Source organism: Chryseobacterium sp. HNCC26DJ239, assembly GCF_057180445.1.
The window spans coordinates 519,043-634,385 of the sequence record NZ_JBXUGJ010000001.1; the positions used below are offsets into that span (position 1 = coordinate 519,043).

The window sequence follows — 115,343 nt, forward strand, 5'->3', positions numbered from 1 at the left end:
TCCTAAGTGATTTCGGAGCTTCTCCATCATTAAATTTGCTTAAAAAATATGACCGTGATGATGAATTCGATTTTATATCAACCGACGTCTATTCTTATCATGTAGACCGCTCTCCTATTGCTACCGATACTTTTTTGTGTACGTATTTCGGAGCTGCAAGTGATTTTATTGCGAATGAAGATGCCATCAAAAAAATTGATATTCCTGAAGTTCGGGAAAAACTGAAAGAATTACACCAAGATTCTGATCAAGATTTTGAAACTTTTTTAACTGAAAATTATTTCGATTTGCATTACGAAGCAAAGCCTTCCGCAAAACCCATCAATCTGGGAAAAGGCAATCTTTGGAAACTCGCCGTAGATCATCCAGAACAAAAAACTTTGCCATGCATTCATCGTGCTCCAGTTGAAAATAAAGATGAATACAGACTGCTTTTAATTTGCTAAAATCCTTCATTTTCAAATAAAAAAATAACCCAATTAATTTATTTTAATTAAAATTTTTCAAATTCGTGAAAAGCAAGCTCTTTCCTGCATAAATACAGCTAAAATATGGTGCTTTATTTTCTTGTAGTACACAAAAGATCAATATCTTTGTTTTCGTATTCACAACCAATTTTCATGAAAAAAATCTTAGCACCTGTTTTGTTGGTGATGTTTTCGTTTCAAGCCTACAGTCAGCAAATTTCGGCAGATTCTCTTTTTACACAAGCCAGAAGCGCAGCCTTTGAAAATAAGGACTATACAAAGTCTATTCAACTTTCAAAAGAAGCTTTAGCAATAGCTCCAGAATATAATGATATTGCTATTTTTCTGGGCAGAGTTTATGCATGGAATAAAGATTATGAAGCTTCAAGAGCCGTTTTTCAGGAGCTTGACAGAAAAAATGTTCAAGACGAAGATTTCTTTCTTGCCTACTCTTCTCTAGAATACTGGAATGAGCAAAATACCAAAGCAGTAGAAATAGCAGAAAAAGGTCTTTTAAAATACCCAAATTCTGAATCTCTTTGGTTACTGAAAACAAAAGCTTTGTATTCTGAAAAACAATACACCGAAGCTGAAATTGCTGTAGAAAATGCTTTGAAACTAAATCCTAAAAATACCGAAGCCAATACTTGGAGAGTAAGAATTAATGATTACATCGCTAAAAATGCGGTTAATATTTTGTACACCTACTCGCACTTCGACAAACAGTTTGCGGATGATTGGCATATTGTAGGAGTGAGCTACAGAAGACAAACGCCGATTGGCCCCGTTATTCTGCGCGGAAATTATGCTAATAAATTTGCCGACAACGGTACACAAATAGAGCTTGAAGCTTATCCAAGACTATCAAAAACATTCTATTTATATGTAGGAGGAGCCTACTCTAACAATGTCGGTATTTTTCCAAAATACCGCACCGGATTATCTGTGAACGCCAATCTTCCTAAAAGTTTTGAAGCTGAACTTGGTTTCAGACAGCTTTATTTCACAGATAATATTTGGATGTATACTGCATCGTTAGGTAAGTATTACAAAAACTTCTGGTTCAATCTCAGAACGTATCTTACGCCAAGTAACGAGAATATTTCCCAATCTTATACAGGAACAGTACGATATTACACCAAATCTGCACAGGATTATTTCCAATTCCAGATTGGAACCGGGATTACACCAGAAGAATCCAGAAACAATCTTTTGCAGAACGAAACTTTTAAACTTAAAACATTTAAAATTGGTGGAGAATATGATTTTTCGGTGAAAAGAAACCTGTTTTCAATTGGAACCATTTATTATAATACAGAATACCAACCCAACGTAAAAGGAAATCAATTTGATGTAATTTTAGGATACACTTATAAGTTTTAATTGAAAACACAACGCTTATTAAATACTGAAACTCCATCTTTAGATAACACAAAAATTTCAACCGCACGAAATGAAATCTCTCTAAGTCAATCCTTCTTATGTCTTTGAATGTTTTTTTTAAAATAATTGTCTAAAGGAGAAGTTATATGATACAATCGATCGGAAGTGAAATTTGCCCAAACTATTCCCGTTTTGCTTCCCTGAGAATAAGTTTGCGAAAAACTGCCGCCGTTTTGTCTCCCCAAAAAAAAGATGAAATAAAATAGTCACCGTTTTGATTCCCTGAGAACGAGTTTGCGAAAAACAGCCGCCGTTTTGTCTCCCCGAAAAAAGTATGAGCTAAAACGGCCACCGTTTTGCTTCCCTGAGAATAAGTTTGCGAAAAACAGCCGCCGTTTTGTCTCCCTGAAAAAAGTATGAGCTAAAACGGTCACCGTTTTGAAAAATCACACGAAACAATCGTAAGACAATTGATGGGACAGACTTCAATGCTTTAATTAAAACCTGTAAATAAAAACATTATATAAAAAAAAATTAAATTCTAAACCATCCTTTAAAATTTAAGTTTTAACAAAATAAACCCCGATGTAAAAATCTACATCGGGGTTTATTTTTATCTCAATCTTTAGACTACAAATTACTTATTTTGAATGTAATCTTTCAAAATTAATTTATCATTTGCGTTAATTAAAAACTCCCATTTACTGGTTGCGGCTGCACGATTTACTTTGTTGGTGGTAACCTGTTTTGGAGCTTCCACAAGATCATCCGGAATAAAAAACGCTGAAATTCCTAAAACGATCACTGCTAAACCTGGATAAATCCATTTAAAAAGAGGTCTTGCCGCCAAACGAAGTGGTACAAATGTAATTGCCAATAAAATGGCTAATAGTGCATAATTATTAAAATTCATCAATCCCATAGAATGCAATGCTGCCTTCACTTCTTGTGTATTATAGTTCATGATTTCACTGCCTAAAAGGTGCCCCGTTTCATAGAAATAAAGGAATAATATATACTGCATTACAACGACCAAACCGCCGACCAAGATAAACACCTTTTTAGCAAAAGCTTCTTTAATTTGATGAATTAAAACATAAACAACCCCAGAAACCGCCAAAAACTGTAACATAAACAATATATTTCTCATAAAAAGCGGTAGTGCAATCGCATAACTATCAACATTGTCCATGGCGTAATAATACCAAAGATATTCTACGAATACACCTAAAATAAAGAGCTTTACAAACACCATAGATAAGACTCCCCATTGTCTTAAAGCAATTTTTAGTTTAGCCACTACCCTTTCCTTAAATGGCAGATTCTGTACGTTTTGCCCAAATCCTTGTCGAGTCATTTCGCCCCAACCGTGAGATTTTTTAAAGTAATCTATAAAGCCATTTATTCCTGCCTTTACAGTAAGGGGATGAAAATAAAACGGTTCTATAAACGCTGTAAGAATTAAGCTTGCAAAATCTCTTTTTCTGCTATAAACCTGATAACTGATAATATCTACTAATATCCCATACACAGAATACAAAAAACCTGTTGAAAGCCCTAGAAAAAAAAGCACCAGAATAAATGGCCAATTTACATATCCTAAGAAAAATAATACTACTAAAAGAGAGTATCCAGCAAATTCTACGAAAGGTCCTAAAAACTCAAAAATTCCCCAATATGGAAGACTTATCATCCCTAGTTTTTTATATTTAGGGTTAAGCATCATATCGCGATGTTTCCATAGGGTTTCCATCGTGCCGCGCATCCAACGGTTTCTTTGTTTTTTCAGAATTTCTTTGGTTTCCGGAACTTCAGTCCAACAAAGAGGATCAGGAATGGTAAGAACTTCGTACGGTTCATTTCTTTCTTCCATATATCTTCTCATACGTACGACAAGTTCCATATCTTCACCTACTGTATTTCTGTCGTAACCACCACAGGCAACTACTGTTTTGCGATCAAAAACTCCAAAAGCTCCAGAAATCAAAATTAAACCAGAAGCTCGAGACCATGCCATTCTTCCCAATACAAAAGCTCGAATATATTCCAGCGCCTGTGTTCTTCCCAAAAGGGTTTTAGGCATCCGTACATTTACAACTTTTCCGTCTTCTATGGTGCAGTTATTTGCCAATCGAATTACGCCGCCACAAGCGATAATTTTTTTATCAGTTTCTTCTAAAAAAGGTTTGGCAAGTTTTAGAATTGCATCTTGCTCCAAAATACAGTCTACATCTATACAAACGAGATATTGCCCAGAAGAAAAATTGATTCCTACATTTAAAGCATCTGCTTTTCCTCCGTTTTCTTTATCTACAACAATTAGTTTTTTGAAGGCTAAATTTTTACTTTTATACACCCCTTTTACCTTATTGGTTTCAATCTTACCCTGAATGTAATAGGAAACTGGCTCTAAATCGTAAGCATCGATTAATTTTTGGATAGAATCATCTTTGCTTCCGTCATTAATAATAATAATTTCAAGGTTGTGATAATAGAGAGAAAGTAATGATCTTACGTTTTCCACAATCGTCATTCCTTCATTATAAGCCGGAGCTAATAAACTGAAAACTGGCGCATTTGGATTTGCCGCAATAATGCTGTAATCTGTAAAAACATTTTCTTTTTTATACTTTAAAACGGCTCCAAAAGCGTAAACCCCAATCCAGCTATAAATAACTGCCATTGATAAGCCATACAGCAAAAAAAGCCAGGTGATAATTTCATAAACAATGTGTGAAAATTCTAACATACTTTTTCCTGTAGAGCGTATTTAACAATTTGAACGAGTTCTTGAGATGAGCTTTGCTGTTGTTTTAATTCTGACAAATAAGCCGAATGTCCTAATAAAAAAAGAGCCTGTGCAGCATTTACTCTGATATCGGAAGGATGTTTTTCGGAAAGCTCCAGCTTTAATAAATCTATGCAACATTGATCTTTTGAGATTTTCATTGCACTAATAATTTCAAGTTTTACCTCATCCGGCTGTGTCTCATAAATATTTACAAGAAAAGGAATCGTTTCTGGATTATCCAGAGAAGTAAGTGTTTGTACAGCGCGAATTCGAATTTCAACGGAAGGATTTTTCAGCAACTCTTTCACTTGAGGATAAAGCGAAAGCATCTGAAATTTCTTTATTATCTTAAGAGTAAAAACCACAACCGTTTCATTACTGCTTAATAATCTATTTTTAATATCTGATTCTGAATCTGAAGGTATGGAAAAAATAGACAGAAGCATTCTTAGTTGCTGCCATTCAGAAATTTTAGATTCTAGATTATCTAAAAACATTAAACCTTCAAAACCTTTAAATCTTACCATCGCATATTGTGCTTCTTGATAAACCTGCGGTGAAGAATGTTGCAGAAAAGAGGCAATCTTGGGTTCGGCAACATCCACATCCATTACGGTAAGCTCACGAATTCCTCTTGCAATAAGGTATGTTTTTTTTTGATCAAGCTTTGCGAGGGCTTCTTTTTTAAGGTTGTACTCTTTAAACAAATCATTAATTTTAAACTTGGCAGCTCCTGAAAACTTTTTTTCGGAATCTACCAGTTTCATTAAAAATAAATTCCGGAATTTAGGTTTTACAATATGCGCTTCGAATTGAGGATCTTCAGGAAGCTCTTCTTCTGCATATACGATTACCTCAGAAATTTTTCTATTAATAATAACAGACCATATTGCTTCTTTAGAAGATCGGTTATACTCAATAAAATTGTAGATGAGCACTACGATTACCAATGCAATTACCAAGCATAGCATGATAACAAAAACGGTAAAAAGAAAGTGCACAGAAGATATTTGCATACAAAATTATTTAGGCATAAATCTTTTAATCCTAAGCATCAACTCATTAGGACTGAAAGGTTTTACAATAAAATCTGAAGCTCCCAAATCGAATGCATTTAGTACCACTTCTTCCTGCCCCATACTAGAAAGCATGATAACCGGGATATGCTTGTCCATAGATTTTATAGCAGAAAGTATTTCTATCCCCGAAGCAAAAGGCATCATAATATCGCTTATTGCAAGATCTACATCTTTTTCTTTTAAGGTTTCTATAGCTTCCTTGCCATTACGGGTTAAAATAACTTCGTGCCCTTCTTTCAGCAATTTGTGTTCTACTGTTTTAAGAATCAACTCATCATCTTCGGCGATCAAAATTAACATTGCGTTTCGATTTTTATTTTATTAAATTTTTTATTATCTCTAATCCTACGGCGATTTCCCCTTTTATTTCTTTGCACATCAAAACATAATCAATCTCTTCATTATCTTTCGCTTTCACTTCCCAACCAAGTGCTAAATCTGACAGTCTGAAAAGACCCGCAGTTCCGGCTGTACCTTTCAATTTGTGAAGAACCTGTCTTGCTTCTGTCGCACTTTTGTTATCGGATGCTTTTTCTATATTTTCGTCTGCTTCGGTAAGCATTTTGATCACCAAATTCAAAAACATCGCTTTAAATTCTTCATCATCACCAACATATCCGTTCAGCATTTCCATATTAAAATACTGGTCAATCGGTACGGAGCTTTCTTTTTCAGTTTTATCAGAAAAGTTTTCTATCGAAATATATTTTTTGAGCATTTCAGATAAATCAGCTTCGCGCAACGGTTTTGGTAAAAAATCGTCCATCCCAGATTCTAAACATTTTTCTTTCTCGCCTAGAGAATTTCCGTCAGTAACCCCAATAATCGGCACTTTTTCATAGCTTGAAATGGTACGAATTTGTTTGGTAGCTTCTATCCCATCCATTACAGGCATCTGTACATCCATCAAAATAATTGAAAACTGTTTTTTCTTGCATTCTTCCAATGCCTTCAAGCCGTTATCCGCTTCTGTTAATTTTGCATTCGGCGCAATAGAATTCAACATTTTAATATTCAGCAACATATTTACAGGGTTGTCGTCTACCAACAACACTTCAAGATCAGACTGAAAAGCAAACGATTTCACCTTTGTTTCTTTACCTGAATCAACTTCTATAAAGTTGTTTTGTGCTACCCTTTTCAGTGTTTTATAAAGCTCGACTGATTTGATAGGTTTCAGAAGGAAATACGAGTTTTCTTCTTTTCTGAAAGAATTGATTACATCATGCTCTTCTGAAGAAGTATGAAGAATAACCAATGGCGAAATTTCTTTTCTTTGGTTAAACAATTCTCTTATTTTTTCTATGGTTTCCAAGCCAGAAATTACCGGCATATGATAATCCATCAAAATTAAATCGAAACGATCTCCTTTTAGAAGAATTTGCAGAGCCTCCATTCCGTTTGCAGCCAGTGTAGATTCAATATTTTTATACGCAAGCATATCTTTCAGAATAATTCTGTTGGCTTCGTTATCGTCTACAACTAAAACTTTATGAATGTTTAAATCATCATCTACATCCTGAAAATCGTACATTTCGTAAGGAATTTCAATATCAAAGAAGAAAATTGAACCCTTTTCTGGTGCGCTGATCAATGAGAGACTACTTCCCATATATTTCAGGATATTATTGGAGATGGTAAGTCCTAAACCTGTACCTCCATAGCGTTTACTAATAGAACTATTTTCTTGGGTAAAGGCATCAAAAATATATTTTTGCTTTTCCAGCGGAATTCCTATTCCTGTATCTCTTACCGAAAAGCGAAGCTTTATGTTTTTATCGTCTCGGCTTAGTTTTTCTACTTTCAGTTCTATTTCGCCTTGCTCGGTAAACTTCACTGCATTTCCTAAAAGATTGATGAGAATTTGCTTCAACCTTGCTCCATCCAGCAAAAAAGTATTAGGAAGACCCGGTTCTATATTTAAGAGCAGTTCTATATTTTTTTTCTGAGACTGATAAAGAATCACATTAATAACCTGGCTTACGATATCATAAACATTATGCTTTTCTATCAAAAGATCCATCTTTCCAGATTCGATTTTAGAAAAATCGAGGATATCATTGATGATGTTGAGAAGATTTTCTCCCGATTCATTAATATAATTAAGATATTGTGTCTGTATTTCGTTTAGTGGTGTTTTTAATAACAGATCCGAAAAACCAATCACTCCGTTTAGTGGTGTTCTAATCTCATGGCTCATGTTGGCAAGAAATTCAGATTTTGCTTTACTGGCAATATCTGCCATTACTTTTGCACTTTTTAACTCCTGATTGATGTTTACTGCTTTTGTAATGTTTTGCACAGACACAATAACACCTCCGATTTCGTTTTCAGAAATGTACCAAGGTCCTACCTTCAAGTCATAATGCTGTGTTTCGTCTCTTCCTGGAATGTCTACAGCAAAATCTTCATTGCTATAAAAAGTTCCCTTTAAAGCAGCACGATAAATAGCTTTTCTTTCTTCCGGAACGTTGGGAGATATGGTAAAAATATTATTCCCTATAAGGTCAAGATCCAACATGTTGAACTCTTTTCTCCAGCTTGTACTTACAGAAATGTAATTTAGATCTTTATCAAACATCGCGATCGCATTAGGTACATAAGTTGCAAACGATTGCATCATTGCCTCTTTGCGCTTAAATTCTAGAAGCATTTTTTTAAATGCATCAATATTCTGAATGATCCCAAAAAGCTTAGTACATACGCCGTTTTCAAATTCAGGAATACCTTTTACTCTAACCCATATTGTAACACCGTCTTGTCTTACAATCTGCAGCTCTTCGTCATATGGAACACCTTCTTCTGTGGCTCTTTTAAACAAATAACGTATCCTGTCTTTATCTTCTTCTTTATAAAAATCGATTGCATTTTCGAGGCTAGGTTCAAAATCTGCATCTGTTTTATGAATTTCTCTTGTACTGTGCGACCAAAAAACGGTATTGGTTTCCAGATTTACTTCCCAACCTCCTACTTGTGCCACAGAACTTGTTTGCTCAAGTATTTTTTGTGTGTATACAAGATCTTTTTCGAGCGTCATTCTTTCGGTAACGTTGAGTGCGGTACTTACCACATATGGATTTCCCTCTTTATCTTCTTCCACCAGATTATGATACATCCATACCGATTCTTCGCCTCCCTTGGTTTGAAGAATCATGGTTCCAAAATCTTCTTTATTTTTAGTAATTCTTTCTAAGTATTTTTTCAATGATGGCCAATATTCTTCAGGCACAAGATCTGTAAGGTTAAGACCATCCACTTCATGAGCTTCATATTGCAATGTTTCTCTTCCCTTTTCGTTTACGGCAAGAATATTTCCTTGCAAATCGTGCATGCTCATTAACCCGATTGCGTTTTCGAAGAAACTTCTAAAACGTCTTTCTGAGCTTTCTAACTGCTTTTTATCTTCCGTCTGAACAGTAATGTTTATTCCGAAAGCAAAAATTTCAGAATTAGCTTCATTTTTTTGCAAATACCAATCAACTATTACAATACTGTTATCATTTTGAAGGGTGTTTGTTGTAACCGACATCTCTTTTGTGCCATTAGGAAAACTAAAAACTTCAGTAAACTCCTGATTTTCGTAATCTAAAACCTGCATAAAGTTTTTTCCTATCGCTTGATCTCTGCTTAAAGAAAAAGTTTCTTCAAATACAGGATTAATGTCTTTCAGATTAAAATCTCCATCCAATACACAGATCAGATTATTTGAAATATTAAAAATTCGCTGAAAATATTCAGCATCCATATTCTTACGTCTTTCCGTAAAAAGCCGAGAAATGATGTTGCCTAATTTTGTAAGCGCCACGATTTGATTTTCGGTTATCGTTTTTGGCTTGTAATCTATTACGCAAAGTGTTCCCAGAGCAAAACCTTCATCGTCAATAAGCGGAATTCCCGCATAAAAACGTATTCCACCCTCCAAAATCAAAGGATTATGGGCAGATCTTTCGTCTAAAAGTGTATCTGGAATAACAATTACACTGCTGTTTTCAATAGAATACTGGCAAAGTGTATCGGTGCGTTCCACAGAATCTAAAGAAAGTCCTATACAACTTTGAACACTTTGTCTCTTGCTCTCCATAATAGCAATGAGAGAAGAAGGGCAATCTGCAATAAGGCATGCTGTTTCTGCAAAAACATCAAACTGAGGATCTTTTCCTAAATTTAAAAGATCAAGAAAACTCAGTCTATTCACCCTCTCCTTTTCATTTTTGGGAATCGGATAATTCTCCATACTAACAACTAAATTTTATAAACAACTAAAAATTATTCTTAAGACCAATATAAAAGCTTAAATAATTTTCATATTTCTACACATAATACAATATTATTTTCCATAACACAATATTGTTAATAGGCAAAATTTAAGCATAAAAACACATCGCGTTAAAAAAAACAACAAGGCAACACTATACATTTTAAATTGAGAACTTGAGTAAAAAAAGCTCCTAATCGGCAAAATTCCTATTTTAATGTTGAACTACTCAAAAATAGTCTTTTTATATTATAATTCAATTATTAGTGCCAAAAATTTTACTATAAACAATTTAACATACCACATTTGTAAATTAAGATATTTTTAAAATCAAGAAAACTCAGACATAAAAAATCAAGACATAAAAAGTCTTTTTCTACAAATAATAAATTAAAAACACGAAAATTGTTTGTGAAAAAATTTAAAATAAAATATTACATATTTTTTAACAATAAATAATTTTAATTAAATAAAATTAAATTTTAAAAAATAAAACATTTCTTCAATGAAAATAAATTGGTAAAAAAAACACTCCCTTCAATTTTTAAGAGGGAGTGTTTTCTTATGAAAAATCAATTATTAAAATATAGGAAAGCTGAATAAAATTTTAATATAAAAATGGTCTAAAAGCGATTTAAAAAATCAAACAAATCTACTTCCGGACCAAGATTTAGTTTTTTCCTTAGGCGAGATCTGCTTACGTTAATACTCGACGGTAATACTTGAAAAATATCTGCCATCTCCTTAGAAGTAAGGCCTATTCTAAGATAAGCACAAAGTCTTAAATCGTAAATGGAAAGAGTAGGAAATTCTTTTTTTATTGATTTAAAAAACTCTTGGTGCAACTCATCCATCTGAATTTCGAAAGTATGATCTTCAGATTCTATATAATTATTCAAAAGACGACGAATCTCCTTTAGCCTAATTTTAGCAATATTGGGATCTCCTTCAATTTCTTGAACTTTCTCTGTAACAGTTATCAAAAGACGGTTTTTATCTTCATCATCTTTAGCTTTTTGCGCCAATTCTATGGTTTTATCTTTTACCTTCTGTTGCAGAATTTCTTTTTCCCTTTCCAGTCTTTCTTGTTCAAGAATCATTTTTTCTTGCTCATGTTTTTCCTGCTGCAAGCGTAAAGCTTCAGCTTCTTTATTGAGTAAAACAATTTCCTGCTCTTTCAACAATCTGTTTTGTCTTTTTCTAAGCCAGAACAAAAGTCCCAAAAAAACTAAAAAATATCCTACATATGCTAAAAACGATCTGTACCAAGGTGGTTTTACGTAAAAAGATATTTTTACCGTATTGGTATATTTTCCATTGATTAATGCACGTGCATAAAGTTCGTAACGCCCTTCTTTCAGATTCAAAAGTTCAAAACTTGGGTTTACCGTAAAGGAGCTCCACTCTTTATCCTCAAAATGATACTGATATATTGCATTGTTTACTTGCGGAACAATAAAGTTTAGCTTTAAATTATTATATCGATACGGAATGTCTTTTGCTAACGAATACTTTACTTTCTCATCATTATTGAAAATCTCCAAACCTCTAAATTTTAATGGATAGGTGATGAAGTCATTTGGATTTTGATTCACATTCTTCAATGCAAAACCATTATAAATGGGATAAAAAATGTATTCTGAGTTGATCGATGTTTGATGATTGAAGCCGTACAATAAATCTTTTACATCATTATTGAAAGTAAAACGACCATTAGGAACAAATTTCTGAAGTTTATTATCATATTTATAACTGTTCTTTCGGGTCGTAATCTGTACTCCGTATTTATCTTGAGAAAGCTGAATTTCTTCACCCTTAAAATTCTGAGTGGTAAAAATCTTCCTTTGGATAGGATCTAAATTTGAATCCAGAGAAACCCTTACAACTCCATAATTAGGAATATTTACCCAAAGCACATTTCCTTGTATTTCAATCTGGTTACAAGATCCTGCGATTGTTTTTATTCTTTTAACAAACTTCCAGGTGCCATTTATTTTTTTGAAAACAGAAACTCCATTATAATTCCCAGTAAGCAAAATATTCTTTTGGTACAATTTAATAGTCCAAACACCGGGTATGTTGCTAATTTGCTCAACACTTCCGTTAAACAATTTGAAAAGACCCAAATCGTGCCCCACCAAAACATCTCCCTCTACATTTTCAAGACTCCAAACCTGGCCTTCGGAACCTGGAATTATTTGAAAGGAATTTTGAGGCTGATTGTTATTCATATCTTTCCAAAACGATCGATAAAGCCCTTGATTAGTTCCTAGATAAAAAACATCGTCTTTTAATACCGAGCTATACCCCGTTCCAAAACTACCAGTAAAATCTAAAAAATAATTAATTCTATTTTTAAAATTCATTTTAGACAATCCAAAATCCATTGCAGACCAAAGATTTCCGGCAGGATCGTAGTACAGACTCAATATTGTATTGTTCAGCAAGCCTTTTTGCCTGTTTACATGATGGATAATCTCTCCCTTAATATTGGTGATATAAAAACCATTAAGTACGGTTCCAAAAGCCAAATGAGAAGAATCTATCTGGGTAAAGCTAAAAGTGATTTCTGATTTTAATTTATTCGAGACTGCACTATTTAAAGAAGCTAAAACTCCGTTTGAATACTTTAAAATCCCGTCGTTTTTCGTAACAAGATATAATTCATTCTGAAAATGATACACTCCAAAAATAGTGTATGATTTATTTCCAGAAAAAGGAAAAACCAGCCTAAGCTGCGTTCCATCATAAAGATACAGCCCCATCTTTTCGTCGGTAATATAGAGATTTCCCTCAGCAACGAAGCTTTCAGAAAAATGAGTAGGTGCTGCAATCTTAGAAGTTTTGTTTTTATGATAAGTATAAAGATTATTATGAGAGACAAAAACCGGATCTCCATTGATTACGGTGGTGGTCCAAAACTCTTCACTCTCTATTCCTGCTTTTTCTTTGAAAGGATATAGAGATTTGTACTCAAATTCTAGTAAGGAATTTCTTTTCCACACGCCAAAGTCCATATCAGAACCGGTGTAAATTACCGAATCGTTTTTTACAAATACCGACCGTAGAAAACCTTTACTTCCTTTAAACTTTTGCCAATTTCTGCCATCGTATTCGAGTAGACCTTTCTCTGACGCACAATACAATAAGCCGTTGCTGGAAGATTTTATCTCCCAGATTTTCCCCGTAGCTCCATATACAGAAGGTGGAAAATTTTCCATCTCCGGAACTCCTTTCTCGGGAAACTTTTGAGTGTAATAAAACGAGAAACTCAAAAGAAAAACCACAAAAAGATTCTTTTTTTTCAAAACATTTGATCCTATTCCAAATATATCGTTTTTTCTGATAAAAAGAAGAGCCGCTGAAAATTAATTTCAACGACTCTATCTATTGTTAATATGATATGGTTTTTATTCTACGATGAGCTTCGAAGAATTTGTTGCTCCTTTTTCATCTACTGTTTTTATAATATAAATCCCTTTAGACAAACCTTCTGTTGTGAACGAATTTGAATTGGAAGTTCTCACTTTTTGTCCTGAAAGATTATAAACATCAGATGTTTTAGCATTTTCGGTTACAAAAACTACGTTTCCAGATTTTACAGGATTAGGATAAATTTTCACAGACTTACTTTTAGCAGAAGCCTCATTTACGGCTAAAACTGTATTTTTATGGAAATATAAATTATCAAAATACACATTAGGAATATTAGAAGTAATCACGAACTGTGCGATATCATTTCTATTAGTACTGTTGCTCCAGCTCGTAAGTGGCACATCTATAGACAACCATTGTCCTTTTACCAACGCAGGAGAAGTTCCCGTATTCAATGGTAATTCTAATGCAGAAACTTCACCTGAAGTTCCTCCCCATTGTGAAAGTTTTAGATTGAAAACTTTCCCTACCATATCTACAGAACTGTCAATCCAAATATCCATATGGAAATTTGTAAATGTACTTAAGTCTAAATGATGCCCTGCTCCACTAAAATCTACTCCAAGGAAGTTTGTGAATGTAATTTTTTTGGTATCATTACTTGCCACCTGAATATCCGCAACGCTAGAATCATCCCAAGTTGCAGACCACGCATCTACTGTAGAGTTAGTATACATATTACTGAACAAAGATTTTACATCTGTAACAGCTCTACTTGGAGGTGTTGGCGCTGCAACGTTCGGACCAGAAACCACATAATTCACTGTATACGTTTTAGTTACTGTAGCATCTTGAGAAGTCACCACCACAGTTGCCGATCCAGGAATTGCCGTAGCTTGGTTAATTACTTTAGTAGCACTTGTATTGGTAGTTGTTGCCGCAGTAATTTGAGGAATTACAGTAGTACCTTGTGGATATTCTATAGTGTATGAAGTAATTGCAGAGCTAAAACCTGTAACGGTAGCACCTCCTACTTTAAGATCACTTAGCGTTGCGTCTGCAGCTGGATTAACCGGTGCTTTCCAGAAGTAAATATTATCCAAATATACTGCAGAAGGCGTTGTTCCTGCCTGTCCATCAAACTTAATTTGAAAAACAGAATTCCAAGTCATTCCAGTAAAGGCAGATTTTGGTAAATCTACACTATTCCATGCTCCTGCAGTTAAAGGTACCGTTACTAAAAATTCACCAGCTCCAGTCCCGTTGTTGATTGGAGATACCTTCAATACTGCTCCAGAAGTATTTGCCCAAACATCGATATGCAAATACTCCATAGAAGCTGCATTTTGCGTGGTGAGATCTGTACCCTGATAATTAAAATTGGTGTAAGCCAAAATATTGTTTCCAGAACCGGCAACAGCAACAAAGTTAGGATTCACAGCGCCTGTTTGTCCCCAATTCGGGTTGTAATTGGTTGCCACATTTGTGTATGCATCACTAAAAATAGAGATTACATTCGCAGGTAATTTCGTAGGCGTAGGTGCATTGGTGCTTGGCTGCGCAAACCCCAAAGCAAATGCAAAAAACATTGCTAAAAAAATCGTTGTTTTTTTCATAGTATTAAAATTTAGGTATTAAATTGTTTATTCATTTTTTTGAGCATAACCTTTATGCTTCTATTTTTTTATAATCTTAAAGCTTTCAGTTCCTTTTGAGTTTTTAACAGTCAAAAAGTATATTCCCGAAGAAAAATCACTCATGTCGACTTCCTGCTCTCCTAATAATTGAATTTCTTTAATTCTCTTTCCAGAACTATCCATTAGAATGATTTGGTTTTTGTTATCTGCCAATTTCAAATGCAATACGTCTGTGACTGGATTTGGATAAACCAATTGTTCTTCTTTCGTCAAGTTTTCTACTGCTAAAAAATTACAAGTTGTTCCAACAACGTAATCATAATATTTGGTTACTGACATTCCACCTGCAAAAGCAAATTTTACAGCATAGGTAATCGTTGAACCTAAGGTTTGTCCAGTTATGGTTTTTGTAAATTTATTTCCACTTACATTGGTCATCGGATATTCGGTAAAAGGACTTTGTTTCCATAAATAAGCTACCACGCCAACTTTGTCAGTATCTAATAATTCGAAGGTAAATTTCACATCGGTTCCAATGGTTTCGAATTGATAACTATATCCCGTTGTAAAACTTCCTTGTGATGCCAAATTAGAAATACCTGAACATGAAATATTGGTTCCCGCTCCTAAAGTTGTTGCAGACACGGTAAGAGGACTATTCGCTGAAATATTTCCCGTTGCATCTCTCGCTGTAATGGTAAAATTATACGTTGTCGCTGGAGATAATCCTGTCACAATAACTGATTTTTGAACGCCAGAATAATGTGAAACCGTCTGAGTCGAAGCTCCAGAAATATCATAATACACTGTGCCTGAATTATCAACTGCATTTAATAATAATTCAACCGAACCAGCTGTAACCGTTCCAACTGAAGCTGTAAAATTACTTGGTGCAATGCTATCAGCAGAAGTATTTTGATACACTTTAACGTAATCAACGATCATTTCAGCTTGGGTAAAATTAGAAGCAATGTTTCCTGCGATTCCACCCATTGCTAAATTCAAAAGTATATATTGCTCGTTATCAAATGGCCACGTACTTGCATTTTTTACAGTTGGATTATACGTGAAAAACGCTACACCATCTAATAAAAATGTCAATTGATTAGGTGACCAATTCAGAGAATATACATGATAATTATTGGCTAAATCGGAAGCGGTAATTCCACCTCCATTTGCACCACCTCCATAACCAGAAGGTGTATGAACCGTACTCTGAACATAGTTTACACTTTGAGATGGAAAAATACCGTGTTCCATGATGTCGATTTCTCCACAAGCTGGCCAATTGGTTGTCCCGTAAGTTGATGAAAAATATCCTCCCGGTTCGTTGATATTTTTCCCTAACATCCAGATTGCGGGCCAAGTTCCAGAATCAACAGGTAATTTTGCTCGAACATCAATTCTACCATATTTAAAAGCAAATTTTGAATTCAATCGAGCGGATGTATAGTTTTTGGTAACACCTTGGTCAGTATAGTTTTCTTTTTTAGCGACGATTTTCAAAAATCCTCCGTCTGCAAAAGAATTGGATACTTGATTGGTATAATGTTGTAATTCCCCATTATACCAACTTCCACCATTAGGAAGTTGAGTCTGATGATGCCATTTCGTTGCATCAACAGCTCCATTGGTGCTAAAATCATCGGACCACACCAAATCATTATACACCACATCTACTTGCGCATTGAACAACGAGCTAGTAAACACCAGTGTAAAAAGTAGTTGAGTCAGATAATTTTTATACATTTTTTTTTAATTTTAAATCAATTAATGTTGAAGACTTAAGATTGAAGAATCTCTAAACTTTAGTTTTTCATTTTTGTCCCAAATTCCCCAATAAGCTCCGACTTCACCTTCTGCTCCGACTTTCCAACTTTCATCGAAAGAAGAGAAGTAGAAACATTCGATATCTTCATCCATTGCCCAAAGCTGTGTGTTAAGGAAATATTCTAAAGCATTTTGCTCCGAAGGAATTGCTCCGTCTAAGTTTTCACCTTTACTTGGCCAACCTGTTTCCGTAATCAAAACTCTTTTTCCGTTGGCAACACTTACCGCTTGATGGTACATGTTTTTCAAATAATTTAATGAATCCTCAAAAGGACAACTTTCCCAGAAAGGATAACAGTTCGCCAAAATAATATCACAAGCTTCTGTAATTCTTGGACGTTGTGTAAACTCATAATAAGCGTCAACATAACCCATCGGGATTTCAGCAGGAATCTCTTTTTTCACACGTTGCATAAAATCCAGTAACTCATCTTCAGTAAGGTCTTTTCTGTACATTACTTCATTTCCAACCGCCGCAACATCAACGTAACCTTCTTTTGCTAATTTGATGAGTCCTTCAATTTCTTTCTCGTTAACTTCAGGGTCATCTCCAAGCCAAGCTCCAACCAAGGTTTTCATCCCGAATTCTTTAGCAATCACGGGAATATGTTCATTACCTTCCGTACAAGAAAATGAACGAACCCAAGAAGTATGAGGTTTCAAAATCGCCATTCTTCTGTGAACCTGCTCTTCAGAAATGATATCTCCAGGTTTTTGTCCGTCCTCATAAAGACTGAAACAAAATCCATGAACGCCGTTATGCAGTATTTCTAAAAACAAATCTCTCTTTTCGGTTTCTGTTTTTTCCGATAGATAGTTCTCCTGATTAACTTTTGATAATGATAAATATCGTTCTGCTCTGTAAGACATTTTGTATAGTTTTTAGTTGATGGTTGTTAGTTTGCTTAAAGCCTATTGCATATCGCTTTTAAGCATTATTAAAATTTAAGTCTTTCGTTTTTATCCCAAATTCCCCAACGGTTTCCAACGTCTCCTTCGTGGTGTACTTTCCAAGATTCATCGAATGAAGAGAAATAGAAGATTTCTACGTTTTGTGCATTCTGCCAATTCATGGTATTGATAAAATATTTCATAGCATTGACTGCAGATGGTTGTGCACCTTCGTTGTTACTACCTTGACTTGGCCATCCTGTTTCAGCAATGATGACACGTTTTCCTTTAGCAATTTCTTGAGTCAACGCATACATTTGTTTAAGGTAAGTTGAGGCAGTATCAATGTCACAACCTTCCCAGAACGGATAACAGTTCACGGCAATCACATCGCAAGCTTCCACTAATCTCGGCCTTTCGTAAAACTGAAAATAAGCATCTACATAACCAACAGGAATTCCAGGAAGTGCATCTTTCACTTTTTTGATATAACCTAAAACTTCATCTTCCGTTAAATCATTTCTTAATAAAACTTCGTTTCCGATGATGGCTGTGTCGACTTTTCCTTCTTTTGCTAGTCGTATTAAAGCCTCAATTTCTTCTTCATTTTTAGCTTTATCTCCATCAATCCATGCTCCAACTAAAGTTTTCAAACCTTTTTCGTGAGCGACTGCAGGAATATGCTCGTTACCTTCTGTGCATGAGAATGAACGCACCCATTTTGTGTAAGGTTTAATGACATCCATTCTTCTTTCAATCTGAGGTTTTGATAAAATATCACCGATATCTTGACCTTCCATGTATGGACTAAAGCAGAGACCGCTCATTCCAGTATTTAATTTTTCTTTGAAGATGGCTTTAATTTCGCTTTCAGATTTATTTGAGAAATTTTCATCACTTGAAGTATCAACTTTTAATCCTGCAATTGGCAATATAGAAAGTTTTCCGTTTCTGTAGTAAGATGAAGAAACTTGTGGTTTTGGTGTTTTTCTTTTTTCAATTTCAGCTCTTACTTCTCGAGCTTTGGCTTCGTCAATATCATAATTTCTCATTACCCAAATTGCAGTTAAAGTACCAAGAATTGGGATTCCTACGAAGAAAATTCTTAGCCAAAACATGGTTTCATCTGATTGTGTCGCTGCATTAGGTACAAAACTTACCAAAGAAAGAATTAACCCACTTAATAAACCAGCTACCGCAGTTCCGAATTTTACCATCCACCAATAAATAGCACCTAAACTACCTTCTCTTCTTTTTCCTGTATTTAATTCATCAATATCGATAACATCAGAAGTCATGGACATCATTAAGGTAAATAAACTACCGATACCAAAGGAGAAGAATGGAAGCGCAAAAAGGAATAAGTAAGGTTTACCCGGAACAAACAAAACATAAAGCAAAATATAACCAAAGATTGAAATCCCTTGTGAAAGTAAAAACGCTTTCTTTTTCCCAATCGTTTTTGACATTCTTGCAACGATAGGTATAACTAATAATGTCGTTACAGTAGCACCAACACTTCCGAACAAGGTTGGCCATAGTCCAAATCCTTCTTCATTTCCTTTAAACAAATAATATTTGATGATAAAGTAAGAAAAACCAGCCGTCGTTTGAAATGCATTGAAAATTAAGAATGTAGCAATACAAATTTTTCTAAAAGGTTTAATTTCTACAGAAGCTTTTAAACCTTCTTTAATTTCACCAAAACTGCCTAAGATTCCTTTTAAATCTATTGGACTATAATTTTCGTTTAATGTCGACTTGCTCGGGATGAAAATTGCTGGGATTGCCGCCAATATCGCACAACCTATCGCAACATACACCGCTAAAGTTCTAACTGCAACATCACTAGATGGAAACAAAGACTGGTCTGCCATAATTACCCATAACCAAGGTGCAACCACCCATGCTAATTGACCGATCAACTGAGAAGTCGCCATAATATTGGTTCTCTCATGGAAATCATCGCTCATTTCGTAACCCATTGCAACGTAAGGAATACTGAATATGGTAAGTCCTGAATAGAAAATTAGGGAAACAAGTAAAAAGTAAATAAAGTTATAAGTAACCCCATTTTCCGCGTACAACTGCCACATAAAAGCAAATGAAACACCTAAAATAACAGCACCAGCTAAAACATATTGTCTTCTACGTCCCCATTTAGATTTCGTATTATCACTTACATAACCCATAATAAGGTCAAATAAAGCGTCATAGAATTTGGGAATAAAATAGGTTAAACCAAGTAGTAAACCACTAAATCCCAATTTTTCTACCAGTACTACGATAAAAATACCAAGTACTGCGGGAAACATTTGGTTGGCTAACATTCCTAAACCGAATGCTATTTTTTGTCCCATTGGAACTTTGCCATTTGAAACCGTTTTTTCTGACATCGTGTTTATTTTTTAATGATTATGGTTTGTATCGCTTTTGCACTAATTTTTACCGCTTTTTGGTCTTTATTTAATGCTAAAGCAAAAGTTTTTTCTTTTTCAGTTGGGTTAAAAACGACAACAGCAATGCTTCCATCTGGATTTTGTGCTGAGGTTATTTGTAGTTCTTTATCAGGATTTTCGAAACCTATACGTTTTGCACCAGGACGAATGTACTTGCTGAAATGCGCCATCACATAATAAACCGGCGTGAAATAAACTTCATCCTTGTTTTCATCCACAATTACAGGTGCTAAACACCAGTTCTTGAACCAATTAGGACCACCTTGTCTGTTTAGAACCATATTCCAATCCACCCAACCATCAACCCAATTATTTAAACAACCAATAATATCTCCTGCATATCTGTTAACTGGTGCATATTTTGGATGCCATGGTTTTTGTTCAGCTGGAGCCCAATCCCAACCCCAATCTGTGGCTTCTTTGCTCCAATACCAAGCGTCATCTTTCCAATGTGGAACTTCTGAATCGGCACAAGCTTCAGTTTGAATTAATAATTTATTCGGTGCTTTTTGGTGTGCGTATTGCAATTCGTCCTCAAAAATCATAAAGGTAGAGTCGTACCAATGTACAGCGGTTCCTGAAAAATATTTTGAAGATTCTGGTGTTGCATACATGGTATCCACCCAATGTTTTAAATCGTTTCGGTTTTGGTCGTAACCTAAGATTACTTTGTCTCCGTAACCATCTTTTTCTAATTTTGGACCTAAATGATTCTGAACGAAATTGGTCATTTCCTCTGGTGAAAACAACATACTTTCCCAATTTCCACCATTACCATGAGGTTCATTTTCTACCGTGAAACCCCATATTTCAATTCCTTCATTTTTATAAGCTTTGATGTATTTAGAGAAAAACAAAGCCCAAGTATCGTAATAGTCTGGTTTTAGTTTTCCTCCAACCCAAGCGTTGTTATCTTTCATGTAAGGCGGAGCCGTCCAAGGTGAAGCAAAAATTTTAAATCCATCTTTTGACGCTTTCATTGCATCCTTAATCATAGGGATTAAATCGTCCTTATCTTCTTTTACAGAAAAATCTTTCAACTCTTTATCGTCTGTAGGAGCGTATGAATACTGACTTAAAGAAAAGTCACAAGAATTCATATGCGTTCTGGTCAATGAATAATTTGCCCCTTCTTCGGAGAAATAAGCGTTAATCACTTTGTCACGATTGGCTTTGCTTAATTTATTCAACAAAGAAGCAGAAGACTCCGTGAAAGCACCACCAAAACCAGTGATGGTTTGGTAAGTTTCTTTTGGATTCAACGTGATTACCGAAGCACTTTCGTTAGTTGAAAGTTCTTCAATTTTAGTTAATTGATGTCCTGAAGCCGAAGTTTCGTAGATTTCTGTAGTCAACATTTTCTGGGTATTACAACTCAAGGTGGCCAATAAAATCAGTGGCAATGAAGTAAATTTTATATTTTTCATGAGTTGTTATTTTTTAGTTTATCTATTCTAAATTTTGGCTAAAGCCAATTGATTTTTAAATTTTTGTAAACGGGCTTCCTTCGACTACGCTCAGGATGACACTGCCCGTTCCTATTGATTAAAATCGTTTTAATTAATGATTTACCAATTCCATTTTCTTTTGAGGTGGTAGTAAAACTTCATCCATTAGTTTCTCCAAATCGCCATTGTAGGTTTTGGTGATTGGATTTCCGTCTCGTTTTAATCCTTTAAAAATATTTTGGTCAACCAAGTTCCACACTGCAAATTTTGCCTTTCCTTGAACTGTGAAAAGTCCAAAATGATTTTCGGAACCATTAGGATTTCCTGCATCTTTCCAAGGCTCATCAAAAGCTTCGAAATAGAAACAAGAGATTCCTGCTTTATCCGTCCATTCTCTCATCATTTGATAATACAATCCTGACTTGTACTCGTCAACAGCTTTGGAATCGTTATTTCCGTACAATTCATCGGAAAAACTTGCCCAACCTGTCTCCCCAATGTGAACTGGTTTGTCAACGCCAAGACTTTTCATATACGATTTTACTGCTTCGTATTGCGATTGCGCATATTCCAAAGAACGGTTCATTGCTTTTTGGATTTGCACTTTCTTGCTGTAATGATTTTCAAAAGTCTGAACTCCCCAAAAAACTGGATTGTAATGTGTATCATGCATTGGATAAGTGTGCATCGAAATATAATCCACCGCGTGAATTAATTCCTTCAATTCTGGAGTGTGATATTCGTCTGAACCACCTCCCCAAGACGCAAAATTATCAGAACTGGTAATCCAAAGGTCTTTTGAAAGTTCGCCTTTTTTCTTAAGTTCTTGAAGATGATTTACCCATTTCAAAATCACGCCCGCTTGAACATAATAGGCTGTTGCCCATTTTACCATCGCTTCGTTTCCTACCGCAATTACTTTAATAATTTGAGGATATTTTTTCGCTAATTCTACGGAATGTTCAATTTCAACAGCATTTCTTTCGCTTTCTTCATAATGATTAGGTTCGAAGCCTGTCCAAGCATTTTTGCAATCAATCCAAGCTCCCAACATCACATACATCTCAAATTTTGGATTTTCTTGGTTGAGTTCATCAATGGCTTTTAGAATATTAATCGCTTCTGGAAGATGGACATTGTACGTCCTAATCATCTTAACACCCATTGCAGAAAGTATTAACAAATCTTCCTTAATCTGAGGAATGGTTGGCTGAACTCTTCTGGAATTGGTTCGATAACCTCCATAAGACATCGCCAAATATTCTTTGTTTCCTAAAATTTCCTTTGCGGTAATATTTTTTCTCGTTTTTTCCATAGTTGTACAAGACCGTGTCAAAGACATCGTGAGTATACTTAAAGCTATGATGAATAGCGTTTTCATTCTTTTTAATTACTCTTTGTTTTTTAAGAGGTCGCTCCTACGGAGCTCACTTTTAATTTTCAACCAAACTTTCTACAAAGTGTTGGCTTCTCCGAAGCTTATATTTATGTTGTTTTTTTTAACCACAAAAGACACAAAAAGTTTTATTCTATAATATTTATGACTTTTGTGGTTTTATGATTAGAATAATTTATTTCAATGTTTTTTCGTTAATCAACACTTTAATCATTTTAACTTTTCCGTTTCGTTTGAAAATTTCTGTTGAGTCAGATTCTGTTAAAATCATTTTGTCGTCATTACTTGAAGTTTGATTATCGTAATGAACTTCTATTCCTTCATTTTCAGAAATTTCATAAATCGTTGGTACTTCACAGACCGTGAAAAACAAAGAGTTAGCCTTCAATTCAGCGGTATGTTTTTGACCTTTGATGTCGTAATATTCCATCACTGTTCCTTCACTTAGGAACTCTTCTTTTCTCAATAAATTAGGTTGGAAATGGATTTTTCCTTCTTTCACTTTGATTCCTAATTCTCCAAATCTGCTTAAGATATCTTCCTTCACCTGACCTGTCATTCCTGGTTGTTGCGCACCTTTGGTGAAAGGGGTGTGAGAATAAGGGTCGGTTGGAAAAGCTCCGTATAATTCAGGGGATTTGTGAACACCGATTCCTTCGTTGATTTCGTAGAAATGTTCTAATAGTCTTCCCATAATTTCTGGAGAAACACCTTCTTCTTGCGCTTTTTGACAAACTTCGAGTACCGCCAATAAAAGCTTAGAAACCATATGCCAATAAATTGAACCTAATCCTTCGTAACCGTAGAATGTTCCGCTTCGTCCTGTAAAGGCTTTGTGGTTAAAAACTGATTCGAAAATATCTAAAACCAATTTTCTTTCATTGGTTAAAAGGGTGTGATATTCTGCTCCTAAAGCGTCTAATCCTACTTCTAAATCACTTGCATTTTTGAAATTTCCATTGAAATGATAATTTCCTAAAACATCTTGTTCGATGATTTGACGGTTCTTATTTGCTAATAAAAACATCAACAAAGCCGATGCTTCCACACTTGATTTTGGAATGCTATTTCTTTCTAAAAACCCTTTCAGATTCTTGTTAGGATACAACAAATAAGAGTATTGGTCTTCACGGAACAATGCTGAATTCTTTAATCCATCCAAAACTTTCAACGCTTCTTGGGAAGACAAAAAGCCTGAACTTAATACCGCAACTTGACCTTCTAACATTTCGCTCAGATAAGAAACTTCCGCTCCTTCTGCGTTGACTGACACCAAGTTATAAGCGTGATATAATCCATCTTTTCTTTCATTTGCTTGGATAGAATGTTCTAAATATTTCAAAGAAAGGTCAGTAAATCTTCTTAATCCATCCAATGAAACGGTACGTTTTTTACCCCAAAATCCTTTATGATAAACGTGACTTCTGTACTCGCTTGCAGCCATTCCGAAAATATCCAAAATGGTTTTGCGTTGTTCGTCAGAAATTTCACCTTCTAACAAAGCCAAATTCTCTTGGAACGCTTCTCGCACTTTTTTATAAAAATCCACTAACTCACTGGAAACGTGAATTCTTTCCATCGTGGCGTTGTTCAATATTTTTTGGAAGAACTTCATAAATCTTCTCAAATAATACAAAGTAACCATCGAAACACCGTTACCAACGAGGGCGTTATTGGCGTCGTTCCACTCAGGACGTTGCGTGTTCATCCAAATTCCACCTTCCAAAATAAAATTAGAAAGCTTCGCTAAAACAGTCGCAAGAATTTTCTCAGTAAAGTTAACGTGAATAGCTTGTCCGTGTTCGTCCAAAATTAAAGCACCATCTGCTCCCATTTTTGACTTTCTGGTCGAAATTTCTTCATCCAATTCAAAATCAAAATCAATCGTATCTTTTGAATTCTGAATGATTTCTTCATACGACTTAATCTTGTAAGGAACATTCGCATACACGAAAACCTCTTTATCCAAAAGATTTTCTAACGAATTAGGGAAATAATCTTCTGAAAATTCTAAAAATTTCAATAAATAAATTATCTGATGGTCTCCCCAATATCCGATGTATGACCAAGGGTCGTCCGCTTCAATCGTCTCCCAATCAAATCCGTCTTTGGTTACTCGATACGGATTGTACCCATCAAATGTAGTCGCGTTCAAGAATTTGAAAATCATTCCTTCCACGAAATAAGGATAAGAATGTGCTAAAGCTTCCCAATTTTGGAAAATATCTCTCCAATTCCCCTCATAATCTAAGATTTTGGAACCATCAACTTCACTTCTGGTGTTGATCGAAAACTTGTTCCAAGGACGAGATGGGTCACCGTGACGACGACTGAACTTCAATGGTAAATATTCCGTAGCCAATCGAATAAAGTCAGCGTTTTCAGAAGTTTTGATGATTTCTTTTAATTCAAATAAAGTAAATTCCTCAGATAATTTTTCCAAAACAGCTTTGCTGTCCGCAAAAACTTGTGGATTAGCTTTCTCTAAATATCGAACGAAATCCCATTTCTCGATTTGATAATTATTATCGAAAATCCCTCCTCTCATAATGTTGAACATCACGTTAGAGAAGTGTCGAGAGTCTCTTTGGCGGTCTTTACTCAACTGCAATCCATCTGCAGAAGCTACCAATTTGACCAAATTTTCTGTCCCTAAATCAATATCTTTCTGAATTTCCTGAGCCAAATTAGCATCGGCTTTTATTCTTTCAGAAAGTTCGATGATGTCCGATTGAGATTGATTAACATTAGCTACAAAAGACCAACGTTTTTGCTCTTCGGCATTTAATTCAAAACTTTCAACGATAAAATAAGCTCCTTTTTCTCCTTTGATATCGGTTTCTTGAGTAACTTGACCTCCTTTTCTGAAAGTATCAAGTTGTAAAGAAGACAGCAAATATGTCGGATTTTGCAATCCTAAAGAAAATACAGAATTGGCTTTCAAAGCTTCACTTGGTTCTGCTTTGTCCACGATAATGGCACTTAAAGCAAAAATTCCTAAACCTGAAGTTGGCTCAAGTTCTGTTCTTTTATAGGCATCACCCAAATTACTGACTCTTGTTTGAAGGTCGCTTCCAATCCCAAAAGGAAGGATATTTTGCAATCCGTCTAAAACCGTTACCCCAACTTGGTCGTGCGTAAGGTTGACCAATCGTGATTTTTTAACAAACCCGAAAACGTTGGAATTATTCCACTGATAAGAAAAAGCCAATCCTAAATCGTGATTGATTTCTTCAAAAATCAGCTTGTTCCCGAATTCGCTTTTATAAACATTTCTTGACGTTTTGAATTTTCCTTCAAAACGAATAGAAAAAGGCTCCCAAATTTCGGTTTTACCCAATTTGGACACCTGAAAAATAGTTTTACTTCCGGTTACTTCAGCGGATTCTGTGATTTTATCGTCGGTATAATATGGAAAAAGAGAAAACTCCGAATTCTTTCTTCCCGCAGAAAGCCCACCATTAGAGGATACAAACATCCAATGATTGCTATCGCTCACGATACTCATAAAAAATGGGCGAAGTTCTTGAACGTTCGAAATTTTAAAGAAATCTTCGTTTCCAATCCTTACCACATCTACTTTTGATTGTGGATTTTTCAGTACTACATTATCAATTTTCTGCATTAGATTTCATCATTTGTGTTTTTACTATTTTTTAGAACTCTGAAAAAATATCTACTTTCAGCGCTCGATTACGTTATTTCGGATTATAAACCCTTACATAATCTACCGTCATGGTTTGTGGGAAAGGAGTTCCATCTGTAGGAAACCCTACGTAATTACCTCCTACCGCAACATTTAGAATTAAAAAGAAAGGATGGTCGTAAACCCATTGCCCAGAAACATCTTTTGGAGTAACTCTTTGGTATAAATAATCATCAACAAAAAAATCGATTTTTTCTTTACTCCATTCTACGGCAAATACATGATAATCAGTATCAAATCTACTATTTTGCAGACCATAAGCTTTGGTAAGAGCATTTCCTCCAGAATATCCAGGTCCGTGGAGAGTACCGTTAATAATATGAGGTTGTTGCCCGCGAAGCTCCATAATGTCGATCTCGCCGCATTGTGGCCAACCCACCGTATTTGCATTATTGCCCAACATCCAGAATGCAGGCCAAATTCCTGGGCCAAAAGGTGTTTTTAAACGAGCTTCTACTCTACCATAAGTCTGTTCAAATAGATTCTGTGTTTTTATTCTTCCTGAAGTAAAAGAGTTTCCGTTTTTGATTGCGGTAATCGTAAGATTTCCTTTTCCATCTAAGGACACATTGCTGGTAGAATTGGTATAGCTTTGAAGCTCTTGATTTCCCCAACCGTCGGTTCCGTTTCCTAGGTCGAAAGCCCATTTTGTAGCATCCGGAGAAGTTCCGGCACTTCCATTAAACTCATCACTCCAAACAAGCGTCCATTCTCTTGTAGGCAAAGTTTGTACAGATTCTTCTTCACAACTTAAAAGTGATACAGAAGCCATAGCTACTAAACTTCCTGCAACGATGAAACCTTTCCAATATTTTTTATCTAAAAAATTCATAATCTGATATTTAAATTGTAACTGAATTAATTATGGAAGTAAATATTATCGAAATAAATATCTCCGTTCCCGTCTACTTTGAACTAAATAATATTTGATAATACGACAGGCGAAAATGATGTTAAAGGAATATCAACACTTTTCCAGCCGTTGGTATTTGCTCCTATACCAGAAGGTACAGAAAGAGCATAAGCTTTTTCTACAGGACCAGGACTGATGAGATAGAAATTTAAATTGCTAGAATTCGCTGTATAATAATCGATATGAATATAACCATAGCCTGAAACATTTAAAGGGCTCGCAAATTGAGTTCCTTGATAGTTTAATCCTGCATATTTAAGTGTAGTATTCCCTGCAACAGAAGGTTGAGAAACTACAGTAGATTGCCCCCATCCTGGATTGAAATCAGTACCAGAAACATTCGTATAAGCATCACTGAAAATAGACATTACTCCAGTAGCGGCGGCTGTTGGTGTTGGCGCTGCAGCGGTTGGCGTTGACGGAATGATGCTTCCATCATTGTAAAAATAGATATTATCTGCATAGAAATTGGAAATATTCGTTCCTTCAAAAATAATCTGTCCTAGATGTGCTCTTGAGGACAAACCTGTCATTGAAGAAAAAGGAATATTAAGAGAAACCCAATTTTGTCCTTGAAGTGTTGGCGCAGTTATCGTTGTAACATGGTTGGTATCATCACCACCTCCGTAAGTGCCGTTACTGCCAAAATCTACAATGTTTACTTTAAAACTAGCACCTCCCTGTAATGCACTTGGTAAATAAACATCCATGTGGTAGTGCGACATTAGAGAAGCGTCTACCGTAGGCGATGTAAATTCGATCCCTACAAAATTGAAGTTGGTATAGTTTAGAACATGATCACCATTTACGGTAAAATCTGCTGAACCTGTTGTTTGATATGGAGCCCAATAGCCGTTATAATAATCTACAGGCACATTGGTGTAGGCATCACTGAAAATAGAAATTACTTTAGAAGCATTAACGGTTGGTGTTGGTGCAGCGGTAAAACTTCCGTTTGAATTAATTGTTAAACTTCCTTTAGCAGTATTACCCGCCATTTTAGCGGTAATCACGGTAGTTCCTGAACTTAAAACTTTTGCATCCCCCGTTTCGGTAACCGGAGCCACAGCTGAATTGGATGAAGCAAATTCAAAATAATACGGTGTAAGATTTACATTTTGATTTAATCCGTTAGGAAGATTAAATGTTGCTAATAAGCCATCTATTTTATGATTTACCCCGATAAAAGATGTAACAGAATTGTTAGTTCCGTTTAAAATGGAAGCCGACTGAAAGGCTATTGTACCTAATTTTTCGAATTTCACCTCATCTACCCAAAAAGTATATCCATTGTTATTTTCTGGGCCTTCTGAAACGAAAAACATTCCCTTTTCAGCAACAAGTCTTGAAGGATCTGGAATCGGAATGATAACTTTCTTCCAATTTGTATTTACGGAAAGAGCAGAAATAGAGACTTGGTATTTATTTTGTCCAAAATCATTTCCGAATCCAATTACATCAATACTTGCCGATTGTGAAGCTTTAATGTAAAAAGTAAGTGCATTGTAGCCAGATAAATCTCTTGGCATACTTGTGTAAAAAGAGCCTCCTGCATACGAACCATTGGGATCGCCATAATCTGGAACTTCAAATTTCATTGATGTTGTTCCGCTGTATTTCACAGAATTATCTGTATCAAAAGCTGATGATACCGAGCCTCCATAAGCAGAGAAATTGAGCCCCGCACTGAAGGTATCTATAAACACCTCACCGTTTGTGGGATAGGTTGCTTCCTCCAACTCACTGATATCGCGTTGACAACCGATTGCAACAAGCATCGATAAGCCAATCACTGTTTTTACTATATTATTTTTTAAAATATTTTTCATTTTGTGCGATTTTATTTACCTATATTGATTTGAATGTAAGTTCTAATTTCCCATTCGTTTCCGTTAGGGAAACCAATTGCTGTAGGATCCGGAACAAAATTTCCTGCAGCGTTTATGCTATAAGTAGGTGCATAACGAGGTGAATATTGATCTAAAGTTCTGTACGTTCCTCTAACTCCTATTCTGGTACCAGGAAGAATCCACCAATCCGGTTTTCCTACCTCCAAAGAAAGGTCTCCCATTAATTGCATTGGAAAAGTTAAGTTGTAATCTCTGTGGTAATCGTACGGTCCCCAATCATTGAACTTCACTCCCGTTACAAACTTCATTTTTTTGTAAATTGTTCTTATATCCATTCCAAATCTTTCGATTTTTCTAGGATCACTTCCGTTGGCTTGTGCTGTACCGCCGTAAAGATTTGCAATAACACCAAAGTCTGTACTTACTTTAGAAACAATTTTTGCATTAGCTTCCCAAAGGTCTGTAGCAGGTGCTGCACCAGGGAAGGCAAAAGTGGTTCTTCCGTTGGGTAAAATACCGATGGCAGCATCTTGTGTAGTAGGCAAATGTCTGTATACAAAGCCTGCACTGAATGCAAATGATGCATCTTCGGTTCTATCGCTATCCCAAGCGTACATCCATGTTGCAGGTGTTGGATCGTAAGTGAAAAGGATTTCTCCCGCAGTTTGTTCTCGGTTAACTCTTACTACGAAAGGATCTTCCATAATATTTCTTGGTCTTCCAGGTTGTGGCGCATCACCAGGAATTGGTCCTTCGATAGGTTTTTGCCAAAGGAAGTTAGGTGCAATTTGGAAATTTCCGATTTGATAAGTAAATCCTGAAAGGAAGTTATATTGATTTCCGCTTCCGCTATCTTTAAGTTTCCAGCCTGTAAAAGTCTGTGTATAATCTGCACCACCGTTTGCAACTAATCCCATTGCTGCACCTTGTGCATACCAATTAAATTTTCCACCAGTGTAGGTAAGTTTCATTTTACCTCCCCAATTATCTTTATTGTTTATTTGATCTTGATAAATGTTTCCTTCTCGATACAATTGGAAGGTTCTTCCATTTAATGGCTGTCCGGCCCAAATTCCTCCTAGATCAATTCCAAAATTTCCAAACTTTCTTTGCAAAGCTAGAGTTGCTCTTCTTGTTTTCAGCTGTGGAATTGCAAACGAACTTTCTGCGGTACTTCTTTGGTCAAGATCTTCATGATAAATACCTGAGATATTTAATTTTCCAACTTTTTTAGAATACTTTACTAAGAATGCTGGGTTTGCGCCCCACCAAAGTTCTGGTCCGAAAGCTACTTTTAAACCATCTACTGCTTTCTTACCTGTAATCTCCATTCCAAAAGGAGCATTACCATTATAAATATCCATATTTGGACCGTAATTGGCTTCCGGATACAAGCCGAATAAATCGCCTTCATATCCCCAATGATAATGTCCTGTTCTGTAAAATCCGTTAAGATCAAACCACTTGTGGTTCCAGTTATAACTTGCGTTGTATACTTGAATTCTGTTTCCTGGTGTCATGCTAGAAGTAGTTCCATCAGCATTCATCACTTCCACCGGAAGCCCTCTGTTTTCGTAGAATATTTGATCGATAGGGTTTTCGGCAACATTTCCTAGAATATTAAAATTAACATTTGCCTTCATGTTAGAAGTAGGATTTGCTTCTACACCTACATAATAAGATTCCATATGATCGAAACCTTTCTGATTGGGATACGATGTATAATCTGAACTTTTATTTTCTGGCGTGGTTATTAAACTTCCTCCCGTGCTAAAGGTTGTAAATTCTGCTCTTAAATTGCTTAATTTAATTTTACTGCTTCCGTTAGATTCTAGTGCAGCTTTGTCGCCTCTAGCTCTTAAACTTGCATCAACAATATTGATGTCATTAAAGTAATGATTTACGGTACTCAAACTTTTTGAAGCTCCATTGGTATCATAAGGATTAAATTGATGAACTTGTTTTAAAGCATAGTAAGCTGTTCTAGGATACAATTCGTAATGACCCGCTGCATCGGTTTTACCTTTAGCACAGATCCCGAACCACTCTTCATTCATATTATTATCTCCTTTTTCGTAATCTTTAATGTATCCTCCGTTACTCCAAGAAGCATTGGTATCATGTACATCTAGATTTGCAGTTTGTTTATACTTCCACCAACCGTCGCTGAACTGAAATGTGAAACCTCCTAAACTATTTCCAGCTTTGCCCATTCCTGCAGCGTTCTCGTAAATTTCTTGCCAATTTCCCAGTAAATAATAAGCTTGAGCTTTTTGGTCTTCCTCGTTCGATAATGCATTAAAAGCATCTGCTCCAAATTCTGTAAACAGTACAGGTTTACCATACTCTTGCTTTACCCTCTGAAATAAATCTGTGAAAGAAACACCTCTATATGCGTTAATTCCTAATATATCTATGTTTTTACATTCTTTATTAATGATATCCAAAAACAGTAAGTCTCCATTACAAATTGCAACTGGGTGATTAGAATCTATCGCTTTCATTTCAACAGATGCCTGATTAAAGAGTTGATAAAGCGCTTGAGCTCTTTGTGTAGATTTTCTATCTTCTACAGGAATATCCTCGGTTTCTGCGCCTTCCCAGAAAAGACCATAATTATTTTCGTTCCCTAAAAGGTATAGAAGTAATCCAGGTGTGTTTTGGTACTGTTGTGCCAATTGTTTTACTTCCTTAATTAGTAATTCCTTGGTTTTCGCATCGGCGTACTCTGTATTTGCAACCCAATTGCCCTCGATCGTTAAACCATACCTACCAAAAGAATGATTTAGCATAGTGTAGATGCCGTAATTCTTGTATATATACGTGATCCACTTAGACGGAATTCCCGAGTACACTCTAATTGCGTTTACTCCCATATTTTTTAGGAGAGACATTTCAGAATCTAGAGCCGATTTTATAAACTCATCAGATTGCGTCCACAGACTATAACTATAATTTGTTCCGGTTGGGAAATAATCCCAGTTCATCCCATTAATCATTAATGGTTTTCCATCAACAATAAGTTTTTGCCCTTCTTTATTATCATCAATTTTAACAACCGTTTTTTGAGCTATTAAAAAATTTGAAATAAAACAGATTAAAATAAATAATGATTTTTTCATATAGACAGTCATATTTTTTTAATGTTTAGAAATCACTTTGTGCGATTTCTAAATATATAAAAGTAACACTCTGAAAGAGAGAAAACCGATATATACAATAGATATACATATACGTAAAATACTGACTTTCAGTTATATATTTTAAATAAAATCATTTTCAGAATGTATACCTTTGAAAAATCAAACAAAAATTTATTTAATTTTTATAGAAAAAAATATGGTAGGAGAAATAGCTAATTCATCATTTAAAATATCTTAAAAGCTATTTTTAGCATACTTTTTGTGTCATTTATTTGTCACAATACTTATCATAAAAGAGTAAAAAAGAAAAGCTATAATTTATCCAAAAAAGACAATACCGGCTCCCAAATCTTGATGTAATCAACTCATTTTTTGTGAAATTTGTTCACAGCCAGAAAAAAATATGATAATAACCATTACAGTTTCAGGAGCAATATTCTTTATTTTAATAAATTTTATTAGTACGAAATATACCTTTCATGTAAAGATTTTTATCCAATGATTACAATACCTAATACTTTTCTCTTTTATACTATCTAAAACCTTACAACAGCGTTACACTGAAATTTTGTAAATTTGAATCAATAAATCGACTAAAATGGAAACTTTAATAGCAAATATCCCTTCAAAAAGAATATATTATGTTAACACAAATGGACAAATCTTTAACCGTTTAAATAAACCCTTAAAAGGAAAACCAAATCCTAAATCGAAAACGTTGAAAACCCTCGATTTTACGAATTTAGAAGGAAAACGACAAGGTCTTTCTTTCCAAAAAATAGTGTGGAACACTTTTCATCCGGACGATGTGGTACAGGAAAACGAAATCATTAAATTGAAAGAGACCAATACAGAATATCCTCTTGCGGTTACTAATCTCATAAAAATTTCTCGTAAAGAAAACGTAAAAATTATTAATGAAATTAGGCTTAGTAAAGCAAAAACCCGAAATAAAAAATAGATAAGTTTGAGCAGTATCCTTGATGTAATCTAAAAGCATGCGGTTAATAAATAAAAACATCCTCAAAATTTATTTGAGGATGTTTTTTTATTCTGTTTCAGAAGGCGTTTTTGACAGAAGTCCATATTGAGACTACTAAGCTTTTTCTACTTCGTCATCATCTTTATCTGGAAACATTATAGACGCTATTACAGAAATAACTAAAATACCTCCAACAATTCCTAATGAAACTGGAGAAGGAATATGGATCCAAGGTGAGATTAACATCTTTACACCAATAAAACTCAAGATGATTGCTAAACCATAAGGAAGCTTACTAAACATATGGATAAAATTGGATAATAAGAAATATAAAGATCTTAGACCTAAAATCGCAAAAATATTTGAAGTATAAAGAATGAAAGGATCTTTAGAAATAGCAAAAATTGCTGGAATAGAATCTACAGCGAATAAAACATCAGTAAATTCAATTACTGCAACAACTACCAAAAGTGGTGTAGCCATTTTAATTCCGTTTTGTACAGTGAAGAACTTATCTCCATCATAATTGTCTGCAACTTTCCAGAATTTTTTCACTAATCTCGCACCTGCACTTTCACTGAAGTCTTCATCTTCATCATCATCTCCTCCACCCCAAGATTTAATTCCGGCATATACCAAGAACAAACCAAACAATGTCATTACAACATTAATACGCACGGGTGAGCCAAAAATATTCATTTCCGGCAAGTAAGTTAGATTAATAATTCCAACCCCTGCAAAAATGAAGATCGCTCTGAAAATAAGCGCTCCGATGATTCCCCAAAAAAGTACTTTATGGTGTAAATGTCTTGGAACTTTGAAGAAACCAAATACCAAAATAAATACAAATAAATTGTCTACAGACAATGCTTTCTCTATCCAATAAGCTGCTTGAAATTGTGTGAATTTTTCGATGGCCAATTCATGCCCTCCTGTATCTTGGTTGAAAACCCAATACACTACGCCAGAAAAAACCATTGCTAAAGAAATCCAGACAATAGTCCAAACCGTAGCTTCTTTGGATGAAACTTCGTGTGCTTTTTTATTGAAAACTCCTAAATCCAACAATAACATGATAAGAACAACGACGGCGAAGCCAACGACGAGTCCTGGGTGTAAATCGATAATACTTTTATCCATAGTTTTTATTTATTTTTTTAATTTTTATTTATTCGTTAAAGTGATATACATTAATCTGCCTCCATCTTCGTCTGAAAGCATTATTTTTTTACCATCGGTTAATTCCACCATAGAATTAATAGGTATCGGTTTATTTTCTGTAATATCTTTCATTTGGGGTAAACTTTGGTTAACCAGTACCCATTTATTTTGATAAAACGTAAAATATCCAACAGGTTTCTTATCCAAATCGGTAAGACTTTCATTCCTAACAACTTTTTTAGAAACATGCCATTTGAACAAATATTGATTGTGATAGACCATTAAGCGATGATTTTCTGGTTTCCAAACATCATCTTTAAATTTGTAATACAAATCTACAACAGGCAATGTTCCCTTATGAGGAGTGCCACAAAACGGGCATTTTGGCTTTGATGTGTTATCAAAAACATACCATTTCTCATCACAATTTGGATTACTACATGGCTGAATTAGATCTACAGTTTTGAGCAAAGCTGTCTCCCATTCGTTCGCAATTGGCCTAAGCATAGGATTATGCAAACCATCAATAAAAGCTCTTTTGAATAGTTCCGACAGATAAGGCCCGGTAACAGTGTAAGATAATTTATTAGGATCTCCCCAAAATAAATTCCATTTTTTTAGATGATCTACCTTAACTCTGTTTGTTACATCTACCTGGTTTTCTATAAAAATTGCTTTTTCTCCCATAGATAAAACCTCATCTTTTTCTGCATCCAAATCCCAAATTTTGCCTCCCCGCAAAGGATGTCTTCTTAATAAGTACATGTAAATTAATACAGCCAATGCATGGAGGTCAGTTTTCTGATTTGGCAAAATACGATTGCTATCTTGAAGTGGTAGATGTTTAGTCATTAAAACTTCAGGAGCAATAAAATCTGCAGTACCGATAACTTCTGGCGGAAATAAACCTGGAACAACCAGCCCATCAATATCAATAATTGTTGCCGATTTTGTGACTGGGTCTACCAAAACATTATTGTAAGATAAATCTGAATGCGCCAATCCCATTTGATGCATTTTCTTTACACCTCTAGAAATATTAATTGAAATCTGAAAATAGCTTAACCAATCTCCTAACTCCGCTTTATCTAATGATAAAGGGTAATGTTTATCTCTAAAAGATGGTGTAGTAAACCATTTTCCTACTTTTTCTCCACCTTCTATTGTCTCGTTTGATGCATATCCTTTCTTAAAGAAAAACTTAGAATGGTACACAGGAACAATTACTCCTATTTTTCCATTTTTTTCGACCGCATCATAAGGCCAGCGAAAAATTTCGTTCAAAAAATAATCGGGACTATTTCCTTTTTTTATGTTATCAAGGTACAGCTTTACAATTCTTGTAATCCGTTCTTTTTGATTAAAATCTAAAGTATCTCTAAAGAATGCAACTACATACTTTTTATCCGGTGAAAAGTATACGTCTTTTACTCCTCCTCTTTTAGGATTACCATCATCTACATATTCGTATGATTTGGTGGTATCAATTATTGAATTAACTTTAATAATACTCATACGCTTAATATATAATGGCTAAAGTTCTATCATCATGGTTTCCTTTGCTCCAAAAATCCAACCAATTTGAAAGTTGGTTTTGTATTTCTACATCATTTTGAAAATCTACTTTTACATGGTCTTCATTATCACCATTTAAATCTCTCAAAAAGTTTTTCCATGTTTCAATGTTTTCTAGTTTACTTTCCACTACAAATTTAGGGTCATAAATTCCGTCGGTCATTAAAAACATTTTAGAAAAATCTTTAAAACAAAACATTCCGAACCGATTAACCATATCTTGACTTCTAAAAATTTCTTCCATAGTAATAAATCGTGTTCCTCCACCAAACTCACCAACATCGAGCAGATTGAGTTGTTTTACTCTAGAATCATTATCTTCTAAAATATTAATAGGGCAGTCTCCCACTCCAAAAGATAGGATGACATATCCATACTCAAATTTTTTAACCAATGTAAAAATTAATGTGGTATGAATGTCTTTTAGTGAGATTTCTTCTTTAATAGAAAATTGTGTAATATCTGCATAGAGACTTTTCACTTTAGAATACAAAGTATTGATGATAATACCTTTACTTTTTATTTTAAGTTCATCAATAGAAACATTTTCATGAGTAGAGCCTAGATTATTTTCCTGATTAAAATAAAAACTTACTTCTTTGGAAAGCATGGTTAATATTTCTAAATTATCAAAGTTTTCTACAATTTTTTCTGTAGCAAATTTAGAACCCGCTCTTGCATATTTTGCAGAACCGGCGCCATCTGCAACAGCAATAATAGACCAATTATCAGGCAAATCTTTTACGTAGAAATCATCATCTCTAAAAGTTCCCTCATGAGCATGAGAGCGACCTCTTTTGGAAGCGACTACAATTTTTTTATCTAAAAATTTCGCCCCAAAAGTGACATTGTCTTCCTTCGTAAAACGACTATCTTTTGGACTTGGTTTATTGAGCCATAAATCTTTAGGATCTGCATTTACGATGAAAGGAATTTTTTTTATCTCGGTAGTAAAATTCTCATCTTTAATACTGAAAAATTCTATCTCGATTTCAATGGTATCTGAAGTGATGGGTATTCCAAAAATACATGCTGTTTCCTCATTAAAATGCAACCCAACAAGGTCTAAATTCTTAACAGCACTTATCTTAATACTTGGAAAAGAAGACATATCAAAGGTGTAATTGTACTCTTTTTTTGCATGGGCATTAGGAATAAATATATGTGAATCTTTGAATTCTTCTTTTTCTTCGTACATTTTAAAAATTTCTAAAATTTGTTGCTCTATTTGCGATATGGTTTTAGACATTTCAAAGATTTTCTCATTGTCTACCAATTTTGCGATGGTTTTATCTACTATTTTTGAGCTTGCTATTCGGTTTTCTTTCAGAATTTTATATAATAAATCTTTCATTACTATCCTAAGGTTCTATTAATATCAAAACCACCTTCAGACATACCGTAGTATCCTGTATTTCCGCACCAAGGACAAGTTGCAGCACCATCGCCAGAAATACAATGAATGCCACCACATTGGCAAGTTGCTAGTGCATAGTGATTTCCACAAGAAGGGCAGCTTGGGTTTCCATACAATTCATCGCTAGAAATTTTATTTGCGTTTACCGAACCTTCAGAGTATTCTCTATACAAATTTTCATCAATTCTATATGCTCCATCAATTTTATAAAATCTTGTATTAAATCCAGGTACGCTAGATTCTTGTATTGTTTTTTTAAATTTCAGCAAATACAACTTATCATTTGCTGAACATTTTCCACTTAAGACTACAAAATTGTTATCTGGAAGAGAATATTTCTTAGACAAATCTATTTTTTCGATTACATCTGGATTGGCTTTACTTAGGTTTATACCATCAGTATTGCCGTTGTTGATGTTTTCGCTAGTTGCTTTTATAGAAGCAGTTACCCATTTAAAAAATTCTTTGTACGCATTAGAATTTGTATTATTAAATAATAAAACTTGCTCTGAGATTTGACCTAAGAGATTAAAATTGGTATTATCTCCAAGAGAAATTATTATAAGGTTACATTTACCTTTGTAATTTGTATTCCATCGTTGAATAGCCGAATCGGTATTGTCTGTTGGAACTCCATCTGTAAATAAAAAAACAATGGGTTTCCAATCTCCTTTTCTCTCGTAAGTTGTTTTTACTACATCTCTATCTATAGAATTCATAAGTTCCTCTAAACCTTTAGAAAGTGAAGTTCCGCTTCCTATCGGAATTTTTGGAGGATAAAATGTAATAACATCTTGCAAAGGAGTAATTATTTTACTTTTCCCTGCAAAACCTATAATAGAAACCCACACTGTTTCTAAAGCATATGGGTCTGTTTTTAATTCTTTAATAATAGTGGCAATCCCGTCTTGCACTTGTTCTATTGGTTCACCAACCATAGATTCTGACACGTCTATCAAGAAATAAATAGGTAATCTTCTCATAGTTTTAGTTTTTTATACCACAATATTCAATTCACTTGGAGGTGGTGGCAACGCTACGGCTTCTCCCGTTCCTTGGGATTTGCTTCCCATTTCAATAGAGGAGCTCACCCATTGAAAAAATGTGGTAAGTGTTGTTGCATCTGTGGTATCTAGTTTTACAACCGTATCTGTTAAATCTTGTAAAAAACTGATTTCCGCCTTTGGACCAGCTGCACAGCCTACAATTACTCCAAAATCTAATTTTTTAATTTTAGGAACAATTTCTCTATACCTTTGTAAATCAGAAGGTTTACCATCAGTAAATACAAACAATAGAGGTTTCCAATCTCCTTTTCTGTCTTCTGAACCTTTGATTAGATCTTTATTTACAAGATTGTATACCATTTCTAGTGCTTCACCTGTATGTGTAGGTCCAGAATCTGGGCATTTAATTTCTACTGGATGAAAGCTTGCTAAATCTATTAAAGGGATTATGTTTTTTACTTCTCTGTCGAAAGTAATAACACTAATATGCAAAGAATCCATCGCTTGTGGATCAGACCTTAACATACTTATAAGACCATTGAATCCGTTATTAAGGGCAGCAATGGGCTCACCTCTCATAGATCCAGAGGTGTCTAACAAAAAATAAGCTAATAATCTTCTACTCATAATTTAAGATACAATTACCAATTCGGATGGTGGTGGCGGAAGTTGATCCAAGCTATCCAAATCTATTCCCTTTTCATCAACTTTTGTAGAGGTAGTAGAAATGGAAGCTGTTACCCATTGGAAAAATTTAGAGATACTTTCAGAATCTGCATTATCTAGTCGAAGTACGGAATTTGTAATCTGTTTTAATATAGAATCGTCTGCGCCTTGTCCTACAGCACACCCCACAATAAGTCCTTTATTTATATTTTTGAGTTTCTTAAGTCCAATTTGCCAATCGTCAGTGGGAACACCATCTGTCATTATGAAAGTTAAAGGTTTCCAATCCCCTTTTTGATTGGGTGTAGTTTTAGTAATTTCTACCCCCATACAGTCTGCAAGTAAAGATAATGCAGCTCCTAAAGAAGTTGTACGTTGTGCTTTTATGTCAACCATTTGAAAAGAAGCTAAATCTGTAAGTGGTACAATTTGTCTAGCTTCATCATCAAATGTAATAATACTTACATAAGCTGTTTCTATAGCCTGTGGATTTTGACGTAGTGAATGCAACATCATTTGTACTCCATTTTTAACAGCTTCAATAGGTTCCCCTGTCATAGAACCAGAAGTATCTAGCAACAAATAAACTGGTAATCTTCTCATATTTTTTGTGATTAAAGAGGCTTATTTGTAATTCTGGAGAATTCTTTGGATGGTTTGAATAAACATTTTATCATCTGTAGGGTCACCAATTGCATCAAATTTCCAGTCTCCATTTCTGCGATATAGTTTGCCTAATATAAGAGCTCCTTTCCCTGTGTAACTAGAATCTGTAACAATGTCATAACTAGAATGAACACTATTTACACGAGTTGGCGTTCCTTCGTACATTCTAATTTTCGCAAAAGGTATACGTGAAAAATCAAAATTTTGACCTTGATTTAGATAGATATTCAAAAAGAAAAAGATTCTGTCTACATCCGGACTAACACGATTCAAGTCCACAGAAATAATTTCATTATCAAGACCATCATCACCTCCTACATCACCTTGCCTATCATCTCCACTATGTCTAAGACCTCCGTCTTTAGAAGATAATTTTCCAAGTGGAATATTGTTTTTTGAAAGCCAACCGTTATACTCCGGAGAATAAATCCAGTCGACCAAATCTCCATTTTGGTTTAGCATTACGCAACTCAAATCTAAATCTACATCTTCCACTACTTTTTTTGTACCAAAACCAAGAAATCCAGATTTTATCGATTCGATTGCTCCCCAGTTAACCCCTACACAAAAATTGGTCAAAGCTTCACCTGTGCTTTTACGTAAATCAATTTTTTGTCCTTTTTGTAAACTAATTGCCATAGTATTTTTTTTTCTAGTGTTTTATAAGAGACGTTTTGAATTTTATAAAACTCTCATGTTAATAATTTAATGTATCCTTGTTTTATAAAATAAATTTTACAAATAATTTTGTTTCACAGTTTGCATGGTTTCTTCCAGCTTACGATCTCGTGTTGGTTCTCCGATTGCATTAAACTTCCACTCGCCATTTCTTTTATAAAATACTCCCATCACCATTGCAACGTGCCCAGAAAAGCCTTCGCCTTTTGCAATATTGTAAGTTGCAAAAACCTCAGATACTCTTTTAGGAGTTCCTTCATAAATACGTATAGACGCAAAAGGTATTGTTCCAAAATCTTGCCCACGATAACTATTAAGTACAAAAGCCACGTAATTTACGTTTGAATTTAATTTAGAAAAATCTAAAGTAATAACCTCATTATCTAACCCATCATCGCCAGATAAATCTCCGGTTAGATCGTCTCCGCTGTGACGAACCGCTCCATCTTTTGAGGTAAGCTGACCGAAATAAATAACGTCCAAAGGGTTTTTTCCATCATCATATAAAATACAACTTGCATCTAAATCTACTGCTTCTTTAGAGGTTTTACCAAGCCAGCCTTTTTTTTCAATTGCGCCCCAGTTTACCCCTACACAAATATTTTGTAAAACGCTTCCGTTTTCTTTTTGAAGGTTAATCCTTTGTCCTTTTTGTAAGTTAATTGCCATATTATTGTAATTTGTTATTTAAATTTAAGTTAAGCATCGAATTAAGAATATTCAATTCTTCATCGACATTAATAACTTGGTTAATTATTTCTTGATTATCTAGTGTTTCTCTATACTTTTTTAAAATATCTATTACCTCGTTTGGTAATTCTGTTTTCAAATCTTCTGCATTTTTTTTCAGTTCTTCATTTCTTTGGGAAAGATCATCAACTATATTTTTTGAAGATGATACATTGGGAGTTCTGTCTAACAATACCGCAATATCATCTGCTAAAAAATAGAATTCGTTGGTTTGCAAATTCCAAATAAAATCTTCAGTTGTACCAGCAATTTCAAACAGTTCAAAAACTTGATTGTTTACGTTATATCCACAAACAAATCTTACTTTAAAATTATTGGAATTTAGCTTTCCCAATAGCTTTTTTTCTACATCTACATTTTCGTAGTCATAATATTTAGTATCTGGAAGGCTTAATAAAAATTCTAGTTTTGCTGTTTTTCTGTAATATTCTATTGCATAGGTATTAGAGAGTTCTCTTATTACTTTTATATTCAAATCTCTTCTAATATCTACTAAGTTTCCGTAATAAGTTTTTAAAAACTCAGACATGAATCCATTTTGATATTTTTTCTGAGTACTAAAGCTTTTTTGCCCTACTTCTTTAGAAATATAAGAATCAATAAACTCTTCGTTTGCCGCAATTTCTTTATAAATCGCAAGAATATTGGCTTCTTTCTGTTTTTTGATTTTATCTAGAAGTGTTAATAAACTATCGGTGTACTGTAAATGAAACAATTCTAGTTTGTTAATATCTAAATTATTAGAATTAGGGCTATCAAAATAGGACTGAATAAGTTCAGTTTTTATAATGATATTAATGAGTTCTGCCTTGTCAAAAAATTTACTAAGAAGTCTTAATTTTTGTAATCTCTGTTTACTTTTTTTTAATATTTGCTTATCTTGATCCAATTTCTAATTAAGAATTTTGAATTTGCTTTTTCAAAGTATCTTCTAGATTTTTAAGTTCTACATCCAATTGCTGTCTTGTTTGCGAACCTTGTTGTTGTATTTGTTTTACTTCGTTTAAAGTGCTTATTAATGAATTTGTTGTCTCACGAAGTGTATCCATAGAAACAATGGTTTGTTCATTTGCTCTAGCAACATCTACTGTATTTTGTTGAAGTCGCTGTGCGTTTTTTCTTAAAATCTCTTCTGTTGTAGAAGATACTTTTTTCTGTACCTCAATATTTTGTTGTTGGCGATGCATTGCAACGGCTAGAGTAAGCTGGTTTTTCCACAGCGGAAGTGTTGTTGTTAAAATAGTTTGAGCCTTTTCTGCAATAGAAATATTATTATTCTGAATTAAACGAATTTGTGGAAGAGATTGTAAAATAATAAAGCGTACAACTTTTAAATCTGCCAATCTTCTGTCCAATCTATTGATGAATTCTCTCTTATCTGAAATTTGATAATCCTGATAATTTGCAGAATTAGCTTCCATCTCAGCCAATTCTTCGCTAGAAGTTTTCATCTTAAGACTTCCAGCAATAATATAGTCTTCAATTTTCTTTACAGATTCTATATTACTTGTAAAAATAGTCTGTAAAACAGCATTATCTTTTGTAGAGTTAATAATACCTGCATTTACTTTATTAGAAATATCAGAAATATTGTTTACAATTTTATCGTATTTCACGAATAAAGTTTCTACAGAGGAAACCATTTTATTAAAGAAAGGAATTTTCTTCAGAAATTTTTTCACAGAACTTCCTTCCAACTCATCTACATCAACATAATTTAATTCAACTAATAATTTATTAATAAGCTCACCAACCTCACCAGAGTTAGATTTTCTAACGTTATTTAGAAAAGAATCACTTTGGCTTGCCAGAGAATTTTGTAATTCTGACCCAAAGTTAATTACTGAATTAGGATTCTGTTCATTAATTGAATCTTTTAAACTTTCATATTTTTGAACATCTACTGCATTAATCTGTGATAAATCTACGTTTCCGTTTTTATCAATCGCGGTATTATTAACTTGTAATTCCATTATACTATTGATATAAACTTAAGTATTTAACTAAACCATCTCTTTGCCCATTTCCTACTGCTTCAAATTTCCATTCACCATTTCTTTCATAGATTCTGCCAAATTCCACCGCTGTTTCAATAGAAAAATCCTCATCTAGCTCATATTTCAAAATCTCTTCTTTAGTATCAGAATTAAAAACTCTAATGAAAGAATTTCGTACTTGTCCAAAATTCTGATTTCTAGAATCTGCTTCATGAATTGTAACTACAACAATAATTTCTTTCACTCTAGGATCAACTCCCGTTAAATCTATTTTGATTTGTTCATCATCACCATCGCCATCTCCTGTTAAGTTATCTCCTGTATGTGTTACCGATTTATCGGGGGTTTGTAAATTGTTGTAAAAAACAAAAAAGTCGTCAGAAATTAATTTTTTATTTTCATTTAAAACAAAAACAGAAGCATCCAAATCGAACGAACCTCCTGTTGATGAGTTATTGGCATCCCATCCTAATCCTATAGTGAATTTTGGTGCATTAATGTTTTGTCTCTGTCCTTTTTGTAAGTTGATTGCCATTGTAATTTGTTTTTTAAAATATTTATATTTTTTTTGTATTCTTTTATTTGATGATAGTTGTTACTAATTGCCAAATTAAGCAAAGTATTTTGTTTTTGATTAGAAATATTCTCGCAAACATATTCAAAATCCGCCTCCTTCATCAGCAAAATATATTTTGTAATTCTGGTATTGAAGCTGAAATGCTTATCATTCATTACATCAACCAAATCTTGGGTTGTTTTTATTTTATAGTAATTGTAATGATTTTCAATTCTTGGATGAATATTAGTATTCTTTAATTCTGCGAAATAAACAAAGACAAATTCTCCTTCAACTTGATAATCATTTAGAATTTTATCGACTGTTTTTTCGTGGCTTCCTGTAATTCTTATATCATCAATAAAAATACAGAATTTGTGGTCTACAAAATTTTTATCAATATAATAAGTATCTCCAGAAATTAAAGTTATTCTTTCCTCAAAACTCATATTTCCATAATCTTCTGTATAGGTTTGCCTTCGATGAATTTTACCTTCAACACATGCAGATTTGCCGTTTTCAAAAAGAAAAAAATTAAGCTGTTCTTTGAAATAGGAACATAAAAAATTAGATGCCGTTGGTATAGAGTGAAAAGGACTTGGAAAAAGAATAATTTCTTCTTGTTTTAAAATTTCTTCTTTAAATTCTGAAATAAACCCTTGAAATAAAGCTTCTGCAAAAAGTTTAGCCTGGAAAGTATCCCCGAATTTGAATCGACTATATGCTGCCTCATCAAAAGGGCAATCAACTTCATCGTTTATTTTATGTAAACTGTATCTTTTATTCATCTTTGTCAGAAAGTAATAATCTTCGCTTCAAATCCAAACTTTAAAGCGCCTTCATAATCTGCAATAGGATTATCTCCTATATGCAGTATTTGGTTTTTCTTTATGTTTTTTATTTTTAAAACGTTTGAATAAAGATATTCAAAAATTTTAATATTGGGCTTAGAAACTCCTATTTCATCAGAAAAAATCATAAACGAAAAATATTTATCAAGCTGCAGTTCTTTTAATACTATTCTTAAAGAATCTCCATGTATAAAAGCTGTATTACTAAGAACATTTGCGGTTTTGTTTTCTTCATGAATTTGCTGAAGTACATTTTCCACATCTCTCCAAATGAGCTCTGGAAAATGATTTATAAAAAGCTGATCTGCTTCGTTAAAAAACTCTGCTAAACTATTAGACGAGATTTCATCAATATTTACTTTTAGCTGATTCAAAATCAAATAAAAAACCTCTTCCCGTGCAATATGATTTCCTGTTTTTTCAGAAATAGTATTAAAAAGAACATCATAATAACGTACTATATTAGCTATTTCTTCAAGGGAGCCTGAAATTTCGAAGCGCTTTTTTAATAAAGCATTTCTCTTAGGTTTAAACTCAGGATTAGATTTTATAATCGTCATCCACAAATCGAAAGAGAAATGCTCGTAAGAATTTAGATTAATTATCATTTTTTTTGGCAACGGTAATTAAATTATCCGATTGTAAAACACTTGTACGTGTTTACTTTATAATAGTTCCGTTGTAATATTTTTCTAGAAAAAATCCTAAATCTGCCTTGTATCCAATTCCCGAAGCTTCAAATTTCCAAGCTCCGTTTCTTTTGTACAATCTGCCAAATTCTACCCCTGTCTCTATTGAAAAGTCTTCATCTAGCTCATATTTTGCAATTTCCTCATTACTAGAATTATCTACAATTCTAATGTATGAATTTCTAACCTGCCCAAAGTTTTGCTTTCTTCTTTCAAAATCTTCAATAGTCACTACAAACAAAATTTCTTCTACTTTTGGATCTACTTTAGATAAATCTACCCTAATTGCTTCATCATCATCACCATCACTACTTTTACCATCTGGATCATCTCCTGTATGTGTTAAAGCACCATCAGGAGAAACAAGATTATTGTAAAAAATAAAATACTCTTCTCCAACAAGCTTTCTCTCACTATTTATCATGATTGCGGAAGCATCTAAATCGAAATCATGCATTGTACCTTCACTAGGGTCCCAACCTAAACCAATTGTCATATTTGTTAATCCAATGTCTATTTTTTGACCTTTTTGTAAATTGATTGCCATAAATAATTTTAAATATTAATAAATTATAAGTTTTTGATTTTCAAATATAGAAAAAGAAGACAAAAGAAAAAACGGTTTTCCGCAGTGAAGTCACAAAAAAATGAAAAAAAGCCAATTAAATCATTCATTCGCCTTACATCCAGTGTTTAAAACTCAACTATCATGTTTAAATAATGGCTACTAATTTAATTTAGAAATATTGTTGGACTTTTATTCCATTTATTTTTAAAAAAAATCAAAAAGCTAGCTATTATTCTTTTTTATCAGAAAATAACACTCTCACCATAAGATCTTACAATAAAAATTAGTTTGATTTTAGATTCAAAACAGAAAAATATTTAAAATCAAATCATTTAATTATTTACTTCCCGATACAAAAAGTAATTAAATTTGAAAATCAGATAGTTAAGTTAATGAGGTACAAATAAGATACAAACCTCATCAAAATATTACAAAATATTGCAAAATTTGGGCGATATTTTAGGAAGTATTTTAAATAGATATTCACAAACATTTCAAACACTAAAAAAAAAATACAGCCCGATAAGCTGTATCTAATATTTATTAATCTTTAAATTAAATCACCTATTTGAGAAATGATTAATTACTTTATAATCTATATCTGTGTTTGTTGCCTTTATTACCTCTAACCGCAAACCTCTAAAACCAATGATTTTACTTTCAGATAAATCATATTGAAGCTCTTGAGTAAAAGCAGGGCGAGCAAAATCATCAGCAAATTCTCTGTATACGAATTTTATCCCATTACCCACCTTACCATTATAAATAAACTCCTGTTTAAAGTATTCTTTTCCCTTTATTGGAACTGTTGTTTCTGTAAAGTCAATTGCATTTCTCAACTTTGCAAATACAACGCTTGCTCCTGTAATAGAATAAAAAGATTGTAAACCAGTATTTTTATCAATAGCAATTCCAAAAACACCTGTCGGAGATTCATACAAGAAATATTTTTTTGCATCAAACTTATTTATAAATACTTCCCCTCTCTTTAACTCTCGCACAACAGTTCCAGGCTTTATAGTTTGGTCTTCGTTAACAATCAATCCTTTGTATAAGTAACCGACTTCTTTAGTAACAAGACTAATTCCAACCTCTTTATTTGTAACTGCATCAATCTCGGGATAGACTCTGTTTAGTGGTGTACTATTAACTGCACTTATAAACGTACTACAAGACGTTAGAGCAAACGATAATAATAAAAAGTATAAAATTTTCATAAGTTATTTTTTCGCAAAAATACATCTAATTATTAAAACTCCTGTACGGCTTACCGTAGTCAATCAAATATTTTTTAAATCTTGAAAATTATCGGAAATCAAAATGGATTCAATTGTCTTTAATTGCTCAGGTTTCAAAGTTTTTAGTTTCTCATCATTAAAAACCATTCCGTTAATCTGAATATAATTATTATTGTTTTGTATGAAAGTATTTTGATTATTTTGATTCATTGCACCCACTACATTAAAATACAATTTTGCGGCTGTCATATCTCCGTTTACAGCAAATTTAAAAACCTTTGCCAATACTTTTGAAGTCATAAACCTAAACTGCTCTACAATCTCATTATATTGTGGTTGTGTTGCGTATTCTTTTAAATGCTTCGTAACCGTTTGCCTACTTAGTTCGGATTTAATTGCAATTTCGGAAGCCGTAGGCATTCTTCCATAATCCTGCATAAGTTCGGAAATGGTCGCTGTAATAGTATTATGATTATTTTCCCAAATCACATTTCTTGTACTCTCTGCCGTAATATTCCAAATTTGTTTTAGAAATTTTGCGTTTTCATCTCCTTTAAGTTCCTTAAATTTTTCTGTAAGTAACTCGTAAAATTTTGTTTTTTCATCATCATTAAGGATGTTCAAATCTTCTTTATTTATTTCTTTTAACTGTAGGATAAAATCTATTTTCTGCTCGAAAGTTGTAAACTTTTGTAAACCTTTTTTTGCTCTCATTGTTCTAATATTTTGAAATTAATATCTGTTTTAGTTGCTGTAATCTGTTGAGGTAAGGTAAAAATGTATGATTGCCGTCATTGGCTTTTATGGTCTGTAAATTCGATTGAATAAAATTTGAAATATCATTTATCATACTACATTCATTCAATTGTATTGATTCGGTTGGTAATGGAAAATCAGAATAAAACTTTTCCAGCTCTGCAATTTCTTTGCTCCAAATTTCAACGTATTTTTTTGTTTCAATCATTTTTCTTCTAATAGTAGATTGCCTTTGTAAAATGTTTGTTTTTGGCTCAGTCTTTACAGCTGTTGCAACAATCTCCAGCTTTTTTGGTTCGGGTGGTGGTTCTGAAATTTGTTTTTCTTTTCGGAACAAACGCCAATCCTGCTTTATCAAAATATCTGCAATATCATTTCCGTTATCTCTGTCCTGTTCATCAGCTAAACGCTCCAGCAAATCCGAAAAAATAAACCGTGTTCCTGTTAATTGCTTTTCAAAATCTTTTGCTTTAGTTTCCCATTCTTGGAATGTGTTGCCATCTTTAGATAAGTCGGGAAAAACAAAAACAATTCTGCCTTTCAAAATTTCTATTTTATCAAATGAAAAACTGCTTTTATTGTAAACTGCCAACCAAATAAAATCTTTAGAAGTATTAGGCAATCCAAAATACAAACTTCCATAAATAGCCGTTTTAGGTGCTTCTACCAATGCAACAGGATTGTTTTGGTATCTGCTCAATAAATGTTCTCCAAATAAACAGGAAACTCTCTTATCTTGTTTTGTGTAGGCTTGTAACCAGTCAGGCAATGGCTTATTATTTCGGTTGTGATGTTTTTCAATAATTGAATGTAGAAAATCTGTGCCTGTGGTGTGGTTTATATCATCAAATTGCTTTACTTGAATAGCTCTTATATTGTTTTCAATATCAATAAACGGAAAAGTAATTGCTCCAGCTCTGTAACCATTGGCAACCGTTCCCAATCGATACAACTGAATAACTTTTGTAATCTCATCAGCTTCAAAAGGAAAAGAAATATTCTGTATTAAGTTTTGAACAAAAATATTTTGCTCATAATTCGATAATGTTTTTTTGAATGTTTCAAAGTCAAAAAACACGGTTTTATTAGTTGCTTTTCGGTTGCTTTCTCGTTGCTTTTGAATTTTTGAAGATTCCCAACTTTTATCGTTTTCTTCCTGCTTTTTTGCAAATCCATCAGTATAAGGATTTAGAAAATAATTGCATTTGCTTTCTCGGTCGCATCGTCCGTAATGTTCGGGTAAATATTCATTAGTAAACGCATCAATGTATAAAACAAACGTTTTCTTATTACATTGCGGACAATGGTGTTTCTTACTGCTTTTATCTAAAATGTATTGGTGCTGTGTTTCCATAATTTTACTGCATTAGCGTTCACGGTGTTCACGGTGTTCATACTGTGAACGGTGTGAACATCGTGAACACTTGTTTAAGAATTAAGGTATTTATTTACTGCCCCTAAAGAAATATTCAATTCTGTTGAAATTTTCCTTTGTGAATAACCTTGTTGGCTTAATTCTTTAGCTTTTTCAATCGTGCTTTCTCGGTCTTTCTCCGTCAATTCTTTAAGGTGTTTCCGCTCTGTACCAAAACCTAAAAACTCAAATTCAAGGAAATTGAACGGTTTTTGAATTTGACAAATAGCAACATTATCTGTATCGTAAATAATCTCCGTATTTCGGGCTTTAATCTGCTTTAGATAGCGCAAATGTTTATCTGTGTGACTTTCTCCAATCGCAAAGCAACTATCTACGAAATTGATAAGCATTTTGCTTCCCTGTAAATCGTTCCTTGTTATTGGTTTTGACAAATCTCTTTTTGGCGTATGTGCCAATGCTAAAATTGAAAGTCCATATCTGCTTTTTAAGGCTTTCAAATGTTTCATCAATGGCAAAGCATCTTTTGCCTTTTCTGTTTCATTTTTGAGATAAGTGAGATTGTCAATGATGAGAATTTTTGCACCTGTTTCCGTTATACTTTGCTCTAAAGATTGATTAAGATAATCTTCAAAACTTTGGTTTTCGGGTATTTCTGCATCAGGATTTATTTCTAATCGTTTGAAATTTTCATCAAAAGAATAATGTTGTTCTAATAGCTTTTCCGCTTCGTTCTTTATGCAATATCTAATTTCAAACTGCTTAGCTGAAAGTTCAAAATCAAAGTATAAAACAGGTTGTTTTTCCGCTTCTAATTTGAAGCCTGCAATCATTTTTCCTTTGCTTATACTATCCGCAATCTGAACCGCTAAAATTGACTTTCCTAAATTGGTATCTGCGAACAAAATACATAACTCGCTATCGTGCCAAAGTTCCCCGAAAAGCATTAGCGGAATAGGGCTTGCTTTTGCCTGTTCAATCCATTGGTTAGCGGTTTTAACTTTGAAAAGCCCTTTGTTTTCCTTTTCGGCTTCAAGGTCTTTTTGCAGTTGCTCAACGTGACTAATAATTGTTTCAGGATTGTTGAGGTCATCAAATACAGGTTTTATCTTCTTCGCTTCCATCATTAGAATAAACTTAATTGGTTAGACTTTGGCGAATAATTAGAGTTCGTTGTAAGATACCACGCTTTGAAGCCTGTTGCTTTGCATTTCTTTTTCTCAACTTCCCAAAGCTTTCCAGCTTTTTCCAAATCTCTTTTGTATCTGCAAATATTCTTTTGGGGAACGCCTGTTGCTTCGGTAATCATTGAAGCGGTTGCAATATGATTTTGCAAATATTGAAATATGGTTTTCAATTGATTTTGAAAGTCCTTATCTTGCGCCTGTCTTTTATGCTGAAAAGAATTTGCCTTGTTATTTTGATTTTTCATTATTTCAAGGCTTTTTTATTAGACAAATAAGCATCTGCTTCCGCTTCTATTTCTGCGGAAGTTTTTCTTTTACCTGCTTTCAGGTACTCAATAAGTTCGGTTCGGGAAAAGTACAGGCGTTTACTTCGTTTCATGCTCGAAATTTCACGCTTTGATACTTTGCTGTACAATGTGGGTACAGATAAATTCAAAAGTTCGCTTGCCTGCTGAATGGTTAGAAGTTCGTCTTGCGGTTCGGTGCTTGGTTGCTCGCTCTGTTTTAATAGCAACGCTTTTAGTTCGCTAACTTCTTTTGCTAGCATTGTTACCGCTTCGGGTAACTTGTCAAATGTTAAATTTTCCATTGCTTAAAGAATTTTGTTTGTAATCCTTTGCAATGGTACAGGGGGCTTTTAGGGGCAACAATAAGGGGGTACGCCCTATTTTAATTGTTCATAGTCTTTTTTTACATTTTCTTCGTGTTTGTAAGCTGTATAACGGTCTTTATTTTCGGTGGTATTCTTTAATAATGAACTTATATTGCCTTTTACTGCTCGTCCTTCCTTGTCGCTATCAAACCATTTTGAAACCTCTCTATTTAATTTATACTTGCTATCAAAATGCTTTTTCTCTAAATATGGAATATACTGTAAGTAATCAAACATTGCAATTGCATAAGGTAAACCGCTTTCAGCTATTTTTTCAATTATTGAAACCTTGCTTTGTTCTGAAAGTGTTTTTACTTTTTCAAGTTCAAAAAAACCGTATTGGCTCAATTGTTCCTTTAATATATCTGCTTTTGTTTTTATTGGTTGAGGGGGTAACGATATATCATCACTTTTGTTTTTTGCACTATTGTAAAGCTTTTCATACTCAATCAATCCTATTGCATAATTGTAATGAATAGGCATTAATCCTATTGTTTTCGTTTGATAATTTTCATTAGTAAATGATAGCATTAATTTTTGTTTAAAGTCTTTTACTGCTTTTTCAGAAAGTAATTTGACCTCATCAATTTCACTTTGAAATGTGCTGTTTTCTAACTTTATTTTTTGCTGTTCGAGTATTCTTTTTACTTCGCTATGTCGTTCATCAAACTCTAAATCCTTAACCTCTTTTTTTAAATAATCTAAAAATTCAGGGAAAGTTTCAAAATTTAATTTATTTGAGTAGCCTGTTAGTTTTCTTACTGCTTTTTCAATTCCCTGCTCATCTAAACTTTCAACTGTCACATCTTTAGTTTGAAGTTTACTAAATTCATTCAAGTCATTATCGCTAAAAAAATCATAAAATTCTTTTAAGGTTCTATCTAATTCAAAGAAAAAAAATTGCAAATAATAATCAAAGTTTGTTTCATTTCTAAAATCCAAATATTTCTGCTTTGCTTCAAAAATTAGCCTCAAATCATCTTCCTCAAAATTTCTTTGAAGTTCAAATAATTCAGATTGAGCGTTTAAATTTATTATCGGTGCAGAAATATCTGCAATATTCAATTCACTAATTTTTCCTTTTAAAGGATTTATTATTTCAGCTTCAACAATATCAAACTTTTTTGCAATTTCTAATTGTATATTATCATATTCAATTTTAGACTTATAATTTTCATTTGGTCTTATAGAATTTCGTTTTTGAAATAATTTATTTGTTTCATCAATCAAATCTTCTTTACTCAACAAATAAGCTTTATTTGAGTTTAAATAATCAATAAATGAAAATAAGTTTTTTACGTTTTCTGTAATCATCTTGTCTTTTATGCTTTTAAAATTATAAATCCAATTTTATTTTATTCACAGCTTCACGCTTCTTTTCATCTACAATCTTCGCATAAATCTGCGTTGTTTTTAGGTCTTTATGTCCTAACATTTTTGAAACGGTGTAAATATCTGTACCATTAAAAAGCTGTAAAGTAGCAAATGTATGTCGGAAGTTGTGAAAAGTTATTTTTTTTGTTATTCCAGCATCCAAAACCCACTTTGCTAATTGCTTATTATGATATGCAGAATAAGGCAAATTTTCAAAAACCTGTTTTTCCTGCTCCATCTCTTTAGGGTTCTCTTTGCCGTTGGTAAAACTATAAGCCTGTTCAGAAATTGGGTACACCTCAACGCCTTTGGTTTTCTTTTGGCTGAAATTGATAAAATAACCCTGTCCTGCAATGTATTCTATTTCACTCCAGCGCATCTTTTGAATATCCGAAAACCTCAACCCTGTTAAAGCTGAAAACAAAACTGCACGTTTCAATAAATCATTACTGAAAGGTGTTTTTGCAAGTGTATTGAGCTCTTCAATGGTAAGATATTCCCTGCGTGTTTCTTCGGCTTTAATAGGGCTAACTTTAGCGTTGAGGTTGGTCTGCAAAATACCGTCTTTATAAGCTTGTTTTAAGGTAGCTTTTATTTTATTGAAATAAGAAACTGCGGAATTTTGGGAAAGTGTTGTTTTGTCGCTTTTGGTGCTTTTGGTGGTCAATAAATATTCTTTGAAATCTTCCAAAAACATTTCGTTGAGGTCGGCAAATTTTAAATTTCCATTGGTAAACGCTTCAAGGTAATGAAGTGCAGAAATCCAATTGTCGTAATTACTTGCCTTTCTTTTATTGGCTAACTTTCGGAAGTAATCAACAAAATTAATTTCTCCCTGTTCTTTTAATTTCAGTTGTTCTTTTTCGTATTGGCTGTAAATTTCGGGCTTATTCAAAAGGTTTTCCCTTTTTTGGCGTATGCTTTCAGCTATTTTCTGCGTTTCAACGTTATGATGTTTGTCTGTTGAGGTTTTAGGTTTCTCAAAAGTATAAAGCCCTAAAAATTCCCTACGAGTGGGTTCTCCTGTTTTAGGGTTGGGTATTGCTGGGTAAAAATCCAAATACAGGCTTTTACGTCCTTTAGAAATTGGCTTTTCTCTTAATGTTACTTTTACGGTCATTGTCTTTTATGCTATTTCAAATTTACTTAAAAATGTTTTCAATTAATACTTTGGGAACGTACACAAACTTCCCTTGTTTTATTTTGGGTATATTTTCCCTTTTAATAATGGTCTGTAAAGCTGTTGGAGATACTTTAAAGAGGTTTTGAACTTCTGAAATACTGAAACATTCTGAAACATAATAAGTTTTTTGTTTAGGCTTTTCCTGAACATTTTTAAACATATTATCTATATCAGTTCTTAATACAATTGTCTTTTTTATAAGAATATTAGTTGCTTTCAATTTTCCTGTATTAATGAGTTTATAAACATTCTGTTTTGAGCAACCTATTAATTTTGAAACTTGCATAACGGTTAAAAACTCTCTCGCTTTTAAGTCCTCAATTGGCTTATTTCTTATTTGTTGAGTTTCTGCTATTGAAACACCTATCTTTTCCGCTCTCTTACGGGCTTTGTAGGCTTTTTTGGCGCAATCGTCCGAACAATATCGGGTAACGGTAGTTTTAGCAATAAAATCCTTGCTACAATACTGACAAACACGGTTTAACTTAATATTACTGCTCATTTCTCCCAAATTTGTATAATAGTGTACTAAAGTGTTTAAAGTTGTGTAAAAGTGACAACCAAAAGAACAAAAAAAATGGATTCTTTTCTAAAAATCCTTTCGAGGTACAACAAAGGTACAAATTTGTACCGATTATCACAAAACAACACAAAAAAAACTATATTTGTAAAAAAGAAAAAGCCCTACAAATAAGGCTTTTAAGTATATTATTAACGGTTTTTTGATTGTTTATTTTGTAGTGGTTACTTTCCGATACAAAACTTAGAAAAAATATTTCCTAAAACTTCATCATTGGTAACCTCGCCGGAAATTTCACCGAGATACTCGAGGGCGTTTCTTAGTTCGTAGGCTAAAAGTTCGGTTGAAATTTGGAAACTGATGGCTTCTTTTACTTTATGAACGGCATCTAAGGATTTTTGTAAAGCTTCAAAGTGTCTTTGATTGGTGATTACCACGTTGTTTTCTTCTGTTTTTAAATGTTCAACATAAGAAGAAAGTTCATTTTTTAAATCTTGGATGTTTTGATTTTCAACAGCAGAAATTTTAATAAAATCAAACTCGTGGGTAATTTTGTTTCTGAAAACATCTTCAACCTTTTCGTACTGATTTGGCGATACTTCATCAATTTTCGTGGCACTAATAATCAGTTTTAAATCTGGGCGAAGCAAAGATGTAATCATTTCAATATCTTCAGAAAAATCTTCTGTTGCAGCATCTGCAAGATAAACGAGAATGTTTGCGTTTTCAACTTTTTCTTTGGCTTTTTTTACACCAATTGCTTCAATTTCATCGACTGTTTCGCGTAAACCAGCGGTGTCGATTAAACGAAAAGCATGACCTTTTATGTGCAAAATTTCTTCAATAGTATCACGAGTTGTTCCCGCAATATTACTTACAATAGCTCTTTCTTCTTTCAGTAAAGCATTTAAAAGTGTAGATTTCCCTGCATTAGGTTTACCAATAATTGCAACGGCAGTTCCGTTTTTGATGGCGTTTCCGTACTGGAAACTTTCAATTAAAGAATTTAGTTTTAATTCAATTTTATTTAGCAATCCAACCAAAGCAGAACGGTCGGCAAATTCAACGTCTTCTTCTGCGAAATCTAATTCGAGTTCGATAAGAGACACAAAATTCAACAAATCTGTTCTGAGGAAAGAAATTTCATTGGTAATTCCGCCTTTTAGTTGACTGATTGCCACTTTTCTTGAAGCTTCATTTTCTGAGGCAATAACATCTGCAATGGCTTCAGCTTGAGAAAGGTCGATTCTCCCGTTGATGAAAGCTCTTAATGTAAATTCACCCGCTTTTGCCATTCTTGCTCCGTTTTTTATTAACGTTTCAAGAATGCGTTTTCCGATGTGTGGAGAACCGTGAAAGGTAATTTCAACAGAATTTTCGGTGGTGAAAGTTCTTGGTGCTAAAAAAATGGATAACATCACTTCGTCAATTGCCTCCACACCATCCATAAAATATCCGTAATGAATGGTGTGAGATTTTTGCTTTTCAAGATTTTTGGAAGGGAAAGATTTTTGTACAACTTTCAAAGAATCATTTCCAGAAACCCTTATAATTCCTAAAGCTCCAACTCCGTTGGCTGTGGCAAGTGCGCAGATGGTATCGTTATTCATGCTGCAAAATTACGGTTTTTAATCGCAAAGAGCGAAATGTTTATATACCTAAAGATTTATTTAATGAATGTAAATCAACATATACAAAATCAGTATTAATAAAGCATCATTAAAAATTTCCACTTACGTATAAACTCAATATAAAGAATTACAATATATTAAAAATCAGTATCTTTAATACAAAATTAAATACTACAACCATGCCTCCAAAAATTATTAATCGCTACCATTTTTCTGTGGAATGGGGCGGAACAAGAACAGAATTTCTTGAAGTTTCAGGATTAGACATGAATATCGATGTTATTTCGGTAAGAGATGGTAATTCTAAATTAGAGTCAGAACAAAAAGCTCCTGGATTATTAAAATATTCGGATGTTACTTTGAAAAGAGCGATTGTAAAAGGTGATAACGATTTTTTTAATTGGATGAAAACTAAGTCTTTTGGCAATGTCGAAAGACGAGATATTGTGATAAAATTACTTGATGAACAGTTTAATCCTTTAATTATTTGGAGGTTAAAAAATAGTTTCCCTTCAAAATATATTGGTCCGGTTTTGATTAGCCAGGATTCTCAAGTTGCGACAGAAACACTCGTTATTACACACGAAGGAATGTCTATTGAAAGTTTAAAACAGTAAAAAAGTCACCTCAAAATCTGAGATGACTTACGGCTTTAAAATAATTTATATGAAGTGATTGAGTTTTAACTTGCTTTGGCAAAACTAATACCAATACGCTTCAATTCTATCAGTATTTTTACGGTATCTTAACCGTAAAAATACGGTAGTGTTATATTTAAAATATTTTTATTGCACTATAATGCACTTACCAATTGTAAGAACCAATCTTTTACTTCACCCTCCAAATGTGGAGCCAATTTCTCTTCACATTGTTTGTGATATGCATTCAGCCAGTTGATTTCTTCTTCAGAAAGGATTTCTTCTACAATGGTATCCTTAAAGAATGGACAGAATGTTAAGGTTTCAAACTCATAAAAAGTTCCATGAATTGTGGTTTCAGATTCTTTTACAGCAATTAAATTTTCATGACGAATTCCGTATTCTCCTTCCAAATAATAGCCAGGTTCATTAGAACAAACCATTCCTGGTAAAAGTTCTTGCGGATTCATGTCTTTTCTGATGTTTTGCGGACCTTCATGAACGTTCATAAAACTTCCAACACCATGACCTGTTCCGTGGTTGTAATCTTTACCTTCCATCCATAAAGGAAGTCTTGCAATTGCATCCAATTGAACACCCCTTGTTCCTTTCGGGAATTTTACCATTGAAAGACGAATCAAACCTTGTAAAACTAAAGTTGAATTTCTTTTAAACTCTTCAGAAGCGTCTCCCAAAGCAAAAGTTCTCGTAATATCTGTTGTTCCTTCCAAATATTGACCTCCAGAATCTACCAAAATCGTCGCATCTTTCAAAACCTCCTTACTTCCTTCAGATTTTGCAGAATAATGCATAATGGCACCGTTATCTTTGTAGCCAACAATACTTCCGAAGCTTTCACCAACAAAATTTTCTCCTTCAGCACGGAAACCTTTCAGTTTTTGACCGATAGAATACTCGTTCATAGCTTCTTTTCCGACATTGTGCGTAAGCCAATAAAGGAATTTCACCATCGCGACACCGTCTCTCACCATTACTGTTCTGAAACCTTCCAACTCCGTTTCGTTTTTCTGAGCTTTCATTAAATTTCCAGGAACTGCAGCTTTGATGAACTGATTTTCCGATTTTAAAGCGTCAAAAATAGATTGATTGCTGTTTGGCGAAACCAATACTTTTTCGTTTTTAATGGTTTGAAGGTGATTGTAAAACTCTTCATACGGCATCATTTTCACGAAAGAATCGTCCATTTGCTTTCTTGCTTCCACCTGCATTTTTTCTAAATCGGTGAAAAGAATTGCGTCATTTTTCGTGATAATTACGTATCCTAAAAATACGGGGTTGGCTTCCACATCGCTTCCTCTTAAATTTAAAGTCCAAGCAACATCGTCCAAACTTGAAATAATATGAACTCCAGCTTCCTGTCCCTCCATTTTTTGGCGAATATCAGCAATTTTAGAAACTACAGATTTTCCTGCCCATTTTTCAGGATGAACAAAAATTGGGTTCTTCGATGGCGTTCCTCTGTCTTTCCAAACCTCTTTTAATAAAGGTAAATCTGCAAGCTCGATATTTTTAGCACCTAATTTATGTTCTAAAGTTTGCCAATTGGCATGAGAAGTTGCCACTGCATTTACTGCTACTTTACCGTTTTGTGGAATTTCTGAAATAATCCAGTCGATATAATTGGGAGTTCCCTCCATTCCGTCTTTAAAAAGGTCGATTCCAGAACCAGCCAGTTCAATTGGAGCTTGTGTAAAGTATCTTCCATCCGTCCAAAGTCCAGCTTTATCTTTTGTAATTACCACAAAACCTGCAGAACCTAAAAAACCCGATAACCAAGCTCTTTCTTGCCATTCCTGCGGAAGATATTCGCTCATATGCGGGTCTGCAGAATATACGATAAATGCATCAACATTATTTTTCTGCATCTCTTCACGAAGTGCAGCCACTTTTTCCTTTGAAGTCATTTTTTTGATCAATTTTAAAAACCGAAAGTTACGAATTTTGACCGGTTGGAATTCCTAAAGCTGTAAAGATTTTCTTATTGATAAATTTAATGGTTGAAATGGTTACAAAATGTTTCATTTTACGCTTTGAAAATAATTTCAAAACACGGAAACATACCACAAGACTCTTTTTTGGAAAGATTATTGCAAAAGACTTAAACATAAAATAAAACCTATGAAAACACAGAATTATCAAAATCACAGCAGATATTACGCTCCGCATCATTTCGTTTACCTTCCGTTGCTAATTATTTTGGAAGGTTTGGGAATTTTTAAAATTTTTAATGATGAGGAACATCAGCTTTTATGGATTTTGTTTTCAGTCGTTATTTTTTTGATTTTTTATCTCGCCATCATGCTTAGACAACATTATGCGCTTGTTCTGCAAAACAGAATGGTAAGATTAGAATTTAAGCAGCGTTATTTTGAAATTTTCAATTTAAGATCTGATTTTGTGGAAGAAAAATTAAGTTTTAGCCAAATTGCAGCTTTACGTTTTGCGTACGACGATGAATTTAAAATCTTGCTTGAAAAGGCCTTGAAAGAGAATATTTCCGGAGACGACATCAAAAAATCAATTAAAAAATGGAGAGCAGATGAAAATAGGGTTTGAGATTTACTTTTGAAATTTTAAAAACTTCACATCTAGCATCAAGTATCCATCACCCAAAAATACTATTAACACCAAAAAAATAAATTATTATGAAAAAACTAGGTTTATTGAGCATTTCTCTATTATGTTTAATGCTTTTAACAAGTTGTGAAGCGGTAGAAACCATCTTTAAAGCCGGAATGTGGTGGGGAATTATCCTCGTAGTAGGCGTTTTGGGTATTATTTTATGGCTTTTTTCGAGAGGTAAAAATTCTTAAAGTTAAGCTATGGAAAATTTAGATTTGGAGATAATAAACCATCTAAAACCTTCCAAAATTATCAAGATTATGAAAGATCCAGAGGCTTCTGCAAAGGCGGTACATCTTGTTTATACCTCCGATGCAGAATCTTCAGGAATTACTCGTAAAAGGAAGGGTAAAAAGTTTTCTTATTTTAAGGATGGTGAAAAGGTAAAAAATAAGGAAGAAATTAAGCGTATCAACAGTTTGGTAATACCTCCTGCTTGGGAAAACGTTTGGATTTGCGCTTTAGACAACGGCCATCTTCAGGCGACAGGTTTTGATCTTAAAAAACGTAAACAATATCGCTATCATCCGCTGTGGAGTGCACTTAGAAATCATACAAAATTTTACAGAATGCTTCAGTTTGGTTACGCTTTGCCTTCAATTAGGCTTCATGTAGAGAAAGATTTAGCACTGAGAAATTTTGAAAAAAGAAAAATTCTGGCGTTAATTGTAAGTTTAATGCAAAAAACCAACATTAGAATTGGTAATAATGCCTACGAAAAACTCTACGGTTCTTTCGGTTTAACTACATTAAAAAATAAACATGTAAAAGTTGAAGGGCAAAAAATAAATTTCTCTTTTAAAGGAAAAAAAGGCGTGATGCATAATGTAGACTTGAAAAGTAAAAGACTCGCGAGATTGGTGCAGAAGTGTAAGGAAATTCCGGGTAGAGAGCTTTTTCAATTTTATGATGATGAAGGAAACCATCACTCTATCGATTCTGGAATGGTAAATGACTATATTAAAGAAATTAGCGGAGAAGATTTTACTGCAAAAGATTTCAGAACCTGGTCGGGAACTGTAAACGCCTTAATTGCTTTTAAAGAAATAGGGTACGCAGAAAGTAATAAAGAATACAAAAGGAAGGTAAAGCAAGCGCTAGAAATAGTTGCAGAACACTTAGGCAACACCAGTACCGTTTGCAAAAAATATTATGTGCACCCTCTCGTCATTAATTTGTACGAAAATAACTCTATAAAAAAATATCTAGATGAGCTAGAAAAAATAGAAGAAAACGACGGTAAAGCAGATCTTACGCATGAAGAAAAATTAGTTTTAAAAATTTTGGAAAACGAGAAAATATAAACTTCCGTTTTTCTTGTTTTTTGAACTAAAATAATCAAATTTATCCTGGTTAAATTTTAGTTTGGAAGATTTTATAAGGCTTAAACATAATCTTACCTGAGTATTTTCCGAAATAAATATCTTCAAATATTTACTTAAACAAAACTTATCTACTGGAATTATTTACTGTTTTAAAAAAAATACCTGTATAGAAAATGCACCGTGACAATGCTGCTGAATAAACTATAAATGTTGTAAATTTGTAACATTCAGAAAAAATATACAAAATCATATGTCAAAAGCAATTTCGCAAGTACCATTTGCAACGAACGAACCGGTTACCACTTACGAACCGGGATCTGCAGAAGTAAAATCTCTTATCGCTCAGTACAAAAAAATGTGGGCAGAAAAAACTGAAATTCCAATGGTAATCAACGGAGAAGAAGTAAAAACGGGAGATAAAGTACAGCTTCAGTCGCCTCAAGATCACGCTCACGATTTTGGGTTCTATCACAGAGGAACGATGCAGCATGTAGATGATGCGATTAATGCAGCTTTAGCAGCAAAAAAACAATGGAACGAGCTTGGTTGGGAACATCGTGCAGCTATTTTCTTAAAAGCAGCAGACCTTATTGCAGGTCCTTACAGAGATGTAATCAACGCTGCTACAATGATTGGACAATCTAAAAACGTGCACCAAACTGAAATTGACGCCGCTTGTGAATTCATCGATTTCTTGAGATTCAATGTAGAATTTATGACAGAAATGTATTCTGAGCAACCCGTTTCGGACGCAGGAATTTGGAACCGTGTTGAATACAGACCATTAGAAGGATTCTGTTTTGCGGTAACTCCGTTCAACTTTACAGCGATTTCTGGAAACTTGCCAACTTGTATGGCAATGCTTGGAAACGTTGTCGTTTGGAAACCTTCAGACAAACAAATCTATTCTGCAAAAGTAATTATGGATGTTTTAATTGAAGCTGGTTTACCAAAAGGTGTTATCAACATGATTTTCACAGATGGAAAAGAAACTGCTGAGAAAGTTTTGGCACACAGAGATTTTGCAGGACTTCACTTTACAGGTTCAACAAAAGTTTTCCAAGGAATGTGGAAAATGATTGGGGATAACATTCACAACTACAGAACATACCCAAGAATCGTTGGTGAAACTGGTGGAAAAGACTTCGTAATTGCGCATCCATCTGCAAACGTAGAAGCGGTTGCAACTGCTTTGGTAAGAGGAGCTTTCGAATATCAAGGTCAAAAATGTTCTGCAGCTTCAAGAGCGTACATCCCTCAATCTCTTTGGGCAGATGTTAAAAAAGTAATGGAAAACCAAATCGCAACTATTAAAGTAGGTTCTCCTGAAGACCCTTCAAACTTTGTAAATGCGGTAATCGATAAAAACTCTTTCGAAAAATGTAAAGGATACATCGATAGAGCAACAGCTTCAAGCGAAGCAAAAGTAGCAATTGGTGGTACTTGCGACGATTCTAAAGGATGGTTTGTACACCCAACTGTAATTGAAACAACCAACCCACAATACGAAAGTATGGTGGAAGAAATCTTCGGTCCAATCTTATCTGTTTACGTGTACGAAGATGCAAAATGGGCAGAAACTTTGGTTTTGGTAGATTCTTCTTCGCCTTATTCATTAACAGGTTCTGTTTTTGCACAAGACAGATATGCTGTGAATGAAGCTTTCAAGGCATTAGAAAATGCTTCTGGTAACTTCTACATCAACGATAAACCTACAGGTGCAGTTGTTGGGCAGCAACCTTTCGGTGGCGGTAGAGCTTCTGGAACAAACGATAAAGCTGGTTCTAAAATGAACTTACTAAGATGGACTTCTGTAAGGTCTATTAAAGAAACTTTTGTTTCTCCTAAAGATTACAAATACCCTTATTTAGGATAAGTAATGAGCAATACGTAATGGTTGCTTGTTGATAAATACAAAGCCTCGAAACTTGTTTTCGGGGCTTTCTTTATTGTTTCTGAAGACGAATTTCAACCAAAAATAAATTCAGAAGGAAAAAAACATTTCAATTTTAACAAATTTTAATGTATTTTTTTCATTTTTTAATAAATCTTCACACAGTTCGGAATAATTATTGAATGATAAATAACATCAATCTTAAAAACACAAAAAAATGTAACATCGCAATCAACAATCTTCATATAAATTATTATTCATAAAAATCCTCATATCTTATTTTTGAGGATTTTTTCTTTGGTAAATGTCTTAATAATTTAAATTAACTTTTCTTTAAAAACAGCCATCAAATCTCAGTTTTATGAAAAATTTAATACCTTTAAACCACTATTTATAGGAACTTATCACTAATTTTAAACTATGATTTCAGAAAAAACAGGTTTAGTACTTTCTGGCGGAGGCACCAAAGGAATTGCTCATGCAGGGGTTTTAAAATTTTTGAATACAAAGAAAATCAATATAGACATTCTGTCATGTTGCAGCGCGGGTTCTATCGTGGGTTGTCTGCACGCAATAGGGAAAACTCCTGAAGAAATTCTAGACTTTTTCAATTCTGTGTACTTTTTCAATTGGAAACACTTTACCTTCAATCAGCCAGGTTTGGTTTCGTCTGTTATTTTCAGAAATTATCTTAAACCTATTTTTGGAGATTTAAAAATTGGCGAACTCGATAAAGAAGTGCGAATTGTAGCTACCGAACTTGTTTCGGGAACTCAAAAAATTTTCGATAACGACTTCAAAATTGTCGACGCTATCATTGCTTCCTGTTCTATTCCTGGGATTACAACGCCTTATATAATTGGTGAGGAAATGTTTTGCGATGGCGGAGTTCTCAATAATTTCCCAGCAGATATTATTCGGGATGAATGTGATAAATTGATTGGAGTTTTTGTTTCGCCACCACACAATATTAATATTAATGATTTAAAATCGATAAAAGCCATTGTGTCACGCTCTTATGACCTTTTATCTTACCGCGTAGAAAAAATAAAATTCGACCATTGTGATTGGCTCATTACATCACAGCAATTCTCTAGCTACGGAACTTTTGAAAGAAAAAAACACCGTTTGAATGAACTTTTTGAAATTGGCTATCAAGCCGCAGAAGAGAGCTTTGTATCTTCTTTGAAAATTGAAGGAGTTTAATTCAAAACCAATTCCATTTGTGGTAAAAATCTATTTTTAACTGAAGACTCTTTTTGTGCATAAGTTTTGAAGCCAGAATGCTTATAAAAACTTTCTGCATTTGGGTCTGCGTCTAAAATTATTTTTAGAGCTTTCTTTTCTTTTGCGACTTCAATTGCTTTGTTTAATAGAACTTTTCCATAACCTTTTCCGATGTATTGAGGGTAGATAAAAAGATAATCGAGCTTTAAAGTATTGTTTTCACTTGTAAGAAAACTAAAGAAACCAACAATTTCAAATTCAACAACCAACTTATAAACATCATTATTTTCAATATAATTCGGTGTTATCGTTAAGTTCTCTTTCCATTCATTTAATTGCTCAATTTCGTAGCCCCAAAAAGATTTCCCTTTAAAAGCAATATCACTTAATATTGCGTCGTCTTTACTATTTGCTTTCTCGATTTTCATTTATACTATCCCTTAAATTTAAAATTAACAAAAAATTACAGACAATAATTTTATCTTTTTTCATCATTTAACTTTTAACATCGCTATTTCTTAATTGCACATTTTCATATAAAAAATCTAGCATTTTATTTGATTTTTTTTTACAAACCGAACATTTCATTAAATAAATAATAAAATATTTTTATTATTTGTATATTTGATAGATAATTATTTGTTTATAATTATCATTTTACCAACCATAAAAATATCAAATATGCAGAAAAATTTTATTCTCGCAATTGCATTTTCCTGTAGTGCTTTTGCTTATTCTCAGGTGGGTATTAATACTTCAACGCCTAAATCTTCCTTAGATATTGTAGGAGATGCTTCAAATGCTACAAAAGTAGATGGAGTAATCGCTCCACGCCTTACGCGCTTACAGCTTACCAATAAAGGAAACACTTTATATGGGGCAGACCAAATTGGGGCAATCATTTTTATTACAGATGTAACTAGTGGCGACAGCTCTAGCCAAAGAATAAATATCAATGCAATAGGGTATTATTATTTTGATGGAAGTGCATGGCAAAAACTAGTAAGTACAGCAACCAATTCTGATCTTTCGAATGATTCTTTCGCAAATGATAACGCCAACACAATGGTAAAACTGACTACAAATTCAGATGGTGTTACCCCAAGAAGTGCAGGAACAGAGTTTGTAGTAAAAGACAACGGTACTATTGGAATTGGGAAAACAAATCCATCTGTTATGTTGGATGTAAACGGGAAAATAAATGCTGTGGATGAAGTTTATATTCAAAAAAATGGGGAGGGCGGACAAATTACACTTCAAGGACAAGCTACCCTAGATAAAAGCTGGTATTTAGACCAAGTAAATGATAATGGAAATCCTAGATTTAGAGTATTTAACGGTTCAAGTGATCTTAATGGAATTACAATATTAGAAAACGGAAATGTTGGGATTACCACGAAAGTTCCAACAGCAAAACTTCATATTGACGCAACTTCTGGAGGTTCCGGAACAGGATTTCGCTTAGTGGATGGCTCGCAAGGCAGTGGTAAGATTTTGAGCTCAGATACCAATGGTAATGCAAGCTGGGCAACAAATGTTTCGGTAACACCAACGGTATTAGGAACTTTGCCGGGATCAGGAATTACAATGACTAATTTAGATCAAAAATACTATACCAATGCGTCCATTATTTTACCTGCTGGAAAATGGATAGTTTCTGCCGGAACAACACTTTCCATAGACCCAAATGTAATCGATGTAGACGGAAGTCTTTGGGCACATATTTTTATTTGTGATTCAAGCTCTTCGTATGCAAATTCTCCAGATCTAATGCCAGTTGGAGCTACTGCAGGAGCAGGAGGTATTACGAGAGGTGGAATGTTTGGAATGGCAGTAGGACAATTTATGATAAACAATACAAGCGGGGCCAACAAAACCTACTATATTTGGATGGATTCTGCTTATAAAGGAACTACTGATACCCCAAGAATAGCCAATGTTTTTTCTTCTTTAATTTGGGAACGATGGCTTTATGCATCTCCTATAAATTGATTTTTAATAAGATAAGTAATTTTTATTAATTTGTATTTTAACGTTTTTATTATCTTGAATCTATTGAACTTGGTAATATTTTCTTCGTGAATATATTATTTCAGAGACATTTATAATAATTTTTTAAATATTACCTTGTGAATAAAAATTTCATGCAGTAACAAAAAACTAGTGATAAACAATAAAAACCACGCTCTAGCAATTACAGGTTCAGTTTACAATGAGACGTAATCACGTTAAGCATGTTGAAAATTGAAAAAACCTAATGTAAAATAAAGACACTATACGATTCATCAAAAAAGAGCCCATTTTTCTACATTGCTTTTAAGTATCTTTGCGGGATAATTTTTCAGATATTACTTTCTTGAACACCTTACAAAACAACAACGACTTTCTGCATATTGGAAACAAAATTCTAAACTGGTACGCTCAAAACGCCAGAGATTTGCCTTTTCGAAATACAAAAGACCCTTATAAAATCTGGATTTGTGAAATCGTTTTTCAACAGACAAGAATTGCGCAAGGTTTAGGGCATTACAACCGTTTTGTAGAACGTTTTCCCGATGTAAAAACTTTGGCGGAGGCAGATGAAAACGAAGTTATTCTTCATTGGAAAGGTTTAGGATACTATTCTCGCGCCATCAACATTCATAAAGCTTCACAGCAGATTATGACTGAGTTTGGAGGTAAATTTCCTTCTGATTATGATGATATTCTAAAACTAAAAGGCGTCGGCAAATATACAGCAGCAGCAATTTCAAGCATCTGTTTTGGGGCAAAAAAACCTGCTGTTGATGGTAACTTTTATCGTGTACTGAGCAGAATTTTCGCTGATGATTTTGATATTTCACAATCTACCGCTTTCAAATATTTTTCAGAACTGGCACATTTAATTATGCCTGAAAATGTGGGAGATTTTAATCAGGCGATGATGGATTTAGGTTCGGAAATTTGCAAACCAAAAAATCCGAATTGTAAAGATTGCCCAATAAATAAAGACTGTCTCGCATTTTCTACTGGTAAAACCAATAATTTTCCCGTTAAAACCAAAAAAGTAAAAACAGAAAACCTGTCTTTGAAATACTATTTTGTGCACAGAAACGGAGAGTTTTTGATACAGCAACGCGGCGACGATTTTATTTGGAAAAAACTATTTGAATTTCTCCCGGAAATCGCTCCGGAAAATATAAAATATATAAAAAGTGTAAAAACTATAGAACACAAACTAACGCACAGAAATTTAAGCATTGAAATTTTCGATACAGAAATTGCTTCAGAAAGCGCTTGGAAAGCTTTACTAAAAAACAAAAAACTAATGATTTCTGATGTAAATGATGCTCAAAAACGTTCTTTTCCGAAGCCTCTCGAAAATTATCTGCAAAACGCGTTGAAAGACTGAAAATTGTGCCCGAAAATCTAAAATCTAATTTGTACTTTTGCCAAATGATTAAAAAAGTCATTTTTGTATTTGCGTCTATGCTTCTACTTTCATGTGGAAAAGAAGCTACGCCAAAGCCTTACGGTGAATTACGACTTGAATATCCTACTCCAAAATATCAAAAACTGGATGCAAATTGTAATTACACATTCGAATATTCGAACTTTGCTCAGCTTGCAGATGCCAAAAAACCTTGTTGGTATTACCTGAATTACCCAAAAATGAAAGCAAAAGTTTTCATCACCTACTACCCTATTCAAAATAACTTCGCAGACCAAGTTGCAGAAGCCGAGAAAATGGTATACAGACACACGGTAAAAGCAAGTTCTATCGATACAAAATCATTTGAATATCCTGAAAGAAAAGTTTACGGTAACTTTTATGAATTGAAAGGACAAACTGCGGCAAACATTCAGTTTTATGCAACCGACAGTACTAAACATTTCTTAACGGCATACCTGTATTTCAACTCAAGACCAAAACCAGATTCATTGGCTCCTGCAGTAAATTATATTAAGAAAGATTTAATGCATCTTTTGGATACTTTTGAATGGAAAAATTAATTTAAATAAAAAAATAACACATAAAATATGAAACTTTTAGTTGTAGGAAGTGTAGCATTTGATGCCATCGAAACTCCTTTTGGTAAAACTGATAAAATCTTAGGTGGAGCAGCCACTTATATCGCAATAACATCTTCTACTTTGGGTGTAAAATCTGGAATTGTATCTGTTGTTGGTGGAGATTTTCCTCAAGAATATTTAGATATGTTCAGCAACAGAAACGTAAATATCGAAGGAATTGAAATCGTAAAAGAAGGAAAAACTTTCTTCTGGGCTGGTAAATACCACAACGACCTAAATACAAGAGATACTTTGGCAACAGAAGTGAACGTTCTTGAAAACTTCGACCCAAAAATTCCTGATTCTATGCAAGATGCAGAAGTTTTACTTTTAGGAAACTTACATCCTGGAGTACAGCTTTCTGTTTTAGAAAAAATGAACAACCGTCCAAAACTTACCATTCTAGACACTATGAATTTCTGGATGGACACTGCAATGGACACACTAAAATTGATGATTGCTAAGACAGACGTAATCAGCATCAACGATGAAGAAGCAAGACAACTTTCAGGAGAATACTCTTTGGTAAAAGCAGCTCAAAAAATCCACGAAATGGGTCCAAAATACGTGATTATCAAAAAAGGAGAACACGGTGCGCTTTTATTCGGGGAAGGAAAAATCTTCGCAATTCCGGCTTTGCCTCTTGAAGAAGTTTTCGATCCAACTGGTGCAGGAGATACTTTTGCAGGTGGTTTTGCGGCGTATTTAGCAAAAAAAGGTCAGTTCGACTTTGAAACAATGAAGTCTGCTTTAATTGTAGGTTCTGCAATGGCATCATTTACTGTAGAAAAATTCGGAACAGAAAGAATTTCAGAAGTAGAAGAAGCAGATGTTTATTTAAGAATCAAACAATTCAAAGAATTAACTTCTTTCGAAGTAGAACTTGGTTAATATTTAGTTTTTAAGAAATATTTATAATAAAAAATTTAGCGTAATTCATTAAGAATTCTAAATTTGCAACTTGTTTAATAGTAGAAAATGATAAATAAATTTAAGATTGCTTTTCTTTTTGGTGTTTTCATGACATTTTTTTCAGTGAACGCCACAGCTCAGCTAAAGAAAGGGCAATTGGTAGACGGGATTGCTGCTGTAATTGGAGATGAAATCATCTTAGAATCTGACGTTGAAGAGCAGATGAATTATGCAAAACAGCAAGGTGCAGGAAATACAAACAAATGCGAGTTTCTTGAAAACCTTCTCAACAACAAACTTTTGGTAGTAGAAGCGAAAAAAGATACCCTTATCGAAAACCGTTCTGCTGCAATAAAGGAGCAGGCAAACGCAAAATACAACCAATTGGTTTCACAGTTTCCTGACGAAAAAACAATGTTGGCTGCCTACAAGTTCCGTAATCAGTACGAAATGAAAAATGCAATCGAGAAAATCGATACAGACCAATATTACGGCCAGGCAAAATATCAAAGAATTACTGAAAAAGCAGACGTTACCCCAAACGAAGTAACAGATTTCTACAATACATTCAAAACTCAGCTTCCTCAGATTAAAGACGAGGTATCTTTGTCGCAGATTATGATGTTTCCGAAACTTACAGATGCGCATAAAGATGAGTTAATTGCAAGGCTAAAGAAAATTAAAGCAGATATTATTGCAGGAGAAACGTTTGAAAGCCAGGCTAGAATTTATTCTGAAGACAAAGGTTCTGCACCAACAGGAGGTTTAATGAAGAATATCTACAAAGGCCAAATGGTAAAACCCTTTGAAGCTGCAGCTTTGAATCTTCAGGAAGGTGAAATTTCAGACCCTGTTGAATCTGAGTTTGGATACCACATCATTCAGTTGGTAAAAAAGTCTGGTAAAGTATATGATGCACGTCACATTCTTTTAATGGCAACGCCAAACGAAGAAGAAATAAATACTGCAAAGAAAAAATTAGATAGTATTAGAGGTTTAATTCAATCAGAAAAATTAAGTTTTAAAGAAGCAGCTTTTAAATTCTCTGACGATAAAAGAACAAAATTCAACGCTGGTGTAATTACTGGAAAAGATGGTTCTAATAAAATTGAAAGAGAAAGCATTCCGGGAACTGTAAGTTATGAATTGGCTGGTCTTAAAAAAGGAGATATCACAACAGCTTTCGACGACAAAGACGAAAGAGACAGATCTGTTGTAAAAATCATCAAAATTGAAGACGATATTGCAGCGCACCAAATAACTCTTGAAACAGATTACGATAGAATAAAGCAATTGGCATTAGACAAACGTAGAAACGAAATGGTAGAAAAGTATGTGAATGAAAAAATTCCTGCTACTTTTATATCAATCGACGGTCGATACAATTGCGATTTTAGAAGCAACTGGAAAAAAGCTTCAGTATCAAAATAAAAATTTAAAACCTTCAGAAATGGAGGTTTTTTTTATGTCTAGTTATAAGCGTAAGTTTTATTATTTTTACTTACTTAGCAACTCAGTTGTATTTAACCTTATCAAAAAAAATTAGATATGCAGGAAACTAATAATAGAATTTCGCAACTTTTTAATATACAGTACCCTATCATTCAAGCGGGAATGATTTGGCATTCCGGATGGAGACTCGCTTCTGCAGTTTCTAACTGTGGTGGCTTAGGAATTATTGGCGCAGGAAGCATGTATCCCGATGTTTTAAGGGAAAACATTAGAAAATGTAAACAAGCAACCGACAAACCTTTTGGAGTAAATGTGCCGATGCTTTATCCTAATCTTGATGAAGTGATTAATATAATTCTAGAAGAAGGAGTAAAAATTGTTTTCACTTCTGCCGGAAATCCAAAAACTTACACAGAAGGTCTTCAAAAAGAAAATGTAAAAGTAGCACATGTAGTTTCTTCTACAAAATTCGCTGTAAAATGTGAAGATGCAGGTGTTGATGCTATTGTTGCGGAAGGTTTTGAAGCAGGTGGCCATAACGGAAGAGATGAAACCACTACGCTATGCTTAATTCCTAATGTGAAAAAACATATCTCAAAACCACTAATTGCTGCTGGTGGAATTGCATTAGGCTCTCAAGTAAAAGCAGCCATGATTCTCGGTGCTGATGGTGTACAAATTGGTTCACGATTCGCAGCAACTCTTGAAGCAAGTGCACACGAGAATTGGAAGAAAAAAATTACCGAACTGAACGAAGGAGACACTCATTTAACTTTGAAAGAACTTGCGCCCGTTAGATTGGTAAAAAATAAATTCTTTAACGAACTAGAAGAGATCTACAACCAGGGAAGAAATAAAGAAGCTCTAATCGCTTCTTTAGGAAGAGCAAGAGCAAAACTAGGAATGTTTGAAGGGAATATGGAAGAAGGCGAACTAGAAATTGGGCAAGTTTCTGCGCTTATTGACGAAGTTTTACCTGTGGAAACCGTTTTCAAAAACCTCTTAAAAGAGTTTGAAGACTGCAAAAACCCAACGTTCTAAGCAAATAAAGCCATCTTGTTTGATTAAAAAAAAATATCGATATTAGCGACAACAAATATTACCTTATTTCTAAACCTTTACATGGACTCAAAACAGCAATTCTTAAACAGATCTGAAATAGCAAAAGAAATATATCTTTCGCACATCTCTGCAGATCCTGTTATTTTTGGATTTGAAAACAATGAACTGAAAGTTCTTCTCGTAAAAATGAACTATCGCGATAAATGGCTTTTACCAGGAGGATATATCCGCAAAGACGAGAACCTGGATGATGCTGTGCAAAGAATCATTAAAGACAGAACAGGCCTTACCGATGTGTACCTGCAAGAATTTGGCGTTTTCGGTAAAAAAAATCGTACTGAACATTATTTTGAAGATTTTGACGAAACTCTTTTCCATAAACAACGATTTATTGCTGTTGGTTATCTTGCCCTATACAATCCTTCTCAAGGTAATTTGGTGAGTGATGAGCTTAGCCAATACTGCGAATGGGTATACGTAAACCAACTGAAAGATTTAGATTTTGGAATGGATCATCGTGAGATTATCGAGAAAGCAATTCTTGCCTTAAGAGAAAAAATAGCCATAAAACCTATTGGATATAATCTTCTACCTGAAAAATTTACACTATCTGAAATTCAGAAATTATACGAGGTAATTTTAGGTAAAGAACTAAACAGAGGTAATTTTTATCGAAAAATAAAAAACTTAGGAATTCTGAAAAAACTAGACGAACAGAGACGTGGTGGCGCACACAAATCTCCAGATCTTTATAGTTTTGATGAAGAAAATTATCAAAAAGCTTTAGAAAACGGTTTAACGAACTGGTAATTTACAATATAAAAATTTTCGGGGCTCGCCTTTGGCGAGCCCCGAAAATTTTCCTCCCATCTATCTTCCAAATTTAAAATATTCAGAAAGAGGATGTTTTTTTCCTTTCATAAAAGCGGACGCCATTTCCATTCCGGTAACAGAAAAAGTAATTCCGTTCCCACCAAAACCACATACAAAATATGAGTTTTTAAACTTTTTATGCTCACCGATGTATGGAAGGCCATCTTTAGTTTCACCAAATGTTCCCGCCCAGGTAAAATCAGTATAAAAATGATGATTAGGTTTTATTCTTTTAAGATTTCGCAAAATTTCTTTCTCCTTTTTCAAAAGAAGACCATCCCGTTTTTCTGCGTTATAAAAATCTTCGTCTCCCCCACCAATTAGAAGCCTGCCATCATCCGTAGTTCTCATGTACAAGTAAGGCTCATCTGTATTCCAAATTAATGTATTTTCTATGTTTTTAATTTGCTCAGAATGAATTTCTGAAACGATAGCAAAAGTACTTTTCAAATCCACAAAATTTTCTTTAATCAATTCTTTAGATTCATAACCAACACAATAGATAATTTTTTTTGTCTTAATCGTAAAACCAGTGGTTGTTAATGCTAAATTGTGATCTTTAAGGTATTTTACAGAACGTAGTTCTGTTTTATCGAAAATTTCCAAGCCTTTTTTTTCATTAAACCTTAATAATTCGTGAGCAAATTTAAACGCATCTAAACTTCCGCCAGATTTAGATAAAATTCCGCCATAAGAATTCGAAATTTCAAATTTCCTTTCAATATCATCTGCTCCTAAATATTCAACTTCAAATCCTGCATTTTTTCTAGCTTCATACTCTTTTATCAACCAGTTTTCATCTTTTTTTCTTGCGGCAAAAAATAAAGACTGTTTCTTTTTAAAACCTGATCTCGACTTAATTTCTTTCACCAAGTTTCCTATATCTTCAATAGCTTTTTCACAAGCTTTATAACTCATAATTGCGGGTTCTTTGCCGATCATTTCAGAAAGTTCATACAAAGGAACATCTATCTCATACTGCAGCATAGAAGTGGTTGCAGAAGTGCTTCCGTTACAAATTTCTCTTTTATCTATCAAAATCGTGTTGTGCCCATCTTTTATCATTTGATGCGCAATAAGACTACCGGTAATACCACCACCAATAATAAGAACATCGCATTCTTTATCTTCTTTCAATGAGGGGTAAGATGAAATAATACCATTTTTAACCAACCAGAAAGGTTCATTAGATTTGAGATCCATAATTTATTATTTAATCATTATTCATCAACAATCAAGCCTTTTTTTGCTAAAAATTAAATTGGTTTAATTATTGTTTACTTTTTTTCACCAAAACATTAAAAATTAATATATGATAACAATTATTCCCGATTCTCCGGAAAATGTAGCAGCGTTTAAAGCTTCAGACGAAGTAACAAAACATGATTTTGAAACGGTTGTAAACCCTCAAGTTGCGAAGAAAGTAGCAAAGTTTGATGAACTTAATTATTTGATGCTGATCGATACAGAACTAAAAGATTTTACGGCAGGAGCATGGTTTCAGGATTTTTTTTTAGGAATTAAAAACCTTGCAAAATGGAACAGAGCTGCTATTGTTACAGATAGTAGCCAAATACAAAACTTTACGGAAATCTTTAGTGTTATAATGCCTGGAGAATTTAAAGCTTTTGCCAAAGACGATTTATACAATGCTCTCTATTGGTGCAATAACGGTAACGAAATTGAAAGTTATATAAAAGTTAGTTAAAAAAAATCCTGGCTGTGCGTATGCTCAACCAGGATTTTTTAATGTTTTAATTTTCTTAAAACTAATCAGCATAAACTTCTTTTGGCTGCTGTTTATGATATAAAAACATGTAACGAATACTTATCATTAAACCAATCATCGTCATTCCTACGCCCACAAGCGAAGGATAATTATACGGTAAATCATATTCCAAAGGAATTCCTCCCAAAAAAGCTCCCATTGCATTCGCAATATTAAACGCAGCTTGCATAAAAGCAGCTGCCATCATTTCACTTTTCGGCGCAGCTTTCATCATCATAATATTAATTGGCGCTGAAACCGACATCGATAAAGCCCCACAAACAAAGGTTAACACAAGAGAAATTGTTTTATTTTCTGAAAAGAAAAAGACTGAACATAAAGCCGTCATCATCAACGAAAGGAACAAAATACACGTTTTCTCTGGGCTCATTCTGTCTGAAATATATCCACCAACTAAGTTTCCAACCACCATTCCTGCTCCTGCAAGAATCATTACATACGCCATTTGATCAGTTTTTACACCAGAAACGATAGTCATTAAAGGCGTGATGTAACTAAACCAAGTAAACAAACCCCCAAAACCAATCGCTGTAATCGCTAAAACCAACCACGCTTGTTTTGTTTGTAAGAATTTTATTTCGTCCTTGAAATGAGCATCTTGATTAGACTCCATTTCCGGAAGCCAAAGTTTAATGAAAAGCAAGGCAAAAAGGCCAATCACTGCAACAATGGCAAAGTAATATCGCCAATGATAGAGATGACCAATGTAGGTAACCAACGGAACCATTGCAAGATTTGCTAAAGTGAGCCCTGTAAACATCAAAGAAATATAAAAAGCCTCTTTTCCTTTACCACCCATTCTGGAAGCCACAACAGTTCCCACTCCGAAAAAGGCTCCATGAGGCAAACCAGACAAAAACCTCACCACCATCATCGAAGAATAATCGGGCATCAGTGCAGATAATCCGTTAAAAAAAGTGAAAAGCACCATTAAAGCAAGTAAAACTTTCTTCGGTGGAAACTTTACGGAATATCCTATTAAAATAGGAGCGCCAATCACCACTCCAAAAGCATAAGCCGAAATTAAACGTCCCGCTTCAGGAATGCTTATTGCAAGAGACTTGGCAAGATCTGGCAAAAGCCCCATAATTGTAAACTCTGTTGTTCCTATTCCTAGACCAGCAATTGCTAAAGGTATTATTCGTTTATCTATCCCTCTCATTGTTTTTTATTTTTCGCTTCATTTATTACTTATGAAGCATTGATTAAATTAAGGTGCAAAAATCAGAATAAAAAATGGTAAAAACTTCTTCTAAAATGATGTAATTTTGCTCTATATTGACAATATTAAATTATTTTAAACAAACAAAATATCAAAATAAAACATGAAAATTCAAAAAGAAAGTATTCATTTTGAAGAAGGGAGATCGTTTAAACTGATAACACCTTCCATGAAAGATTACTTTTTCTGGCATTATCACCCGGAAATAGAATTGGTATATGTAGAAGCTTCTAAAGGAATTTGCCACGTCGGAAAAAACATTAGTGATTTTAAAGAAAGCGCTTTATTGTTGATTGGTTCTAATGTACCTCATCTTAATTTCGATTATAACATCCAAACTGAATGCAAACAGATGGTTTTACAAATACGAGAAGATTTTTTGCAAAAAATGGTTTTTCCAACCCCTGAATTTTCAAAAATCCATGAGCTTTTAGAGCGTTCGTATCTTGGCTTAAATTTTCATGGTGAAACTAAAAAAATAGTTGTTGAAAAGCTAAAATTAATGTTTGAGAAAAGTAATTTTGAATCTTTACTAGATTTATTATGTGTTTTGCAAACATTAGCAGAATCTACAGAATTCTCTGAACTCAACTCCGAAGACACGAGAATAAAATGGTTTCTAAACGATAAAATAAGAATGGGAACCATCTACGATTATATTCATGAAAATTATGATAAAAATCCAGATGTTAATACTATCGCAAAAGCAACCAACCTCAGTACTCCTGCTTTTTGCCGATATTTTAAGAAGCAAACCAACATGACATTTACCGATTTTGTAAATACTTACAGAATAAATCAAGCTAAATTGTTGTTGCTACAAAATGTAAGTATTACCGAAGTTTGCCTAAATGTGGGTTTTGAAAGCCTTTCTTATTTCAACAAATTATTTAAAAAATATATTGGTGAAACCCCTTCTGCCTTTAAAAAAAGACATAGGCTTGCTGAATGATTGTACATCAACTTAATTTATAAAAAAGTAGCGATCAAAGAAAATGTCTTAAAAATCTCCGAAAATAATACTTGTTTGCACTTTTTCGACAAAGTGAGGGTTACAGAGGGTTAGAAAATTTTTATCAAAAGACGATTTGCCATAGTTTTGAACCACGCAAAATAATTAGTCATCTATTAATTATTAATCGTGGTTTGTGTTTAATTCGGGCCTTGTAAATAATTTTACAAGGCTCGTTCTTTTTCGGTAAAAAAACATAAAAAAAGAGGCTATCTAAAAAGATAACCTCTGATATTTTTTAATGAATATGTTTTTCTGCGTGATAAGAACTTCTTACAAGAGGCGAACTTTCTACATGTCTGAAACCTAAACTTCTGGCAAAATCTCCAAACTCATCAAATTCTTCTGGCGTGATAAATTTCTTTACCGGAAGATGTTTTTTTGTGGGTTGTAGGTATTGCCCTAAAGTAATTACATCTACATTGGCGTTTCTAATATCTTCAATCGTTTGGAAAACCTCTTCTTTAGTTTCTCCTAAACCAAGCATTACCCCAGTTTTTGTACGTCTTTGTCCGGCTTCTTTTAAGTATCTTAAAACTTCTAAGCTTCTTTCGTATTTCGCTTGAATTCTCACTTCTCTAGTTAAACGTTTTACGGTTTCCATATTGTGAGAGATTACTTCCGGAGCAACATCTACCAAACGATCAATATGCTTTGTAATCCCTTGGAAATCCGGAATCAAAGTCTCCATCGTTGTTCCTGGTGAAATTCTTCTTACTGCATTTACGGTTTCAGCCCAAAGAATTGAACCCATATCTTTCAAATCGTCACGGTCTACCGAAGTTAAAACTGCGTGTTTAATCTTCATTAATTTAATAGATCTCGCTACTTTTTCTGGTTCGTCCCAGTTTACATCTAAAGGTTTACCTGTTTTCACACCACAAAAACCACAGCTTCGGGTACAGATATTCCCCAAAATCATAAATGTTGCAGTACCTTCACCCCAACATTCTCCCATATTTGGGCAGCTTCCGCTTTGGCAAATTGTATTGAGTTTATATTTATCTACCAAAGTTCTCAGTTCTCGGTAGTTTTTTCCTGTGGGAAGTTTTACCCTAATCCATTTTGGTTTCTGAACGGTTGTATCCTGAACTAAATTATCCATCAGTTTCTTAAATTGGCTCCAAAGTTACTAAATTTTTCATGGAAACCATCTAAGATAAGCATTGACAGAAGACATAAAAAAAGTCTGCACTTTTGGTACAGACTTTATTACATTTTTTTAATTTTACTCTAGTCGAGTGGTTTTCTTCCGGAGATTATGTTATACAAAATAACGATAATTGCGATAACAAGCAGAACGTGAATTAAATTACCTAATCCCATTCCTCCGCCAACTCCTGCTAATCCTAATACCCAAACGATAATACAGATTACTGCTACTAACCATAATAAGCTTCTCATAATAATAATTTTTTAGTGTTATGAAAACTTATATACACATACTGTGCCTTTTGAAAAAATGTGGTACAAAAACTTAAAAAAACTATTACATATCTCCTCCATGATTTTCCAACTGACCTTCCCATTTAGAAACCGCTGAAGTTGCTAAAGCGTTTCCTAAAACGTTAGTCATACTTCTTGCCATATCGCAGAAATGGTCGATTGGAAGAATTAAAGCAATACCTGCTGCAGGAATATCAAACATGGTACACGTTGCCACAATAATTACCAAAGATGCTCTCGGAACTCCGGCAATTCCTTTTGATGTTAACATTAGTACCAAAAGCATGGTAATTTGCTGTCCTAAAGTCATATCAACACCATAAAACTGGGCGATAAAAATCGATGCAAACGTCATATACATCATACTTCCATCAAGGTTAAAAGAATATCCTAATGGCAAAATAAAAGATACGACTCTATTGTTACATCCAAATCTTTCCAGCTCTTCTACCAATTTCGGGAAAACAGCTTCAGAACTTGTGGTTGAAAATGCAATAAGTAATGGCGATTTTATTCTTCTTAATAATTCGAAAAGTCTTTTTCCTAAAATAAGATAGCCTACCAATAAAAGCACAGCCCATAAAACTGCTATTGCGAAGAAGAAATCGCGAAGATAAATGGCGTAAACTTTAAAAATATCAAAACCATTGGTCGCAACAACCGCTGCAATAGCTCCGAAAACACCAAGCGGCGCAAACCACATAATGTAACCCACCATTTTTAAAATAGCGTGAGCAATAACATCAAAAAGTTTGATAACAGGCTGTGAATACGTTTCACCCATATTCGCCAAAGCAACCCCAAACATTATCGAAAATACAACAATCTGAAGCACTTCATTGGTTGCAAAAGCTTCGAATAAACTTTTAGGAATAATATGTTTCACAAAATCTTCCATTGAGAAACCTTTACTGGTTTTCAGAAGTTCATCTGCAGCAGCAGCTTCCTGTGTCGGGAACTTTGTAACATGACCTGGCTCTAGCCAATTCACCAAAACCAAACCAATAAATAATGATACCAATGAAGCAGAAATAAACCAAAGCATTGCTTTTGTCCCTACTCTACCAATCATTTTAATATCACTCATTTTGGCAATTCCCACCACCAAAGTAGTAAAAACCAACGGCGCAATAATCATCTGAACGAGTCTGATAAAAACAGTTCCTAAGAGTTTAATATTTTTAGAAAAAGATTCGGCACTGTCGTGATACTGTAAATGCACAAGCCCACCAAGACCAACGCCCAATACCAACGCAATAATGATTGCAAAAAATAGTTTATTCTGTCCTTTCATAGATTTATATCAAGTGGCACAAATATAATATTTTTAAAATACAGTGAAACCCCTCTAAACTCCCCTAATAAATAGACATACAAATAAGTAGACCTGTTTTTAAAATAAAAATTACAGCTTCACACACAAAATTTAACATTTTGGTACAAATTTTATTATTACATTTACCATTCACGTTTAAAAAAAATAAAATCGAATTATGAAAAAAACATTCACAATGGCTGCTCTTGCAGTAGTAGTTTCTTTCGCATCTGTTTCTTGTAAAAAGAAAGTTTCTGATGCAGATTTACAAACACAGGCAACTTCTGTAGTTACATCAACACCTACAGCTTCTGTAGAAATTAAAGATGGAGTTGCTCACCTTAGCGGAACTTTCCCTGATCAAGCCGCAAAAGACGCAGCAATTACACAATTGAAGGCTTTAAAAGGTATTAAAGATGTGCACGATATGGCCGAAGTAAAAGCTGCAGTAGCAGATACACCAGTAGAAACAGCTTCTGTGGTTGATCCCGCTATTGAGCAAAAAGTAAAAGATGCTGTGAAAGATTTCCCTTCTGTAAATGTTGGAGTGGTAAACGGTGAACTTACTCTTACAGGAAATGTATCTCCGGCTCAGGCAAGAAAAATTAAAGAATCTGTAGATGCTTTAAAAGTTGGTAAAGTAAACTTCAATTACACAGTAAAATAATAAAAACATGAGCATGTTAGAAGAAAAATATTCAGCAGTAGTTTCTGCAGCACAATCTGCAGGAATTTCAAACTTAAAAGTACAGGAACAAGATGGTATTCTTTACGTATCTGGAGACGCAGCCAATACTGCAGCTAAAGATGCTGTATGGAACGCTTTAGGTGCAATTGATGCTTCTTACTCTGCATCAGACATTAATATTGATGTGCAGGTTACTGGTTTAGCTGCAGGTACTGCATTAAGCGTAGCAACGGAAGAATCTAATCTGAACATCAGACAAGAGCCTTCTACTGAAGCTGCCGTTGTTGGTAAAGCAGCAAAAGGATCTTCTGTAACATTAGTCGAGCAAACTTCTGATGACTGGTGGAAAGTTTCTACCGCAGAAGGAGTTGAAGGATATGCCTATTCTAGATATCTAAAAGCATAGTATTTCATAATTTATAGAAATATTAACACATTGGAACATCCCAACTTTGGGATGTTTTTCTATTTTTGCCTCATCAAATAACCAAAACTATAAAATGAGGAATTTTTTTTCGTTATTTTTCCTTTTAAGTTTGTTTTTAGCAACACAAGCACAAAAAATAAGCTTAGACGGGAAAGTAAAAACTAGTGACCAAAAACCAATTACCAACGCTACCGTTTATCTTTTAAAAGTAAAAGATTCAGCAATCATCAACTACACTTCTACCAACAATGACGGAAAGTTTGCGCTAAAACTTGATGATATTAAAGAAGAAAGCTTACTGAAAATTGAAGCAGACCGCTACAAACCTTATTCAAAAATCTTTGATAAAATAGAAAGCTCACAGAACATCGGAGAAATTATACTCGACGATGCAAAAGTTCAGGATATTGCAGAGGTAAAAATTACCGCTTCTCCGGTTAAAATTAAAAAAGACACCATAGAATTCAATGCTTCTTCGATAAAAGTAAGACCCGACAGTAAAATAGAGGAACTTTTAAAACAAATTCCCGGTGTAGAAATCAGCAACGAAGGAAAAATTACCGTGAATGGTAAAGAAGCAGACCAGATTCTCATCAACGGAAAACCTTTTTTCGATAAAGATGGGAAAATTGCTCTTCAAAATTTACCTGCAGATATTATTAAAAACATCCAGATTACGACCACCAAAACCAAAGAAGAAGAACTTTCTGGCAAAGCAGCCAAATCGAACAACGCAACCATTAACTTTACCATCGATGAAAAGAAAAATAAAGGCTTAATTTCCCGTCTTACTGCAGGATATGGTTCGGATGAAAGATATGAAGCGAGCGGATTAATAAGTTACTTCAAAAAAGACACAAAAATAAGTTTGTTGGCGGCTTCCAATAATATTAACTCGCAGGGATTTTCCAACGATGAAGTTTTCGACAGTATGGGACACGGAAGAAATTCATGGTTGCTGCAAGGCGGAAGCTTTGTTACCAGCGGAAACTCAACCTATTACACTTCTGGGCAAAACGCTAAGGGAATTCAACGTTCTAACACGATTGGTTTGAATTACAGTGATAAATTCAATAAAGATTTAGACCTTGAAAGTTTTAGCGTAGTGCATACAGACAATAATCTGGAAACCCGTTCTAAATCTTCAAGAACAACCTTTCTTCCGAACTCTACTTTAAAAACAAATTCAGAGAACAACGGTGAAAACGATACAAAAGTGTATAGTTTTGATGTGAGAACAAAAATTACCATCGATTCTCTTACTTCGATGTATTTCTCGCCATCCTTCAGTAAAAATGAAATGAGATCTTTTAGTAATTCTAAAAACTCTACCTCTGGAAATGATGTTCTTTTGAACGAAAATACATCTTATACTAATACTGAAACAGACAATTATTCATTTAATCCTAATCTTTTCTTCACCAGAAAATTCAGTAAGAAAGGAAGATTAATGAATGTGGGGTTAAATTCAAACATTAGCGAAAACAACACCAAGAATTTAAACAATTCGCAGACTATTTTCTACAATTCTACAGATCCAAATGATATTAGAAACCAGCTTTCTAAGAGTAAAAACCAAACCAACAGATATAATTTCAGTGCAGGATATTCTGAGCCAATTTCTGATTCGGCAACAGTGAATTTAAGTGTAAATTATACTGCCACAAAGTACCTCAAAAATAGAAATGTAAATGATTTTGATGCTTTAAATAATGATTATTCAGACCTTAACGATGATCTTTCGTATGTCATGAATCAGGATATGAATACGATTTCTCCCGAGTTAGGTTTTGATCTTAATAAAAAGAAAATCAATATGTGGGCGTATGCAGAATTGGGAATTACAAAAATGGATCTCAATTCTAATTTCCAAGGGCAAAATTTTAACATGGAAAAAAACTTTTTCGTTCCCAACTCCAATTTCGGAATGAACTATAATTTTTCTGACACCAAAAGAATTAGTATTTACAATTACAACAATTTCGATATTCCTTCTGCTGAAAAACTTACACCTTACGAAGACCGCATCAATCCTTTGATTTCATATATCGGAAATCCGGAACTGAAAAATACTTGGAGTAATAATACCTACATCTATATGAATAATTTTAACATGGTTAAAAACATTAATTATTACATCAACTTTGGTTTTACCTATAAAAATAATGATGTCGTAAACTATTCTTATTATGATGAATCTGGTAAACAATTCGTTTCTTACGCCAACATTAGCGGGAACAAAAACTTTAACCTTGGAGGAAGTTTCACCAAAACTTATAAATGGAAAGAAAACAAACTAAGCATTAATCCTAGAGTTTCTTTTAATTATAACAACAACACCGGTTTTATTAATACGCAGCAATTTACAAGCAACGGTTATAATATTAACCCAGGTCTTAATCTTACCTACGAAATTAAAGATAAACTTACGGTAAAACCATCGTACAACATCAGTTATAACTTCAGCAATTACGAAAATTATAGCGTTGATAAAGTGGAAACATCCAACCAAATCATGAAGATGGAACTTACCAATTACATCTTTAAAAGCAAACTGGTGATTGGAAATGACTTTGAATACAACACAACTTCCAACATTGCACCTGGCTTTAAGCGTGATTTCTATTTCTGGAACACCAGTGTAGGATATTCGTTCTTCAACAAACAGCTTACCGCAAAAGTGAAAGTTTATGACGTACTAAACCAAAACCAAAGCGTAAAAAGAAACATTACCAATACTTACTTTGAAGACCGTGAAGATCTGATTCTCAAAAGATATATTATGTTTTCTTTAAGCATGAAACTCAACAAATTTGCAGGCAAAAAAAACTAAAAAACACAAATTCATATAAATTCGAAAACCCCGAAGCAAATTGTTTCGGGGTTTTTCTTTAGTTTAAAATCTGTTCTTTATAAAATTTGAATTGATTAATTTCAACTGCGGGAGGATAGGTATTTTTAATATTTTTCTTAAACTCTGCAGTCATTTTATTTAAATCTTGAACCTGAACATCTCTATCATCTACATTCAATTCTACTCCGTTTGTTAACTGACTTCTTTGTTTTAAAAAAGGATTTTCGAAGAAATCGCCCATCATTTTATCATACTTTTCTGTTGAAATATCTTGAATTTTTGTTACATCAAAAGACAATTTCTTTGTTTCGGCTTTAAACTTTTCAATCTTTGTCAATTGGTAAACAAATATATTTTCACTATCCCTCAATTCAAAAATAAGACCTGGCAAATCTCTGAATTTATAGGGACCTTCTGTAATATTCACATCCGGACAAAACCAAGCCGTCCAAGTTCTTTCTCCAAAGTTTGCTGTTGCTTTTTGAAGTTTATAATGATCGATTTCTTTAAATTCATTCTCTAGCTTCCAAGTGATTTTATCTTTAGAAGATATTTTATAGGGTTTATTTTCTGCACTGTAAACAATTTGTACATTTTCTTCCTTTGTATTTTGATGAATCAAAAACTGGTTAGACTTAGAAGTAGATTTGCTGTTTGCTAAAAGTTTTTCATCATAGAAATAAGTTGTTCCAGCTTCTACATCAAGATTCATATTGTACAATCTTTCATCTTTATCAGGATGTGTAATTTTCAAAGCATAATTGATTCTTGTCTGCGAAGACACAAAAGCGGAAACAAAAATTCCGCAAACTAAAAACATTTCTCCCATTGGCGAGTATTACATTAAGTCATAAAGGTAATGATTTAAAGGGATTTTGATGGTATTGAACAGACTACTTTTAAACTAAATAAACATTTTGTAATATGAAACCTTGTTAAGGTTGTTCATAAGAATCAATTTAACCTTGACAAGGTTTATTCTTAAAAAACATTTTTCTAAGAACTAACCTATTTGTAATAAAACCTAATTTTAAAAAATAAGGAAAACCATAAAAATCATTGAAGAGGAATCGTATATTTGGAAGGGAAAGAATAGACTTGAGAAATAGTACGCCAATCTCGCGGATTTACATTCCTTAAGAAAACATAAAATAAGTCACAGATACAATAAAAGTCAAACCTTGGCAAGGTTTGGTATTACATAATACAAAACGTTAAAATGAATATCAAAATTATTCAAGACAAAAAATCATTATTAAGAAAAAATGAAGTTTATTGGAAATTTAAAAACAACAGTTATGTAAAAGGAATTCGGATAATTTCTATAACCTCATTACTTACATTAGTAATGTTTTTACAACATATCATTTTCTTTAAAAAAGATTTTGAAAATTCTTCACAGTTCAATCAAACCTCTATTTATATCATTATAATTGTCTTAATCTTATTATTGATTTTATGCTTTACGAGTTATTTAAAATACCGTAAATCAAAAAAAGAATTTTTCAATAAGATTTCATTTTTAGAAAAAACAGAAATACATATTACAAAAGAAGGAATTAATGTTCATTCGCCTTTAATACAACAAAGCGTTAAATGGGATTTGATTAAGAATTTTTTACTTCTTGAAAATTGTTTATTACTAACTCAATTTAATAACAAAAAAGACTTTGAACACATCATTGATTTAAACTTAGTAACAAATGATGAAAAAAATGAATTAATAAATTTTTTGCTCAAAAAATAACATCCGAACTCGCAGATTTACAAACTGTGAGCAAGCATAAAGCGGACACAAGCGAAACGCTTGCGCCTGCGAAATAACATAACAAGAAGAAACCTTGTCAAGGTTACTATACATTACGATTAACCTTGACAAGGTTTACAATAAAAAAGCAATCTGTTCAAAAGATTGCTTTGTCGTTCGTTACTCACTCCTCTCAAAGACGATGAGGTCATAGCGAGGAACGAAGCAAATCCACTGTATCAAAATTCTAATTAAAAATTTTCCTACAAGCAGCGTTTAAAAATGTTTCTCCAACTGAATCAATAATAACTGTTTCAGCAAGATATTTTTCAGGAATATTTAATTTAACAGCACCATTTTTATCATAAACTACACCTACTATAGTACGTAACGTTTGCTTATCACAGTCTGCTTCATATTTAGTAATAACATAATCGCCACCTTTAAAAATTGAACCAGACTCTGTTTTTTCAATTTTATCAGGCTTTTGTACTTTAACCCAAAACACTATGTTATCAGAATTTCTTTGTTTAATTGTATTTCTAATGGAGTAGGTATCCTTATTAGAGGAAGTTGCAACATGTTCCCATTCTTCTTGCGCAAATAGAAATGATGGAAATAGTATTACAAGTAATAATTGTTTCATTGTTTTAGTTTTTACAAAAATAAAAAAAACATAAATTAATCAAAAAACATAAATTAATCAACAAACAAAAATTATTCAAAAAAAAACAGAAACCATCCCGACATTTTTGTTTTAAATGAAGTCGCAGATACAAGCAATTTAATCATTAAATTAGCATCAAATTTTAGATATGAAGATGCGATATTCATTTTTGCTGTTGCTGCTTTTTATTTTGGGAAGCGCACAAAACAGACAACCCGATACTTTTGTAAAGGATAACTTCACGAAACAAGAATTCTACATTACGATGCGTGATGGCGTGAAGCTTTTTACATCGGTGTATATTCCTAAAGATATTTCAAAGGCTAAGAAATATCCTTTCCTAATGCAGAGAACCTGCTACTCTGTCGCTCCTTACGGCGAAAACGAATACAGAAGAAGTTTAGGCCCTAATAAATACTTAATGAACGACAAATATATTTTTGTGTATCAAGACGTTCGTGGGAGATACATGAGTGAGGGAACCTTCACCAACATGACGCCACAAGTAGAAAGAAAAACTAAAAAAGATGTAGACGAAAGCACAGATACCTACGACACGATTGAGTATTTAGTAAAAAACATCAAAAATAATAATGGTAAAGTAGGTCAGTTTGGGACTTCTTACCCTGGTTTTTATACAGCGGTAGGAACATTGGCGCAACATCCTGCTTTGGTGGCATCGTCTCCACAAGCACCGATTTCAGATTTCTGGAATGACGATTTTCTGCACAACGGAAGATTTATGTTGGGATATTTCAGAACATTCCCAGTTTTCGGAGTTCAGAAAACAAAACCAGAAAACAAAGCTTGGTACACAGATTCTATGATAAAACCAACGTCTGAAGATGGTCTAAAGTTTTACAGAGACATGGGAACTTTGAAAGACGGTTATGAGAAATATTACAAAGATAATTTCTTCATGACCGAAATTATGGAACACACCAACTACGACGATTTTTGGCAAAAGAGAAGCCTTCTCCCTCATCTTAAAAACATTAACCACGCTGTAATGACTGTTGGTGGATGGTTTGATGCAGAAGACCTTTCTGGCCCGTTAAATATTTACAAAACCATTGAAAAGACAAGTCCGAAAGCCAAAAATACCATCGTAATGGGACCATTTTCTCATGGCGGTTGGGGAAGAGAAGAAGGAAAGCATTTTCATAATCAAATTTATTTCGGAGATAGTATTGCAACGTATTATCAGAAAAACTTAGAAACAAAATTCTTTGCTCATTACCTAAAAGGAGATGCTAAAAAAGATGCAGGTTTACCAGAAGCCATGATGTATGACACAGGTTCTAAAGAATGGAGAGAATTTGCACAATATCCTCCAAAGAATACACAAAAAGTAGATTTCTATTTAGCCGATAAAACTTTAAAAAGCAACGCAGGACAAGGCTTTTCTGAATATTACAGCGACCCTGAAAACCCTGTACTAAGTTCGGATAACTTAAGAGATTTCAATGGGTTCACACCAAGAAATTATATGTCGGAAGACCAGAGATTTGCAGAAGGAAGACCTGATGTTCTAACGTTTACCACAGATGTTTTAACAGATGATATTACTTTTGCCGGAGAAATCTTAGCTAAATTAAACATCGCATCAACTTCTTCTGATGCAGATTTTGCCGTAAAACTGATTGATGTTTATCCTGAAGATTTTAAACCTTCCGAGAAAAAAGACGGCGTAATCTACGGAAACTACCACCAAATGGTAAGAAGCGAAATAATGCCTGCAAGATTCAGAAATTCAAGAGAAAAAGCAGAAGCTTTACAACCGAATCAAAAAACAGCGGTGAACTTTAAGTTACAAGATGTAGTTCATACGTTTAAAAAAGGGCATAAAATTCAGATTCAAATTTCTTCGACATGGTTTCCGTTATTTGCGGTAAATCCACAAAAATTTATGGAAAACCCGAACTTGGCAACCAAAGCAGATTACACCAAAGCATTCATTAAAGTATTCGCAGATTCTGCAATTGAAGTGCAAGTGTTGAAGTAATTGTTTTTTTCTTTTGCCTTGATGCTAAAGAAACAAAAAATCAAGACTGGAAATTCCGGCTAAAAATTAAAAACTATTCCTAAAATTTCCAAACTCGGGCGGAAAGATAAGTATTAAACCTAAAGAAAATCATTGCCGCCACTCAAACAGTGGAAATTTCTTAACGGAATAATTTCTAATTTTTTTAACGCCTCCACTTCCTAAGTCGTTAAAAAATAAATAAACAGAGGCTGTTCAAAAATTTTGAACAGCCTCTGTTTATTTTGTATAAGAATCTAAAAAATCTTCGTGACATTTTTTCAACTATTGAAAATCATAATATCTCGCACCCATCAAAACAGGGTTTTCTTTTTCGACAGATTGTAGCCCGAAACCTTTGTACTCGGGATTTATTGAAGAATCCAACTGTTTTCTGTGAAGTTTTTCATAGGTATCAAAACTGATAGCTGTTCTGTTTTTTAAGCTTTCAAAAAGATTCCATTTTGCGACAACAGATTTCCAGTTTTCAGAAACTTTACCGGCAAAAACTTTAGATTTAGAACCACTTCCATACCCAAGGAAACCAATTTCCTGACACGATAAATCTTCGTTTTCATTAAATGAAGTCTGCAAAGCAGAAAGCAATGCCATGAAAATAGAAGCTGTGTACATATTTCCGATTTCCGAAGAAGCTCTTTGTGATTTTTCAATTTTATCGTTAATAAACTGAATATATTCTTCTGATTTTGCTACTGCTTTTTGTTCTTCAGCATTGTTATATGACAATCCGTTTTCCAGGCTGTAAATTTCAGTAAAAACTCTTTTCCCATGAAACGCATACGGAAGATGGAAAATAAGGTATTTCCAGTTTTCATAAGGTTTTTCTTGCCCTGTAATTTCTTTATAATGGTTGTAAGCTTCACGAATTCTATCCTGATAACAAAGGTTAGAATATTGTCCGTCGAAAACCGGTTCATCGGTAAAAACTTCAATTTTATCAGGGAAATTTTCTGGGGCATTGGTCAAATTTTCTTTAGCGAAATTTCTTCTTGGTTTAAAGAAATCAAAAACAGATTCTGTGGCAACACCCCAATTGTTTTCAATCTCGATTAAATCAGGTTTTGCAGAAACTAAAACCGCAACCGCTCCCCCACCTTGCGTATATTCTCCAGACGATGCGAGTTCGTATTTTGCGTAATCACTTGCGATTACAATTGCCTTTTTATCAGGATTCACACGAACAAAATCCAATGAATTGTGAAGCGCATCTACCGCACCGATACACGCGAAAGTCATGTCTACCACATCACAGTTTTTGAAACTTCTCTCCCCAAACTTTTCTGCTAAAGCTTTTTCTACCATTTGCATGGCATACGTTGCGGTAGGTTTTGCAGCATCAAGAGCGCTTTCTGTTCCTAAGTAGATTCTAGAAATTTCTTTAGGATTGATATCGTAATCTGTGATTAATTTTAACAAAGCTTCAGCAGCAAATGTAGCTGCATCTTCGTGTACATCGGGAAAACCCATTTTATGAAGTCCTAAACCTTTCTCCAATTTTGCTGGTTCTATGCCTCTTTTTTCCGCTAAATGTTTAATTTCCAAATACAAAGAAGGCACATAATAGCTTGCCGCTTCAATTCCAAAACTCATAATTTTCTAAATTTTAAACGAATTTATGAAAGATAATGCAAAAAATACGCGTAAAAGCGAGGGATTTTTGCAGTGTTGGTAAAAATTCAGAAAAAAAAAGAAGATTCGTCATTATTCTCTTTGACTAAAAAGGAGAAAATTTCAGCAGAAAAAATAGTTTTCCAACGAATATAAAAATAGTTGTAATTTTATATAAAACTACTAAACAACTCAAAATTAAAAACTTATGAAACCTAAACTACAGGAAAAAGATTTCCAAAAGGCTGCAAAAACGCTTAATTGCGACGTCGCTGCTATAAAAGCGGTTGCAGAAGTAGAATCTAAACAAGATGGTTTTTTACCCACCGATGAACCCATTATCTTGTTCGAGAGACACATTTTCTCTAAACTTACCAAAGGTATTTTCGATACATCAAATCCCAACATTTCAAATAAAACATCAGGAGGTTACGGCTCAGTAGCCTCGCAACACAAAAGATTACAAGAAGCCGTTGCTCTAGACAGAAACGCAGCGTTAATGTCTGCTTCTTGGGGAAAATTTCAGATCATGGGTTTTAATTTTGCACTTGCAGGTTGCAACAGTCTTCAACAGTTTGTAACGGCGATGTACACTTCAGAATCTGCACATTTAGATTGCTTTGTAGAATACATTAAGAACACTTTTTTAGACGATGAGCTTCGAGATAAAAGATGGGCAGATTTTGCAAGAAAATACAATGGCCCATTGTATTATAAAAACAATTACGATAAAAAAATGGCAGCTGCGTATAAAAAGTATCAAGCCTAAAAATACAATCAAAAAAATAGAAAAAAAGCCGACGAAATTCGTCGGCTTTTGAGTTTGTTATCTAAAAACTTTGTCAAAGTAACAGCTTTGAAAACAAAACTTTGACAAAGCGATTTTCTCTTATTTAAAATCTTCAATCGATTTGTTGATGGCATCAATCTGTTTGTTGATGCTTGCTGCGTTTTGAGGATTTTGTTTTAATACTTCCATCTTTTTATTCAAGCCATCTTTTAGCATTTGAGAAATCATCATTTTCACTTGTGGATTTCCTCCCATTTGACCTTTTGCCTGACCTAAAATTTTGGTAATACTTTCTGTCGCCTTCAAATTATCAGAACTCATAATCCAATTGTACCCTTCTTCTGCGCTTTTACCCAATTCAGGATTTTGGAATTTAATAAACGGATAAAACGCAACAAGTGGCGCCAAATATTGAGCCTGAGAAGACACTTTATTCTTCACAATTACCGGAAGCATTTGAGCAATCATTTCCTCAGAAGCACCGTCTAAATCAATTTTTTCGGCGTAAGAAGCCGCTTTTGCAGGGTCAATTGCTAAAACTGCACCTACTGAATTTGCTTTCACCGCATTAGAAACTGCGTTTACTCCTTTTTCAAAAATTGGAAGGTATTTCTTATCTTTTGTTTTCGCTAAAGCTCCGATTGCTGCAGCTTGAACCAAAGTTTTAGGGTCGTTTGACGCTAGTTTTTCAACTTCAGAACCCATTGCTTTCATTTGCTCAGGATTCGAAAGGTTCATCATTTCCAACGCTTTCATTCTCACTCGGAAGTAAGGATCCTTCAACGCTGCTGCTAATAATTTTGTTGCTGCAGGATTTTTTCCAATCTCGTCTTTAATTCCTGTTAAAGCCAAATATCTGCTTTTAAACTCTTTAGAACCTGTAAACTGAAGTAAGTTTTGCTCAGGCGTTTTCTTATCGGTAATATCGGCAACTAAAATTCCGTCTGCATTTAAATTAACCAAATCTGGCGTTTTAGAAGCATCAAAAGTAAAGGTATTTTTTGCTGTTGCATTTACCCAAACTTGCTGTCTTTTTGGTTTTCCATTGTCGTAAACATCGATAGTTAAAGGAAATTCAAACGGTTGTTCCTGAGTTTGAGTGATGGTTACAGAAACCTGTTTTTTAACCGGTTCATAAGAAGTTGTGTACGTAATTTTTGGATGACCACTTCCGAAATACCATTGATTGAAGAACCAATTCAAATCTCTTCCCGAAACTTTCTCAAACGAAAGTCTAAGTTGATGTGCTTCTGCATTTTTAAACTCATATGTTTTCAAATAATCGGTAATTCCTGCAAAGAAAGCATCATCACCAAGATAATTTCTTAGCATGTGAAGAATTCCTCCTCCTTTTTGATAGGTTACCAAATCAAAAACATCTTCTCTAGAAGCATAATCGAATCTCACCAAATCTTTTTTGAAATCTCCAGGATTGTGAATATACATGTTCACATCCGTCATTTGATGATAATCTGCTTGATCTTTTCCGTATTTATATTCGTTCCAAAGGTATTCTGAATAATTGGCAAAAGATTCATTCACTGTAAGATTGCTCCAGCTTTCTGCCGTTACCAAATCTCCAAACCAATGGTGGAAAAGTTCATGCGCAATTGTATCTTCCCAAGAATTTTCGTCGATTAACTGCCCTGGTTTTTGAAGAACAGCACTTCCGTGAAGCGTTGCCGTTGTATTTTCCATCGCACCACTTACATAATCTCTTCCCGAAATCTGAGCATATTTCGCCCAAGGATACTCGTAGCCTAATTTTTTAGAGAAAAACTCAATCATTTCTGGCGTATTTCCGTAAATCTGCTTTGCGTAAGGTTCGTATTCTTTCTCGATATAATAATCAACAGGAATATTTTTCCATTTGTCTTTTACGATAGCATATTCACCAACTCCCATGAAGAAAAGGTAGGTAGAATGCGGTTTATCCATCACCCAATGATCAGTTCTTAAACCATTTCCTGCTTTTTCAGAACCTTTCATTATACCGTTAGAAAGCGTTACATATTTATCCGGAACGGTCATGTAAATTTCCTGAGTAGTTTTCTGATTAGATTTATCGATGGTTGGAAACCAAGCTGAAGAAGATTCCGTTTCTCCTTGAGTCCAGATTTGAGTAGGTTTATCTGGGTCTTTTCCTTGTGCATTGATGAAATAAAGACCTTTCGCATCGCTAATTGCCGCGCTTCCTTCCTGCTTTACTTCATTCGGACGAGAAGTGTACTTGATGTAAACTGTATAATCTTGGTTTTTCTGATAAGTTTTATCTAAAGTAATCTTTAAAACATCGTCTTTATAATCATATTTTAAAGGAGATTTTTTTCCGTTTTGGTCTAAAGCCACTTCATGAATCAACATTCCTTTTGCATCCAAAGTAAGCTCGTTGGTTGCGTAGAAATAAGGAGAAGCAGTAAGCCACTCTTCGCCGTTCATTTGTTCTTTTTGATAATCAAAATCTACCTTTAGTTTGGTATGTTTAAGCTCCGTAACTTTTGCATGAGTTGCTCTGTACACTTTTTGTCTTCCAGAAGTTTCGGTTTGTGCCGAAATGGTATTCGAGCTAAAAATTGCACCTAAAAAAAGTGCTGCAATGAATATTTTTTTCATTAGTATATGATGATATTTTTTTATTTAAACTTAAAATTATTCTTTAATGAAAGTCGTTTTCACGCCACCTTGTTCAATGATGAAAAGGTTTTTCTCTGGATCAAAATCGATGGTGATGTTTGCCATTTTAAACGTAAAACTTGTTTTTGAAACCGCATCCAGCGGAAAAGCACTTTGCCCAGTTGCTTGCGCCATTAATTCTTTATCTTTTATAAAGATATTGATTTTCAAAGAAATCCCTTTGCTAGAATACACGCCAACGTATTTTTGAAGTTCTTCTTCAGAAACAATCGAATTGAAATTAGGCATTTTAAAATCTTTTCCTTGTGTAGCGTCTATCATTTTATCGAAAATTTCGTTGGTATCTATCGTGGTTTGATTCGCCACATAAGCTACCGCAACTTTCAGTTCTGGGAAATAAAACAATGCGGTTCTAAAGTTGTCGATTCCGCCTGTATGCCCATAACCAAATGTTTTTTCGTAAGGAAAATTAACCAATCCATATCCATAATCGTCTACAAAATTCTTCATTTTACTCAGACTTTCTTTCGTTACCAATTTACCATTTTCTAAAGCCTGAATAAATTTAATCAACTCCATCGGTGTCGAAACGATATTTCCAGCCCCAATCGGAATGCTCATATCACTTTCCGGTACGGCAATATATTTTCCGTTTTCAAAATAAAAAGATTTTGCCTGATTTTTTGAAGAATCAATTGTACCGCCGATTTTAGTTAATTTTAGCTTTAAAGGTTTGGTAATTTTAGATTCAAGCAAATCTGAGTAGGAAGTTTTATATATTTTTTCGAGAATAATTCCTAAAAGAATGTAATTGGAGTTGCTATAATCATGCTTTGATCCAGGTTCAAAATCACTTTTATATTTTTTGATAATGTCGATTAATTCGGTACTGGTTTTTGGCGTTGTATAATATTGCCAAAATTCCGGCTCGTCGGTCAAATTATGAATTCCTGTTCTATGCTGTAAAAGCTGTTCTAAAGTAATTTTTTCGCCATTTGGAATATCAGCAATAAATTCTGAAAGTTTTTGGTCTAAAGAAATCTTTTTTTCTTCAACTGCTTTCATCATTAAAACTGCTGTAAATATCTTCGTTACAGAACCTACACGATATTGAGTATTAATATTGGCTTTACTATTTTTTTCGGCATCAGCAAAACCAACTGCTTTTTGAAAAGTAAAATTTCCATTTTCAGCAATGGCAAAACTTCCTGAAACTTTATGATGAGCGTACAAAGAATCGATGTAATTTCCGAGTTTTTGCTTTAAATTTTGCTGAGAAAAAGCAACCGCAGAAACACACATCGCCGAAAGAAAAACTACTTTTTTGAACATGGAAAGAATTTTTCGTAATAGGTTGAAAAATTCTGGAGAATGTTACAAGAAAAATCTATAAAATAGCGGTTAACAATACTTTTTAAAGCAAATCCCTTTACTTTTTTCCTTAAAATAATTAGTTTGTGAAAATTTAAATTAACCCAAAGTTTTTAAATTTAAATGGATGATTTAAACGACAGCAAAATACACGATAAACATTTATTAATTAACTAAATAGAAGAATTTTATCTATTTTATTTCAGAAAAGTTAAGTAAATTTGATTCAAATTCAACACCATGAAATCCAAAATCATTTATTTATCTTCTTTAATTTTACTTACTGCAATTAATTGCAAAAAAAGCGAAACCCAGCCCACTCTTTCAAGCAAAGATTCGACTGTAACGGTAAAACCAGACTCAGCTAAAATCCAAGAAATTAAAAACTCAACAGCAGTTTCTGCAAAACCTTTTGCTGAGGAAATTTCATTTAGAAATTTTTCATTTAAAGTTGAAGCTCCCAATACCGAAGAAGGAAATACTTTTACAATTACCCCTTCTGGATATTCTAAAACCAATGAACCGCAGATACAACCACTGGAAAAAGGTGAAAAAGTAATTAGAATTAATTTTGATGATCTTGATGGTGATAATAACCCCGAAGTTTTGGTATTAACACACCGTACAAACCCCGAAAGAAATTACCCTTATGTATTTTCCTCTAATGGTAATGCTTCTTTTAGCCCTGTAAATTTTCAGGAAGTAAGTAATAAAAAAGATTATGAAGGCAATGATAATTTTGAAGTTGCAGAAGGAAAACTTGTTGGAATTTATCCGATGATGAAAAACCACAAACCAACAGGTAAAACCAAACAAATTATGTATAAAATGTCTAATGGTGAAGCTATGAAGCAATTAAAAGAAGCCTCACAAAGTGAATACTAAAAAAGCTACTCAAAACGAGTAGCTTTTGTTTTTATATCGCAACCGGCGCTTTAATTCCCGGGTGCGGATCGTAATTTTCTAATGTAAAATCTTCGAAATCGAAATCAAAAATATCTTTAATCTCCGGATTCAATTTCATGGTTGGTAAAGGTCTTGGCTCTCTCGAAAGCTGTTTTTGAACCTGTTCAAAATGGTTGTTATAAATATGAACATCACCGAAAGTGTGTACATAATCTCCTACTTCCAAATCACAAACCTGCGCAACCATCATCAAAAGCAACGCATAACTCGCAATATTGAAAGGCACTCCCAAAAATACATCCGCACTTCTTTGGTACAGTTGTAAAGACAATTTCCCGTCTGCAACATAAAACTGAAACAAAGCATGACAAGGCGCTAAAGCCATGTTGGGAATTTCTGCCGCGTTCCAAGCCGAAACAATTAATCGTCGGGAATCCGGATTTTTTTTAATTTGCTCAATTACTTCAGAAAATTGGTCTACAACTTTTCCGTCTGCGCCATTCCAACTTCTCCATTGTGCCCCGTAAACAGGTCCTAAATCGCCATTTTCGTCTGCCCATTCGTCCCAAATAGAAACTCCGTTATCCTTTAAATATTTGATATTCGTTTCTCCTTTTATAAACCAAAGCAATTCATAAATAATCGATTTTAAATGTACTTTTTTGGTGGTTACCAAAGGAAATCCTTTAGACAAATCGTATCGCAGTTGATATCCAAAAACGCTTCTTGTGCCGGTTCCTGTTCTATCCGTTTTATCGGTTCCGTTATCTAAAATATGCTGAAGTAAGTCTAAATAATTTTGCATTTCCTTGAAATTAAGAGCGTTGAATTTTGTCTGAAATTTTGTGCAAAATAAAGAATTTTAATTACAAAATGTAATATTTTATTAATTATTAAAATAGAAAAATTGTAAAAATAATTACCAGATTTTTATAATTTTTTGTGTAACATTATTTAAAGAAATCGTTTCGCCTTCCGTTTTCTGGTCTAAAGATTTTGCTAAAGGTGAGTCTGGAGAAATACAAAATATCTTTGCCCCATTCAACGACAGATTTCCTAATGAAACTGAAATATAAAAAATCCCTTTATCTGTTTGTATCAAAGCTCCTTTTTCGGCTTTTGATGATGGTTTTGAAGATAAACTTTTCACGACAGCTTGTTGTTTCAAGACTTCATTTAACTGAACTTGAAGATTATTAATTTCCTGCTGAAGCATTTTTCTTCCCGTTTCATATTTATCGCCCATCGAAGACTTGGTATCGTTGTTTGAGGCACGAGTTTCGGCGATAAGATTTTCAAAAGTGGAAATCTTCTCTGCTATATTTTGTTTAATTAATTCTAAAATCTCTGATTTTTCCATTCTGCAATTTGGGCTAAAAGCCATTTGAATACGACATAAAAAGCGGGCTAAAGCCCGCTCTATTCATTTACTTTAAAGGTAAGTATTTTGATTTACATAAAAAACTGAATATAGCAATTATGTTATCTATTTTTCAAAAACTGCAAAATCTGAAACTTTGAAATTAAAACTATTATCGTTATTGAAATCTCTTTTCGTTTTATCGAAAACATTTCTAAAACTTCCAGAAAGGTGTGCATCGTTAATGATAAATTTCACCGGTTCTTTCGATAAATTAAGAACAACCAAAACCTCATCTTTTCCGTTCTTTCTTAGGTAGGCAAAGATTTTATCATTCGCCGAAGTATTTAAAATATAGGTTGAGACAGCAGAATCACCACCTCTTAAAGCTGGGTTCGAAGATTTTAAACTTAATAATGTTTTATAAAAATCTGCCATTTTCAATTCTTTTGTCCATTCAATAACATCTTTTTCGAAGAACTCAAGACGTTTCATGTTGGGTAATTCCTGTCCAGAATATAAAAGCGGAACACCATTCCAAGTTGCAGAGAAAACAGCCATTGGTAAAGTAATATCACCGTATTTTTCGTATTCGGTTCCGTTCCAGGAATTTTCGTCGTGGTTGGATGTAAACCAAGCTCTCATCGAAGAATCTCCTATTTGCGAATACTGAATCAACAAATCTTTTAGAGACTGAATCGATTCATTGTTTTTATAATAATCTGCAGATTTATGCATCCACTTCCAAGAATAGCTTGCATCGAAAACCTTTCCGTAATCTGGGCTTTCAATTTCATCAAATTCGCCTAGCCAAAATAGAGGTTTTACTTTTTCAACTTCGGGACGAGCTTGTTGCCAAAAATCTACTTCAACCCATGAAGCAAGATCACACCTAAAACCGTCGATATCAGTTTCTGTAATCCAAAATTTCATCGCATCGATCATGGCTAAACGCATTTCTTTGTTAGAATAATCGAGTTCGATAATATCATCCATTCCTGAAGCTTTATGGAAACTTCCGTCTGGATCTTTTAGGTAAAATTCAGGATGTGTTTTTGTCCAAACGTGATCCCAACCTGTATGGTTTGCAACCCAGTCGATAATGACTTTAAAACCTAAACGGTGTGCTTCGTTTACCATGTGTTTAAAATCGTCCATGGTTCCGAATTCTGGGTTAATTGAAGTATAATCTGCTGCTGCATACGGACTTCCCATGCTTCCCTTTTTGTTGAGCTGAGCGATAGGCGTAATTGGCATAAACCAAAGCGTTTTTACGCCCATATTTTTAAGACGTGGCATTTCTTTTTCAAAAGCCTTGAAGGTTCCTTCTTTGGTATACTGTCTAACGTTTACTTCATATATATTGGTGGTGTGTTTCCATTCTTTAGGTAAATCCATAGTCGTTTTAATGTTTTGAGAGCCGCACGAAAGCATTGTACAGCCTATCATGATTGAGAAAAAATATTTTTTCATCTTGTTATACTTTTAACAAATGTAATAATTGCTTTTTTAAAGAGTGGTATCAAGATAAAAAATAAATCTTATGTTTAGCATCATAAAAAAGAAAACCCCAAACTTTCGTCTGGAGTTTTATATTATAGTATCTTATCTTTCGTCTTCTTGATCGTCTTCATCAAAGATATCATCATTGTAGTCGTCGTCGTCTTCATCGTCATCAAAAGAATCATCGTCTTCGTCTGAGAAGCTACTTCCACCCCCAAAGTCGTCATCAAAAGCAAAGTCGTCGTCCAAAATTGGTTTTGCTTTCTTCTTTCCTGCAGCTGCCCCACTTTTAGAAGGTGCTTTTAAAGGTGCATTCCCGAATCTGAAAGTAGTAAGCGGATAATTTACCCCTTTTGTTTCTTCGTTAATCTCTACCAATTCGCAGAAAAACTCCCATAGATCCAAAAGCCCGTATTGGAACTGCGCTTTATCTCCTTTTTCAGCAAAAGCCTCGTCAATGTAAACATCAGACATAATTTCGCCATCACCATCGTCGCTCATGTCTTCCAAAGGAACACTTTTTACGACAGTACCATCACTTTCAAGCAAGTTGAAAGCTGAAAGCTCGTCGCCTTGAAGGTTAAAAGCACTTTTAATCCCCATGTGTAAGTTCCAAAGTGTCTGTTTTCCCTTAACCTCGATGTCTCTGAAGACATCTTCTTTAGCATCTAAAATTACACGAATCTTGTAAACCATACCAGCTTAATTCTTTTTTCCTTTTACTATTTAATCTATTTCTGTTGCAAATATAAAGTAAATGAAAGTTGACAAAAAAATTTTTCAGAATTTTTTAAAAGATTTTTTTTTCATACATTTTGCGCCGCTCACTTTGCTTTTTCGAGCATAAAACTAAATTTAGTACCTTCCAAATACACACTTTCTACAGTAATGTTTTCGTTGTGAGCTTCCAAAATATGTTTTACGATTGCCAAACCGAGCCCTGAACCGCCTTGTCTTCTGCTTCGGCTGGTTTCTACGCGGTAAAAACGTTCAAAAATACGAGGTAAAAGTTCTGCTTTTATCCCCATTCCGTTATCAATAACTTCTACAAGTACTTTATTTTTTACGATACTTGTTTTCACGATTACTTTCGCCTCTTGTCGGTTGGCATAATGTATCGCATTTGAAATTAAATTGATAAATACTTGTGAAATTTTCTGCTTATCTGCATCCACAAAAATTTGTGTTTGTGGGGTTTGAATTTGCAAAGTTGTATTGTGTTTCTCGGCTTCAAGATCTAGTAGGTCAAAAATTTCTTTTATCAACTGATTAACATCGAATCTCGAAACTGTAAGGTTAATTTCGCCTGCTTCGAGTCTGTTAATCATATCGAGATCTTTTACAATGGCAATTAATCTTTCAACAGACTGGTCGATACGTTCTAAATATTTATCTCGAATGGCAAGATTTTCTACACCACCATCCAAAAGTGTTTCCACATATCCTTGGATGGAAAAAAGTGGAGTTTTCAGCTCGTGAGAAACATTTCCGATATATTCTTTTCGGTAATCTTCCATTTCTTTCATCATATCGATTTCAGAAACTTTTTTTTGGTTGAGATCAGAAAATCTTTCTCCTAATTCTTTTAGGGTAATATTATCTTGCTCGTCATACGCCATTTCTTCCGGAAGGATTTTAGAAATATTTCGGATTTGTTTTTTTGCGTACGAATTAAAAAGAAGCTCTAAAACGGTATAATTAATGAGGAACATGATAATGATGCTCACCAAAATACCCGGTGTAAATATAGAGGATTCTGAGTATTTGTCTTTTAAAGAATCAAAGGCAAGTACTAAAATAAACATCACCAAAGTGATGAGAAGTGAGGAGACGAAAGTAAGTTTGTAAAATTTCAATTTTACAAGATTTTATGGTTGAAAATTAAAGGTAAGGAATTTTAAATTAATGACTATCTGTATCATTATTTAAACTAAAGATTTTTGAATCGTAAAAAGCTTCAATTTTCAATACAGATAATCATTTATTATTAAACAATTAGTTTATAACCTATTCCTTTTAACGTTTGGATGGTGTTGATTCCTAATTTTTCTCTTAGTCTTCTAATATGTACGTCGATGGTTCTTTCGCCCACGATTACATCATTTCCCCAAACTTTCTCAAGAATTTCTTCTCTTTTGAAAACTTTTTCGGTGTTTGAAGCTAAAAGATAAAGCAAATCAAATTCTTTCTTAGGAAGTAAAAACTGCTGTCCGCCTTTAGAAACCCTAAAGTTATCTTTGTCTATAATGAGATCTCCTATTTCTATATGCTTACTTGTATCAGACACTTGCGAGGTAAGCTGTAGAAGTGCATTTACTTTAGAGATAAGAATTTTCGGTTTGATTAATTTCACAATATAATCGTTTGCACCTGCTTGAAAACCTGCCAATTGTGAAAACTCTTCACTTCTTGCGGATAGAAAAACGATTAATGTTTTTTGAAGTTCTTTAATCTTACGAAGTTCCTGACAAGTTTCGATACCGTCTTTTTCTGGCATCATTACATCTAGGAGAATAAGATCTGGTAGAATTTCTTTGGCCTTTACAATGCCTTCGTTGCCATTTGTGGCTGTGTAGATATCATAACCTTCTTTTTCTAAATTATAAGAAAGTATCTCTAGGATATCCATTTCATCATCAATTAAGAGGATCTTTTTTGAGTTCATTTTCGATTTTTGCTGGTCAAAGTTAATCATTTTTAAATCACAGGTTAATGTTGAGATAATCGTTCACATAAAGTTAACAATAAATATCGATTAGTAACAATTCGTTAAAGAAAATTTAAATTTCACTAAACCAAAGTACGCACAATTGTTTAGTTCCTTTGCACCGAAGAAATTAGTAAAAAGAAATGAACTTTAGAAAAATCAGTATTGCAGTTTTATTTTTAACATCAACAGGAACTGTAATGTATGCCCAGACAACACAAAAAGATTCTACAAAATCTGAAAAGAAAATTGAAGGTGTTGTAATTCAGGGAACAACTAAGAAAGGTGCAGAGTCTAACATTATTGGTCTCCAAAAAAAATCAGTAGAAGTAATTGAACGAGTTGGTTCAGTTCAGCTTGAGAAACAAGGTGTAGGCGATGTATCTATTGCTGTAACGAAAGCTACAGGATCTCAAAAACAAGAAGGTACTGGACAAATTTTCATCCGTGGTCTTGGTGATAGAAACAACTCTACAACAATTAATGGTTTACAAGTACCATCGAACGATCCTTTGTTCAAAAATATTGATTTAGGAATCATCAAAACAGACATGATTGATTTTGTAGGACTTGAGAAAGTTTACAATCCAAAACTTTGGGGAGACATGTCTGGAGCAAACGTTGATATTGTAACTAAAGTTTATACAGGAAAACCTTATTTTAAACTAAATTTAGGATCTAGCGTTAATTTTAATGCGATTAGAAAAGATCACTTCTATCTTCAGGATGGGCCAGAGTATTTTGGATTCACCAAAGTGGAGCAACCTTCTAAAAACGCTGTACTTAATACAGGATATGTTTTCAAAACATCTTGGAACAACAGAGAAGTAAACAACCCATTCAACTCATCTTTCAACTTTGATTTTGGAACCAACTTCAAAATCGGAAGCCAAGGAAAACTTAGCATTTTCGGATACGGAGGTTTCGATAATAGCTATGAATATTTAAACGGAGTAACTGGTGGTGCTTTTGATGCTCAAAACCAACCTTTACGTCTATACAACAAAGCAGAAGAATTTAAATACAGCACAAACACTACTGGTTTAGTAAATTTAAATTACAAAATCAACAGAAATCATAATATTAATCTATCTTCTAACTACATCCATACCACAGAACAAACTGTTGGGCAATACTCTGGATACAATAGAGATGTTTATGATAACGATATTAACCAGGAAAGATACGTTACACAACAGAGAAGAGCTACCTACAGAATCAATGATTTGTTGGTAAACCAGCTTAGAGGTGAGCACACTTTGTCTGAACCATTAAAAATCTCTTGGAACGTTGGCTATAATAGACTTGACAGCCAAAGACCAGACAGACAAGACAACACTTCTGTATACGACAAGCAAACCAACACAAGCTTCTTTGCAAGTAGTAATCCTGGAGCAAACAGCCGTTATTTCGACCAATTGCTAGAAAATGATTTTGTAGGAGATTTACATGCAGATTACAAACTTGGAGACAAAGCAAAAATCACTTTAGGATATAGCGGAAGATATAAAGAAAGTGACTTCAAAGCGACACAATACAACTTTAGAATTTTGGCTCCACAAGGAACGTACAACTTGGATCCTAATAACTACGATAACTTCTTCAACCTGGGAAATTATCAAGCAGGAAGTTATTTTGATATCGTAACCTTTAGAGGAGATGTAAAATACAACCCTCAAATTGCATTAAAACCTCAGAGCTTCGATTCTGAAATCGCAAACAACGCAGGATACGCAAATGTAGATTATAAGTTTTCTGAAAAACTAACAGCGCAATTGGGAGTAAGATTCGAAAACCTAAGTCAAAAGCTTAAATACAATACACAGTTATTTCCAGACGGAGGTAAGGTAAACAGAGATTATAACAAAGTTTTACCTGCATTCAACATCAAATACAGCATCAACGATAAGCATAATTTAAGATTAGCAGGATCAAAAACATACACCACTCCTCTACTTTTAGAAACTGCACCGTTTGAATATATCGATGTAGACCAAAGTACAATTGGTAACATCTACAACTACCCTGCAGACAACTACAATGCAGATTTAAAGTGGGAATGGTTCCCTAAAAAGAATGAGCTTATCTCGGTAACTGCATTTACTAAATTTATCCAAAATCCAATTGCTAGAGTTGTACTAAACTCTTCAGCAAACTCTGTTTCTTTCATGAACGTAGGAGATACAGGTAGAGTTTTTGGTATAGAAGCAGAATTGAGAAAAGATCTTTACGAAGCCGGAAAAACCAGATTATACACATTCCTAAACGGAAGCTACTTAAACACTCAACAAGATCTTGATGAGGATAAAGTAAGAAGAGAAAACACAGGTAAAGGATTCAGTTACACTGTAGATTTCATTAAAGATAAAGATAAATTACAAGGAGCTTCACAATTCTTAGCCAACGTAAACTTAGGATTAGAGCAAAAATGGGGTGACAAAAACACATTAGACTTTGTAGTATCTTACTCTTATATTTCAGACAACATCTATGCATTAGGATTTCAAAACAGAGGAAATCTAGTAGATAAAGGCTTCAGCTTACTTGATGCAACTGTAAAAATGAAATTACAAAACGGAATCGGGATTTCACTTTCAGGAAAAAACCTTCTTAATCCATACTTTACAAGAATTCAGGACAATGAGCTTACAAATACAGAACTTATCTCTAAACAATACAAAAGAGGGGTAGGTATGGGAGCTAGTGTGTCTTACGAATTCTAATCACACAAAATAAATTTTTAAAATATTGTAAAATGAAAAAGAACACTTTAAAATTATTAGCTGCTGCATTCATTATGTCTACAACAGCAGTTGTATTCAACTCTTGTACTAGCGACGATGAAGATGAAGAAATCATTACATCTGGTGGTATTGCTTCCGATCCTAATAATTTCAAAGGAGAAGTAAAATCTGGCGAAACTGTAACTCTAAACCCAACTGTAGTTTACAAATTAACAGGTGCGGTTGCTGTAAAAGCTGGTGGAACTTTAGTAATCCCTGCAGGAACAAGAATTGAAGCAACAGGTGGTACTTCAGCATACATCACCATCGAGCAAGAAGGTAAAATCTTTGCAAACGGAACTGCTACTGCTCCCATCGTATTTACTTCGCCATCTGCAACACCAGGAAGCTGGGGTGGTATCGTAATCTGTGGTAAAGCTCCAATTAACAAAGGAACTACAGCTACAGCAGAAGTTGGTAACGCAACTTATGGAGGTACTGTTGCTAATGACAATTCTGGTGTTCTTAAATATGTGAGAATTGAATATGCAGGTGCAATATTTACAGCAGATAAAGAATTCAACGGTCTTTCTTTATTTGGAGTTGGAAACGGAACTACAATCGATTACGTATCTGCATTCAATGGTTCAGATGACGGTATCGAATTCTTCGGTGGTACTGTAAACGTTTCAAACATTGTTTCTATCTCTAACGAAGATGATGCTTTCGACTGGACAGAAGGATGGAACGGAACCGCTACTAACATCTACGCAAAAAGAAGAGCAAACGGTGTTGGAAACAGAGGTATCGAAGCCGATAACAACTCAAACGACAACAACGCAAACCCAAGATCAAACCCAACTATTAAAAATGCAACATTCATTGGTGGTACTACTGGTGAAGCTGATGCTTTGAAATTGAGAGTTGGAACTTATGGTACTTTTGACAACCTAGTTTTATCTAACTGGACAACTGGTATCAACGTAGAACATGATGCTTCTGTAGCTTACTTCAACGGTGGAAACAAAATCACTAACGTGAAGTTTGACACTAACGTTGTAAACAAAGCTTCTGCTAAATCTAGTGCAGGTACTGCAGTATCTGTATTGGCAAACACTTATACAGAAAACGCTTCTGCTACAGGTGCAGGAAACGGAACAGGAACGCCAACTTGGGCAACTGGATGGGCTGGATTATAAGAAAATAATTAGTTTCTTCATATTAACAAGAAACCTCCTTGGATGATCCGAGGAGGTTTCTATTTTTCTTCAATCGTTCTAAAAGTAAGATTAATTCTTGGCGTTTTTACTTTTGTTGTGGGAGGCAATCGATGCAGCCAGTTTTCTTGCGTGGCATCTTTCATCACCAAAAGACTTCCGTTTTCAAGGAAAACTTCTACTTTTTCGTTCGTTGTTTTATGTTTGAATAAAAACTTTCTTTCCGCTCCAAAAGTTAAAGAAGCAATAGCACCATGTTTTTTCAGATCCTTTTCGCCATCACTGTGATACGCCATTCCTTCGCTTCCGTCGTGATATAAATTCAGAAGGCAAGAATTATAAGTTTCGCCTGAAATCTCTTCGCATCTGGTTTTTAATTCAAGCAATTCGGGCGTCCAAAACTTTGCTAATTTAGTACGTTTAGAATAAGTATATTCAAAAGCTTTTTCGCCAAACCACGCCACTTTTCTTTTCGTTAAAATTAATTTTCCAAAAATGACAGCTTCATCATTTTCCCAAGGAATTTCTTTCAACAAATAATCGTAAAATTTCTGAGATTCTTCTGCAGAAAAAATTTTCCCATAATATTCTGTAATTCCATCATTCGGAAGAATATTGATTGGAAATTTCGAAATATCATCAAAAAGACTGAGCATTATTTTATTTTAAATTAATTTGAAAACACTAAATACACAAATAATTTTCACAAGAAACCACAAAAGTCTATGAAATATGTGAGAGTAAATTACAGGCTAAATATTTTCCAAAACAAAAATTTTAAACCTTTAATTTTCAATGATAAAAAAAAGTCAAAGGTAAATTTTTGCACTCTCCCATCCAATAATCATCTGTTTTCTTTCGCTTCCCCACATATAACCTCCAATTTTTCCCGTCGATTGAATTACGCGGTGACATGGAATTAAAAAAGCAACAGGATTACTCCCAATCGCTGTTCCAACCGCTCTCGATGCTTTTGAATTCCCTATTTCTTCGGCTAAATTTCCGTAAGTTGATAATTTACCCATCGGAATTTTCAGCAAACTTTCCCAAACTTTAAGTTGAAAATCAGTCCCTTTTAAATGCAGTTTTATGGTTTCTAAATTCTTAAAATCCTGGCTAAAAATAGACCATGCTTTTTTCTGCAAATCATCTGTTTGTTGAATAAATTCTGCACTGGGAAATCGTTTCATCAAATTGATTTTTGCAACAGCTTCGTCTTCCTCAAAAGCCATGTAACAAACGCCTTTCGAAGTGGAAGCCACAATTAATTTTCCAAACTTACTTTCGGCAAAACTGTAATTTATTTTCAGGTTTTTTCCGCCATTTTTATATTCTGCAGGAGTCATTCCTTCGATATTTACAAACAAATCATGCAATCTGCTCGTACTTGAAAAACCAGTTTCTAAAGCCGTGTTGAAGAGTGTTTCCTTTTCATCTTTCAAAAGATTTTTAGCATGTTCAATACTTAAAAATTGAAGGAATTTTTTCGGACTCGTTCCTGCCCAATCCGTAAACATTTTCTGAAAATGAGCAGAGCTTAAACCCACAAAATTTGCCACCTCATCCAAATCTGGCTGCGTTTTAAAATGATTTTGTATGTATTCTATTGCCTTGGCAATTCTTTGATAATCTAAAATTTCCTGAGCAGACATTTCGTTTATTTTGTACAAATTACAGAAGAAAAAGTGAAAGAAAAAATCCGATTCGTGCGGAATTACTTTTTCATTTGGGTAAAATAAAAATTATTTCTGAAAAGAACCAATATTTCGGTGCTTCGCGTCTTTTCCTAAATGGACAAATTATTTTCACCAACATTCCGCAGCTTCGCTGCTCCATTCTAAAAAATAAGTCCACTCTTAAAAATCTAAATCTTTATCTCAACCGAAACCTTTACCTCAAAATTCTTACCTTTACAAAAACTAAAAATATGTCGTTAAAAGCTGTGCTATTCGATATGGATGGCGTAATTGTAGATACTGAACCGTTGCACAGAAAAGCCTATTTTAAAACCTTCAACCAACTCGGAATTGCTGTTTCTGAAGAACTTTACACTTCTTTTACTGGCGCTTCTACCAAAAGAGTTTGCGAGACTTTAATCTCAGAATTTGGTTTAAGCCAAACGTTTGAAGAAATTTCACAAATCAAAAGAGACCATTTTAAAGATTACTTTTATAATGATGATGAATTTGATTTAATTTCCGGAGTAAAATCACTCATCGAACATTATCATGACAACGGAATTAAGCTGATTCTCGCTTCTTCTGCCACAATGACGACTATTAATATGGTTTTTGATAAATTCGGACTTGAAAAATATTTTAGCGGAAAAATAAGTGGTGCAGATTTAAAAGAATCAAAACCTCATCCTGAAGTTTTTCAATTAGCTGCAGAAATGGCAGGACATCACATCGAAAATTGCATGGTGATTGAAGATTCTACCAACGGAATTTTAGCAGCGCACAGAGCAAATATTTTCTGTGCGGCATACAGAAGTCAGCACTCGAAAAATCAAGATTATACTTTAGCCAACATTGTTATTTCAGATTATGAGGAATTGCAAATTGATAAAGTTTCAAAATATTTTTAAACGAAAAAGCTCTCAAAATCTGAGAGCTTTTATTTTATTTGGCTAAAGCCATTTGATTATTTTTCTAAATAAAAACGGGCTAAAGCCCGTTTCTATTGATATTTTTTATTTATATCCAAGAAGTCTTAATACATCTTCAGGTTCTTGTTTTTCACGGAAAATCTCGTAGTGGAACTCACCGTTTTCATCCTTCTGAATCAAAATATGTCTTGGTTGTGGCATCAAACAGTGATGAACTCCACCATAACCTCCGATTGTTTCCTGATACGCTCCTGTATGGAAAAACCCGATGTACAAAGGTTTTGTATCACTAAAAACAGGAAGATAAATAGCGTTCGTATGCTGTTCAGAGTTATAATAATCATCAGAATCACACGTTAAACCGCCCAAGAAAACTCTTTCATAAGAATCGTCCCATCGGTTCAAAGGAAGCATAATGAAGTGTCTAGAAATTGCCCAAGTATCTGGAAGTGTCGTCATGAAAGAAGAGTCAATCATGTTCCATTTTTCTCTGTCGTTTTGGCGTTTTTGAGAGATAATTTTGTACAAATTTGCTCCACTTTCACCTACTGTAAAGCTTCCAAATTCAGTGTAAATATTAGGTTCTTCAACTCCTTCTTCTTCACAGAATTTTTTAATTTGAGAAACGATTTCTTCAATCATATATTGATAATCGTAGTCAAAATTTAATGATGTTTTAATTGGGAAACCACCACCAATATTCAAAGAATTAACTTCTGGAGCAATCTTCTTCAAACGTGCGTACACACGAAGGCATTTATATAATTCGTTCCAATAATACGCCGTATCTTTAATCCCGGTATTAATGAAGAAGTGAAGCATTTTTAGCCTTGCATTAGGATGCTCTGCAATTTTCTGAGAGTAATAAGGAATGATATCTTTGTACCCGATTCCCAATCTTGATGTATAAAATTCGAATTTTGGCTCTTCCTCAGAAGCAATTCTGATTCCGATATCGAAAGTTTTGTCGATGCTTTCTGTTAATTTATCAAGCTCTCTGTAGTTATCTAAAATCGGGGTAATATTCTCGAACCCGCTATTAATCATATCTGAGATTTTCGCCAGATAATCATCAGTTTTGAAACCGTTGCAGATTACTTCAATACTTTTTTCTACTTTCCCTTCATCAAAAAGAGATTTCACGATATCCATATCATAAGCAGAAGAAGTTTCGATAGAAATATCGTTTTTCAGGGCTTCTTCAATTACAAATTTGAAATGGCTAGATTTGGTACAGTAGCAATACCTATAGTTTTTTTTGTAGTCGATCTTCTCAAAAGCTTCTTTAAACCAGCCTTTCGCTTTCTGAATATTTTGAGAGATTTTCGGGAGGTAACTTACCTTTAAAGGAGTTCCAAACTTTTCAACAACATCCATTAAAGGAATATCGTGAAACAACAAATTGTTCTCAGCTACATTGAATTCTTCGGTTGGAAAATACAATGTCTGATCAATAAGTTCCGAGTACTTTATTTTCATTTTCTAACAAGTGAATTAAGAATGCAAAATTGCTAAAAAAGATTGATTTTAGGGTGTTAATTTATTATAATTTTACACTTATGCTAAAGTGTTAACATTCTGTTTAAATGTTTATTATTTAATCAACAACAAAGGCTTTATTGTTTGAATTTTCTAATAATTACGTTCATTTTTTGCGACAAAAATCAGCAAATCACCTTTTTCGTAGGTAATAATTACCTTATCTTCTAAAGCTAAGTTTCGAGTAAGCATTGTAGAAGCCATTTCAGCGTCTACTCCACTCAAATTCCACTTTAAACCTTTAGAATTTAGATTTTTTACCGTTGGAAAAGGATAAAGCGAAATAATTTTATTTTGAACACCTTTTAATTCAATACTTTTGGGGATGAAATAATATTCGGAATAATCATCAAAAAACTTAATTTCCAACTGATTTTTAAAACCAAAAGCCACTGTAAGATTTCCTAAAAAATGGTCTTGTTCGCCTCCGCTTCCGCCATAAACATCAACTTTTTTGAAGCCTTTTTCCACAATAATTTCTAAAGCTTTATAAAAATCTGTTTTTTCTTGGTCTGGAGTATGAATTACCTCAATATTAACATCTTTTGCTTGTTGAAGAACCTCTTCTTCCCAAACGTGAGAATCGAAATCACCAGAAATAAAATCGAGTTGTTGAAGAGCGAAATTTCCTTCTTTCAGATAATGAAAAGCGCCATCTGTACAGGCAACTAAACCATAATCTGAATGATTGGGAAAAGTTTTCGGAGCGTCTCCGTTGATGAAAAGTAATGCCTTATCTTTCATTCGGGTTCCAATATTCTTCGGCTTCGTTATTTAATTTTGAAACGTATCTTGCCAAAACAAAAAGATAATCTGAAAGTCTGTTCAAATATTTAATCAACTCTGGGCGAACTTCTTCAGCTTCATTTAAAAACACCAAAGAGCGTTCTGCTCTTCTGCAAATAGTTCTTGCTGCGTGTAAAAAAGTGGCTGCTTTTCCGCCTCCCGGAAGAATAAAAAACTGTAAAGGTTCCAGTTTTTCATCAAAAGAATCCATCCATTTTTCAAGTTCTTCAATTTCTGTACCCGAAATAATAATAGGAAGCCTTGATTTTCCGTTTGCCAACATCAATTTATCAACCGGCGTTGCAGCTTCTGAACCAACAGTGAATAAATCGAACTGTATTTTTTTAAGCTGTTTCAAAACTTCTTCATCCTCAATATGACTTTTTGCAATCCCGATGAAAGAATTGAGCTCGTCGATATTTCCGTAGCTGTCTACTCTTGCGCTCGCTTTTGAAACTCTCGTTCCGCCGTATAATGCAGTTTGACCTTTGTCTCCTGTTTTGGTGTATATTTTCATAAAATAAATTGTAAAAATTCGCTAAGAACACTTTAAAAGTTAATACTGAAATACAATAACTTATCTTTTTCGTGAACTAAAATTGTGAATACTGCCTATTTTCTGCAGTTTCACCCGACTAAAATACTTCTTTTTATAAAACTCTGAAAATACAATCTCTCTTAAAAGAGTAAAAGCAAAATCCTACTGATAAAAACTAAAAAAAAATGACCAATCAAAAAAGATTGGTCACATTCAAAATTATTTATCTACACAACATATTTACCTTCGTAATCTCTATCATCATCTTCACTACAACGTGAGGAACATTCATTTTATTTTATCGTTTAAAATATTTTTTCTATTCTAAAACTCTACTGACAAACTGTTGTCACTTCTTCATTTTACCTTTGTCTTAACATTAACAAATAAAACAAAAAACGTTATGACAACTACCACAACAACAAAACAATTTATCTCTGCAGCACAACTTTTAGAAAATTGGCAAGGCCACAGAAACCTTACAAGAAGAGTGATTGAAGCGTTTCCAGAAAAGGATTTATTTGAATTTTCAATTGCAGGAATGAGACCTTTCTCCAAAATGGCTATCGAATTAATCACTATTGGCGGACCCGCATTAAAAGGAATCGTAGAAGGCAACATGGAAGCCTACAACGAAGAAGCTTTTGTACCAAAAACCAAGGAAGAACTTTTGGCAAAATGGGATGCAGAAACCGAAGTTATCAATCATTATTTTGCGCAAATTACTGAAGAGCGTTTTCAGGAAACTTTCAATTTATTTGGTCAATATGAATTTCCGGTGTATCAAAATATTCTTTATTTCATCGATAACGAAGTTCATCACCGCGCGCAAGGATATGTTTATCTAAGAGCTTTAGGTATTGAACCACCTTTCTTCTGGGAAAGATTCTAGTTTTTCGCCACGAATTCACAAGTATTTCAAAACTCCTCCCGTTGATTTTCATATAAATCTGCGGGATTTTTTTTGCCACAAATACACAAATACTTTAAAATTATGCCTCTTATTTTTTTATAAATGTGAAAATTTCAACTAATTTTTTTTGAAATTTTCTCAAGCAATTCTTTCATTGTGATTTTTAAAGATTCAGGTTCGATGATTTGGGCAAAGTCTAGAAAAGTAATCAACCAACGAGGAAAACCTTCTTCAATCCAATCAGTTTCAAAAGTAAGTTCCACACCGTTTTCCGTTTCTTTTTCTTCCGTTAAACCATAATAAATTTTAGAATTGGAAAGATGACCAATTATTTTCTTATCAACCAAAAGTTTTACGATGGTTTTATTTGCATTTGGATTGTTCCTGTAATCGCTAATTTGCCCATATTCCTGCAAAAAAGGATTCTGCGTTTTCATTAATTTTAAAATTCTGTCTACCCGAAATTGTCTAAAATCCTTTCTCAACGTACAATATGCAATAAGATACCAGTAATTAAATTCAAAAAAAACACCCACAACTTCAATGGTTCTTGTTGAAATTTCTTCATTTACCGTTTTATAATCGATGGTAATTTGAACTTTCTCTGCAATACTTTCTAAAATTGTCGGAATAATATTTTTAATTTTATCTTCCGTTTTCGGGTAATTGTTATAAATATCGATTTGTTTTTCGATGTTTTCAAGCAAATTTCTGTCGGAATATTTCAAAACAGACCTCACTTTTTCCATCGCCGTTTGATAGTGATTTCCTAAACTTTGGTGCGAAAATCTTTGCATTAATTTTTCTGCTGTGATAAAACTTAAAACTTCTTCTTTCGTAAACATTACGGGCGGAAGTTTGTAGCCATCCATCAAAGAATAACCGCTTCCTGCTTCTCCCAAAATCGGAATTCCTGCATTTTCTAACGTTTTAATATCTCGATAAATGGTTCTTACGCTCACCTCAAACTTTTCTGCCAAATCTTGTGCTCTCACAATCGGTTTAGACTGTAACTGAGTAAGAATTGCTGTTACGCGGTCAAATTTTTTGAGATAATGATCGTTCATTTTACAGAAAATTGAAAGAGAATAAAGCTTTAATCAATATAGCAACACAAATTTACTTTAATCTTAAAAACTGAACTATTTTTAAATGAAAAACGTACTTTTTTCAAAGAAAAAAAATACGTTTTGTAGTATTTTATTTGCTTTTGAATTCATCTTTCAAGCTGCCATCATCATTAATATATTTAAATTTATGATCTTCTGAAATTATTTTACCTCCTGCTTCAAAAAAAGACCCCCACATCGAAAACCAATCTTCTACATCATTTTCTTTCGCGGTATCCCATCGAATAAAAGTTGAAAACTCATGATGACCTTTTAGGTCGATAATTACTCCATGCTCATCATCTAAAAAGACTTTTGTTCCAACTTTAAATAATTCGTAAAAATCAGACGCAGCCATAACTTTTATCCCTCAAAAACGTAAGTTGTTAAATAATGAAGTTCAGATTTACTTGCGGCTTTGGAATCTGTTTCAGCTTGTTCTAATGTATAAATTGAGTTGATTTCTTTCTTCTGGAATACAAAAGAATTGTTCACATTTTTATCTACCACTTCATTGAAAACATGCTGTATTTCTGAGTTTCCTAAAGATGCAAAACTGATGTCTTCAAAACCATGCATCAACCTCAAATTATCAAGTTGTGAGAAATTTTCGTTCACAAAATTTTGTAGTTGGTTTTTAGAATCAAAATTTCCTGCCCAAATATTGTATGCGTAATGTTTCTTTTTCGGCTTATCAAAAATACTTTGGTACACGAAGTTTTCACCTAAATATGCCTCTCTTACTTGCGGGTCGTTTGCCAAATCTTCCGGAAGACCTTCTTTCAAAATTCTTCCTTCAAACATAATGTAGGTTTTGTTGGTAATCGCTAAAGTTTGCTGTACGTTGTGGTCGGTAATGAGAATCCCGATGTTTTTATCGGTTAAGCTTCTTACAATTTTTTGAATATCTTCAACGGCAATTGGGTCAACTCCCGCAAAAGGCTCATCCAATAAAATAAAACTTGGGTCTGTTGCTAAACATCTTGCAATTTCGGTTCTACGTCTTTCACCTCCAGATAAAAGGTCACCACGGTTTTTGCGAACGTGTTGAAGAGAAAATTCTTCTACAAGTTCATCACATTTCATTTGTTGTTCTCTTTTCGAAAGCTTGGTTAACTGTAAAACACCCATGATATTATCTTCAACCGAAAGTTTTCTGAAAACAGAAGCTTCTTGCGCAAGATAACCAATCCCTTTTTGGGCACGACGATACATTGCATCTTTGGTGATTTCTTGTTTATCGAGGAAAATTTTCCCCGAAGTAGGCTTAACCAAACCAACAATCATATAAAACGATGTGGTTTTACCGGCTCCGTTTGGACCAAGCAAACCAACTATTTCTCCCTGCTGAACCTGTACAGAAACGCCTTTTACAACTTTCTTCGGGCCGTATTCTTTGATTAAGTTTTCTCCGCGTAAAATCATAGGCACAAAGATAATTTTTTTTTGAATTGAAAAGGCATTAAGCCATCATAAACCATTTCAAAAAATGATTTGAGGAAATTTAATTTTTAATTATTTTTTTTGAATAAACATCGGCTCCATCTTCAATTTGAATTAAATAAATACCTTTTGGAAGATATTTTAAACTTAATTTATTGTGCTTAACTTCACCTTGTGATAAAATTTTTCCACTTAAATCTAAGATTTTGTATCTCGCATGTGAAAAAATTCCATTAAGGTAAAGTTGGTCTACTACAGGATTAGGATATATCGAAAGCTTTTCTTTTACAACTTCATTTACAGATAGTGCTTCTTGCAATTCGTAAGCACCTAAATCAATATTGGTTCCAAATAATCTAGGATTACCGTCTAAATCATGAGAAGCACCAACCGTTGTTGTAGAAACCAAATTGTACAAAGCATTATTACCATAACCATAAGCCGGACTAATGCTTTGAATTGAAAAATTGCCTGTAGCTAAACTCTGAAAATAAGGATTTACAGCTAAAAGATTAGTGGGTCCAAAAGTGTTTTCTTGGAAAATATTTCTTCTAAAATCTTTATCACTTAAATCATTACTGTAATCGGAATCTGCATCTTTAAGCCTTCCATTAGTTGCTGTGTTATTATAAAAGATTGAATTAAATATATTCGTAGAATGTATTGTATACTGATCGGTCGCAGATCGACTAAATGCTAATGCGGTATTTTGATTTGCCACAAAAGTACAATTCGCCACAGAAAGCTCTCTAGAATTAAAAATCGCTCCACCAAAATTAGTTGCAGAGTTTTGATAAAATAAAGAATTCGTTATATATGAAGTTCCACTGCTACTAAATGCTCCACCCGTTGATGCGTGGTTTGTTTTAAAAATAGAATTAGAGATTCGTGTTCCTAAAAAAGATCCGGAAATTGCTCCACCACTTGGAGCAGAATTGTTTACAAATTCACAATTGCTAATAACTAGGTTATAAAAATTTCCATAAACAGCACCACCAGCATTTATTGAAGTATTATTGGTAAACTTACTATTAATGATTTGCACACTATTATCCCAAGTGTGAATAGCACCGCCACCTCCAACTGCATTCACACCATTATCTGTATTGTTTATAAACTCACAATTATCAACAATATGGTTATTGCCATACCAAAAGAAAACTGCACCTGCACCTCGTTCAGAAGTAGAAACATTGGATAAAAATTTACAATTTTTAAGTACAGAAGAAGCTCCATATACTCTAATTGCTCCTCCACCACTATTGGGATTAGTCCCTCCGACAATTGTTCCTGTAACAAACCCGTTCCTAAACGTAATACCATTCACCTCAACAGAAGCGCCCCGAATAATTAATATTTGGGTAGTTGTTTGGCCATCTAAAATGGTAAGATTGGTAAGATAATTTCTTTGTGATAATGCGGTTTCATTCCCAAAAAAACCTCCGTATAATTTTAAATTTGATACTCCGATCGCAACTGCTAATGTGCTACTCACATTATAAACTCCTTTTTTAATCCAAAGTTGTGAGTTTGAATTCGCCGAAGAAACAGCATTTTGTAATGTTGATGCATTTCCCCATGAACTACCGGAACCATTTCCAGCTCCATTCACTGTTACGAAAATTTGCGACTGAAAAAAAGTAAATCCTAATAATAAAAATAGTAGTAATTGTTTTCTCATTTGTGTTTTTTGTTACGTAAAAATTACAACAAAAAACATGCTGAAAAAGCTAAATAAATTTAAAAAAAATCATAAATTAACATTTGTTAAGCCGTCTTTTTTATGATTTATTGTTAAAAAAACAAAACAGCAACCTCATTTCGAAGTTGCTGTTTTTATATTTTATTTCTGTAAAAGCAAGGCTGCTTCTTTAGCAAAATAAGTAAAAATCATATCTGCGCCGGCTCTTTTAAAGCAAGTAAGACTTTCGATAATGGTTTTATCATTGTCTAACCAGCCATTTTGTGCGGCAGCTTTTACCATCGCATATTCACCACTTACGTTGTAAACTGCGATAGGAATGTCGATAGCTTCACGTACTTTAGCAACAATATCCAAATACGGAAGACCTGGTTTAATCATAATAATATCTGCACCTTCTTCTACATCCTTGAAAACTTCATTCAAAGCTTCGCGAGAATTATGAAAATCCATTTGATACGTTTTTTTATCCTTCGGAATCTCACCAAGTTCTT

General features: G+C 33.8%; 95 protein-coding genes and 1 pseudogene (2 of these 96 only partly in view). 29 read left to right on the top strand and 67 right to left on the bottom strand.

All coding sequences use genetic code 11. From position 1 onward, the window contains the following. Together AC2A1D_RS02460 and AC2A1D_RS02465 are read left to right on the top strand one after the other, a co-directional pair. Positions 1-446, top strand: the 3' portion of a protein-coding gene (locus tag AC2A1D_RS02460; RefSeq protein WP_484042081.1) for a DUF1826 domain-containing protein. Its footprint begins 250 nt before the window's first position; the window shows 446 of its 696 coding nt (coding positions 251-696); its start codon lies beyond the left edge, outside the window; it ends in the stop codon at positions 444-446. Positions 447-620: 174 nt separating this feature from the next. Next, positions 621-1,850 (top strand): YaiO family outer membrane beta-barrel protein, encoded by a 1,230-nt coding sequence (locus tag AC2A1D_RS02465; RefSeq protein ID WP_484042082.1) that lies wholly within the window; start codon positions 621-623, stop codon positions 1,848-1,850. 637 nt (positions 1,851-2,487) lie between these two features. Here AC2A1D_RS02465 and AC2A1D_RS02470 read toward each other — a convergent pair. The 15 genes from AC2A1D_RS02470 to AC2A1D_RS02540 all read right to left on the bottom strand — a co-directional run bounded on the left by AC2A1D_RS02470 (position 2,488) and on the right by AC2A1D_RS02540 (position 32,602). Further along, positions 2,488-4,599 carry a glycosyltransferase family 2 protein gene (locus tag AC2A1D_RS02470; RefSeq protein WP_484042083.1) on the bottom strand — a complete coding sequence of 704 codons (2,112 nt, stop codon included), beginning with the start codon at positions 4,597-4,599 and terminating at the stop codon, positions 2,488-2,490. Next, entirely contained in the window at positions 4,593-5,657 is a 1,065-nt protein-coding gene (locus tag AC2A1D_RS02475) for a HEAT repeat domain-containing protein (protein ID WP_484042084.1), read from the bottom strand. Before AC2A1D_RS02475 ends, AC2A1D_RS02470 begins: the two co-directional genes overlap by 7 nt. 6 nt (positions 5,658-5,663) lie before the next feature. After that, on the bottom strand, positions 5,664-6,020 hold the full coding sequence (locus tag AC2A1D_RS02480) for a response regulator transcription factor (protein WP_484042085.1): 357 nt from the start codon (positions 6,018-6,020) through the stop codon (positions 5,664-5,666). Positions 6,021-6,033: 13 nt separating this feature from the next. Then, on the bottom strand, positions 6,034-9,954 hold the full coding sequence (locus AC2A1D_RS02485; protein WP_484042086.1) for a response regulator: 3,921 nt from the start codon (positions 9,952-9,954) through the stop codon (positions 6,034-6,036). Between the two features lie 644 nt (positions 9,955-10,598). Next, the gene (locus AC2A1D_RS02490; RefSeq protein ID WP_484042087.1) at positions 10,599-13,283 is read right to left on the bottom strand and encodes a ligand-binding sensor domain-containing protein; all 2,685 of its coding nucleotides are present in this window, start codon (positions 13,281-13,283) and stop codon (positions 10,599-10,601) included. A gap of 102 nt (positions 13,284-13,385) precedes the next feature. Beyond that, a complete protein-coding gene (locus AC2A1D_RS02495) occupies positions 13,386-14,966 on the bottom strand; it encodes a T9SS type A sorting domain-containing protein (protein ID WP_484042088.1) in 1,581 nt (526 codons plus the stop codon). A gap of 60 nt (positions 14,967-15,026) precedes the next feature. Then, positions 15,027-16,736: a family 16 glycosylhydrolase gene (locus AC2A1D_RS02500; protein WP_484042089.1), complete on the bottom strand. Its 1,710-nt coding sequence runs from the start codon at positions 16,734-16,736 to the stop codon at positions 15,027-15,029. 21 nt (positions 16,737-16,757) lie between these two features. Continuing rightward, a complete protein-coding gene (locus AC2A1D_RS02505) occupies positions 16,758-17,687 on the bottom strand; it encodes a glycoside hydrolase family 17 protein (RefSeq protein ID WP_484042090.1) in 930 nt (309 codons plus the stop codon). A 68-nt stretch (positions 17,688-17,755) separates the two neighbouring features. Beyond that, the gene (locus tag AC2A1D_RS02510; RefSeq protein WP_484042091.1) at positions 17,756-20,104 is read right to left on the bottom strand and encodes an MFS transporter; all 2,349 of its coding nucleotides are present in this window, start codon (positions 20,102-20,104) and stop codon (positions 17,756-17,758) included. A 5-nt stretch (positions 20,105-20,109) separates the two neighbouring features. Then, positions 20,110-21,594 (bottom strand): glycoside hydrolase family 30 protein, encoded by a 1,485-nt coding sequence (locus AC2A1D_RS02515; protein WP_484042092.1) that lies wholly within the window; start codon positions 21,592-21,594, stop codon positions 20,110-20,112. Between the two features lie 133 nt (positions 21,595-21,727). Continuing rightward, complete coding sequence (locus AC2A1D_RS02520; protein ID WP_484042093.1) at positions 21,728-22,996, bottom strand: glycosyl hydrolase family 17 protein; 1,269 nt, start codon at positions 22,994-22,996, stop codon at positions 21,728-21,730. Between the two features lie 190 nt (positions 22,997-23,186). Next, positions 23,187-26,636 carry a hypothetical protein gene (locus tag AC2A1D_RS02525; protein WP_484042094.1) on the bottom strand — a complete coding sequence of 1,150 codons (3,450 nt, stop codon included), beginning with the start codon at positions 26,634-26,636 and terminating at the stop codon, positions 23,187-23,189. Positions 26,637-26,709: 73 nt separating this feature from the next. Continuing rightward, positions 26,710-27,549 (bottom strand): glycoside hydrolase family 16 protein, encoded by an 840-nt coding sequence (locus tag AC2A1D_RS02530; RefSeq protein WP_484042095.1) that lies wholly within the window; start codon positions 27,547-27,549, stop codon positions 26,710-26,712. A gap of 83 nt (positions 27,550-27,632) precedes the next feature. After that, entirely contained in the window at positions 27,633-29,459 is a 1,827-nt protein-coding gene (locus AC2A1D_RS02535) for an Ig-like domain-containing protein (protein ID WP_484042096.1), read from the bottom strand. Positions 29,460-29,470: 11 nt separating this feature from the next. Next, on the bottom strand, positions 29,471-32,602 hold the full coding sequence (locus tag AC2A1D_RS02540; protein ID WP_484042097.1) for a glycoside hydrolase family 2 TIM barrel-domain containing protein: 3,132 nt from the start codon (positions 32,600-32,602) through the stop codon (positions 29,471-29,473). Positions 32,603-33,221: 619 nt separating this feature from the next. On the opposite strand from AC2A1D_RS02540, the gene AC2A1D_RS02545 reads away from it, so the two are divergent. After that, on the top strand, positions 33,222-33,584 hold the full coding sequence (locus AC2A1D_RS02545) for a hypothetical protein (RefSeq protein WP_484042098.1): 363 nt from the start codon (positions 33,222-33,224) through the stop codon (positions 33,582-33,584). A gap of 135 nt (positions 33,585-33,719) precedes the next feature. Here the strand turns inward: AC2A1D_RS02545 and AC2A1D_RS02550 are convergent, their stop codons facing one another. The 24 genes from AC2A1D_RS02550 to mnmE all read right to left on the bottom strand — a co-directional run bounded on the left by AC2A1D_RS02550 (position 33,720) and on the right by mnmE (position 56,081). Next, complete coding sequence (locus tag AC2A1D_RS02550; RefSeq protein ID WP_484042099.1) at positions 33,720-34,745, bottom strand: TerC/Alx family metal homeostasis membrane protein; 1,026 nt, start codon at positions 34,743-34,745, stop codon at positions 33,720-33,722. 24 nt (positions 34,746-34,769) lie between these two features. Continuing rightward, complete coding sequence (locus AC2A1D_RS02555; RefSeq protein ID WP_484042100.1) at positions 34,770-36,281, bottom strand: protein kinase domain-containing protein; 1,512 nt, start codon at positions 36,279-36,281, stop codon at positions 34,770-34,772. A 4-nt stretch (positions 36,282-36,285) separates the two neighbouring features. Next, complete coding sequence (locus tag AC2A1D_RS02560; RefSeq protein ID WP_484042101.1) at positions 36,286-37,695, bottom strand: PP2C family serine/threonine-protein phosphatase; 1,410 nt, start codon at positions 37,693-37,695, stop codon at positions 36,286-36,288. A gap of 2 nt (positions 37,696-37,697) precedes the next feature. Then, positions 37,698-38,741, bottom strand: coding sequence for a TerY-C metal binding domain-containing protein (locus AC2A1D_RS02565; RefSeq protein WP_484042102.1), 1,044 nt, complete (start codon positions 38,739-38,741; stop codon positions 37,698-37,700). Between the two features lie 12 nt (positions 38,742-38,753). Beyond that, positions 38,754-39,392 carry a vWA domain-containing protein gene (locus AC2A1D_RS02570; protein WP_484042103.1) on the bottom strand — a complete coding sequence of 213 codons (639 nt, stop codon included), beginning with the start codon at positions 39,390-39,392 and terminating at the stop codon, positions 38,754-38,756. A gap of 3 nt (positions 39,393-39,395) precedes the next feature. Then, positions 39,396-40,034, bottom strand: a complete 639-nt coding sequence (locus AC2A1D_RS02575; protein ID WP_484042104.1) for a vWA domain-containing protein — start codon at positions 40,032-40,034, stop codon at positions 39,396-39,398. A 21-nt stretch (positions 40,035-40,055) separates the two neighbouring features. Continuing rightward, on the bottom strand, positions 40,056-40,736 hold the full coding sequence (locus tag AC2A1D_RS02580; protein WP_484042105.1) for a TerD family protein: 681 nt from the start codon (positions 40,734-40,736) through the stop codon (positions 40,056-40,058). 96 nt (positions 40,737-40,832) lie between these two features. Beyond that, entirely contained in the window at positions 40,833-41,444 is a 612-nt protein-coding gene (locus AC2A1D_RS02585) for a TerD family protein (protein ID WP_484042106.1), read from the bottom strand. A 1-nt stretch (position 41,445) separates the two neighbouring features. Beyond that, entirely contained in the window at positions 41,446-42,414 is a 969-nt protein-coding gene (locus AC2A1D_RS02590) for a hypothetical protein (protein ID WP_484042107.1), read from the bottom strand. Between the two features lie 7 nt (positions 42,415-42,421). After that, entirely contained in the window at positions 42,422-43,498 is a 1,077-nt protein-coding gene (locus AC2A1D_RS02595) for a toxic anion resistance protein (RefSeq protein ID WP_484042108.1), read from the bottom strand. A 4-nt stretch (positions 43,499-43,502) separates the two neighbouring features. Next, positions 43,503-44,057 carry a TerD family protein gene (locus AC2A1D_RS02600; RefSeq protein WP_484042109.1) on the bottom strand — a complete coding sequence of 185 codons (555 nt, stop codon included), beginning with the start codon at positions 44,055-44,057 and terminating at the stop codon, positions 43,503-43,505. Then, positions 43,997-44,866: a phosphoribosyltransferase family protein gene (locus AC2A1D_RS02605; RefSeq protein ID WP_484042110.1), complete on the bottom strand. Its 870-nt coding sequence runs from the start codon at positions 44,864-44,866 to the stop codon at positions 43,997-43,999. Before AC2A1D_RS02605 ends, AC2A1D_RS02600 begins: the two co-directional genes overlap by 61 nt. Before the next feature lie 5 nt (positions 44,867-44,871). After that, entirely contained in the window at positions 44,872-45,537 is a 666-nt protein-coding gene (locus AC2A1D_RS02610; protein ID WP_484042111.1) for an HAD family hydrolase, read from the bottom strand. 52 nt (positions 45,538-45,589) lie between these two features. After that, complete coding sequence (locus tag AC2A1D_RS02615; protein WP_484042112.1) at positions 45,590-46,165, bottom strand: TerD family protein; 576 nt, start codon at positions 46,163-46,165, stop codon at positions 45,590-45,592. Positions 46,166-46,746: 581 nt separating this feature from the next. Further along, positions 46,747-47,403 carry a hypothetical protein gene (locus tag AC2A1D_RS02620; protein ID WP_484042113.1) on the bottom strand — a complete coding sequence of 219 codons (657 nt, stop codon included), beginning with the start codon at positions 47,401-47,403 and terminating at the stop codon, positions 46,747-46,749. 63 nt (positions 47,404-47,466) lie between these two features. Further along, on the bottom strand, positions 47,467-48,138 hold the full coding sequence (locus AC2A1D_RS02625) for a hypothetical protein (RefSeq protein ID WP_484042114.1): 672 nt from the start codon (positions 48,136-48,138) through the stop codon (positions 47,467-47,469). A 4-nt stretch (positions 48,139-48,142) separates the two neighbouring features. Beyond that, positions 48,143-49,534, bottom strand: a complete 1,392-nt coding sequence (locus AC2A1D_RS02630; RefSeq protein WP_484042115.1) for a DUF6965 family protein — start codon at positions 49,532-49,534, stop codon at positions 48,143-48,145. 74 nt (positions 49,535-49,608) lie between these two features. Next, the gene (locus tag AC2A1D_RS02635; RefSeq protein WP_484042116.1) at positions 49,609-50,682 is read right to left on the bottom strand and encodes an AAA family ATPase; all 1,074 of its coding nucleotides are present in this window, start codon (positions 50,680-50,682) and stop codon (positions 49,609-49,611) included. Continuing rightward, positions 50,682-50,987, bottom strand: a complete 306-nt coding sequence (locus AC2A1D_RS02640; RefSeq protein WP_484042117.1) for a hypothetical protein — start codon at positions 50,985-50,987, stop codon at positions 50,682-50,684. The genes AC2A1D_RS02635 and AC2A1D_RS02640 overlap by 1 nt, the downstream gene beginning before the upstream one ends. Then, positions 50,987-51,331, bottom strand: a complete 345-nt coding sequence (locus tag AC2A1D_RS02645; RefSeq protein WP_484042118.1) for a helix-turn-helix domain-containing protein — start codon at positions 51,329-51,331, stop codon at positions 50,987-50,989. The genes AC2A1D_RS02640 and AC2A1D_RS02645 overlap by 1 nt, the downstream gene beginning before the upstream one ends. A 75-nt stretch (positions 51,332-51,406) precedes the next feature. Then, positions 51,407-52,708: a hypothetical protein gene (locus AC2A1D_RS02650; protein ID WP_484042119.1), complete on the bottom strand. Its 1,302-nt coding sequence runs from the start codon at positions 52,706-52,708 to the stop codon at positions 51,407-51,409. A 22-nt stretch (positions 52,709-52,730) separates the two neighbouring features. Beyond that, on the bottom strand, positions 52,731-53,888 hold the full coding sequence (locus AC2A1D_RS02655) for a tyrosine-type recombinase/integrase (protein WP_484042120.1): 1,158 nt from the start codon (positions 53,886-53,888) through the stop codon (positions 52,731-52,733). 22 nt (positions 53,889-53,910) lie between these two features. Beyond that, complete coding sequence (locus AC2A1D_RS02660) at positions 53,911-54,453, bottom strand: helix-turn-helix domain-containing protein (protein ID WP_484042121.1); 543 nt, start codon at positions 54,451-54,453, stop codon at positions 53,911-53,913. A gap of 242 nt (positions 54,454-54,695) precedes the next feature. Continuing rightward, a complete protein-coding gene (gene mnmE / locus AC2A1D_RS02665) occupies positions 54,696-56,081 on the bottom strand; it encodes a tRNA uridine-5-carboxymethylaminomethyl(34) synthesis GTPase MnmE (RefSeq protein ID WP_484042122.1) in 1,386 nt (461 codons plus the stop codon). Positions 56,082-56,281: 200 nt separating this feature from the next. Between mnmE and AC2A1D_RS02670 the strand changes: the two genes are divergently transcribed. Then, positions 56,282-56,719: a phage tail protein gene (locus AC2A1D_RS02670; protein WP_484042123.1), complete on the top strand. Its 438-nt coding sequence runs from the start codon at positions 56,282-56,284 to the stop codon at positions 56,717-56,719. 176 nt (positions 56,720-56,895) lie between these two features. Here the strand turns inward: AC2A1D_RS02670 and AC2A1D_RS02675 are convergent, their stop codons facing one another. Then, on the bottom strand, positions 56,896-58,665 hold the full coding sequence (locus AC2A1D_RS02675) for an aminopeptidase P family protein (protein WP_484042124.1): 1,770 nt from the start codon (positions 58,663-58,665) through the stop codon (positions 56,896-56,898). Positions 58,666-58,879: 214 nt separating this feature from the next. Here AC2A1D_RS02675 and AC2A1D_RS02680 point away from each other — a divergent pair, with 214 nt between their 5' ends. The 5 genes from AC2A1D_RS02680 (at position 58,880) to AC2A1D_RS02700 (ending at position 63,808) form a co-directional block, all read left to right on the top strand. Next, entirely contained in the window at positions 58,880-59,317 is a 438-nt protein-coding gene (locus AC2A1D_RS02680) for a DUF6526 family protein (protein WP_484042125.1), read from the top strand. Positions 59,318-59,406: 89 nt separating this feature from the next. Further along, on the top strand, positions 59,407-59,574 hold the full coding sequence (locus AC2A1D_RS02685) for a phosphatidate cytidylyltransferase (protein ID WP_484042126.1): 168 nt from the start codon (positions 59,407-59,409) through the stop codon (positions 59,572-59,574). 69 nt (positions 59,575-59,643) lie between these two features. Further along, positions 59,644-60,687, top strand: coding sequence for a DNA topoisomerase IB (locus AC2A1D_RS02690; protein ID WP_484042127.1), 1,044 nt, complete (start codon positions 59,644-59,646; stop codon positions 60,685-60,687). A gap of 271 nt (positions 60,688-60,958) precedes the next feature. After that, complete coding sequence (pruA, locus tag AC2A1D_RS02695; RefSeq protein ID WP_484042128.1) at positions 60,959-62,584, top strand: L-glutamate gamma-semialdehyde dehydrogenase; 1,626 nt, start codon at positions 60,959-60,961, stop codon at positions 62,582-62,584. 438 nt (positions 62,585-63,022) lie between these two features. After that, complete coding sequence (locus AC2A1D_RS02700) at positions 63,023-63,808, top strand: patatin-like phospholipase family protein (RefSeq protein WP_484042129.1); 786 nt, start codon at positions 63,023-63,025, stop codon at positions 63,806-63,808. Here AC2A1D_RS02700 and AC2A1D_RS02705 read toward each other — a convergent pair. Next, positions 63,805-64,257 carry a GNAT family N-acetyltransferase gene (locus tag AC2A1D_RS02705; protein ID WP_484042130.1) on the bottom strand — a complete coding sequence of 151 codons (453 nt, stop codon included), beginning with the start codon at positions 64,255-64,257 and terminating at the stop codon, positions 63,805-63,807. The genes AC2A1D_RS02700 and AC2A1D_RS02705 overlap by 4 nt on opposite strands. A 253-nt stretch (positions 64,258-64,510) precedes the next feature. On the opposite strand from AC2A1D_RS02705, the gene AC2A1D_RS02710 reads away from it, so the two are divergent. The 7 genes from AC2A1D_RS02710 (at position 64,511) to AC2A1D_RS02740 (ending at position 72,118) form a co-directional block, all read left to right on the top strand. Then, positions 64,511-65,821 carry a hypothetical protein gene (locus AC2A1D_RS02710; RefSeq protein ID WP_484042131.1) on the top strand — a complete coding sequence of 437 codons (1,311 nt, stop codon included), beginning with the start codon at positions 64,511-64,513 and terminating at the stop codon, positions 65,819-65,821. Between the two features lie 364 nt (positions 65,822-66,185). Further along, on the top strand, positions 66,186-67,220 hold the full coding sequence (gene mutY, locus AC2A1D_RS02715; protein ID WP_484042132.1) for an A/G-specific adenine glycosylase: 1,035 nt from the start codon (positions 66,186-66,188) through the stop codon (positions 67,218-67,220). 44 nt (positions 67,221-67,264) lie between these two features. Beyond that, positions 67,265-67,822, top strand: coding sequence for a gliding motility lipoprotein GldD (gene gldD / locus AC2A1D_RS02720; RefSeq protein ID WP_484042133.1), 558 nt, complete (start codon positions 67,265-67,267; stop codon positions 67,820-67,822). A 27-nt stretch (positions 67,823-67,849) separates the two neighbouring features. Then, entirely contained in the window at positions 67,850-68,773 is a 924-nt protein-coding gene (locus tag AC2A1D_RS02725; protein WP_484042134.1) for a PfkB family carbohydrate kinase, read from the top strand. A gap of 87 nt (positions 68,774-68,860) precedes the next feature. Next, positions 68,861-70,225 (top strand): peptidylprolyl isomerase, encoded by a 1,365-nt coding sequence (locus AC2A1D_RS02730; RefSeq protein ID WP_484042135.1) that lies wholly within the window; start codon positions 68,861-68,863, stop codon positions 70,223-70,225. A gap of 117 nt (positions 70,226-70,342) precedes the next feature. After that, positions 70,343-71,287 carry an NAD(P)H-dependent flavin oxidoreductase gene (locus AC2A1D_RS02735; protein WP_484042136.1) on the top strand — a complete coding sequence of 315 codons (945 nt, stop codon included), beginning with the start codon at positions 70,343-70,345 and terminating at the stop codon, positions 71,285-71,287. A gap of 81 nt (positions 71,288-71,368) precedes the next feature. After that, positions 71,369-72,118 (top strand): NUDIX hydrolase, encoded by a 750-nt coding sequence (locus AC2A1D_RS02740; protein ID WP_484042137.1) that lies wholly within the window; start codon positions 71,369-71,371, stop codon positions 72,116-72,118. A gap of 60 nt (positions 72,119-72,178) precedes the next feature. Here the strand turns inward: AC2A1D_RS02740 and AC2A1D_RS02745 are convergent, their stop codons facing one another. Then, the gene (locus AC2A1D_RS02745; RefSeq protein WP_484042138.1) at positions 72,179-73,384 is read right to left on the bottom strand and encodes an NAD(P)/FAD-dependent oxidoreductase; all 1,206 of its coding nucleotides are present in this window, start codon (positions 73,382-73,384) and stop codon (positions 72,179-72,181) included. A 109-nt stretch (positions 73,385-73,493) separates the two neighbouring features. Between AC2A1D_RS02745 and AC2A1D_RS02750 the strand changes: the two genes are divergently transcribed. Then, positions 73,494-73,889, top strand: a complete 396-nt coding sequence (locus tag AC2A1D_RS02750; RefSeq protein WP_484042139.1) for a SpoIIAA family protein — start codon at positions 73,494-73,496, stop codon at positions 73,887-73,889. A 61-nt stretch (positions 73,890-73,950) separates the two neighbouring features. On the opposite strand, the gene AC2A1D_RS02755 is transcribed toward AC2A1D_RS02750, so the two are convergent. Further along, positions 73,951-75,123 carry an MFS transporter gene (locus tag AC2A1D_RS02755; protein WP_484042328.1) on the bottom strand — a complete coding sequence of 391 codons (1,173 nt, stop codon included), beginning with the start codon at positions 75,121-75,123 and terminating at the stop codon, positions 73,951-73,953. Between the two features lie 172 nt (positions 75,124-75,295). On the opposite strand from AC2A1D_RS02755, the gene AC2A1D_RS02760 reads away from it, so the two are divergent. Then, positions 75,296-76,144 (top strand): AraC family transcriptional regulator, encoded by an 849-nt coding sequence (locus tag AC2A1D_RS02760; protein ID WP_484042140.1) that lies wholly within the window; start codon positions 75,296-75,298, stop codon positions 76,142-76,144. Between the two features lie 298 nt (positions 76,145-76,442). Here the strand turns inward: AC2A1D_RS02760 and lipA are convergent, their stop codons facing one another. From lipA to AC2A1D_RS02775, 3 genes are all read right to left on the bottom strand, one after another. Continuing rightward, positions 76,443-77,309: a lipoyl synthase gene (gene lipA / locus AC2A1D_RS02765; protein ID WP_484042141.1), complete on the bottom strand. Its 867-nt coding sequence runs from the start codon at positions 77,307-77,309 to the stop codon at positions 76,443-76,445. 128 nt (positions 77,310-77,437) lie between these two features. Continuing rightward, positions 77,438-77,608 (bottom strand): lmo0937 family membrane protein, encoded by a 171-nt coding sequence (locus tag AC2A1D_RS02770; protein ID WP_056032445.1) that lies wholly within the window; start codon positions 77,606-77,608, stop codon positions 77,438-77,440. 85 nt (positions 77,609-77,693) lie between these two features. Then, the gene (locus tag AC2A1D_RS02775) at positions 77,694-78,944 is read right to left on the bottom strand and encodes a dicarboxylate/amino acid:cation symporter (RefSeq protein ID WP_484042142.1); all 1,251 of its coding nucleotides are present in this window, start codon (positions 78,942-78,944) and stop codon (positions 77,694-77,696) included. Positions 78,945-79,143: 199 nt separating this feature from the next. On the opposite strand from AC2A1D_RS02775, the gene AC2A1D_RS02780 reads away from it, so the two are divergent. The 3 genes from AC2A1D_RS02780 to AC2A1D_RS02790 all read left to right on the top strand — a co-directional run bounded on the left by AC2A1D_RS02780 (position 79,144) and on the right by AC2A1D_RS02790 (position 82,913). Next, positions 79,144-79,632: a BON domain-containing protein gene (locus tag AC2A1D_RS02780; RefSeq protein WP_484042143.1), complete on the top strand. Its 489-nt coding sequence runs from the start codon at positions 79,144-79,146 to the stop codon at positions 79,630-79,632. A 7-nt stretch (positions 79,633-79,639) separates the two neighbouring features. After that, the gene (locus AC2A1D_RS02785; protein WP_484042144.1) at positions 79,640-80,059 is read left to right on the top strand and encodes an SH3 domain-containing protein; all 420 of its coding nucleotides are present in this window, start codon (positions 79,640-79,642) and stop codon (positions 80,057-80,059) included. A gap of 94 nt (positions 80,060-80,153) precedes the next feature. Beyond that, the gene (locus AC2A1D_RS02790) at positions 80,154-82,913 is read left to right on the top strand and encodes an outer membrane beta-barrel protein (RefSeq protein ID WP_484042145.1); all 2,760 of its coding nucleotides are present in this window, start codon (positions 80,154-80,156) and stop codon (positions 82,911-82,913) included. Between the two features lie 58 nt (positions 82,914-82,971). On the opposite strand, the gene AC2A1D_RS02795 is transcribed toward AC2A1D_RS02790, so the two are convergent. Continuing rightward, a complete protein-coding gene (locus tag AC2A1D_RS02795; protein WP_484042146.1) occupies positions 82,972-83,763 on the bottom strand; it encodes a GLPGLI family protein in 792 nt (263 codons plus the stop codon). A 390-nt stretch (positions 83,764-84,153) separates the two neighbouring features. Here AC2A1D_RS02795 and AC2A1D_RS02800 point away from each other — a divergent pair, with 390 nt between their 5' ends. Then, a complete protein-coding gene (locus AC2A1D_RS02800) occupies positions 84,154-84,681 on the top strand; it encodes a hypothetical protein (RefSeq protein WP_484042147.1) in 528 nt (175 codons plus the stop codon). Positions 84,682-84,928: 247 nt separating this feature from the next. Here the strand turns inward: AC2A1D_RS02800 and AC2A1D_RS02805 are convergent, their stop codons facing one another. Beyond that, complete coding sequence (locus tag AC2A1D_RS02805; RefSeq protein WP_484042148.1) at positions 84,929-85,327, bottom strand: surface-adhesin E family protein; 399 nt, start codon at positions 85,325-85,327, stop codon at positions 84,929-84,931. Positions 85,328-85,502: 175 nt separating this feature from the next. Between AC2A1D_RS02805 and AC2A1D_RS02810 the strand changes: the two genes are divergently transcribed. Further along, positions 85,503-87,353, top strand: a complete 1,851-nt coding sequence (locus AC2A1D_RS02810; RefSeq protein ID WP_484042149.1) for a CocE/NonD family hydrolase — start codon at positions 85,503-85,505, stop codon at positions 87,351-87,353. A gap of 303 nt (positions 87,354-87,656) precedes the next feature. Here AC2A1D_RS02810 and AC2A1D_RS02815 read toward each other — a convergent pair whose 3' ends face one another. Further along, a complete protein-coding gene (locus AC2A1D_RS02815; protein ID WP_484042150.1) occupies positions 87,657-88,982 on the bottom strand; it encodes a hydroxymethylglutaryl-CoA synthase family protein in 1,326 nt (441 codons plus the stop codon). 226 nt (positions 88,983-89,208) lie between these two features. On the opposite strand from AC2A1D_RS02815, the gene AC2A1D_RS02820 reads away from it, so the two are divergent. Then, positions 89,209-89,769: an N-acetylmuramidase family protein gene (locus tag AC2A1D_RS02820; protein ID WP_484042151.1), complete on the top strand. Its 561-nt coding sequence runs from the start codon at positions 89,209-89,211 to the stop codon at positions 89,767-89,769. Between the two features lie 120 nt (positions 89,770-89,889). Here the strand turns inward: AC2A1D_RS02820 and AC2A1D_RS02825 are convergent, their stop codons facing one another. Beyond that, positions 89,890-92,403, bottom strand: a complete 2,514-nt coding sequence (locus AC2A1D_RS02825; RefSeq protein WP_484042152.1) for a M1 family metallopeptidase — start codon at positions 92,401-92,403, stop codon at positions 89,890-89,892. 36 nt (positions 92,404-92,439) lie between these two features. After that, positions 92,440-93,756: a serine hydrolase domain-containing protein gene (locus AC2A1D_RS02830; protein ID WP_484042153.1), complete on the bottom strand. Its 1,317-nt coding sequence runs from the start codon at positions 93,754-93,756 to the stop codon at positions 92,440-92,442. A gap of 279 nt (positions 93,757-94,035) precedes the next feature. On the opposite strand from AC2A1D_RS02830, the gene AC2A1D_RS02835 reads away from it, so the two are divergent. Next, a complete protein-coding gene (locus AC2A1D_RS02835) occupies positions 94,036-94,680 on the top strand; it encodes a hypothetical protein (protein WP_484042154.1) in 645 nt (214 codons plus the stop codon). Positions 94,681-94,711: 31 nt separating this feature from the next. On the opposite strand, the gene AC2A1D_RS02840 is transcribed toward AC2A1D_RS02835, so the two are convergent. The 6 genes from AC2A1D_RS02840 to AC2A1D_RS02865 all read right to left on the bottom strand — a co-directional run bounded on the left by AC2A1D_RS02840 (position 94,712) and on the right by AC2A1D_RS02865 (position 100,229). Further along, positions 94,712-95,506: a thymidylate synthase gene (locus tag AC2A1D_RS02840; RefSeq protein ID WP_484042155.1), complete on the bottom strand. Its 795-nt coding sequence runs from the start codon at positions 95,504-95,506 to the stop codon at positions 94,712-94,714. Between the two features lie 114 nt (positions 95,507-95,620). After that, entirely contained in the window at positions 95,621-96,061 is a 441-nt protein-coding gene (locus AC2A1D_RS02845; protein ID WP_484042156.1) for a hypothetical protein, read from the bottom strand. 126 nt (positions 96,062-96,187) lie between these two features. Continuing rightward, complete coding sequence (locus tag AC2A1D_RS02850; protein ID WP_484042157.1) at positions 96,188-97,510, bottom strand: alpha-amylase family glycosyl hydrolase; 1,323 nt, start codon at positions 97,508-97,510, stop codon at positions 96,188-96,190. A gap of 156 nt (positions 97,511-97,666) precedes the next feature. Beyond that, a complete protein-coding gene (locus AC2A1D_RS02855) occupies positions 97,667-98,260 on the bottom strand; it encodes an IS1096 element passenger TnpR family protein (protein WP_484042158.1) in 594 nt (197 codons plus the stop codon). A 128-nt stretch (positions 98,261-98,388) separates the two neighbouring features. Continuing rightward, positions 98,389-99,420 carry a sensor histidine kinase gene (locus AC2A1D_RS02860; RefSeq protein WP_484042159.1) on the bottom strand — a complete coding sequence of 344 codons (1,032 nt, stop codon included), beginning with the start codon at positions 99,418-99,420 and terminating at the stop codon, positions 98,389-98,391. 131 nt (positions 99,421-99,551) lie between these two features. Continuing rightward, positions 99,552-100,229, bottom strand: coding sequence for a response regulator (locus AC2A1D_RS02865; protein WP_484042160.1), 678 nt, complete (start codon positions 100,227-100,229; stop codon positions 99,552-99,554). 185 nt (positions 100,230-100,414) lie between these two features. Between AC2A1D_RS02865 and AC2A1D_RS02870 the strand changes: the two genes are divergently transcribed. Together AC2A1D_RS02870 and AC2A1D_RS02875 are read left to right on the top strand one after the other, a co-directional pair. Then, positions 100,415-102,994 (top strand): TonB-dependent receptor domain-containing protein, encoded by a 2,580-nt coding sequence (locus AC2A1D_RS02870; RefSeq protein WP_484042161.1) that lies wholly within the window; start codon positions 100,415-100,417, stop codon positions 102,992-102,994. A 32-nt stretch (positions 102,995-103,026) separates the two neighbouring features. Continuing rightward, positions 103,027-104,193 (top strand): hypothetical protein, encoded by a 1,167-nt coding sequence (locus AC2A1D_RS02875; protein WP_484042162.1) that lies wholly within the window; start codon positions 103,027-103,029, stop codon positions 104,191-104,193. A 59-nt stretch (positions 104,194-104,252) separates the two neighbouring features. Here the strand turns inward: AC2A1D_RS02875 and AC2A1D_RS02880 are convergent, their stop codons facing one another. Both AC2A1D_RS02880 and AC2A1D_RS02885 read right to left on the bottom strand, forming a co-directional pair. Then, positions 104,253-104,867 carry an alpha-ketoglutarate-dependent dioxygenase AlkB family protein gene (locus AC2A1D_RS02880; RefSeq protein ID WP_484042163.1) on the bottom strand — a complete coding sequence of 205 codons (615 nt, stop codon included), beginning with the start codon at positions 104,865-104,867 and terminating at the stop codon, positions 104,253-104,255. 153 nt (positions 104,868-105,020) lie between these two features. Next, positions 105,021-105,863, bottom strand: coding sequence for a bifunctional helix-turn-helix domain-containing protein/methylated-DNA--[protein]-cysteine S-methyltransferase (locus AC2A1D_RS02885; protein WP_484042164.1), 843 nt, complete (start codon positions 105,861-105,863; stop codon positions 105,021-105,023). Positions 105,864-106,138: 275 nt separating this feature from the next. Here AC2A1D_RS02885 and AC2A1D_RS02890 point away from each other — a divergent pair, with 275 nt between their 5' ends. Further along, positions 106,139-106,798, top strand: coding sequence for an HAD family hydrolase (locus AC2A1D_RS02890; RefSeq protein WP_484042165.1), 660 nt, complete (start codon positions 106,139-106,141; stop codon positions 106,796-106,798). Between the two features lie 105 nt (positions 106,799-106,903). Here the strand turns inward: AC2A1D_RS02890 and AC2A1D_RS02895 are convergent, their stop codons facing one another. From AC2A1D_RS02895 to AC2A1D_RS02905, 3 genes are all read right to left on the bottom strand, one after another. Further along, complete coding sequence (locus AC2A1D_RS02895; RefSeq protein WP_484042166.1) at positions 106,904-108,298, bottom strand: type III PLP-dependent enzyme domain-containing protein; 1,395 nt, start codon at positions 108,296-108,298, stop codon at positions 106,904-106,906. A 153-nt stretch (positions 108,299-108,451) separates the two neighbouring features. Further along, entirely contained in the window at positions 108,452-109,102 is a 651-nt protein-coding gene (locus AC2A1D_RS02900; RefSeq protein ID WP_484042167.1) for a thiamine diphosphokinase, read from the bottom strand. Then, positions 109,092-109,661, bottom strand: a complete 570-nt coding sequence (locus AC2A1D_RS02905; RefSeq protein WP_484042168.1) for a cob(I)yrinic acid a,c-diamide adenosyltransferase — start codon at positions 109,659-109,661, stop codon at positions 109,092-109,094. Before AC2A1D_RS02905 ends, AC2A1D_RS02900 begins: the two co-directional genes overlap by 11 nt. Before the next feature lie 424 nt (positions 109,662-110,085). Here AC2A1D_RS02905 and AC2A1D_RS02910 point away from each other — a divergent pair, with 424 nt between their 5' ends. Beyond that, positions 110,086-110,574, top strand: coding sequence for a DinB family protein (locus AC2A1D_RS02910; protein WP_484042169.1), 489 nt, complete (start codon positions 110,086-110,088; stop codon positions 110,572-110,574). 134 nt (positions 110,575-110,708) lie between these two features. Here AC2A1D_RS02910 and AC2A1D_RS02915 read toward each other — a convergent pair whose 3' ends face one another. From AC2A1D_RS02915 to hemB, 5 genes and pseudogenes are all read right to left on the bottom strand, one after another. After that, positions 110,709-111,662 (bottom strand): helix-turn-helix transcriptional regulator, encoded by a 954-nt coding sequence (locus tag AC2A1D_RS02915; protein WP_484042170.1) that lies wholly within the window; start codon positions 111,660-111,662, stop codon positions 110,709-110,711. Positions 111,663-111,795: 133 nt separating this feature from the next. Then, entirely contained in the window at positions 111,796-112,062 is a 267-nt protein-coding gene (locus AC2A1D_RS02920; protein ID WP_484042171.1) for a hypothetical protein, read from the bottom strand. A gap of 341 nt (positions 112,063-112,403) precedes the next feature. Beyond that, positions 112,404-113,129: pseudogene (gene lptB / locus AC2A1D_RS02925) on the bottom strand (LPS export ABC transporter ATP-binding protein); the annotation flags it as partial. 79 nt (positions 113,130-113,208) lie between these two features. Then, positions 113,209-114,828: a T9SS type A sorting domain-containing protein gene (locus AC2A1D_RS02930; protein WP_484042172.1), complete on the bottom strand. Its 1,620-nt coding sequence runs from the start codon at positions 114,826-114,828 to the stop codon at positions 113,209-113,211. 162 nt (positions 114,829-114,990) lie between these two features. After that, positions 114,991-115,343, bottom strand: the end of a protein-coding gene (gene hemB / locus AC2A1D_RS02935) for a porphobilinogen synthase (RefSeq protein WP_484042173.1). 637 nt of this gene lie beyond the right edge of the window; the window shows 353 of its 990 coding nt (coding positions 638-990); its start codon lies off the right edge, out of view; it ends in the stop codon at positions 114,991-114,993.

Coding starts and splice junctions, on each gene's coding strand:
- AC2A1D_RS02465 (WP_484042082.1), top strand. CDS start 621: ATGAAAAAAATCTTAGCACCTGTTTTGTTGGTGATGTTTTCGTTTCAA.
- AC2A1D_RS02470 (WP_484042083.1), bottom strand. CDS start 4,599: ATGTTAGAATTTTCACACATTGTTTATGAAATTATCACCTGGCTTTTT.
- AC2A1D_RS02475 (WP_484042084.1), bottom strand. CDS start 5,657: ATGCAAATATCTTCTGTGCACTTTCTTTTTACCGTTTTTGTTATCATG.
- AC2A1D_RS02480 (WP_484042085.1), bottom strand. CDS start 6,020: ATGTTAATTTTGATCGCCGAAGATGATGAGTTGATTCTTAAAACAGTA.
- AC2A1D_RS02485 (WP_484042086.1), bottom strand. CDS start 9,954: ATGGAGAATTATCCGATTCCCAAAAATGAAAAGGAGAGGGTGAATAGA.
- AC2A1D_RS02495 (WP_484042088.1), bottom strand. CDS start 14,966: ATGAAAAAAACAACGATTTTTTTAGCAATGTTTTTTGCATTTGCTTTG.
- AC2A1D_RS02500 (WP_484042089.1), bottom strand. CDS start 16,736: ATGTATAAAAATTATCTGACTCAACTACTTTTTACACTGGTGTTTACT.
- AC2A1D_RS02505 (WP_484042090.1), bottom strand. CDS start 17,687: ATGTCTTACAGAGCAGAACGATATTTATCATTATCAAAAGTTAATCAG.
- AC2A1D_RS02510 (WP_484042091.1), bottom strand. CDS start 20,104: ATGTCAGAAAAAACGGTTTCAAATGGCAAAGTTCCAATGGGACAAAAA.
- AC2A1D_RS02515 (WP_484042092.1), bottom strand. CDS start 21,594: ATGAAAAATATAAAATTTACTTCATTGCCACTGATTTTATTGGCCACC.
- AC2A1D_RS02520 (WP_484042093.1), bottom strand. CDS start 22,996: ATGAAAACGCTATTCATCATAGCTTTAAGTATACTCACGATGTCTTTG.
- AC2A1D_RS02525 (WP_484042094.1), bottom strand. CDS start 26,636: ATGCAGAAAATTGATAATGTAGTACTGAAAAATCCACAATCAAAAGTA.
- AC2A1D_RS02530 (WP_484042095.1), bottom strand. CDS start 27,549: ATGAATTTTTTAGATAAAAAATATTGGAAAGGTTTCATCGTTGCAGGA.
- AC2A1D_RS02535 (WP_484042096.1), bottom strand. CDS start 29,459: ATGAAAAATATTTTAAAAAATAATATAGTAAAAACAGTGATTGGCTTA.
- AC2A1D_RS02540 (WP_484042097.1), bottom strand. CDS start 32,602: ATGAAAAAATCATTATTTATTTTAATCTGTTTTATTTCAAATTTTTTA.
- AC2A1D_RS02545 (WP_484042098.1), top strand. CDS start 33,222: ATGGAAACTTTAATAGCAAATATCCCTTCAAAAAGAATATATTATGTT.
- AC2A1D_RS02550 (WP_484042099.1), bottom strand. CDS start 34,745: ATGGATAAAAGTATTATCGATTTACACCCAGGACTCGTCGTTGGCTTC.
- AC2A1D_RS02555 (WP_484042100.1), bottom strand. CDS start 36,281: ATGAGTATTATTAAAGTTAATTCAATAATTGATACCACCAAATCATAC.
- AC2A1D_RS02560 (WP_484042101.1), bottom strand. CDS start 37,695: ATGAAAGATTTATTATATAAAATTCTGAAAGAAAACCGAATAGCAAGC.
- AC2A1D_RS02565 (WP_484042102.1), bottom strand. CDS start 38,741: ATGAGAAGATTACCTATTTATTTCTTGATAGACGTGTCAGAATCTATG.
- AC2A1D_RS02570 (WP_484042103.1), bottom strand. CDS start 39,392: ATGAGTAGAAGATTATTAGCTTATTTTTTGTTAGACACCTCTGGATCT.
- AC2A1D_RS02575 (WP_484042104.1), bottom strand. CDS start 40,034: ATGAGAAGATTACCAGTTTATTTGTTGCTAGATACTTCTGGTTCTATG.
- AC2A1D_RS02580 (WP_484042105.1), bottom strand. CDS start 40,736: ATGGCAATTAGTTTACAAAAAGGACAAAAAATTGATTTACGTAAAAGC.
- AC2A1D_RS02585 (WP_484042106.1), bottom strand. CDS start 41,444: ATGGCAATTAACTTACAAAAAGGACAAAGGATTAACCTTCAAAAAGAA.
- AC2A1D_RS02595 (WP_484042108.1), bottom strand. CDS start 43,498: ATGGAATTACAAGTTAATAATACCGCGATTGATAAAAACGGAAACGTA.
- AC2A1D_RS02600 (WP_484042109.1), bottom strand. CDS start 44,057: ATGGCAATCAACTTACAAAAAGGACAGAGACAAAACATTAATGCACCA.
- AC2A1D_RS02605 (WP_484042110.1), bottom strand. CDS start 44,866: ATGAATAAAAGATACAGTTTACATAAAATAAACGATGAAGTTGATTGC.
- AC2A1D_RS02610 (WP_484042111.1), bottom strand. CDS start 45,537: ATGATAATTAATCTAAATTCTTACGAGCATTTCTCTTTCGATTTGTGG.
- AC2A1D_RS02615 (WP_484042112.1), bottom strand. CDS start 46,165: ATGGCAATCAATTTACAAAAAGGTCAAAAAATAGACATTGGATTAACA.
- AC2A1D_RS02620 (WP_484042113.1), bottom strand. CDS start 47,403: ATGAAAATTTTATACTTTTTATTATTATCGTTTGCTCTAACGTCTTGT.
- AC2A1D_RS02625 (WP_484042114.1), bottom strand. CDS start 48,138: ATGAGAGCAAAAAAAGGTTTACAAAAGTTTACAACTTTCGAGCAGAAA.
- AC2A1D_RS02630 (WP_484042115.1), bottom strand. CDS start 49,534: ATGGAAACACAGCACCAATACATTTTAGATAAAAGCAGTAAGAAACAC.
- AC2A1D_RS02635 (WP_484042116.1), bottom strand. CDS start 50,682: ATGATGGAAGCGAAGAAGATAAAACCTGTATTTGATGACCTCAACAAT.
- AC2A1D_RS02640 (WP_484042117.1), bottom strand. CDS start 50,987: ATGAAAAATCAAAATAACAAGGCAAATTCTTTTCAGCATAAAAGACAG.
- AC2A1D_RS02645 (WP_484042118.1), bottom strand. CDS start 51,331: ATGGAAAATTTAACATTTGACAAGTTACCCGAAGCGGTAACAATGCTA.
- AC2A1D_RS02650 (WP_484042119.1), bottom strand. CDS start 52,708: ATGATTACAGAAAACGTAAAAAACTTATTTTCATTTATTGATTATTTA.
- AC2A1D_RS02655 (WP_484042120.1), bottom strand. CDS start 53,888: ATGACCGTAAAAGTAACATTAAGAGAAAAGCCAATTTCTAAAGGACGT.
- AC2A1D_RS02660 (WP_484042121.1), bottom strand. CDS start 54,453: ATGAGCAGTAATATTAAGTTAAACCGTGTTTGTCAGTATTGTAGCAAG.
- mnmE (WP_484042122.1), bottom strand. CDS start 56,081: ATGAATAACGATACCATCTGCGCACTTGCCACAGCCAACGGAGTTGGA.
- AC2A1D_RS02670 (WP_484042123.1), top strand. CDS start 56,282: ATGCCTCCAAAAATTATTAATCGCTACCATTTTTCTGTGGAATGGGGC.
- AC2A1D_RS02675 (WP_484042124.1), bottom strand. CDS start 58,665: ATGACTTCAAAGGAAAAAGTGGCTGCACTTCGTGAAGAGATGCAGAAA.
- AC2A1D_RS02680 (WP_484042125.1), top strand. CDS start 58,880: ATGAAAACACAGAATTATCAAAATCACAGCAGATATTACGCTCCGCAT.
- AC2A1D_RS02685 (WP_484042126.1), top strand. CDS start 59,407: ATGAAAAAACTAGGTTTATTGAGCATTTCTCTATTATGTTTAATGCTT.
- AC2A1D_RS02690 (WP_484042127.1), top strand. CDS start 59,644: ATGAAAGATCCAGAGGCTTCTGCAAAGGCGGTACATCTTGTTTATACC.
- pruA (WP_484042128.1), top strand. CDS start 60,959: ATGTCAAAAGCAATTTCGCAAGTACCATTTGCAACGAACGAACCGGTT.
- AC2A1D_RS02700 (WP_484042129.1), top strand. CDS start 63,023: ATGATTTCAGAAAAAACAGGTTTAGTACTTTCTGGCGGAGGCACCAAA.
- AC2A1D_RS02705 (WP_484042130.1), bottom strand. CDS start 64,257: ATGAAAATCGAGAAAGCAAATAGTAAAGACGACGCAATATTAAGTGAT.
- AC2A1D_RS02710 (WP_484042131.1), top strand. CDS start 64,511: ATGCAGAAAAATTTTATTCTCGCAATTGCATTTTCCTGTAGTGCTTTT.
- gldD (WP_484042133.1), top strand. CDS start 67,265: ATGATTAAAAAAGTCATTTTTGTATTTGCGTCTATGCTTCTACTTTCA.
- AC2A1D_RS02725 (WP_484042134.1), top strand. CDS start 67,850: ATGAAACTTTTAGTTGTAGGAAGTGTAGCATTTGATGCCATCGAAACT.
- AC2A1D_RS02730 (WP_484042135.1), top strand. CDS start 68,861: ATGATAAATAAATTTAAGATTGCTTTTCTTTTTGGTGTTTTCATGACA.
- AC2A1D_RS02735 (WP_484042136.1), top strand. CDS start 70,343: ATGCAGGAAACTAATAATAGAATTTCGCAACTTTTTAATATACAGTAC.
- AC2A1D_RS02740 (WP_484042137.1), top strand. CDS start 71,369: ATGGACTCAAAACAGCAATTCTTAAACAGATCTGAAATAGCAAAAGAA.
- AC2A1D_RS02745 (WP_484042138.1), bottom strand. CDS start 73,384: ATGGATCTCAAATCTAATGAACCTTTCTGGTTGGTTAAAAATGGTATT.
- AC2A1D_RS02750 (WP_484042139.1), top strand. CDS start 73,494: ATGATAACAATTATTCCCGATTCTCCGGAAAATGTAGCAGCGTTTAAA.
- AC2A1D_RS02760 (WP_484042140.1), top strand. CDS start 75,296: ATGAAAATTCAAAAAGAAAGTATTCATTTTGAAGAAGGGAGATCGTTT.
- lipA (WP_484042141.1), bottom strand. CDS start 77,309: ATGGATAATTTAGTTCAGGATACAACCGTTCAGAAACCAAAATGGATT.
- AC2A1D_RS02770 (WP_056032445.1), bottom strand. CDS start 77,608: ATGAGAAGCTTATTATGGTTAGTAGCAGTAATCTGTATTATCGTTTGG.
- AC2A1D_RS02775 (WP_484042142.1), bottom strand. CDS start 78,944: ATGAAAGGACAGAATAAACTATTTTTTGCAATCATTATTGCGTTGGTA.
- AC2A1D_RS02780 (WP_484042143.1), top strand. CDS start 79,144: ATGAAAAAAACATTCACAATGGCTGCTCTTGCAGTAGTAGTTTCTTTC.
- AC2A1D_RS02785 (WP_484042144.1), top strand. CDS start 79,640: ATGAGCATGTTAGAAGAAAAATATTCAGCAGTAGTTTCTGCAGCACAA.
- AC2A1D_RS02790 (WP_484042145.1), top strand. CDS start 80,154: ATGAGGAATTTTTTTTCGTTATTTTTCCTTTTAAGTTTGTTTTTAGCA.
- AC2A1D_RS02795 (WP_484042146.1), bottom strand. CDS start 83,763: ATGGGAGAAATGTTTTTAGTTTGCGGAATTTTTGTTTCCGCTTTTGTG.
- AC2A1D_RS02800 (WP_484042147.1), top strand. CDS start 84,154: ATGAATATCAAAATTATTCAAGACAAAAAATCATTATTAAGAAAAAAT.
- AC2A1D_RS02805 (WP_484042148.1), bottom strand. CDS start 85,327: ATGAAACAATTATTACTTGTAATACTATTTCCATCATTTCTATTTGCG.
- AC2A1D_RS02810 (WP_484042149.1), top strand. CDS start 85,503: ATGCGATATTCATTTTTGCTGTTGCTGCTTTTTATTTTGGGAAGCGCA.
- AC2A1D_RS02815 (WP_484042150.1), bottom strand. CDS start 88,982: ATGAGTTTTGGAATTGAAGCGGCAAGCTATTATGTGCCTTCTTTGTAT.
- AC2A1D_RS02820 (WP_484042151.1), top strand. CDS start 89,209: ATGAAACCTAAACTACAGGAAAAAGATTTCCAAAAGGCTGCAAAAACG.
- AC2A1D_RS02825 (WP_484042152.1), bottom strand. CDS start 92,403: ATGAAAAAAATATTCATTGCAGCACTTTTTTTAGGTGCAATTTTTAGC.
- AC2A1D_RS02830 (WP_484042153.1), bottom strand. CDS start 93,756: ATGTTCAAAAAAGTAGTTTTTCTTTCGGCGATGTGTGTTTCTGCGGTT.
- AC2A1D_RS02835 (WP_484042154.1), top strand. CDS start 94,036: ATGAAATCCAAAATCATTTATTTATCTTCTTTAATTTTACTTACTGCA.
- AC2A1D_RS02840 (WP_484042155.1), bottom strand. CDS start 95,506: ATGCAAAATTATTTAGACTTACTTCAGCATATTTTAGATAACGGAACC.
- AC2A1D_RS02845 (WP_484042156.1), bottom strand. CDS start 96,061: ATGGAAAAATCAGAGATTTTAGAATTAATTAAACAAAATATAGCAGAG.
- AC2A1D_RS02850 (WP_484042157.1), bottom strand. CDS start 97,510: ATGATAGGCTGTACAATGCTTTCGTGCGGCTCTCAAAACATTAAAACG.
- AC2A1D_RS02855 (WP_484042158.1), bottom strand. CDS start 98,260: ATGGTTTACAAGATTCGTGTAATTTTAGATGCTAAAGAAGATGTCTTC.
- AC2A1D_RS02865 (WP_484042160.1), bottom strand. CDS start 100,229: ATGAACTCAAAAAAGATCCTCTTAATTGATGATGAAATGGATATCCTA.
- AC2A1D_RS02870 (WP_484042161.1), top strand. CDS start 100,415: ATGAACTTTAGAAAAATCAGTATTGCAGTTTTATTTTTAACATCAACA.
- AC2A1D_RS02875 (WP_484042162.1), top strand. CDS start 103,027: ATGAAAAAGAACACTTTAAAATTATTAGCTGCTGCATTCATTATGTCT.
- AC2A1D_RS02880 (WP_484042163.1), bottom strand. CDS start 104,867: ATGCTCAGTCTTTTTGATGATATTTCGAAATTTCCAATCAATATTCTT.
- AC2A1D_RS02885 (WP_484042164.1), bottom strand. CDS start 105,863: ATGTCTGCTCAGGAAATTTTAGATTATCAAAGAATTGCCAAGGCAATA.
- AC2A1D_RS02890 (WP_484042165.1), top strand. CDS start 106,139: ATGTCGTTAAAAGCTGTGCTATTCGATATGGATGGCGTAATTGTAGAT.
- AC2A1D_RS02895 (WP_484042166.1), bottom strand. CDS start 108,298: ATGAAAATAAAGTACTCGGAACTTATTGATCAGACATTGTATTTTCCA.
- AC2A1D_RS02900 (WP_484042167.1), bottom strand. CDS start 109,102: ATGAAAGATAAGGCATTACTTTTCATCAACGGAGACGCTCCGAAAACT.
- AC2A1D_RS02905 (WP_484042168.1), bottom strand. CDS start 109,661: ATGAAAATATACACCAAAACAGGAGACAAAGGTCAAACTGCATTATAC.
- AC2A1D_RS02910 (WP_484042169.1), top strand. CDS start 110,086: ATGACAACTACCACAACAACAAAACAATTTATCTCTGCAGCACAACTT.
- AC2A1D_RS02915 (WP_484042170.1), bottom strand. CDS start 111,662: ATGAACGATCATTATCTCAAAAAATTTGACCGCGTAACAGCAATTCTT.
- AC2A1D_RS02920 (WP_484042171.1), bottom strand. CDS start 112,062: ATGGCTGCGTCTGATTTTTACGAATTATTTAAAGTTGGAACAAAAGTC.
- AC2A1D_RS02930 (WP_484042172.1), bottom strand. CDS start 114,828: ATGAGAAAACAATTACTACTATTTTTATTATTAGGATTTACTTTTTTT.